This window comes from Devosia sp. Micro-HW1 (genome assembly GCF_056341075.1).
This window is the reverse complement of sequence record NZ_CP094375.1, coordinates 3,770,459-3,884,017: the sequence shown is the minus strand read 5'-3', so window position 1 is coordinate 3,884,017 and position 113,559 is coordinate 3,770,459. Positions and strand designations below refer to the sequence as shown.

Here is a 113,559-nt window from a genome sequence, read left to right as displayed (position 1 = left end):
GCGAAAAGCGCCTCGAAACCCGCACCATCATCTGGGCGGCCGGTGTGGCCGCCTCACCGGTGGCCAGGTGGCTGGGCATGGAGGGCGACCGCGTCGGCCGGATCAAGGTCGAGCCGGACCTGACTGCGCCCGGCCTGCCAGACGTGTTCATCATCGGCGACGTGGCCAGCGCCACGCGCGAGAATGGCAAGCCGGTACCCGGCGTGGCGCCAGCAGCCAAGCAGATGGGCCGCCATGTCGCGAGGGCCATCCAGCGGCGCCTCGCCGGCGACACAACGCAACTGCCCTTCGTCTACAAGCATGACGGGGACCTCGCCACCATCGGCAAGAGCTCGGCCGTCATCGACTTCGGCTGGATCAAGCTCAAGGGGTGGTTTGCCTGGTGGGTCTGGGGCCTCGCCCATATCTACTTCCTGGTCGAAACCCGCACCCGCATCTTCATCACCATGAGCTGGCTCTGGATCTACCTCACCGGCCAGCGCAGCGCCCGGCTCATCACCCATGGCGACGCGGCCAAGACCCGGCCGCTGGAAGAAGTGGACGGGGGCTAACGCTCGATCACTTCCACTGCAGTGTTCGCCTTCGCCAGCATGCGTTCGCGCAGCCAGATGTAGAGGCCGCTGGCGACGATGATGCAGACGCCGAGGATGAACCACTGGTCCGGCGGCTGGTTGAAGATCAGCCAGCTGGCGATCGAGAGGTAGATGAGGCTGAGGTAACTGAAGGGGGCCAGGGTCGCGGGTGATGCGAAACGGTGCGCCACGGAATTGAGGTAGTGCCCGCCCAGACCCGCGGCGCCCATGACGAAGAAGGCGACCCATGAAATGGGCAGGCTTGGCCAGGTCCAGTCGGTGAAGGCGATGGGCAGCAGCAGGATGACGGGCGTGGCGCCGGCATAAAATTGCTGGGTCTGGGCCGTGTCGACGCCCGCCAGTTTGCGCGTCAGGATCGAGAATAGCGCGAGGAAAAAGGCGCAGCCGAGGCTCAGCAGCGCCGCCGGCTGGAAGGCCTCGGTGCCCGGCCGGACGATGACCAGGATGCCGCAGAAGCCGACACCGATAGCCAGCCAGCGTCGCCAGCCGACCTTTTCACCCAGGAGCGGGCCGGACATGGCGCAGATCATCAGCGGCGAGGTGAACTGGATGGCGCTGGTCACGGTCAGCGGCAAGAATTTCATGGCGAGGAAGTTGAGCCCGGTCGTGACCAGGAGGCAGGCGCCACGCAGGATCTCGAGCTTGAGGTTGTTGGACCGGAAAAGGTCCTTGCCGCTGACCGGCAGGAAGAGCAGCAGCAGAAGCACCAGATGCATGCCATAGCGCACGAAGACAATTTCCGTCGTCGGCAGGCCTTCGACCGAGAGCCACTTGGCGGAAATGTCGAGAATGAGCAGCACCAGTTGCGAAGCCAGCACGAGCATGATGCCCAGATTGGCCCGACTTTCGATGGGGGAGACGGCAGACATGGACGGTTCCGGCCGCAGGGAGAAGCGGTGGTTCACCGATGACGGAGGGGAGGGGGGCGAGTCAACAGTTCTGGTATGGAGAAAAAGGGCCGGCACAAAGGCCCCCTCACCCGCCGGCTGCGCCGTCGACCTCTCCCCCAGAGGGAGAGGTGAAGAGCGGGCGGCCGCGAAGCGGCACCTCTCCCTCTGGGGGGAGAGGTCGGCCGAAGGCCGGGTGAGGGGGCCTTCGGTTTGCTCGGCACCTTACCGATCACCGGCCCCCTGTTCTTCTCCCCATCGGGGAGAAGGTGGCGCGCAGCGCCGGATGAGGGGGATGGCGGAGACAAGCTCAGGGGCCACCGTGGCACCCCCTCACCCGTCTCGGCCTTCGGCCGATCCACCCTCTCCCCAATGGGGAGAGGAACAGGGATCAAAACGTCTCTGCCAGGTGCCTCACCTTGAGCGAGCCCCACCAAATCCGCCGACGTCACCGGCGCGCCATGCCGTGGAATGAACACCAGCTCCACCGGCTTGCCGGGCAGGAGGGTGATGGCGTTGTCGCTGAAATAGCCCGGGGCATCGACTGTTGCGGTGGCGAAGAAGGCCGGGTTGTCGCTTTCCAGCGTCAACACTGGCGCGCCGTCGCGGTCGGCCCAAGTTGCCGAGACTGTGGCGCCGACCAGTTCGTAGGCCTTGTAGGGCTTGGGGAAATAGTCGTTGGCGCCCAGAACCCTGCCCTGCGCATCCTTCCAGATGAAGTAGAGGAATTCGTCCTCGGCCAGACCACTCATGGCAACCGTGTTGACGGTGATGGCAGCGTCGGCGCCGACAGCGCTATTGCCCGAGAACAGGGCCCGGGTTTCGCCCGTCACCTTCACCGCCAGAACTTCAAGCGCCACCGAGACGGGGCGGCCAGTGTCGTTGATGGCGCGCAGCGCGATCTCGGTATTGTCCTTGTTCGGCACGGCGACGACGTTGACCAGATTGTAGAAGCGGCGTGCCATGTAGTGCATCAGCTTCCACTGCCCGCCGTAGTCGAGGCTCGACCAGGAGGCAACCGGCCAGATGTCGTTGATCTGCCAGTAGAGCGTGCCCATGCAGCGCGGCTTGGTGGAGCGCCAGTATTCGATGGCAGTCTTGATGGCGAGGCCCTGCTGGATCTGGCTCAGAAACACCATCTGGTCAAAGTCGCGCGGGAAGCGGAAATAGCGGTTCATCGTCTCGATGATGCGCGCATTGCCGCCATTGTTGCGCTGGTGGTTTTCCATGACCGGCGAGGACGGATTGCGGTCCTTTTCCTCGGCAAAGGTCTCGATGACATTCATCGAGGTGAAGGACTGGAAGCCGAATTCGGAAGCAAAGCGCGGATTGATGCTGCGATAGGCATCAAAGCTCTTGGCCGAGTGCCAGACATCCCAATAGTGCAGGTCGCCGCGCGTGTCGGAATGCCACCCGTCGGAGAAATCGAGATAGCCGAGCGAGGGCGAGGACGGCCAGAAGCGGCGAACCGGGTCTTCATCCTCGACTATGCGGTGCAGCAGTGAATTGAGGCGGTCATAATTGGCCAGATAGCGGCCCGGATCGGCCTTGGTTTCCGGGTACCAGCCCAGCGAACCGATGACTTCGTTGTCGCCGCACCAGAGGGCGATGCAGGCATGATGCGACAGGCGGCGCACCTGCTGGGTGATTTCGGTCTCGACTGAGGCCAGGAATTTCCGGTCCGACGGATAGCTCATGCAGGAGAACATGAAATCGTGCCAGATGAGGATGCCGAGCTCGTCGCACAGATCGTAGAACCAGTCCGGTTCATACTGGCCGCCGCCCCAGACGCGGAGCATGTTCATGTTGGCGGCCTTGGCACTTTCCAGCAGGTCGCGGACCACCGCCGGCGTGGCGCGGCCCGGAATGGCGTCGGCCGGAATCCAGTTGGCGCCCATCATGGTTATGTCGCGGCCATTGATGCGGCACTTGAAGCTGTGGTCGATCTCGTCCTTCTCGATAACCCACTGCAGATCGCGCAGGCCGATCTTGCGGGTGGTCACTTCGCCTTCGAGATTGGTCACGAGATCGTAGAGCGGCTGGGCGCCCTGCCCTGACGGCCACCAGATTTTCGGATCGCGGATGGTGATATTGTGGGTGAAGACGTTTTCACCCTTCTGCACCGCGACCTTGTCCGTGACGACCTGGCCGTCGATCGTGTGTTCGAGTTCAACCTCGCCATGAGCAAAGGCGAAAAGCCGAGTCTTTATCGAGAGTTCGACCGAAGTCTCACCATGGACCTGATCGACCTGGACGCTCTCCTGACGGGCGAGACGCGATTTCCTGAGGCTCATCGTGCCATAGACGCCGATGGGCATGAGGCAGATGCCCCAGTCCCAGCCGGCATGGCAGGCTGCCTTGCGGATGAAGTTCATGTGGATGCCCTTCAACCCGTTGGTCTGGTAGTTGTAGGTGAAGGGGATCGGGAACGGATGCGCGTCGGCCCGGGCCTTGGCGACATCGGGCGCAATGTCGAAATCGATGCGGAGCGTGTTCTCGCCCTCGCGCACCCTGCCCGTAACGTCGATGTCATTGCGCACAAAGCTGTTGTCGGTGCGGGCCACGACATCGCCATTGAGGCAGATGGTGGCGATGCAATCGACCTCCGCCAGGGTCAGCGTGAGATAGCCGTCGATGTCAGATGCCGAGGCGTCAAAGCGGCGCTCCACGGACCAGGCGGTCTCGTTGACCCACATCACCACCTTTTCGTTTTCGCCGAAATAGGGGTCGGGGATCAGCTTTTCGGCCAGAAGAGCATGGTGGACGTCTCCCGGGAGGGTCATGGTCGTGGCGATGTTCCGCGACGGCGCCGACAGGGAAAACTGGCCGCCCAGATCAAGGGCGGAATTGCGGGCAACGATGGCCATAAATCACTCCTCCGGGGTCGGCCACAGCCGACACGAACTGGCCAATACCAGCCTCCGCAATCGATATCAATGCAACGTTACAACCAGCGCATTCCCGTCCGCGCGGCGGATCGGTCAACAGTAAGGCGCGGCTCAACTGTCGGCAGAACGACAATATTTCCAAGAACGTTTTTCCATTAAATTAGGACTTGCCGCTATAGGTTTGTCAGACGAGGGGTCTGATCTATGTCCGTCTTGCGGCGCATTACTGGGATATTCTCCGAGCCACCCAACGCACCTGAACTCGCGTTGGCACAGTGGCGTGCCCTTAGCCGCCAGGTTCCTCTGATGTATGCGATGTTGGTCTCCAACTCGCTGATCCTGGCCTGGACCCACTACGGCGCCGCACCCATCGAGCTGACAGTCTACGTCCCGGTCGTGCTGGTGACGCTGAGCGTCCTCAGGACCATCGTCTGGTGGTTTGCCCGGCACCGGGAGCCCAGTGTGGCACAGGCACGAGCGAATCTGCGGGCCATGATCTGGGTTGGCGCAGCCCTTGCGCTCGGCTTCACCGCCTGGAGCTTCGCACTCTTCCCGTTCGGCGATGCCTATCTCCAGTCCCAGGTCGCCTTCTACATGGGCATCACCACCATTGGCTGCATGTTCTGTCTCATGCATGTCCGGGCAGCAGCATTGGCCGTCGGCATGTGCGTGCTGGTGCCGTTCACGGTGTTCTTCTTCGCCTCCGGGCAAGGGACGCTGATCGCCATGGCGATCAACATGGCGCTGGCTGTCGCCGTCCTCCTCATCATCCTGCTTGGGAACAACCGCGATTTCGCCGACCTCGTCGCGTCCCGGGTCGAGATGCTGGATCGCCACGCCGAAACCCAGCGGCTGCTCGAGGAAAACCACCGGCTGGCCAGCATCGACAGCCTGACGGGCATTCCCAATCGCCGCAGCTTCGAGCGCACCCTGAACCAGTTGCTGGCAGAGGCCCAAGCCCGCGGCCGATCGATCATGGTGGCGCGCATCGACATCGACAATTTCAGGTCGGTGAACGAGATCTATGGCCAGATCACTGGCGACCTCGTGCTCAAGGAAGTGGCGCGCCGCTACACCCAGATCAAGCGGTCGAGCACCGTTCTCGCCCGGCTCGACGGCGACAATTTTGCCCTGATCATTGACGAGGAAGGCGACGAGGCCACCTTGCTGGCCTGCGGCAAGGTCATTGCCGACACGTTCAAGCAGAGCTTCGACATGCCTCTGGGTGTCGTCCGCATCACCGCCTCGGTGGGCCTGGCGGCGTCCCGGCCCGACGACACGGCCGAGACGCTTTTCGACCACGCCGACTATGCCACATGGGTTGCCAAGCGCGAAAAGCGCGGCGGCTGCGTGCTGTTCTCCGAAACGCATCTGCAGGAGCTGCGCAAGACGCGGTACATGGAAGACCTGCTGCACACGGCCGATCTCGACGAGGAAATCTACATCCTCCTACAGCCGCAATATGACGTGTCGCTGGGCGAAACCACGGGATTCGAGGCCTTGGCGCGCTGGCGCAGTCCGGTCCTGGGCGAGGTGTCGCCGGTGGACTTCATTCCCATGGCCGAGCGTACCGGGCAGATCAGCCGCGTGACCCAGGCCGTGCTGCGCAAGGCCATCGCTGCCAGCGAGGACCTGCCGCGCAGCATTCGCCTGTCGGTCAACCTGTCGGCCAATGACATCGGCTCGACTTCAGCCATCGAGCAGATCGTGGCCATGTTCGGCCGCAGCAAGTCGCCCTGCCGTATCGACTTCGAAATCACCGAAACGGCCGTCCTGCGCGATCTCAAGCAGGCCAATCAGTCGCTGCTGGTCCTGCTGGGCCTGGGCTCCCGCATTGCGCTGGACGATTTCGGTACCGGCCATTCGAGCCTCACGCATGTGCAGAAGCTCCCCCTGCACCGCATCAAGATCGATCGCAGCTTCGTGGCCGAAGTTACCAACGACCCGGCCAGCCGCGCCATCGTCAAGACCATGATCGACCTGTGCCGGAACCTCGGCATTTCCTGCGTCTTCGAAGGCATCGAGACGGAAGAACAGTTGCGGGCGCTGGTCTCCCTGGGGGGCTCGGTGATGCAGGGCTATCTCTTCGGCCGGCCCATGACATCCCAGCAGGTGACGGAGTACCTGAAGCGCGAGCGCGGCATGCGCCGTCTCGAAGGCCGCGCCGCCGGCTGAGCGAAAAGGGGCGGACTTTCGCCCGCCCCATCGTGTTCGCTCGTTCGCCGCTCGGGCATAGCCCTCATGGCCTTTCAGGACGCCCCGCCATTCGAGCATGGCTCTCATGGCCTTGTCGGCTCAAATCGCCCCACCGGGGCGATTTGCCCTAATGGGACGCCTCCAAGTCAAGGAAACCTCCCGACTGCCGCTCCCAGAGCATGGCATAGTGCCCGCCCGAGGCCAGCAGCTGGGCGTGGGTGCCCTCTTCCACGATCCGGCCCTTTTCCAGCACCACCAGCCGGTCCATGGCCGCGATGGTGGAGAGCCGGTGTGCAATGGCAATCACGGTCTTGCCCGCCATCAGCTGGGTCAACTGCTCCTGGATCGCTGCCTCCACCTCGCTGTCGAGCGCCGAGGTGGCTTCGTCGAGCACCAGGATGGGCGCGTTCTTGAGCAGCACCCGGGCAATGGCAACGCGCTGGCGCTGCCCACCCGAAAGCTTCACACCCCGCTCGCCGACATGGGCATCGTAGCCCCTGCGGCCCTGCGGATCGGCCAGGCCCATGATGACATCATGCACATTGGCCTGTTCGGCCGCCCGGATCATCTCCTCGTCCGTCGCTTCATGACGGCCATATTTGAGGTTCTCCCGCACCGAGCGATGCAGCAGCGATGTATCCTGGCTAACCAGGCCAATGGCGGCCCGGAGGCTTTCCTGGGTGACCGAGCGGACGTCATGCCCATCGATACGTATGGACCCTTCCTGCACGTCGAACATGCGCAAAGCCAGGTTCACCAGCGTCGACTTGCCCGAGCCCGACCGACCGACAAGGCCGATCTTCTCGCCCGGCGCGATGGAGAGGCTGAAGTCGTCGATGATCGAGCCTTCCTTGCCGCGCCAGTAGTTGAAGTGGACCTTGTCATAGTCGAGCCCGCCGGCCTTGACCTCCAGCGCCTTGGCCTCCGGCGCGTCCAGCATGGTCAGGGGCTGGGCGATGGTGTCCATCGAGTCCCTGGTCGTGCCGACCTGGCGGAAGATGTTGGAGCCGATTTCGAGGATCCAGCCGCTCATGTTCATGATCTGCAGCGCGAAGGGAATGGCCGTGGCCACGGCCGCCGCACTCAGCGTGCCATTGTTCCAGCCGGTCAGCGCCAGCCAGGTGACCGAGACCACCAGGCCCGCATTGAGCATGAACAGGATAGACCACATGTAGGTGAAGACCCGCATCAGCTTGCGGAACTCGACCGCGTGTTCCATCACGCTGTCGGACACATACTTGTCCTCATGCCCTCCGGTCGCAAAAGTCTTGAGCGTCTGGATATTGGTGTAGCTGTCGACGATCCGGCCCGTCATCACCGACTTGGCTTCCGAGAGCGTCTCGGAATAGCGCGCGATCAGCGGCATGGTGATGGTGAAGAGGATTGCGTAGAGCAAAAGCCACACCCCGATCGGCACCAGCAGGACCGGATCGAGCTGGGCCAGCACCACGATGGCGACAACCACGAAGACCAGCGCATACCAGGCCGCGTCGATGGTCAGGTTCACCCCGATCTCGATGGCTTCACCGGCCTGGATAATCTTGTTGGCGATGCGCCCGGCAAAATCGTTCTGGAAGAAGGTCCAGCTCTGCCGGATGACATGCCAGTGGCTCTGCCAGCGGATCAGGTCGACGAGGTTGGGCACGATGCCGTGGTTGCGGATCAGCGTGTCCAGGAGGAAGGCGAGCGGACGCACCAGCACGACCACGAACACCATCCAGAGCAGTGTCTGGGTGTGCAGGTCGAAGATTTCACCGGGGTTGGTGGTGGCCAGCATGCCCACGATGAGCCCGACGAAGACGGGCATCAGCGCATCGGCGACGGAACCGATGGCAACAAGGACGATGCGAAGGATGAATGCCAGCCGGAACTGGCCGACGAAATAGCCCACGAAGGGCCGAAGGCCCATGGGCGGCTGGCGGTTCTCAGCCAGGGCGATGGGCGAATAGAGATTGTCGAAGAAGTCTACGACGCGGTTGAACATTTGTTCTGCTCTTGTTTGAGCCGCGCCTGACGCAGTCAGTGTGCGATCAGGTTCGGTATCGATCCGATTTGGCTTGCGTGATGGCGGTCAGGCCCACAGCGGGATGGCGATTACGTCGGATCATGATGATGTCACCCATTTGGGTACTCCTCTGGTTGTTAAGTCTCACGGCGAGATCGAGCCCTTGGCTTCACCCCACCCTTGGTCCCTCCCCCTCAAGGGGAGGGAGACGATGAACAGCGGCGACAGTGCCACTGAAGGTCGACCCTGTGCATCCCTCCCCTTGAGGGGGAGGGAATGAGGGTGGGGTGACTCTTGCCCTCCCGCCCACCACTCCCCTCTTCCGCAATGGAAGAGGGGAAGCAAGACTACTGCGCCGCCTCTTCAGGCTCGTCGAGATCGAGGAAGCCGCCGGACTGGCGGGCCCAGAGCTGGCTGTAGATGCCACCGCTGTCGACGAGTTGGGCGTGGCTGCCCTGCTCGACGATGCGGCCCTTATCGAGCACGACAAGCCGGTCCATCATGGCGATGGTCGAGAGACGGTGGGCGATGGCGATCACCGTCTTGCCCTGCATGAGCATCTGCAACTGCCCCTGGATGGCCGCTTCCACTTCTGAGTCCAGCGCCGAGGTCGCTTCGTCCAGCACCAGAATCGGCGCGTTCTTGAGCAGCACCCGGGCGATGGCGATACGCTGGCGCTGCCCGCCAGAGAGCTTCACGCCCCGCTCGCCCACATGGGCGTCGTAGCCCTTGCGGCCCTGCGGGTCGGTGAGGGTCTCGATAAAGTCGGACGCCTCGGCCTGTTCGGCGGCGGCGCGCATCATTTCCTCGGTCGCGTCGGGGCGACCATAGAGGATGTTCTCGCGTACCGAGCGATGCAGCAGCGACGTATCCTGGGTCACCACGCCGATATTGGCGCGCAGGCTATCCTGCGTGACATGGGCAATGTCATGCCCGTCGATCAGGATGCGGCCATCGGCGCGGTCATAGAAGCGCAGCAGCAGGTTGACGATGGTCGACTTGCCTGCGCCGGACCGGCCGACAAGGCCGATCTTTTCGCCAGGGCGGATATGCAGGTCGAGGTCCTCGATCACGCCGGACTTCTTGCCGTAGTGGAACGAGATTTTTTCGAACTTGATGTCCCCATTGACCGCTGGAAGCGTCTCGGCGTCTGGCTTGTCGGAGACGACACGCGGCAGCGAGATGGAGTTGATGCCATCCTTGACCGTGCCGATATTCTCGAACAGCGACGACATTTCCCACATGACCCACTGGCTCATGCCCTGGAAACGCATGACGAGCCCCAGCGACACGGCGAGCGTGCCGGGGGTCATGGCCCCGTCCATCCACAGCCAGATGCCCATGGCGCCGACCGCGAACAGCAGCAGCGCATTGGACCAGAGCACCAGCATGTTGAGCACGGTGAACAGGCGCATCTGCCGGTAGACCGTGTCGAGGAAGCCATCCATGGCCTCCTTGGCATAGGTCTCTTCGCGATTGGAATGACTGAACAGCTTGACCGTGGCGATATTGGTGTAGCTGTCGACGATGCGGCCCGTCATCATCGAGCGCGCATCAGCCTGCGCCTGGGAAATCCTGCCCATGCGCGGGATGAAGTAGAACATCATCGCCACATAGGCGGCCAGCCAGACGAGGAAAGGTATGGCCAGCCGCCAGTCCGCCGAGGCCGCCAGGATCACCGCGCCGGTGAAATACACGGTTACATAGACCAGCATGTCGAGCAGCTTCATGACCACTTCGCGCACGGCGAGCGAGGTCTGCATCAGCTTGGCGCCGATGCGACCGGCGAACTCGTCCTGGAAGTAGGTCATCGACTGCCGGATCAGGTAGCGATGCGCCATCCAGCGGATGCGCTGGGGGAAATTGCCCAGGAGCGTCTGGTGCATGGTCAGCGTCGAGATCAATGCGATGCCGGGCACGATGAAGACGATCATCGCGCCCATCAGGGCCAGCTTCCAGCCGTCATTCTCGAGGAACGTATCCGGGTCGGCGGCAGCCAGCCAGTTCACGACATCCCCGATAAAGCCGAAGACGATGATTTCGCCGGTGGCCACAAGAGCCGCGGCAACGGCCATCAGCGCCAGCCATTTCTTGGCACCGTCGCTGTAATGGAGGCAGAATTCCAGAAGACCCTTGGGCGGCTCGACCGGATCGCTCTTGGGATAGGGATCGAGGCGTGTTTCAAACCAGCGCAACATTGCTAGCACCCTTGCTCAGTCAGACAACGGCAGGCTTGCGGGCCAAGACCATTCACCCACCCTCTCGGCGGAATGATGGCTTTTCTGGCCGCAGGGCGGAGCCGTGCGGAAAATATGGAACCAATGCTCGTGCCGACCGTCTTGGGCGCAGAGGAGCATCGCGCAGGCAGCTTCATAGAGCCTCCTCCCGAAGCCGTCACAGTGACGGCAAGAGACATGCTATGCAGCCGAGAGCCGCATAGGTTACACGAGAGCGACGAGTCGACTGTCACCAGACAGACACAGCCGGGATAGATTGGTGCGTTATTTGTTCACCCATAAGCAAATTTCCTCATCTCCCCCGGTCATCAGTCATTGCCCGGCTTGACCGGGCAAACCATGCAATGGCGAGTTGGCAACTGGACCACCCGGTCAAGCCGGTGGTGACAAAAATAGGGGCACAGTTCACTTAGGAACGGCGCCCTGGCAAAAACCAATGTCCGGCACATATTGTGCGGACCGAAACGACTGGACGGCGGCATGCGTACCGACACCGAATTGACTGTCTACCTCAAAGATTATGCCCCGACCCCGTACCGGATCGTGTCAGTAGAGCTGGACTTCAAGATCCTCGAGGAGAGCACCCGCGTCCGGGCCCAGCTCACCATCGAACCGCGCGAAGGCACCGCGCCGGGCACGCCGCTGGTGCTCGATGGCGACGAACTCAAGCTCGATTCCATCGCCGTCGATGGCGCGCCGCTGATCCTGTCGGCCTATGCCAGCGACGCCAATTCGCTGACCCTGGTCGAGCCGCCAAATCGTCGCTTCGTGCTCGAAACCGAAGTGACGCTCAATCCGGCGGCCAATACCAAGCTCATGGGCCTCTACCGCTCGAGCGGCACCTGGTGCACCCAGTGCGAGCCCCAGGGGTTCCGCCGCATCACCTATTATCTTGACCGCCCCGACGTACTTGCGCCGTTCAAGGTGCGGATGAGCGCGCCGCGTGACCTCGCGCCGGTTCTGCTCGCCAATGGCAATCTCATCGATCAGGGCGACCTGGGCGATGGCATACACTATGCCGTGTGGGAAGATCCGTTCCTCAAGCCCGCCTATCTCTTCGCGCTGGTCGCGGGCGATCTCAGCTCGATCACCGACAGCTTCACTACGATGAGCGGCCGCCAGGTATCGTTGGGCATCTACTGCACCCATGGCAAGGAAAGCGAATGCTTCTACGCCATGGACAGCCTCAAGCGCTCCATGGCCTGGGACGAACGCCGCTTCGGCCGCGAATATGACCTCGACGTGTTCAACATTGTCGCCGTCAGCGATTTCAATTTCGGGGCGATGGAAAACAAGGGTCTCAACATCTTCAATGACCGGCTGGTCTTCGCCAAGCCCGAGACGGCGACCGACGCCAACTACCACGGCATCGAGCGGGTCATTGCCCACGAATATTTCCACAACTGGACCGGCAACCGCATCACCTGCCGCGACTGGTTCCAGCTCTGCCTCAAGGAAGGCCTGACCGTCTTCCGCGACCAGGAGTTCACCTCGGACGAGCGCAGCCGCCCGGTGCAGCGCATCCATGACGTGCAGAACCTGCGCACATCGCAGTTCCCCGAGGATGGCGGTCCGCTGGCCCATCCGCCGCGCCCGGACAGCTTCCGCGAGATCAACAACTTCTACACGACCACGGTCTACGAGAAGGGCGCCGAAATCGTGCGCATGCTGGCGACTCTGCTGGGCGAAGCCGGCTTCCGCAAGGCCATGGACCTCTATTTCGAACGCCATGATGGCGACGCGACCACGATCGAAGCCTTCATCAAGGTGTTCGAGGATGCCAGCGGCCGCGACCTCAGCCAGTTTGCCACCTGGTATCTGCAGGCCGGCACGCCGCAGGTCGGTGTGTCCGACAGCTACGACGCGGCCACCCAGACCTACACGCTGACCCTCACCCAGAAGGTCGATCCGACCCCGGGCGAGCCGACAAAGAAGCCGCTGCTGATCCCTGTGCGCTTCGGCCTCATCGGCCCCAATGGCAGCCCGATGGGCTGGAACGGCGTGTCGGGCGGCACGGTCGACGGCGACCTGATCCTCCTCGACAGCGACAGCGTCACGCTGACCTTTACCGGCGTCGCCAACAAGCCGGTGCCGTCGCTGTTCCGCGGCTTCTCGGCCCCGGTCAGGGTCACGTCCAATCTCGGGCAGAACGACCTGCTGTTCTTGGCCCGCCATGACAGCGATCCATTCAATCGCTGGGATGCCCTGCAGACGGCCTCCACGACGCTGATCGCTAACGCGGCCCAGGGCACGCGCTGGACCGACGGCGAAGTGGATGCCCTGCGCCAGGCGCTGGTCGACACGCTGGAAAATCCCGATCTCGACGACGCCTTCAAGGCCCAGGCGATCGAAATTCCAGCCGAGACCGTCGTCGGCCGCCATATCGGCAAGGATGTCGACCCCGACGCCATCTCGAAGGCGCGGAGCGACCTCATCAAGGCGCTGGTGGGTCCGGTGGGAGACAAGCTCGTCGCGCTCTATGACAGCCTCGCCGTGGACGCGCCCTATAGCCCGGATGCCGGACAGGCCGGGCGGCGCTCGCTGCGCAATGGCCTGCTTTCGCTGCTGGTCGCGGGCACCGATACCGGGGCAGGCCTCGCCAGCCGCCAGTACGACACTGCCACCAACATGACCGACCGCTATGCCGCCATGGCCATTTCGGCGCGCAACTGGACCGAGAGCGCCCCTGCCCTCCTCGGCGATTTCCGCACAAGATTTGCCGGCGACCCGCTGGTCTTCGACAAGTGGCTGACGGCTTCGGCGCAGGCACCGGATGCCGGGGTGATCGAGCGCATGCGCGCGACGCTCACCGCGCCCGACTTTCCCAAGACCAACCCCAATCGCCTGCGCTCGCTGCTGGGCAGTTTCGTCATGTCCAACCCGGTGCAGTTCACCCGCGCCGATGGGCTGGGCTATCGCTTCATCACCGAGGCGGTGGCTGGTATCGACAAGGTCAACCCGCAGGTCGCCTCGCGCATCCTCACCGGCTTCCGCATCCTGCCCACGCTGGAAGCGAGCCGTCGCGATGCCGGTATCGAGGCGCTCAAGGCCCTCAAGGAGCAGCACACCCTGAGCCGCAATGTGGGCGAAATCCTCGACCGCATCCTGGCTGGTTGAGGACCAAAAATTGGGGGGGCACCAGGCGGCCCCCCTTTTTCACCAGGTGACGCCTGACGTTGACAGTCTGCCAACCAATTGCGGGTGGCCTGCCGGGGCCCGGTGTCAGCATTTTGGAAGAATTTTTTCTTCCCCCTAAGTGATTCTGCCGACTCTGCTTTTTCCCATTCGATGGATTTGCGCCTGAAAGGCGCTCTGGACAATCAGGGGCGACCTGATTCATACCTTGTTAAGAGCGGTTCGGCTCGGGGCTAAGTCTTTACAAGAATGGAGAATTTCATGCGGTCGTCGGAGGTTTCCGGCGCCGGCGCACTCGGATTCCGCGTCGGCCTAGGGAAGAACGAAAACCGGACGAAATCTTCAGACGCCACCTGGCGCTTCACGCGCACATCCGCCGTCATCGCGGCCACCGCCTTCCTTTCGGCCACCCTGTTTGTCGCCTATGACGTGGCCCACACCTTCACCGGAATTCGCCAAGACCTTGCAATTATTGGCAAAAGTCTGGCATCCGAGCTTTCCTCGCGCAGCCCGGACCAGGCATCAGAAGCCCTCATTTCCTCGGCAATCCTGCTCGGCGATGTCGCCCAGGCCAGCCTTTCGGGCACCGACAACAGCCACTACGCGCCGCTGGCGTTGACCTTTCCTGCCGGCGCCCATGGTGACCTCACCATTTCAGCGGCACCGCGCGCCGCCCTCGCCGACATTGCCGGGCGTGGCGCCGCAGCCTTCGCTTTGGCGGGCCTGCTCACCCTCGGCTCCTCGCGCCGCCGACGCGGAAGCATGCCGGATTCCCAGCAGCGCGACAGCTACAGCCAGCTCGCGGCCGCTATCCCGATGGGCCTCGCCTGCTGGACCGGCAATGGCCAACTCATTGTCTGCAATGAACAATATCGCCGCCGCCTGGATCTGAGCGATATGAAGCTCAGCTATCATCAGGCCGTCAGCCGGCTCATCTCCGGCGGCTACATGAAGATGGTGCGCGAAGATCACAATATGCGCCTGCTCGAACTCCACTGCGAAGACGGGACGGTACTGCAGATCGACGAGCGGCCGCTGGGCGACGGGGCCTTCATGACACTCGTCTCCGACATTACCGAGACCCGCCGCACCGACGCCCTGCTGCATTCGATCCGCAACGAGCAGCGCCAGCTGGCCCGGCGCTATCACGAGGAAAAACTCAAAGCCGAGGCCGCCAGCCGCGCCAAGACCAATTTCCTCGCCCATCTCAGCCACGATATCCGCACGCCGCTCAACCACATCATCGGCTTTGCCGAATTGATGCAGCACCAGACCTATGGGCCGCTGGGCGACGCGCGCTACGCCGAATACATCGAGACCATCAAGAAATCGGGCGAGCATCTGCTCTCGTCCTTCGCGACGATCCTCGATCTGGCAGAGCTTGAGAACGGCAGCAAGGCGCTGCGCCAGGACCCGGTCCTGCTCGATGAAGTGCTCGGCGCCGTGGCGCAGCGCTTCCAGGGCCAGGCCCAGCGCGCCGGAATCCGCCTCAGGACCGGCAAGCCGACCGGCGCGGTGCTGCGCGGCGACAGGCTGGCGCTGGTGCGCATGGCCGGAAATATCGTGGACAATGCCATGCGCTTCACTCAGGCCGGCGGCCAGGTGACGCTGGCGGGCTTTGCTGCCGAGGATGGTGTCGTCATCGAAGTCACCGATACCGGCATCGGCATGAATGAAGAGCGCCTTGCCAGCCTCAGCCAGCCCTTCGCACTCGGTGACGCCACCTTCACGCGTGAAGGCGCCGGTCCGGGCCTCGGCATATCGATTGCGCGCGCCATTGCCGAACTCAGCGGCGGGCGCATGGCCATCGATTCCAGCCCTGCCTTGGGCACGACGGTCGCCATCACCCTGCCCATCGAACCCGCAGCCGCCGAGCTGATCGCGGCCTAGGGCTAAAGCCCCGCTGCCTTGGCGTACCAGTCCTCGGTTGCGGCCTGCACCTCGAGCTGCATCTGCGCAATGTCGAGTTCCAGCCGCCCGAAATCGGGATAGTTGCAGAGATGTGCCAGGAGGTCCTTGAAGGCCGGGGTCCAGGCCTCTTCCTTGAACGGGCTGACCAGCGCCGAGCTCATCACCTGCAGAGCCGTCGAATAGACATTGTGGATTTCGGCCAGGCGCTGGCCTGATGGCACGAGGCCGACCTGCCCCAGCCGGGCCAGGACCTGTGCCGTGGGCGCCTGCGGCAGGGCGACGGTCGCGCCTGCCACCAGTTGTGCAGACTGGGCGAGAAATTCGAGATCGACCAGGCCACCTGAAGCCAGCTTCAGGTCAAAGGCATGGCGGGGCTTGCGTTCGCGCGCCATCAGGGTGCGCATCGACACCACATCCTCGATGGTCCTGGCGACGTCGCGCGGGCGTGACATAACCTCCGCGATTTCCTCATCCACCTTGCGCCCGAGGTCCCCGGTGGCAGCAATGACCCGTGCGCGGCTCAGGGCCAGGTGTTCCCAGGTCCAGGCATTGTCCTTGTGATAGGCGCGGAAGCCGCCAAGGCTCGTGGCCAGCGGGCCCGAATTGCCCGAAGGCCGCAGGCGCATGTCGGCCTCGTAGAGCACACCCTCTGCCGTCGGCGCCGACACGGCTGACACCAGACGCTGAGTCAGCCGGGCGAAGTAGTGCGAGGTCGAGAGAGGCCGCTCACCATCGGATTCCGTATCCGCCGCATCGTAGAGAAGAATGAAATCGAGATCGGACGTGTAGGTCATCTCCCGGCTCGCCATCTTGCCAAAGGCGAGCAGCGCCACCTCGGCCCCGGGAATGTGACCGTGACGGATGGCAAACTCGGCCTGCACCTTGTCGAACAGCCGGTGCAGCAAGGTCTCGGCCAGGGCGGTGAACTGCTCGGCCGCACCCTGCGCCGAGACCGTGCCGGAAAGCAGGCCCGCCGCGACCAGGAATTTCTGCTCCTGACCGATGATGCGGGCCCGGTCGATCAGCTCTTCATACGAGCGCGCATCGGCCAGGAAGGCATCGACCTTGCCTACCAGCACGTCGCGATGTGTCACATCATTGGCGAAGGCCGGATCGATCAGCCCATCCATGACATGGGCGCGGTGAATGACCGCCTCGGACATGCGCGGCGCCGAGGCCATGAACTGCACGAGCAGCGTGCGCAACTGCTCGTGATTGCGCAGGAGCGCGAAGAGCTGCACGCCGCCTGGCAGGCGCGAGAGGAAGTCGTCAAAATGGGCCATGGCCGCGTCGGCATTGCCGGCACGGCCAAAAGTCAGCAGCAGCGCCGGCAAAAGCTCGGTGAGGTGCGCGCGTGCCGCCGCGGTGCGGGTGGCAGCATAGGAGCCATAGTGCCACTTGCGAACCGTCTCTATGGCCTTGTGCGCATCGGCAAAGCCCATTGCGGTGAGCGTTTCGAGCGTGCCCGGATCGTCGTCGCTGCCGGTAAAGACCAGGTTGCCCTCGCCCGACCCCAGCGTCTCTCCCTCGGTGAAGAGTTCGGCATAGTAGCGGGCCACCCGCTCAAGGGCGGCACGATAGGTTTTTTCGAACGTGGCCAGGTCGGCCTCGCCCATCAGCCTTCCAATGACCGCCACCTCTTCGGGCGTATCGGGCATGATATGGGTCTGCTCGTCGCGCAGCATCTGCAGGCGATTTTCCACGGCGCGGAGGAACCAGTAGGTCTCGGTCAGCTCGCGGGCCGTCTTGTCGCTGATCCAGTTCGCCTCAGCCAGAGCTGCAAGAGCCTGCGAGGTAGGCCGCACGCGCAAGGCCTTGTCGCGCCCACCGGCGATCAATTGCTGGGTCTGGGCGAAGAATTCGATCTCGCGGATGCCGCCGCGCCCGAGCTTCACATTGTGACCCTCGACCCGGATGTCGCCGACCTTCTTGGAGACGTTGATCTGGCGCTTCATCGCCTGGATGTCGGCAATGGTCGCGAAATCAAGGTGCTTGCGCCAGACATAGGGCGCCAGCTCCTTGATGAAGGCCTCACCGACTTGCCTGTCGCCGGCACAGGGGCGCGCCTTGATCCAGGCGGCGCGTTCCCAGTTCTGGCCGCGCACTTCGTAATAGGCCAGGGCTGCATCGAAGGATATGGCGACCGGGGTCGAGCCGGGATCGGGGCGCAGCCGCAGGTCGGTGCGGAACACATAGCCGCCGACCTGCCGGTCCTCCATGAGGCCGACCAGCTTCTGCACCATGCGCGAATAGATTTTCGTCGCTTCGGAGGGATCTGCCAACACCTCCTTCTGCGGATCGAAAAAGGCGACGATGTCGATGTCGGAAGAGTAGTTGAGCTCCCGCCCGCCATGCTTGCCCAGGGCGAAGATGGCGAGCCCACAATTGGCCGCCGTCGCCTGCCCCCGCTCCAGCACCAGTTGCCCCTTGTCGAAGGCCTGCCGCATGAGCAGGTCCATGGCGGCTTCCAGCGCGGCATCTGCGAGGTCGGACAGCGCCTCGGTGGCGCGAGCCGTCGTCCATGCCCCGCCGGTTTCGGCCACCGCGGCAAGAAGCGCTGTGCGGCCCTTGGCCCGGCGCAGCATGGAAGCCACAGCGGGTTCATCAGCAGTCTTGCCGGCATGGGCCACCTCGGCCAGCAAGGCAGCGAAGGCCTCGTCGGGGCCCTGCTCCAAGGCGGCGACCAGCCATTGGCCATGCTCACGCGCCAGGTCGAAGAGGTAGGGCGCCTCCTCCAGCAGCGGCCCCAGCAGGCCCGCCTGCGCTTTCAGCGCCGCGCCCTCGGGAGCCGGCAGCTCGGCTACGAGGCCATCGAAACGGGGATGATCGACTTGCGGCAGGGGCGCGAGAATGGTGCTCATTTTTGAGCCATAGCGCGGCCCCGTGGCCCGGGCAAGGCGGGGGTTCAGGCCAATGGCAACTCGATGACCGCACGCACGCCGGGGCCGTTATCCTCTAGCGTGAGCGTACCGCCATGCAGCCGCGCCACCGCATTGACCAGTGACAGGCCAAGCCCGGAGCCCGGTTCCGAGCGGCTCTTTTCAAGCCGCACGAACCGTTCGAGCACCCGATTGCGATCGACCTCGGGAATGCCCGGACCGTTATCGGCGACCACGATGCGCACCCGGCCGTTGGCACGCCGCAGATCGACATCGACATGACCGCCATCGCCGCTTTCAGGCCTGGCATATTTGACGGCGTTTTCGAGCAGATTGACCATAGCCTGGCCCACCAGCTCCCGATTTGCCCTCAGCATCACACCGGGCTCTACGCGGGTTTCAACCATGATGCCCTCGTCTTCGGCGACCGGGCCGTAGAGTTCGGCAACGTCGGTGACGATATCGCTGACATTGATCTCGGACAGCGCGCCGGAAGGCGCACCCGCCTCGACGCGCGCGATCATCAACAGGGCATTGAAGGTCCGGATCAGGCGGTCGCTCTCGACAATCACGGTTTCAAGCGCATTCTCACGGGTCTCTTCGCTGGCGGTATCACGCAGCGCGGCCTCGGCCTGATTGCGCAATCGGGTCAGCGGCGTCTTGAGATCATGCGCCACATTGTCGGTGACCTCCTTGAGGCCCTGCAACAACTGCTCAATACGGTCGAGCATGGCATTGAGATTTGTGGCCAGCGCGTCAAACTCGTCATTGCGCCGCGTCACTGGCACGCGTTCGCTGAGATTGCCCGACATGATCTTGGTCGAGGTCTGCTGGATCGTGTCGATCCGCTTGAGAACGCGGCGCGCGGTGATGCCGCCAGCGACCAGCGAGAACAGGATGATCCCGACCACGCCCACGAGGAAACTCTGAAGGATGATGGCCGAATAGCCGCGCCGCTCGACGACGTCGCGTCCCACGACGAGGCGCATGCCATTGTCGAGCTCGACGGAACGTACCACGGCAACGCCTTCGCGCTGGCGCTCCGGACGCGGGTCCTCTGCATCGACACTGTCGCCCAGAGGGTTGGGGCGCTCATAGTCGAAGCTGTAGACCCCAGGATTGATCACCACTTCCACGGGGACGTCGGTGACGTTGCCGAGCAGGTACTGGCCGGTCGCATCGCCAAGATAATAGATGCCCGGCCCGGGCTGCGAGGCAGTCCGATTGAAGGCAAAGGCGAGTGCACGCACGCCCTGACGGGCCTCGATGCGCTCGAACTGGCGGATCTCGCGATCGATATCGTCCGCCTGCTGGCGCTGGATCTGTACGCTCGACTGCCAGCCGATAAAGCCCATCAGCAGGATGGCAAAGATAACGAAAATGGCGATGAAGGTGGCGGTCAGGCGGACGGTGGAAGTCCGCCAGACCTGCGCGAAACGGCTCACGACCTACTCCCGGATCATGTAGCCTGCGCCGCGCACGGTATGCAGCAGCGGATTGGCATGACCCTTGTCGATCTTCGAGCGCAGGCGCGACATGTGGACGTCGATGACGTTGGTCTGCGGGTCGAAGTGATAGTCCCAGACATTTTCAAGCAGCATGGTGCGGGTGACGACCTTGCCGGCATTCTTCATGAGATATTCGAGCAGGCGGAATTCGCGTGGCTGGAGCAGGATGTTCTCGCCGTCGCGTTCGACCTTGCGGCTCAATCGGTCCAGCGACAGGTCACCCACGGCATAGCTGGTGGCGGCCTCGGCCGGGCTCGAGCGGCGGGCGAGCACTTCGACGCGGGCCAGAAGCTCGGTAAAGGCATAGGGTTTGGTCAGGTAATCGTCGCCACCGGCGCGCAGGCCGGTCACCCGGTCGTCGACTTCACCGAGGGCAGACAGGATCAGCACCGGGGTCTTGTCGTCTTCGGCCCGCAGGCTCTCGACAATGGACAGGCCATCGCGACGCGGGAGCATGCGGTCGACAATCAAAACGTCATAGTCCATGCCCGAGGCCATGGCGTAGCCCGTTTCGCCGTCGGCGGCATGGTGGGTGACGTGACCGGCTTCGTCGAGGGCCTGGACGAGATAACTCGCCGCTTCGCGGTCGTCTTCGATCAGCAGGATTTTCACGTCTGACGCTCCGTCTTGAAATTGGCCCCGGAGCAATGCCCCGGGGCCGATGCACGTTATTCAGCTTGTTCGATCGGCAGACCAACGAAGCGGGATTCGCCGTCGCGGGACACCTTGATCAGGACCGTATTGAGGCCACGATCCTGCACCGCCTGTACAGCGGCGTCGAAGTCGGCGGCCGACGAAACCGGCTTGTTGTCGACTTCCTCGATCACGTCACCGGTGGCAAAACCGCGCTGGGCAGCGAGGCTATCGCCCTCGACGTCCTGGACCAGGAGACCACCCGAACCGTCACCATTGGGCACGAGCGACATGCCCAGGCTGGTGGCGGCTTCCGGAACGGCTTCCGGCGGGGTCGGCTCGGCGGGTTCTTCGGCGGCAGCGGTCTCGTCGAGCTGCTGGAGCTGAACCGAGATCGTCGTTTCGGCGCCATCACGCCAGATGGTCAGCTCGACGGTCGAGTCGGGCGACTTGCTGGCAATGGTGCGGCTGAGGTCGAGCGCATCGTCAATCGGCTCGCCATCGACTGCGGTGATGATATCGCCCGACTGCACGCCGGCAGCACCGGCAGGACCATCCTCGGTCGGCTCACGAACAATGGCACCCTTGGCGCTGGGCAGGCCCACGCTGTCGGCAATGTCCTTGCTGACGTCCTGGATCGAGACGCCCAGATAGCCGCGGGTCACAGTGCCGTCGCTGACCAGCTGATCGACGATGTTCTTGACCGTATGGGCGGGAATGGCAAAGGCGATGCCGACATTGCCGCCAGTCGGCGAATAGATGGCAGTGTTCACGCCAACCACTTCACCGTTGACGTTGAAGGCCGGTCCGCCGGAATTGCCGGTATTCACGGCAGCGTCGATCTGCAGGAAGTCGCCATAGCTGGAGCCGCCAATATCGCGGCCTGCGCCGGAAATGACGCCGACGGTGACAGTGCCGCCGAGGCCGAAGGGATTGCCCACGGCAACCACCCAGTCGCCCACGCGGCTGGCTTCATCCTCAAAGGTCACGAAGGGCAGGTCTTCACCCTCGATCTTGAGCACGGCAAGGTCGGTGCGCTCGTCGGTACCGACGATTTCAGCAACCTGCTCGGAGCCGTCCTCGAACACCACGGTTACCTTGGTGGCATCGGACACGACGTGGTTGTTGGTGACGACATAGCCGTCAGCCGAAATGATGAAGCCCGAACCGGCTGCCATGAACTGGCGTGGACGTTGGGCGTCGCCGCCCTGCCCGCCCTGGCCACCAGGACCGTTGGGACCGAACTGGTCGAAGAAGTCACGGAAGGGGTGGTTCTCGGGGAGATCAGGGAAATTGAACTCAAAATTGAAGTCTCGGCCGCCACCCTGGATCTGACGGTCCGGCGCCTCGGCTTCCACCAGAATGGACACCACGGCCGGCTTTACGGCTTCGACGAGGTCGGCAAAGCCCTGCTGCACCGAAGTTTGCGGCACCACGATCTGTGCGGCGTTCTGCACCTGGGCATTGGCTGCCTGGCCGGACATGACAAATGCGGTGGAAACGCCACCGATGCCAACCAGCAGGGCCAGGGCGGAAGCGCCCAACCAGCGACTGGTACGCGAAAGAACAGTCGAACGCATGGGAACGTATCTCCTTCGTAAAGCTCTCAACAGCTTGTGGTGATACGTATGGAACGACGCGCCTTTCTATGAAGTTGCGCCAAGATTAAGCTTTGGCAATGTTGCAGGCGGAATTGTGGCGCAAATGGCCGGATTTCCGCCTTAGAACACTCCCGCTACAGCTGTCAGCGGTCTTTCGTGAGGGCGTCCAGGGCCGCCTGTTCTTCCGACGCGAGGCCTGCGGGCGCGACGGGCGCAGGGTTGCGGCGACGCGCCAGGAGCAGCGCCACGAGACCGCCCAGCAACAGGATGGGCGCAGCGGCCCAGAGCAGGATCGTATGGGCGCCGAGCCGCGGGTTGAGCAGCACATATTCGCCATAGCGGTCGACCACATATTGCTCGACCTCGGCATTGCTGTCCCCCGCCACCAGCCGTTCGCGCACCAGGACGCGCAGGTCGCGCGCCAGATCGGCATCGCTGTCATCGATGGACTGGTTCTGGCAGACGAGGCAGCGAAGGCCCGCCGAAATATCGCGCGCCCGCTGTTCCAGAGCCGCGTCGGGCAGAATTTCATCGGGCCCGACGGCCATCGCCACGGGCGACAGCACCAGCAGGACAGAGAGGATCAGGGCGCGCAGATTCATTCGGCGGCCTCCGGCTGAGGCTTGCGGGCGCGTTGCGGCGCGCCGACGCGCAACCGTCGATCGGTCAGCGACAGGACCCCTGCCCCGGCCATGACCAGCGTACCGATCCAGATCAGCAGGATGTAGGGCTTGTACCAGACGCGGATGACGTGGGTGTTTTCCAGCGGCTCGCCGAGCTGCAGGTAGAGCTGGGACAAGCCATAGGTCTGGATGGCCGCTTCGGTCGTCGGCGTACCGCTCGCCACATAGGTGCGGCGTTCGGCATGCAGCGTCGCCGTGCCGCCGCCGGGGCTGGTGACGATGAAGTTGCCGGTATCGGCCATATAATTGGCGCCGGGCACCTGGTCGAAACTGTCAAAACTGATCTTGTAGCCGGAAAGCTCGGCCGTCTCGCCCGGATTGAGCGTGGTGACCAGTTCGGTCTCCCAGGCGGAGACGGCAACAATGCCAAGCACGGTCAGCCCAAGACCCATATGGCCGATGGCCGTGGACCAGATGGAGCGCGGCAGGCCGGCGAGCCGGCGCAGGCTGTCGCCGAACGGGATGCGCCCCAGGCGGCTGCGCTCGATCAGCTCGGCAATCGACCCAAGCGTCACCCAGAAGCCGAGCAGCAGCCCGAAGGGCACCATGGAGATGGAAACGCCGCCAAGGGCAGAAATCAGGATCGCGAGGAACACGGCCAGCGCGGCAAAGCCCATCAGGCGCTGCCCGGCGGCCACCAGATCCGCACGCTTCCAGGCCAGCAGCGGGCCGAAAGGCAGCACCAGCAGCAACGGCGCCATCAGGGCCCCGAAGGTGAAATTGAAGAACGGCGCGCCGACCGAGATGGTGGTGCCGGTCAGGGCGTCGAGGACCAGCGGATAGAGCGTGCCAACCAGCACCGCGCCCACAGCCGTCGCAAGGAACAGGTTGTTGAGGATCAGCGCGCCCTCGCGGCTGATCGGGGCAAACAGGCCGCCCTGCCGCAGGGAGGGAGAGCGGATGGCAAAAAGCAGGAAGGCGCCGCCGATCAGGATGGCCAGCATGGTCAGGATGACGAGGCCGCGCGTAGGGTCGCTGGCAAAGGTATGGACCGATGTCAGGATGCCCGAGCGCACCAGGAATGTGCCCAGCAGCGACAGCGAAAAGGTGATGATCGAAAGGAAGATCGTCCAGATCTTGAGCGCATTGCGCTTTTCCATGACCAGCGCCGAATGCAGGAGCGCCGTGCCCGCCAACCAGGGCATGAAGCTGGCATTTTCGACCGGATCCCAGAACCACCATCCGCCCCAGCCAAGTTCGTAATAGGCCCAGTAGGACCCCATGGCTATGCCCAGGGTCAGGAAGGTCCAGCTCAGCATGGTCCAGGGACGCACCCAGCGCGCCCAGGCCTGATCAATGCGGCCCGAAACCAGCGCCGCGATGGCGAAGGAGAAGCAGATGGAGAAGCCGACATAGCCCGCATAGAGCAGCGGCGGATGAATGGCGAGACCAACATCCTGCAGGATCGGATTCAGGTCCGAACCCTCCAGCGGCGCGGGTATCATGCGCTCGAACGGATTGGAGGTGAACAGGGTGAAGCCGGCAAAGGCGGCGGTCAGCAGGCTCTGCGTGCCCAGCACCAGATTGCTGAGGTCAGCAGGCAGGCGACGGCCGAAAGCGGCAACCAGCGCCCCGAACAGCACCAGGATCAGCACCCAGAGCAGCATCGAGCCTTCGTGATTGCCCCAGACACCGGAAATCTTGAAGATCAGCGGCTTGAGCGAGTGGGAATTGTTGGCCGCCAGCGCCAGGCTGAAATCGGAGGTGACGAAGGCCTGGACGATGGCGATGAAGGCCACTGCGACGAGCACGAATTGCAGGATCGACGCCTGTGCCAGGACTGCGGCCAACTTTTCGCCGCGCTGCCAGAGCAGCAGCCCGCCCAGCGCCGAAACGCAGGCAATGGCAAAAGCAAGTATGAGCGCAAAGTGTCCGAGTTCGATGCTCACTGTGCAGCAGTCTCCGGTCGCCATTCCCCCTGTGCCTTCAGGGCATCAACGACTTCCTTGGGCACATAGTTCTCATCATGCTTGGCCAGCACGGTCTTGGCCTCGAAACGGCCATCCGTTCCCATGCTGCCTTCGGCCACGACGCCCTGCCCTTCCCGGAACAGATCGGGCAGGATGCCGGTATAGTGCGCGACGATTTCGTCACCGCCATCGGTGATGACAAAGGTGTTGTCCTGACCCTGGCGGGTCCAGCTGCCCTCCTTGACCAGGCCACCGAGGCGGATCTGCTGGCCAATGGCGACCTCACGGGTGATCACGTCGCTGGGCGAATAGAAAAACACGATCTGGTCGCGCAGGGCCGTCAGCACGAGCGTCGTGGCGATGGCGAGGACGACGGCGAGACCGGCAATGACGGCGAGACGCTTCTGCTTGCGGTTGAGTCCCTTGCGTCGGGAATTGGCCGGCATTGTCATTGGCTGTCTCCGTTGAGCGTCAGGCCTGCAGCCAGAGCGAGCGTATCGAGTTCACCGCGGTCGAACATGGCCGGATAGGCAGCGACGGCGGCATCATAGGCGCGCTGGGCATTGTCCAGATCATTGAGCACCACATAGGAACGCACAAGCTGGGTCCATTCTTCGACACTTCCGCCATCGGCATAAAGGCGTTCAGCAAGGCCTCCGACCATGCCCTGGATCATGTCCGCCTGGTCCTGAGCCGAGGTATCGACACCGTCATTGAGGGCAACAGCAAGACCCTGCGTGGCGGCCTGCAGCCATGGCTCGTCGCCATTGGCAAGGTCGATGGCCGCCTGCCAATAGACAGCGGCCTCGTCATAGCTTTCAGCACGCATCAGTTCGGCGGCGAGATAGAGGCGCGAAAGCACGTGGTTCGGGTCCGCGTCAGCGGCCTGGCGAAGCAGACCCATGGCCTCGTCGCTGCCAGCGCCGCCGGCCTCGAGCAGGAGAGCCTCGGCAAGTTCCGTCTGCAATTCGGCCGTCGGTTCGGACAGGGAAATCACCTGCCTGTAGGCATTGACCGCATCGGAATAGCGCCCGAGCTCGACATAGGTGGGAGCCACAACCTGCCAACCCCGAAGGTCGTCCGGGGTCTCGGCCAGGCGAGCCTCGATCATGGCGACCGCCTGCTCAAGATCGAGATTCTGCGCGACAATCTCGGGCCGCTCCGCCAGCGGCAGGCTGGGCAAGTCGGGGCGCCCCAGGACCGCATAGAGGCCAAGGCTCAGCGCGGCTACGGCCGCAATCCCGATCAGCAGTTGCGCGCGCCCCAGTTCATTGGGCTTTTCGGGAACGGACTCGGCCTTGCTGCGGAGCAGTTCGCGCGCCAGTTCGCCACGTGCTGCAAGGGCCTGGGCGGAATCGAGCTTGCCCGCCTGCTCGTCGGCCGCGATTCCGGCCAGAAGCAAACGAAAATGCTCATCCCGATCAGTCATTTCGGGAGCAGGCGCGTTGACCGTTCGACCCGCTGCCGCATAGAACAGTGCGGCGCAGGCAATGGCGGTAACGGCAATGGCGATCGACCAGAAAATCATGGGCCCCAAACGCTTGACTGCCAGGCGTGGCAAGGCAAGGTCCTCTATAAGCCGAATGCGGCGAAAAACCACTAAAACCGAGTTGAACGGCAGGGACGCATTGCCACAGGGGCCTGTGGTCGCGGGCCTATTTGCCGCATGAGCGAAAGACCGTTCGACTTTGCCATTTTCGGCGCCACGCCGCTAGCACAGTTGCTGGCCGGGCTCCTGGCGGGCGTCCATGGCCGCAGGATCATCCTCGTTGGCGAAGGCCAGGCAGGCTATCGCCTCGTCCGTGGCATCGACCTTTCGGTCGCCCCGATCACTCGGCCGGAAAGCTGGGCGCTGCTGACCCACACGCTGCCCGAGGCCTCGAAGCTGATCACGCGCGTTGCCGGCCGGAGCGCACTGAGCCATGTCGATCCGATTTTTTTCGCCGGCTCCCCGCATCACCGCATCGCCCTGTCGCATGTCCATCACATGGCGCAAGGCTTTGGTGTCGCGGTCGAGCCGGTCGCGCCGTCGCTGTTGGGTGAGGGCCGCCTTGGCGTGATCATGCGTGATGCCCTGCGCATCAATCGCCCCAATTTCGAGGCGGGGGTCGGCGAGTGGCTTGATCGGCACCGCGTCGTCCGGGTCGGCGCGCAGAAGGTGACGATTGCCGCGGATGGACAGACGGAAATCCTTTTTGGCGGCGTCGCCTATCAGGCCAATCAGGCCGTGCTGGCGGATGACGACGCAGTCATTTCCTGGCTGCCCTTGCGCCAGTGGCCGCCGCTGCTGCGCCGGCAGCACTTTACCAGCATCCTGACCACGCCGACGCAGCCTCTGGCCGCCAGCATCATGATGCAATTCGATTCCGGCACTGTGCTGACACAGCAGACCGAGGGCGGCATTGCGGCCTTCGGCGCGGGCGACATGGGCGATTTCCCGGCCAGGCTGCTGACCCTTTTGGGGCAAAACCGCCGGGTCGAATTCGCCGGGCAGACCGGTTTCCAGGCGCTGCAATCGCTCGATGGCGCCCCCGCCTTCGGGCGCGTCGGAGGCGTTGGCGCCGATGTGGTTGCCGCGACCGGATGCAGCGGCGCCTTTATCGCTCCGGCCCTCGCGCGCTGGCTGTCCGGCACCGCCTCTCCGGCCGAAGTCGCCTGGTTCGGTGCGCGCCTCATCAACCGGACGGGCAAGACGGCGCCGGTGGAAGACTATGCTCCCGGCGCGCAGGGAGTGCCCGCATGAGGCCGCAGCTCAATCGTCTGCCCGCAAATGCAACCAAGGGCATGGCCGGCTCGGCGATCGACCGCAGCCAGCCGATCCGTTTCCGTCTCGATGGACGGATCATTTCCGGCTTTGTGGGCGATACCGTCCTCAGCGCGGCCCTCGCTTCGGGCATCGACACGCTGGGCGTCTATCGCAAAAGCCCCATCGGCCTGACCCTGCGCGCCAATCCGGCCATCAGCCATTCCAGCCTCGCCGGCGACCCGCAACGGGCCCTGCCCATGGCGCGGACCCTGGCGCGGGATGGGGCCGAATACGTGACCCTGGGTGGCCGCCGTCCCGGCCCCCTGGCCCGTCTGTTCCAGCCCGGGCGCAGTCTGGGCCTGTTGCTCGACGACCAGCATGCTCTCGACCGCCCCTGGCGAACGGTAGCCGGCATTCCCGGACCGTCAGCGGACCTGCTGGTGGTGGGCGGCGGCGTCGCGGGGCTTTCGGCAGCGCTGGCCGGCGCCAGAGCCGGCCTTTCGGTCATTCTGGCCGAGGCCAATCCATATCTGGGTGGTCATTCCGGACTCTTCGGCTCGCAGGAAGGCGAGGATCGGCCGGACGAGAGCATGGCACGCCTTGCCGCCGACGTTACCGCCCACGACGCCATCACCACCCTGACCTCGACACGCGTGTTTTCCATCCGGCCTGGCCTGGCCCGCGGCCATCAGGTCGATATGCAGTCGGGCCTTGCGGAAGGCCGCGTCATCGACATCGCCGCGCCACGCATCATCCTGGCCACCGGGACGATCGAACGCCTGCCGATCTTTGCTGGCAATCGCCTGCCGGGCGTCATCGGCACGCTCGATGGCTATGAACTGGCGACCCGATATGGCGTCTGGCCCGGGCAGGCCGCACTGGTCGCGACCACCAGCAGCCCGGCCTATCGCCTTGCCATGCTGGCCAGCGATGCCGGCATTGCCATCGGCCGCATCTTCGACAACAGGGCGCAGCCGGCGTCACGCTTCATCGAATTCTCCCGCGCCTATGGCATCGTGCAGTCACCCGGCACCGCGCCGGTCGCCGCCGAGGTTGCGCGGGCCGGAGGCACCCTGGCGGTCACAGTCAACCGGAGCGACACCGCACCGATGGTTACCGAGCGCCTGCTGGTCTGCGGCGGCTGGCAGCCGGATCTGACTCTCTGGCATATCGCCGGAGGTAGCAGTCAGTGGCATCACGGGCGGCACCGTCTTGAAGCAGTGGGGCAGCTCGAAAGCATCGGCCTGGCGGGCAGCGTCGCCGGCTACCACACGCGCCGTGGCTGCATCCAGAGTGGCGCCGACGCCATCGATGCCATGCTGGGCCGCAACCGCAAGGGTGTCGACGACCCGACGATCGACCCTCTGTTTGAATCGCCCGATACGGCCGCCAGCGTTGCCGGATTGAACGCGGGCTCTGCGCCGACCTTCCTCGACGCCGGACTTGGCCTGTTGCAACGCCCGGCGCCGAGCCGCAGTGGCTGGCGCCTGCCGTTCCGGCATCGGCGCAAGACTGGCCTGCTCGTCCTGTCCGAGGCCCCGCAGCCGCTCGCCGTCTGTGACGTTTCCGCTGGCGTCGATCTTGGTCTGATCCCGCAGTCGGCAGCAGGCATTGTGGCGCAGGAGCGCGTTGCGCTGGTGCCACTGTCGCGGTCGCAGGAGCTGCCGCCAGCCGCCGAAGCCGAGCTCGCCTCTGCCGATGTGCCGCCCTGGTTGCGCGGTCGATATGGGCGGGGGGCCCAGGTCGTGCGCCTGGTGCCGACGGAAACGCGCAGCTTTGCTGCCGGGGCCCTGATCTATCGCAGCGCCGATGCACACCACCCGCGCGATTCCGTGGGCGTGGTGCTGCAGGAAACGGCGGAGGGGACGTATGGCCTTGTAGCAGCACAGGTCTGCTCGGCCGGCATGCCGGTCACCATTCGCGATAAGGGGGTCGCGCAGGCCCGTATCCAGGCGATCTGACGCCGATCAGGCGCGGCGTTCCGCCGTGGCCCGGGCGCGCTTCAGCGTCTCGGCATATTCGGGGTTGAAGCGGATTTCAGCCATCTTGATGGCGGCGTCGAGACGCGCGCCGGTCGTTGGATCGCCCGGATGCTGCCGCATCAGGTCGAGATTGCGCTGGATATGCAATTCCAGCGCCTGCCCCGCCTGACTCCAGGCCTGGTCGAATACGGCGTTGAGCGCCAGGGAATCCCGGCAGTCCCGCACTGCGGAAAGCAGGTAGATGCCATTGATGGCGCCCAGCATCCGATCCTCATCAAGGCGGTCGACCCCTTCACGGGGACGGCGCATTGCCTGGTTGAGGTCGGTCACCACTTCCTTGAGACGCGGCTCCACCCGGTCGGACACGGCCTTGGTGATACCAGCGAGAACCTGCGTGGTCCGGCTGCCACGGGCGAATTCAATATAGCCGGTCAGCGACCGCACGAGCCGGTGGAAGCGGTCGAGACTGCGGCAAACCATGTCGATGTCGGCGAATGGCCCGACAAGCTGCAAGTGGCGCAGCTGGTTCTGGGCCTGCCCCAGAATGGCGTCGATCAGGGGCGCAAAGCCGTTGCGCACAATGGCAGCCTCGGTGGCGTTGCCGGTGAGCTTGACCACGGTGGAAACGAGCCGCGACGGGTTGGCCATCTGCCCAACGGCCGCCTGGAACATCAGCGCTGCCAGCTGCGGATCCTGCAGCGGCATGGCCTGCAGGGCCGTTCCGAGCGCGGCATCATCGGTCATGGTGTTCACGGCCTTGCCGAAGCCCTGCGCCTTGGGCAGCAGGGCGCGGGCCCGCAACGCCGCCATGACCACGCTGGTCTCCTCGCGGGCATTGTCCCGTCCGAACTGGGCGCGCCAGCGGCGCATGGCCTCGGTGTCGCTGTCGACTTTTTCGAGCGCCGCCTTCATGCGGGCCAGCACGTCACCCATCAGGGGCTCGAGATCGGCCGCGCGGAAACTGCCATTGGAGACGCCCTCGGCTGAAATCAGCGTCGGACAGAGGTCGCGAACGACCCAGATCCAGGCGGCATTGGCTGCCTCGACACTCACCGAACCGGAGAGCGCAAACAGCACAGGCTCATTGACCAGAATGGGATCGATCAGGCCGCAAAACGGCCGGCGAACGACCGTGGCGCTACGGGCAGCGGGCCGCGCCGACTGGGGCGCGGCAGCTTGGGAGCTGGTTGCGGGCTGGTTCATATACTCAACAGGCCAGGATGATCGTCATCCATGACCCTATATGGGCCTGGTAAACAATCCTTTGCCCAGGCCCGAAGGTGTGCCTCAGGCTGCGCCCTGCACGACGTTCCAGTTGCCGTTCTGCTCGCGGCAGGCGGTACCCTTCTTCACATAGTCCGTGCCGCCGACCTTGACGGTATGGGTGAAGTCGCGACAGTCGAGATTGTTGACGCGCACATAGGGACCGACAGCCACCGAACCGGTCGTGCCCTTGTCGCCGGCCCACTGGCGCGGAGCGCCCGGGCGGCCGAACTGCAAGGCGTAGAACTGGGCACTGTTGGCTTCGTTGGAATCCTTGGCGGTCATCACGGCCAGGGCGGCCGGGTCGACGAAGCCATTGGCAATGCTGGTGGTCAGCTTGGCCGTCTGCACGGTCTGGGCCGAGGTCGGCACCATGGGCTGTGCGATGACCGGCTGCGTCACCACCGGCGCCTGAGCCACCTGCCCCGTTCCGGTGCTCGAACAACCCGCCAGGAGCAGGGCAATAAGCGGCAGGGCGATAAGCGAAGAGCGAGTCATGGATCTGTTGGCCTCTACATGCAGTCAATCGGTTCTTGTGGTCGCAATGCGGCGAAAGTGCGTCAGTTCCCTTGGGGACGCACAAGCCCACCAAGGCGTGCCGTCGGAAGGCGCAATTCCACCAGGAGCCCGCCAAGCTGCGAGCGTTTCAGCTCCAGGCTCCCGCCGTACACATCGACCAGTTCCTTGACGATATCCAGTCCCAAGCCGGTGCCAGGAGTCTTCTCATCGAGTCTGACGCCCCGGCGCAACACTTTTTGCGCGTCGGCCTCGCTCAATCCGGGCCCATTGTCGTCAATGCGCACCAGAAGCTGGGTGCCCTTGTCGCCGCGCTCAGCCGAAAGGCGCACACCCACCTGGCCCTTGGACCACTTGCAGGCATTGTCGAGAAGGTTGCCGGCCATTTCCTCGAGATCCGCCTCGTCGCCGCGGAACCAGGGCAGCGATGCGTCCGGGCGCTGGAAGGCAATTGTGACATTGGGGTGGATCTTGCGCATTACCCGCGTCAGGCGGAGCATGATCATGGTCGCGTCGGCCTTCTTGCCCACCACCGAGGTGCGGGCCGCCAGCCGCGCCCGCTCGAGATAGTTGGAGACCATGTTGCTCATCTTCTCGGTCTCGGATGAGACGACGTCGGCCAGGGCGCCCTTGCGCGCTGCGGCCTCGTTGCGCAGCACGGCGATCGGCGTCTTGAGGCCGTGGGCCAGGTTGCCCACCTGGTTGCGGGCCCTTTCGATGATCTGCGTGTTGGAGCGCAGAAGTTCGTTGACCTCTTCGGCCAGTGGCGCAATTTCCGTTGGATACGTGCCGGACACTTCGGCGCTGTCGCCTTCGCGCACCGCTTCCACCGCCGCGCTGAGCCGGGCGATCGGGCGCAGGGCGATGCGCGCCACGAAGGCACTCATTGCTGCCAGCATGACCCCCACCGCCCCCAGCACGATGAAGGTCTGGCCGCGGAACTCGGACACCAGTTCCAGTATCTCTGTGAGATTGCCTGAAACCGTGATGCGGTAACGCTGTTCGTCGAGCGTGACGACCCGTTGCACGACCCGCAACTGGGTGCCGAATGCGTCGGTGATAATGGCAGAGCTGCGCCCAAACGCATCGGCCTCGGTATCGAGACCCGGCAGGTCGATACCGACCACAGACGTGGAGAGGTTGATCAGCGCCCCTTCGTCATCGTGAATAATCCAATACCAGCCCGAGCGCGGGCGCTCGAACCGCGGATCGGCAAGGGCAATCTCCGGGGATTGCGGATCACCCGCCTCGAGCAGCGCACCGGTCAGGCTCTCGACGTGGAAGTCGAGTGTTTCGGTGAGGGTCGTGTCGAGCGTGCGGGAATAGAGATCGGTCAGCAGAATGCCTGTTGTCACCAGCGCCAGCACCAGCCAGGCGGCCGACAGCCAGAACATCGAAGCGGCGATCGAGCCCTTGCGCAACATCGCGAAGGGGCCGCGCGCAGTCTCTGCTGCTCCCTGCGCCGGGGTGGCAGAAGCCTGCCCGTTTTCGGGGTTGCCCTTGCCGGGGTCTTTGGTCAGCGCCAAGGTTGTCAGTCGCCGATGATCTGATAACCCAGCCCGCGGACGGTCTGGATACAGTCATCCGGCAGTTTCTTGCGCAGCCGCCCCACGAACACTTCGATCGTGTTGCTATCGCGGTCGAAGTCCTGGTCGTAGAGATGCTCGGTGAGTTCGGTGCGGGAAATGACCTTGCCCTTGTGATGCATCAGGTAGCTCAAGAGCCGCAATTCGTGGCTGGTCAGCTTCACCGATTGCCCATCGACCGTAACCTTGCCCGAGCGGGCGTCGAGCCGCACCGCGCCACAGACAATTTCGTTGCTGGCGTGACCGGCGGCTCGGCGCACGAGGGCGCGCACACGGGCCAGCACTTCTTCCATGTGAAAGGGCTTGGCCACGTAATCGTCGGCGCCCGCGTCGATCCCCTGCACCTTGTCGCTCCAGCGATCACGCGCCGTCAGCAGCAGCACCGGCGTCGTCCGACCGGCGCGGCGCCACTCTTCCAGCACCGACAGGCCATCCATCTGTGGCAGGCCAATGTCGAGGATGATCGTGTCATAGGGCTCGGTATCGCCGAGGAAATGGCCCTCTTCGCCATCGAAGGCAACGTCGACCGCATAGCCGGCCTCCGTGAGCGCATCCTTGAGTTGCCGATTGAGATTGCTGTCGTCTTCAACAACCAGTACGCGCATGAACGCCCCCCACCAAGCCTGCTGCTGTTGCTATTGAGCGTTCAAGGTCAGGTTCTGCGCCTGACCGTCCGGGCTCAACACGCCGATAACATATACCAGCACGCCGCCTTCGTCACACACCTGAACGTTGAGGATTTCGCTCTCGGCAGGCACACCGGCCTGCGCCAGAACGCTGTCGAGCGACATGATCTGTCCGGAGGACACCGCCTCCTGGATCTGCCGCTTGTCGAGGCAAGCCTGGGCCTGGGCTCCGCCAATACCGGCCAGAGCCAGCACGAGAGCCAGGGCAAGGGCCATTACGGCCGAGGGTTTTGGAGCGTTCTTTTTCATGATCCGATCAATAGCGCCTGCAAACTGAATGGGACATGAATGAGGCAGAGCCCATCTGCAATTCACAAGATTGCGCTCACGCCCTGCCGATATCACCCTTCAGCCCCTTGCGCAGGAACAGGATGGCCAGTGCTTCGAGCATCAGATTGCCCGCCGAACCGCCATCGAGCGCCGGCAGGTCCACGCCCAGTATTTGCGCCAGTCCCGCAAGCAGCATGAAGGCGGCGACGATATAGGTCTTGTATCCGGCAAGGATATCCATGGTTTCTTCTCCTCTAGAGGTCAAAACTGTAGTGGGGGCCGCGGCCAGCGCCGCTGCCCGGACTGCAGCGACACGGCTTGTCCAGCCGCGCCCGAAGGTCGGAAATGTCTTGAGCGCCTTCAAAAATCCAAGCCGCCGGTCGCAGATCGCGTTGATTGTCCTTGGGGCATCGGCCCTGCGCGCGGCCGCCAGCGTCAAAGGCCCCACCTGCCCGTCGACGACCACGCCCAGCACAGATTGCAGGGTGCGGATCGCCCGGTCAGGACCGGAATTGACCGCGTAGTCGAAGACCGCGAGATCGATTCCCGGAGGCAGGTCCCCTGCCCGGCAGGCATTCCAGTAGAGCCCCCGGTAAATCCGTCCCGCTTCGCCATGCGTGAGGTCACGCACGGCCGTCTTCGGCAGGTCCCACCAAGGCGACACGTTTCGCCACCGTGCCAGGGTCTTGTGGGTGATCCCCATATTTGTCGCGCCGCCCGGGTCGGCCGGGTGATCCACATAGCCGCCCTCATGTCGCAGGACATGGGCAAGACAGGTCTCAAAGCGTCCATCAGCCATTGAATGCCCCCGTGGCCGCATGCCCCTCACCCAGAATTGGACTGACCTGCCGCACCGAGAAGGTGAAAGCCGGGGCCGGTCCGCCGAAATCCAAGCCTTGTTCTGCGGCGCCATAGCTCAGGGTCGCGCTGCCCGAAGCCAGTGTTCGCACCAGCGTGCTGCCGTCAGAGATCTGCACCCGCCAAGCCTCCGGAACATGCTCCAGCGCCGGCTCGGCCACCCCCCAGCCATCGGCGTCGGAGCGGCTGCGGCGGATCCAGGTGAGCGTGATCGAACCATCGCCCTGGCGCGTCGCCCGCAGATGCGCAGGTGCAAGGGGCAATGCCGGCCCCGGCCCCAGCGCCACCGTAACCACTTGTCCGGCCGCATTGCTTCCTGCAAAGCGCAAGGCCCGGCTTTCTCCGATCCAGTTCACTTCGACCGGCAGCGTCGCTCCCCGCCCGTCCAGCACCAGCACCCTCCGCCCGGCCGATATCGGCCCCATCTCTGCATCAGAACCACTCAGTCCACGCAGCAGGCCGGTCAGACGGTAAGTTCCCGGCGCGATCAGGTCGGCACGGGCAAAGCCAATGACTTCCCAGCCGCCGGCATCGATCTCCACTGCAATGCGATTGGTGCCGGCCAGCGCCGCTGCCGGCTCGACATCGGCCAGGTGCCCGGCAAGGATGCTGATATCCAGCCCCGGTCCACGGCCCCAGCGCGAAAGCGGCCCTGGTGCCAGAGCTGACAGCACTTCGCCCATGGCTGCGGGCCGTGCCAGCGTCGCCAGGGTCGCGCCCGTTGCCTCATCGCTGACACCAATGACGCCCGGCCATGGATGGGCGAAGGCGCCCACGACCAGTCGCGTGCGGCCCGGATCGTCCGGCAGCGGCGGCAGATGCGCCGCCACGACCAGCGGTGTCACCAGGGGGACAGGCGCTTGCGAAGCCCCGCGCGCCGTCTCGACACCGCTGGCCACGGCATCCCCGCGCATGACGGGTCCGGCCGTTATCCGCCGCACCGCGCCATCGCGGATTTCCGTGATCTCAAACGGCCCCTCAGCCACGCCCTCGAGTTCAACCCGGTCACCCGGTTCCAGCGCCATGCTATTGAATGGCAGAGCGAATTCCACCCGGTCGGCACCAGAAGCCAGCCCGTTGAGCAGACGTTCGGCCGCCAGCCGCGCTCCGGCGCCGTCGAGCACCACGGGCAGATTCTGCGTTACCAGCGGCCCGTCGCCGGGTCGCAAGGCAGTGGATGTCGCCGCGAGATAATCGCGCCCACGATCCAGGTGCCTCAGGCCCAGACGGCCAGGCTTCTCGGCGGCAGCACCGCGTCGCCGCGCCACTACCGGCGCATCCGTGTCGGCAAGCTGAGCCTGTTGAAGAAAAGCAGCCGGCCCAGCCCCCTGCGCCACGCCCACCAGCGCCCCTTCGCGCGCCCTGAGCCGCTGCCCCGTCAGCTCCAGCACCGGCTCTATTGCATCGCGCGCCGTGCCTGGTCCCGATACGGTCAGTCCTCCGATCAGCGGCGCCGCCGGCACCGCCTCGACCACACAGCCGTGTTCCGTGGCGATGGCACCGGCGAGCTCGTCAGTGGCCAGTGCCCCCAGCCGCCCCGTCAGCCAATGCCCCGTCGGATGGTTCTTCCCATCCGCCCAGACGTCGGCCAGCGCAGGAAAGGCCGGATAAGGTCGCGCATCCCAGGTCCAGCAATAGAGCCGCTCGGGATCCACCATGCCGGCAGAATTGTTCGCCGGGTTGCTCCAGTAACGGTGATGCGCCCGCAATACCTGCCGCTGGATCAGTGCATCCGGCGTCCCGTTCGAGAAATAGGGCAGCCCGTCCTCGGCGCTCTTGTCGTCGCCAAAGATGTTGGGCTGGTTGGCGCCCTTGTCGACGGCGCCGCAGCCCACTTCCATAAGCCAGACAGGCTTCGAACCCGGCACCCATGCGGTGGGTGTCGCGCTGCGCACCCCGCCCGGCCGGTTGTGATGTGGCAGGCTCCAGAAGCTCGCAATATCCTTGAACCGCCAGACCCAAGGCTCACCATAAGCGCCATCGTTGATCGGCGTCCTGGCCTGCATCCGCCGGTCAGCGTCGCTGGCATAGTACCAGTCGAAGCCCTCGCCCCCCGCAACGTTTCCGGCGAGATAATCCAGTTCATGCCCAGTCGTCGCCAGCGCCACGTCGGCGTGAGCTTCGCCGTCGCGCCAGTCGGCCAATGGGAAATAGCAGTCGATCCCCACCGCCGCGATGTGAGGGGACGCCCAGAGCGGATCGAGGTGGAAGAACTTCCCGGCCGGTCCCTGGCAGCCCGAATATTCGGTCCAGTCAGCCGCATAGGTCAGATTAGTCCCCGCACCGACAATGGCCTTCACATCGGCCGCCAGCGTCACCAGCGCATCGACGAAGGGAAAGCTGTTGGCAGCGCCCCGCACCGTCGTCAGCCCCACCATTTCCGAGCCGACCAGCAGCGTATCGACACCACCGGCCGCCACCGCGAGATTGGCATAGTGCAGCACCATCGCCCGGTACCCGGGCACGAAGCTTGCCACCTGCACCGCCGCTGCCGCCGTCCCGTCCGGTGATCCCGCTCGCCCCGGCGCCGGATGACAGGTCACCCGCCCCCGCCAGGGATAGGCGCCCTGCGCGCTGGCCCCATGCGGGTCCGGCAGCGTGTTCCCGTGGGGCACGTCCATCAGCACGAACGGGTAGAGCGTCACCTTGAGCCCGCGAGCCTTGAGATCGGCAATCGCCGCCAGCACGCTGGCATCGGAGGGCGTGCCGCCATAGGCCGGCCCACCATTGTGCATGGACACGACCTGCGCCGCCCCGCGCGAAATTCCCGCCACGCTCCAGCTCGTGCCCTCAACGGTCCGGTCGCTGCCCTCGACCCTGGGCGCAATGGTACAACTGCCGCAGCGCAGGTCGGAGCCGAACCAGCTGACCACCAGCGCCACATGTTCGAGGTTCGGGCACAGCGCCTGCAACTCGTCCATGGAACAGGTCCAGTTGCTGGCCCCGGCCGTCAGATGCGCATTCTCGCTGACACCTGCACCCGGCCCCAGCACACGCACACGCGGCGTCGGGTCATAGCCAAATTCAGTGGCCCCGGGGATAACGGTAATCGCCTTGATGCCGGGCTCCAGGTCGCCCACCACGCGGCAGAGTTCCGCCGACAGTTGCGGGATGCGGTTGCCGAAACGGCTCAGCGGCAGGTTCTCCACGACCAGGTAGCAAAGCCCCCGACAGGCAGGCGCATTGCCTGCGCCCTGCACTGCCTCGATCAGGCTATCGGGCAGTTGCTCCTCGTCGCCGTTGTAGAACCGCAGCGTCAGTCCGCGCGTATCGAGCAATTGCCCATCGGCCCAGATACGCCCCAGCCGCGCCACCCGCCCTTCGCAGAAGCCGATGGCAAAGCTGGCCAGAACCTCCTCGGTCTCCTCCGCCGGCGCCATGCCCTTGGACCCGGCCGTTTCGCTCACATGGCGCAGCAGCTCGCGCGCCCAGATGATATTGCCGCTGAGGCGCCCCCAGCCATAAAGGCGCGGCACGCCCATGCCCTCGCTCGATGAGCCCAGCCTTACGTCGAACAGTGGCGCCTCGGCCTTTTCGGCACCACCGAAGATCCAGCTATCGACCGCGCTACCCGCCAACGCGCCCAGCGCCCGCCCGACCGTCGCGCCGATGGGCCCGCCCACCATGCCGCCAACAAACTGCCCCGCCACCGAAAGCGCCAGTGTCGCCATTGTTTTGATCCTTGTTTGGAAGCAGCAACACACACGGAGCCGCCCTCGGGCTCGACCCGAGGGCCAGCCACAGCAGGCACCGACGCTTCAATTTGAGCGGAGAATGGCCCTCGGATCAGGTCCGAGGGCGGGCCGGTTTATGTCAACGCATCGAGACCATCCGGAAACCGATACCGCCCGCTGACCCGTCTCGCCCACCCATCGGTCAAATTCGCTTCCACCACGCCCAGATGTTCCTGCGCATGGATGAACCGGGTGTCCGAGATCATGATGCCGCAATGGCGGGGCTCCTCCTGCCCGCCCAGCCGGAACAGCACGACCTGCCCTGCCTCCACCGGCCCGGACGCCGCCACGAGAAACCGCTCCGCCGCCAGGCGCAGGGCCTCGGGATGCTCGTCGCCGCGGCGTCGGTCAGCCCGATAGGCCGGCACTGCCACCGGTTCCTCCCCGTAAAGCCGCCGCCACACGCCGCGCAGCAGCCCGAGGCAATCGCAACCCCCTCCCTTGGTCGACGCCCGATGCCGGTAGGGCGTGCCCAGCCAGTCGCGCGCCGCTGCGACCACAGTTTCCCCATTCATGGCACCACCGCCCGTCCATCCATGGCATCGCCGTTGCGCGGATGGCGCAGCACATAGTCACTGCCCGGAATATGCGGAAACCCACGGAAATTGACCGCATTGCCGAACCGCGCCTTGCAGGTGGCAAAGCGCCGGTCGCAGCCAACGGTCACCGTCAGTCCGTCACCCGGGGCGATCCAGTCGCCCACCCGCGTGGCAAATCCGAGCACGTCGCCATCGGGTCCTCGCCTGTGGGTCAGCACGGCGTCACGCAGGCCGTCGCGCCGCCCGTCCGTCCATGTTCCGACGCCAAATCCGAACCAGCCGGCCGCAAAGCCCGCCAGCCCGCTGACCCTGATCTGGAAAGCATCGATCACTTCGGTCACGACGGCCGTCCCCCGATGCGCCGCCAGGTCGAGATCGACCCCGCAGCGCCCATCGCCCACAACCGCGTCGCAAAGCCCCTGATAGACGCGGCCGCGCGTCACGTTCAGCGCCTGTTGCGGCGAACGCAGTTCCGCCCGGAACACCCCGTCTTCACTGACGATTTCGCCGATCGTATCGACGCGGAGGCGCACGCACTGGCTCGGATCAGCCCAGTTCACCAGCCAGGTTTCCACCACGGCCCCGTCATAACGCCCCAGCACGATGTCGTCCGGGCTGATGGCCGCACTGTCGAGAACACCGAGCACATCGCCGGTCTCCACCTGCTGGCCCAGCCGCGTCGGAAACTCGCCGCCATCGAGCCCGAAAGTCGGCGCGCAATCCGTCCCCTCGACGAGAAGCGCCCGGTCGTGATCGGTAAAGCCCAGCGTCACGCCATCGCTGCGGATGATCCGCCAGCACCTGGCCGTCGTCGTCTCGTCCTGCGACAGATGCGTGGCCAGGGCCGTGGGCAGGTTTCTCATGGCAGGATCTCCACCAGCGGAATGTTAGGCGCCTCGGCGCCGTCAAAACCATTGAGCTCGATATCCAGCCGGTCGCTGTCGAAGCGCACCGGCACGTCGAACAGAAACCCGGCCGTTACCGTCGCGCCAGCGGCCGGAGCGCTGGCAAAGCTCACCACGCCCGTGGTCACATCGACGACCCAGCCGGTCGCTGCCTCGGCGCCATCCACGGCCACTCGCACGCTGCCCGCCACCGGCTTGGCGATGGGGCGCAGATAGGGGTCGAAGGCAGCGCCATATTGCTTTGTCAGCTGAAAACTGGTGCGCACGCCATTACCGGTACCAATGGCCTGGTCTGTCGGCAGCGGCACCACGCCACCTGAGGAGAAATCGAGCCCGTCGCGCCACAGAAAGCCATGCAGCCGTCCGCGTCTTTCCTCGAAGAACGCCAGCACCGCCTGCATATCGGCGCGCGATTTGACGCCATAGCCGGCATTGTAGCGCCGTCGCGAATGCGCCCAGCGCCCATTTCGCTTCTCGCCCCCGCCCGCCAGCTGGGTCACCTCGGTCCGCCGCTCCGGCCCACCCCGCCCCCCCAGCGCAATGTCGAGCGGAAATCGTGTGTGATGAAATGCCATGCTTTGTCCTCGATACTGGCCCCCTCATCCGCCCTTCGGGCACCTTCTCCCGCGAGGGGAGAAGGTCGCGCCGTGCTTGCGGCAGGAGTGGAGCTGCCCCTCGCCCCTTGCGGGAGAGGGTGGATCGGCCGAAGGCCGAGACGGGTGAGGGGTGTGTTGCGGAGTGCTCCACAATCGACGCAAACTCGATCGGTCCCTCCCCCTCCTCCAGGGGGAGGCTAGGTGGGGGTCATCTACTGGCTGACCAACTCGTATGAAGATCAAGCGCCGCGCGTGCCCCGCTTTACCGCCCGCAACAACATGGCGCTCACTTCAGCCTCGCTGGCCGCAAAGCTGCGGGCATCGCTCGCCGTCACGTTGAAGGTCACATTGATCGCCCCGCCGCCCCCTGCCACGCCCAGCCGACCATCGGGCCCGCGCTGCAGCGGCATGATTGCCTCCGGCCCGACTTCCCCGGCCAGGCCCATTCCACGCCCGAGCGGAAAATAGCTGGGGCTCGCGATCACCCCGCCCTTGGCAAATTTCGTCAGCGCCGGATTGGTGGCGGTAAAGATGTTTTCGACCACACCGCTGACCAGCGTACCCAAGGGCCTGAATGCGGCCTTGAGCGCAATGTCGGCAAAGGCCTGGCCAATATCGGACAGCACCGAGCGAAAGCTCTTGCCATCGGTCACCGCGCCGCGAAATGCGCGGCTTACCGCCGCGCCCACGCCATCGGCGAGGTCGCGGATGCGCTCCAGCTCCACTTCCACATCGCTCGTTTCACGGCGAAAGTCTTCGCCAAAGAGATCACGTGCCATCGGGAAACTGCTCCATCATCCTGTCCAGGTCGCTTCGCCCCAATGGGCCGCTTCGCTCGCCCATCAGGGCGCCCCAGGCGGCGGCCAGTTCGCGCGGGCTCATGGCCCAGAAATCGCGCGGTGGCAGCCGCAGCACACCGAGGCCAAAGCGCATGGCCTCCTTCCATGGAAAGGGTGTCATTCGCTGTCTCCAAAAGTGGCTTTGAGCAGGCGTACAACGATGTCTGCCGCCCCGCGCAGCCCGCCTTCGACGCTCATCCGCGCCAGGTCGTCATCGCTGATCGCACTGCCGCCACCGCGCAGCCCCGCGCCCAATATGGCCGTCAGGTCCCGCGCCGAAACGCGCCCCTCGGCAAAGCGATCAGCCAGCCCTGCCAGATCCCCGGCACCCAGCCGCGCCTCCAGCTCCGCCAACGCCCCCAGCGTCAGGCAAAGCGTCCGCATTTCGCCGCCGATCTCGGCGGCTATTTCCCCACGATGAATGTTTGGCATTTTCCCCGTCTCTCATCCCACCACCGGCCCGCCCTCGGGCCTGACCCGAGGGCCACCATCAGCCCGGCACGCGTTGCGAATTGCCCCCTCATCCGCCCTTCGGGCACCTTCTCCCACGAGGGGAGAAGGGACACCGCATTTGAAGGGCCACCGCACTCCCCCTCTCCCCTTGTGGGAGAGGGTGGATCGGCCGCAGGCCGAGACGGGTGAGGGGTTTTCTCCGCCCGCCTAAACCGCCGTAAACGTCACTTCGCCTGCACTCTCGAGCGCCAGGTCGAACGTCACTTCACCCGCATGATCAGCAGAAAACTCCAGCGCCACGATCTGGAACGGGCCCTGTACCGTGCCGAAATCGGGAAGGATCAGCTGCCAGTTGCGGATGGTCCCGCCAAAGAACAGCGACCGCACCTGTGCATCCGAGGTGGTGTCCTTGAACACGCCAGACCCCGAGACCGAAGCGCGCTTCACCCCGCCCCCGGCCAGCAGTTCGCGCCAGCGCCCGGCGCTTTCCTGGTCCGTCGTATCGACGCTCGATGCATTGAAATTGAGACTGCGCGTGCGCAGCCCCGCCACCGTCAGAAAACTCCCCGACCCGCTCTGGTCGAGTTTGAGAAGCATATCCTTGCCACTCTGGGCTGCCATTTCTGTCTCCTGGGAATACCCCTCACCCGTCTCGCGCAACGCGCGATCCACCCTCTCCCACAAGGGGAGAGGGGTGAGCCGGTGGTTGACCAAACTCGGTGCCCCCTTCTCCCCTCGTGGGAGAAGGTGCCCGAAGGGCGGATGAGGGGGCTTTGAGCCGCCCCAGTGGACCGATCTGAGGCGAAAAGGCCATGAGCGCTATGCGCGAATGGTCCTACTCGCTGAAAAACCGCAGCATCACCGCCGCGCGCGCCTGGCCTGTCGCCGTGTCGATGCTGGTTTCCGTCCGCATATGCTCGGCATGCGTCACCATCAGCCCGACCGGCATCAGTCCCGCCAGCGCCACGGCCACGACACGCTCGGCGATCTCCAGCGCCGCCCTGCGGCTGGGCTGGTCGCTCCAGCAATGGAGCAGCAGCCGGTGCTCCTGCCCCGGCGCCTGGTCACCGTCGCGCTGCCTGATGTCGTGCCGATCGATCACCACATAGGGCGCCCGGCGGTTCTGGGGCGGCGCGTCGAAAACGCCCCCTGCCCCGATCAGGGCGGACAGTGCATCGTCAGCGCCCAGCGCCTCGACCAGCGCCGCCTGCAGACTGGCAATGGGATGCATGGCCTACCCCGTAAAGCTGGTTTCGCTGCAGGCGCAGCTGAGATAGGCCCGTCGCCCATTGAGGTCGGCCGTGCTGACGACGTCGAGATTGCGACCGCGATAGACGATGCGGTCGCCAGGCGTTACGTCAGCGCGAAACCGCAGCACGATGCTGTGCGAGATGGCGACCGTGCGGCCGTCGGCGTTGGTGCCCTGGCGCCCCGACAGGCTGCGCACCCGCGCCCAGAGATTGGTCACCGGCACATAGATGCGCTCGTGCCCGCCCCCGCCATCGCCAAGACTCTCGCGGCGCTTCAATTGCACCCGGTCGGTCAGGGTGCCCAGTGGCGGGACCCGGTCCTCGCTCACAGCCGCACCCGTTTATAGCGGGCCACCGCCCGGTCAAAACCTGAGGGCACGATGGCGCCCGATCCGGCGACAATCACCGCGTCTCGGTGTTCATACCAATGCGCCACGAGGCCGATCAGCGCCTGCCGGAGATCAGCCGGCACATCTTCGGGCTCCGTACCAAATCCGGCGACATAGTCGATCTCCAGCCCCTGCCGTTCCTGCAGCACCGGCATGCCCACGACCACGCGCGGCACGATCAGCCGGTCCGGTTCGCTGAGGAATTGCGCCAGCGGAATGTCGTGGCTGCCGCCATGATCATCCACGGCGCTGATGCCAGTGACCGCGATCAGCGGTGAGACCGGCAGTTTCACGACACCGCCCTCGGGCCAGTCGTCGAGCACAATGCGCCAGCTCTGCGCCAGCAGCGCCTTGCCCGTCACACCCTCGACATGCAGCCGCGCCGCGCCGATCAGCGTCGTGATCAGCCCGTCCTCGGCCGTGTCATCGACCTTGAGGAAAGCCTTGGCCTCGGCGAGCGAAACCGGCTCCTCGGCGGGCCCCGCCAGGAGATAGGAAGTCATGTTAGTTTCCTTGTTGGAGGGAACCCCCACCCCGCCTCCCCCTGAAGAAGGGGGAGGGGTCGGCCGGTGGTTCACTGTAATCGAGTCATACTCGATAGGTCCCTCCCCCTGTTTCAGGGGGAGGTTAGCTGGGGGTGCGTTGTCGTGATGCACCGTAGCGCCGAAGCGAGCGCCCTCAGCTCACGCCGAACTTCAGCAGCTTGATCGCATCAAAATCCGCAATGCCGCCGCCGACGCGCTTGGTCGTATAGAACAGCACATAGGGCTTGCTCGAGAACGGGTCGCGCAGCACCGAGACACCCTGGCGGTCGACGATCAGGTAGCCGCGCTTGAAGTCGCCGAAAGCCAGCGAGAAACTATTGGCGCCGATATTGGGCATGTCCTCGGCCTCGACCAGCGAGAAGCCCATGAAGCTGGCTCTGCCATCCGCCGAAGCGGCCGGCTGCCACAGATAATTGCCGTCGGCATCCTTGAGCTTGCGCAGCGCGCCCTGCGTCTTGCGGTTCATTACCCAGGCGGCGTTCTGGCGATAGCCGGCCTTGAGCGAATAGACCAGGTCGATGAGGACATCGCTCGGATTGCTGGCCGGCAGGGCACCGGAAACGCCGGTGGCCAGATAGCCCAGATTGCCCCAGCTCCAGCTGGTATCCGCCACCTTGGTGGCGTTGAGGAAGCCGTTCGGCTTGTTGACGCCGTCGCCGGTGACAAAGGCCGTGGTTTCCTGCGCCGCGAAGGCCGCGTTGACCTCGTCGGCAATCCACTGGCCCACATCCACCGCCGCATCGTCGAGAAAGGCCGTGGTGGCCGCCGGCATGGCATAGAGTTCGGTCGTGGGATAGCTGAGCTCCGCCAGGGTCTGGCTGTTGGTGGTCGGTCGCGCCGCCGCCTCGCCCACCCAGCCCGTGGCCGGGCCGGTCACCGTAATCGGTCGCTTGTAGACCGCGCCCGACACCTGACGCACGCCCGCGATCGAGCGGATCGGCGAGATATGGGTCATGAGGCGGGTGATCTCGCTCTCGGTCTCGGCCGGCACGACGAAGCCGCCATCGGCATTGACGCCGATCTGTAGCGCCTTTTCCTCGCCGCGCTTCACATAGGCCGAGAAGGCCTCCTTGTATTCGCCATCTGGCAGCCGGCCACCCTTGCCTTCAATGGCCGGGCGGGCGCGTTCCGCTGTCAGGCGGTCCATCGCCGCCTTGTGGCCGTCGATGACGCGGTTGAGGCGCTCGAGCTTGCCCTCGAGCAAGCCATCGGCGCTGCCGCGCTTCTCGATTTCCTTGAGGCGCTGGTCATTGGTGCTCTTGAATTCCTCGAATGCCGAGGAAAATTCGGCGAAGAGCGCGGCAATGTCGCCCCCTGCGCCGGCCTTGGTTTCAAGGCCGTCGTCGATCCGATCCATGTCGGTGTCCTTCTATCGGTTGCGGATAGTCTGGGTGGCGGCGGCAATGGCCGCGCCGGCCGAGAGGGGGGAAGCGATGCGCGCATCCTCCATCATCGGAAAGGTCACGATCGAGACCTCGTAGAGGTCGATCTCATGCAAGAGACGATTGCCGTCGCGGCGGCTCGCCCTGACCGTTCGGAAGCCAATGGAGAGCCCATCGAGCGCCCGGTTCTCGATCAGGCGCCTCAGCGCATCCGAGCGTGGCACGCCCGGGACCAGTCGTCCGGTGACGAAGAGGCCATGGCTGTCCTCGCCAAGGCTGTCCCAGGTGCCCACCGGCTCCTTTGGGTCGTGCTGGAACAGGAGACGAATACGCCCGCGCCGCTTGGCAAGGCTCTTCACAAACGCCCCCGGCAGTACGATGTCGCCGCCGCTGTCGAGCTTGTTGAACACACTTGCATAGCCGGCAAACCGCCCCTCGGCGTCTATCGCAATGCCGCTCATCCGCGCTTGGTCCCGCCGCCCTTGGGCCTTGGCGCGCCGCGCTGCTTGTCGGCCAGCGTCCCCGCCAGGTTCCAGGCAAATTGCCGGAACGTCTGCTGTGCGCCCTCGCGATTCTGCTTGTCTGCCATGGATTTAGTCCTCCTTCCGGAAAAGCCGATTCAACTGTGCGATCTCCTGCACGAAGTCGTTGAAGTGTTGATTCACCTTGGCCATTTCGCGCAAAGCCCAAACCAGCAGGGCACTGGCCCCGCTCGCCCAGAGGAACAGCGCCAGATGGGCCAGGTCGCCCCGCTCGATGACGGTTTTTGTCAGTTCGTCCATGGGTTCCTCCAGGCAACAAAAAAGCCCGCCAGAGGCGGGCCCAGTTGCTTCGACACTTGCGACCTCTTCTGGCCCTGCTTTGGTCAGGGCCAACTTTCCCGCAGTTGCACCAAGCCGGCCGCTGCAGCATCGGCTCGATCAAGCACACGAGACGGTCGGTCTCTCAAACCCGCGATCGTCCTCAGAAAGCGGGCAACTTCATTCTCGGAAGCATGAGTGTCCAACAAGGCCAGCAAATCAGAGACATGGTCATCGTACTCGAACACTGACGAGGGATTCTCCGTCGCATTGAACGGATCCCATTCCAGCGTCAGTATGCTTCCGACTGCGCGAAGTTTTTGACCTCGCTTTACCAGCGCTTCCATTCCTGGAAGCAACCGCTCTTCGAAAAACCGAGGATACGTAAGGATCAATTGAATTTCGTCCTCGGTTAGCCGGCTGTCTGGGTATTCAGGCCTTGAGCCCATCCTGCGATCCAAAGCGATCGCAATCTGATACTGCTCGGGCGGCAGAGCGGCGGTCGAGACAATCGTGCATTTCCTACCGTCTTCGATCCTGCGACCTTCTCCATCTCGATCGAACTTGTAGGTCGTCTCATTGGGAATGTTGCGGGCCCAAAAGCTGGTGGCATTCGCATCGTAAACCAGCAGCAAGTCCGTCCGACCATCGTCTCTCAGACCGTATATCAAATCACCGGTCACGATGGCCTGGAGTGCCTGAAACCTCGACATCATTGTTGTCCTTTCGGACCAAAGTGGCCCAGGGTTTCCTGCTGTTCAATGTGCGGCAATTCCTCAATGCCCAAAATCTTCAAGGCGCAGCTTCGGCAAAGGCGCTTTCCCTGAATGGTGTACATTCCCGTGGTCCCAAAACTGCCACCCATGCTGCACCCGCTGGAAAATCCGTCACAGCGCGGCCCTGCAACCTGAACACGGTCGGGCTCGACCTGAACCTGCCCTATGACCGACAGATCATCAATCCACTGCCCGCCTTCCGGCGTCCCTTTCGGTGCTCGCGGCTGGTCCGGCCGATAACGCCGCTCCAGCCCGGCGATCAGCATGTCCAGCTTTAACGATAGCGTGGCGAGCCGGATTTCGTATCCAAGCGCTTTCAGCGCTCGTTGGCCAATCTGTACCATTGCTTAGGCCCCGACCCCGATCCCAGTGAGCTCCCGCTTCTCCGCATCCGTCAGAAAATCCGCCGCCCCGACCCGCGCCCATAGGGTCGCCCGGTCTTCGGCCAGCGCCTCGACGCCGTCGAAATCGGCCACCACTTCCGCGCCGTCAAACGCCGGGCCCAGCCATTCGCTCAGCTCCTGGCTCACCCGCATCACCAGCGGCACCAGCGTCTGGCGCCATAGCGCCCGGTTGGCTTCGGCGAGGTTGGCATAGGTATTGTCGCCCGGGATGCCGAGCAGCATGGGCGGCACGCCAAAGGCCAGGGCAATGTCCCGCGCTGCCGCGTGCCGTGCCTCGATGAAATCCATGTCCTTGGGACTGAGCGCAATCGCCTTCCAGTCCAGCCCGCCATCGAGCACCATGGGCCGCCCGGCATTGGCGGCGCCCGAAAACTGGGCCTCCATCTCCTCCTTGAGCCGATTGAACTGCTCGTCGGTGAGGTTCCCCGCCCCCGCCGAATAGACCAGTGCCCCGGATGGCCGCGCCGCATTGTCGAGCAGCGCCTTGTTCCACTGTGCGCTGGCATTGTGGATATCGAGGCTGGTCTGCGCGGCCTCCAGCGGCGCCATGCCATAATGGTCGTCGAGCGGATGAAACAGCGCCATATGCAGCACGCCCGGAATGGGCAGCGGCTCCTGCGAAATGCGCGTCGCCCTGCCCCCGGCCTTGTAGTCATAGGCCACCGGCCAGCCATCACGCCCGGCAACGACGCTCATCCGGTCTGGCCGCAGCACGAACAGCGTGCGTACCGAGCCATCGACGATTCCGGCCTGCAGATAGGCATTCCCGGCCGTCTGCAGATAGGCATAGACGGCCTCCAGCAGCTCTCCGCCCGATTGGCGCGCATTGGGCCTTGCGAGCAGCAGCGACAGCGGATGCTCGCTCACCCGCTTGCCGTCCACCTGCACCACCAGCGGCACTCGGTTGGCCGCCTCGGCAATCAGCCTGATGCAGCGATAGACCACCGGATTGCGCATGAACCCCTGGTTGACCAGGCTCGCGTAACCCCGCCCGCTCCACTGCGCCGGTCCCAGCTGGCTCAGCGTCAGCATGGTATGGCCGGTGAAGGATTTGCTTTCCTGGGGCGTGTTCGTCCGTCCCCCAAACAGGCGGTTCAGCAGGTTCGGCATGTTTGTTTCCTCAAAGTTAGGACGACCACCGGGCTCCCCCTCGCCCCTTGCGGGAGAGGGTGGATCGGCCGCAGGCCGAGACGGGTGAGGGGTTTCTCCACGCGAGCACAGTTCCCGCGCGAGCCTGAACCTCTCATCCGCCTTTCGGGCACCTTCTCCGACCAGGGGAGAAGGGTTCAAAGTCCGCGCACCCGCGGCCTCTGTTCATTCAGCACCAGTTCCGTCAGCGCCCAGACCAGCGCATCCACCCGGTCGGGCGAATGCCCGTCCGCCTTGCCATCGGGCCCGAAGGCGCAGAGCTCATCTTCCAGCGCCATCAACCCCGCCACATGGCGCACCAGGCCCCGTGCATAGAGCGCCGCCACCGGCTCGGCGCGGACCCATTTGCCGCGGCTGGCCCGCACCGTGCGAACCGGCACCTGGGCATCCACCTGCGCCAGCACATTGCGCACCAGGTCCCCGCCCTGGTTCACCTCCACCACGATGCAGTCGGCCTCATGCGCCCGATAGGCCGCAATGGCCCGCGCCGCCCAGACGTCGGGCCGCACCCCCTGCAGCGTCGCATCTTCCAGCACCACCGCGCCCTCGCCCGAGCGCCCCGCGACAACGATGCCGCAGGCATCCGCCCGCGCCGTGCCCGTCACCGGCGGATCAACCGCCACGACGATCCGCCCGTCGACATCAGCGTCGGGCGGCAAAAACATGCTCCGCTGCCAGAGCGCATCCGGCCGGTCCTCGATCAGTTCGCCGTCGAGTTCCTGCCGCCCCAGCACCGTGCCCTGATAGCGGGCGACCACGGCACTGAGAAAGGCGTCTGCCAGATGTGGGTTCACCTTGCTTGAAGCCCGCGTCACCACCGCCTGCTCGTCGGCGAGCAGCCGTTTGAGTAGTTTCGTCGGCCTCGGCGTCGTCGTCACCAGCTGCTGGGGACGTTGTCCCAGGCGCAGGCCGAACTGGAGCATATCGAAGGCCGCCTCGGCCTTTTTCCATTTGGCTGTCTCGTCACACCAGGCTGCCGCGAATTGCGGTCCGCGAAAGCGCTCCGGCTCGGAGGCCGGCAAGAGGTGCGCCTCGACGCCATTTGGCCATTTCAAGACAGAGCCGATAAGCCTCGGCTGCATCCAGGGCGGGCAGATGCGGAGGACGCCGCTCTCACCCTTGACCATCACGGCTTCCGCCTCGGTCATTGTCTCGCCGACCAGGGCTATGGGGCCAATGCCCCGCTCGGCCAGCATCCGCACCCATTCGGCCCCTGCCCGTGTCTTGCCCGCGCCGCGTCCGCCCAGGAGAAGCCATGTCGTCCAGTCCCCGTCAGGCGGCAGCTGATGGACCATGGCCCAGATCGGCCAGTTATAGGCGATGTCCACCAGCTCACTTTCCGGCAGGCTCTTGGCGAGACGCCGCAATGCAGCGCGCAGGGTGGTCATGGTCTAGGCGCGCCCCTTGGTAATGGCGTCGATGCGAGCTTCGAGTTTCTGCCGCAGGTCCGAAATCTCGCCCCTGTTCCTGCCCGGGCTGGTGTGGTGACTTTCGGCCCGCTCGATTACGATCAGCTTGTCGAGATCTCTCACGAGGTCGCTGATCACCTTGCTCTCCGCCGGTTCGCCCTTGTCCATTTCTGCCTCCAAAATATCGATTTGTCGTTCCAGCAGGCCCTGGACGCGTGCAATCAATATGCGCCGATCAATGTCTTCGGCACTGCCCGGTCGTAGCCATTTGCTGCGGCGGGCTCGCCCTTCGAGTTGTCCCCGTCTCAGCCGGTAGCGATGCGCGATGCCATTGCGGGTAAGCAGACCCGCTTCATAGTCGAGCCGCACAGCCTCCCACGGCACAAAACCGCCATCGCGGTTCCGTTCAGGATCATAGTCATCCATGTCCGATCTTCCCCTTGGGCCGCCCACAGCGCCCCCGTCTGCCCATCACACTGACTCGATTGTGAATCGCCCGCCGGAACTACATATCCGTGGGCGTATTGCTCTCATGCAGCCTAACCGGGAGGGGCGCGATGTCTTCAGTCGTCAAGCAGCACCACTACGACGCCGCGCGCAGTGAGCTAACGCTGTGGTTCGGCCCTGATCTCACCTGCTACAAATATTCACTCATCCCACAGGCCGTGTATGACGGTCTCGTCAACGCCGAGTCCCAGGGGCGCTACGTCAACACGGTCATCAAGGACCGCTACCCCTGCCGCCTGGCCAGTCCATCCGAGCAACGCAACCGCCGCTGGCAGGCCATCCACTCGAGCCGCTGACCCAATTTCGTGATCATGCCTGAACAATAACCCGGCACCGTCACGCGGGGATAACTTTTGAGAAAGGGCCCCCGGCCCGGCCCCCTGAAAAAGGGGCAGAGCAGACTGGTTCCTATAAGGCAAACACAGTTGGGTCCCGCCTCCCCCTCCTTCAGGAGGAAGTTATGTGGGGGTGCCTTCCACCCTCACTCAAGAACCACCCCGCGCGTGAACCCTACTCCACCACTCCTGCCGCCTTCAGCGCCGCCTTGTCGCTTTTGGCGCTCATGGCCGCAGTTCCCCGCTCCACCGCGTCCTTGATCATCCCGAGCGCCGCCGCTTCCAGTTCGGGCCGCGTCCGCGCCAGCGTCTTCAACCCGGCGATCAGGCGCAGCATGACCTCGATACTGCCCGCCCCATCGCGGGCGATGGGCCGGAAGGCGTCAGCCATCAGGTCATCGGGGTCCAGCGGCGCCACCAGCACGCGCTCATGTTTGAGCTCGCCATCGTCCTTGGGTCGCTCAGCCAGCACCCGCACCTGCGTGCTCACCACCGCAATCGCCGTGCCCGGATCGTTGATGCCCGGCGACAGGGCCTTGGAGGCAATTTCGGACAGCACGATCAGCCCAAAGCGCGGATCGCTGTCAAAGGTGCGGGCCTGTCCCACCACGAAGGCCTTTGCCAGTTTCTCCGCCAGCGCGTCGTCGGCGGCTCCCTCGACCAGCAGCAGCGGCCGGTCCGGCGCCGCATAGGCTCCGGGCCGCGCCGTAATGGTCAGTACCAGGTCATGTTCCTCGGCCAGCTCCTCAAGCCGTGGCGTATCGATATGCTGCACGAAACCGATGCTCGGCGCGAAGAGGGGTTCGCCCTTCGGCTCACTTTCCAGCGCCCGGCAGCCCATCAATCCCCGGCCCGGCACCGACTTGAACCCCTTGGCAGCCGCTTCGCCCGCCCTCTCGACCGTTTCTCCCACCCGGCCAATGGCGGACATCTGTCCGATCCAGCGGATCAGTGCCGCGACCACCAGCACGACAACCAACAGTGTCACCACAAACAGCAGCAGCCGTCCGGCTTCGCTGTAGAGACCGGCGGAGAGGCCAATGATCCCGACGATGGAAAAGAGAAAGGCCCCGATAAAGACCGAGATCGATGTCTGGGCGCTGCGGTCCCCGACGATCAGGGGTACGGCCCTTGGGCTCGTTTGCGAAGACGCACTCGCCAGCGCGCTGACGATGGTGGAGAGCGCAAAGACTGCGACGGTCAGCAGGCTCGTGGCGAGGACGGAAAGGATCGACTCGACCGCGTCGGCTGAGAGCGTGAAGGGCAACTGGTCGGGCACAAGCCGCGCCATGCCGAAGGCAACCACCAGCGTCAGAACCGCAACGATGGAGAAGGCCGCCGGCAGGAACCATATGCGCTGCACGATCTGCCGAAACTTGAATGCGATCTGGCTCATCCATGACCTCCCCAGGGGAGACGCGGTCTGACCCAGAAAGGTTGCGCCCGAACACGCCTCAGCCGAAAATTCGCCGCGCCTCCAGCGCCAGGCCCATGCCGACACTGCCGAGCACATCGGTGCGTACCACGTCCGCCTCAGGAAACAGCGCCTGCAACCGCCCCGCCACGGCCGGCACCAGCGTCGAGCCGCCGGTCAGGATCAGGCTGTCCACTGCCCCTGCCCCCAGGCCCGCCTGACGCAGGGTTTCGGCGATGGTCGCTTCCAGCCTTTCGATCGAACCGGCCAGAGCTTCAGCGAGTTGTTCGACCGTTATCGCGGTTGCAATCACCCGCTCGCGCACGGGAAAAGCAAAGTCCACCGCGTCCTTGTCCGACAGTCCGATCTTGGCCTCTTCCACCGCCCCGATCAGCCGGTGGCCAAGCCGTTCCTCGACCAGCATGACAAAGGTTTCGACCCGCTCGGCTTCCTTCGCCTCGCGGATCGTCGAGCGCAGGTCGCGCAGCGCCTTGGCGTCATACAGGCGGTTGATGCGGTGCCAGGTCGAAAGATCGAAATATGGGGCCACCGGCAGGTGCCGCTTTCCGTCAAGAGTCCGCGATCCAAGGCCGAGTTCGGGCATGACCCGGCTCATGGAGAGCAGGCGATCAAAGTCGGTGCCGCCAATATGCACGCCCGCGGTGGCCAGGATGTCGTCGCTGCGGTCGACGCTGCCGGCGCGGTCGGGCGAAACCCGAACCAGTGAAAAGTCCGACGTACCGCCGCCTAGGTCGACGATCAGCGCCAGCTTCTCGCTGCCGGCCTGCCGTTCATAGTCGAGCGCCGCGGCGATGGGCTCGAACTGAAAGGCAATATCCTTGAAACCCTGCGCCCGTACGGCGGCTTCCAGCTGATGCTGGGCCTGGCTGTCGGCAAAGCTGTCGTCATCGACGAAATGCACCGGACGGCCCATCACCACCTGAGTCAGCTCGCGACCCAGTTCGGCCTCGGCGCGCCGCTTCAGCTCGCCTACAAAGGTGCCGATGATTTCACCAAAGCCCAGCCGCCGCGTCTTGACGCGGGTGGTATCGGCAAACAAGGCCGTGCCCAGGACGCTCTTCAGCGAGCGCATCAGCCGTCCGTCGGCACCGGTCACATATTCGGCCACGGCGTCGCGGCCGAAATGGATGGAATCATCCTCGAAACCGAAGAACAGCACGCTGGGGATGGTCTTCTGCCCGTTCTCGAGGCCCAGGAGTTGCGGGTGGCCGCGGCTGTCCACAAGGCCAAGGGTGGAATTGGACGTGCCGAAATCGAGGCCACAAGAGTGTGTCATGGGAAGCCGTCCGCAAAAGGATGAGATCGCGCCGGAAACGCGGGACGGCCGTCTTAGTGGGTAAGGCGCGGCAAGTAAACCGTCAGGCCGCCTGGCGCTGCTTTTCGTCGCGACCGCGCAGGTCGATCACTTCGAGGCGAGCCAGACCCCGGCGCTGGGCCTTCTTGACGGCCTGATGCGCCGCTTCGAGCACGCCACGATCCAGCCGGCCCTGAGGGTTGGCCACGGCGATGCCCATGCTCATGGTCAACTGGCCGGCATGGCTTTCGCGGTTGACGATGCCGGCACGGCGGATTGCCACGGCGATGCGGCTGGCGAGGTCACGGGCCATAAGGGCGGGCATGTCGGGCAGGACCAGCACGAAGCCGGCGCGGCCGTGGCGCAGGCACTGGTCGGTTTCGCGCGGCAAGAGCGCTGCGATCACGCCTTCGAGCGTTTCGATGCTGTCGTCGACCGCTTCGCGGCCATAGGTGGCGAAAAATTCGGCGTAATTGTCCATTTCCAGCGCCAGCACGCAGAGCGACACATTGCGCTCGGCCGAGTGCGACCAGCTCTTGCGTAGCTCTTCGTCGATGCGCTGGGCAAGCCGGGATTTCTTGTTGGGATTCCTGGCGATGGCGGCCTGGCCGTAAGCGGGCACACGAACGTCATCCCGTCCCAGCGCCGCACGGATGCGCGCCCAGAGACCGTCATTGCCGCTCGTGGTCACTTTGTTCATCAAGCCTGTCCTGGGCCAAGTCCGGATCGGGGGCATGAAGGCACGATTATGGTTAACAGGTGGTAAGCGGTTCGGATCAAAGACTTTCCGGCGGCTCCCATTCGGGCCAGAGCACCGCATGCTCCTCCCATTCCTCCGCATCCACCTCCGTCTCGAGAAAGGTGCGGCCTTTCACCGAAACGCCGACATCGACCACCGTCTGCGGATCGCCCGAGACCAGCGGATGCCACCAGGCCAGCCCCTTTCCCTCGGCCAGCCGCCGATAGGCGCAGGTCGTGGGGATCCAAGGTATCTCACGCACATTGTCCGGGGTTAACTTTATGCAGTCGGGAACCTTTTGCTTGCGATTGGGGTAATCGGTGCAGGCGCATGTATCGCCGTCGAGCAGCCGGCAACGCACATCGGAGGTGATCAGGGTGCCCGTGTCCTCGTCTTCCAGCTTGATCAGGCAGCAGCGACCGCAGCCATCGCAGAGGGCTTCCCACTCTGCCGGCGACATCTCTTCGAGCGTTTTTTCTTCCCAGAAGGCCATCTTTATCGTTTGCCGTTCATTGTGATGTCGGTTTGCGCTTGCGGGCGTGGCATTGCAATCATATTCCAGCGATTGTGTTGCCTTGATCCGCAGTTGCGGACAACTCTGGCGACATAAGGGCATCGGGGTTACCGTGCAGGATCCATTCTACACCAAGGAAAAAAAGCAGCGGCCCAAGGGCGGCATGCTGGCGGCTGACGCCTGGCTCGATTCCTCGATGTACGAGTTCTGGCAGGCCCTCGGGCGCGCCTATACGCGCTACCAGGATTTCATGTCCCGCTTCCATGTCACCGGCATCAAGCGCTTCTTCGTCGAGATCCTCTCCGACGCCTTCACCTTCGGCGCCATCGGCTGCGTGCTGATGACGGCGCTGGCCCTGCCCGCCTTCGACATCATCGATCGCGGCGCCTTCAACAAGGCCGAGGACTATTCGGTGGTCTTCCTCGACCGGTTCGGCACCGAGATCGGCCGGCGCGGCATCCGCTCCGACGACTCGGTGGCGCTTGACCAGATGCCGGACTTCCTCATCAAGGCGACCCTCGCCACCGAGGACCGGCGCTTCTACGAGCATTTCGGCATCGACGTGGTCGGAACGCTGCGCGCTCTCGCCAGCAATGCCCAGGGCGAGCGCGGCACCCAGGGCGGATCGTCCATCACCCAGCAGCTGGCGAAAAACCTCTTCCTCTCCTCCGAGCGCACCATCGAGCGCAAGATCGTCGAGGCCTTCCTCTCGGTCTGGCTCGAATGGAACTACTCCAAGGACCAGATCCTGAAGCTCTACTTTGACCGCGCCTATATGGGCGGCGGCAATTATGGGGTGACCGCCGCGTCGGAATTCTATTTCGGCAAGCGCGTGCAGGACATCAACCTGGCTGAAGCCGCCATGCTGGCCGGCATGTTCAAGGCGCCGGGCAATTATGCCCCGCATGTGGACCTCGCGGCCGCCCGCGGCCGCGCCAATCTGGTGCTGACCAATCTCGTGGCGTCCGGCTTCCTCACCGAAGGCCAGGTGACTGCCGCTCGCCGCCATCCGGCCGCGGCCATCGACCGTTCCCAGGACATCAATTCCCCCAACTACTTCCTCGACTGGGCTTTCGAGGAAGCCAAGGCCATGATCGAGCGGGAAAACGCTCCGGGCAACAATTTCATCGTCCGTACCACGATCGACACCACCCTCCAGACCTATGCCGAGGACGCCATTACCTCGGTGATCCGCGAACAGGGTGAACGGTACCGCGTCGAACAGGGCGCCATGGTCGTCACCGACACCCAGGGCGCCATCCGGGCCATGGTCGGGGGCACGGACTATGCCAAGAGCCAGTTCAATCGCGCCATTGTCTCCAATCGCCAACCGGGCTCGTCGTTCAAGCCCTTCGTCTATGCCGAGGCCTTCGAGCAGCTTGGACTGACGCCAACGGATACGGTTTCCGATCACCCGGTCTGCATCGGCGACTGGTGCCCGCAGAATTATGGCCGCTCCTATCGCGGCCAGACCACGCTGATCAGCGCCTTCGCTGCGTCGATCAACACTATTCCGGTGACGCTTTCGATCAAGACCGGGCGCGATTCCATCGCCGAGCTCAGCCATCGCATGGGCCTGCGGCAGGAATATCCGGTCACCCGCTCGCTCGCCCTGGGCGTGGCGTCCGTGTCGGTCATCGACATGACCTCGTCCTACGCGGTCTTTGCCAATCACGGCTACAAGACCCAGGCCTATGGGATCACCCGGATGACGACACTCAACGACCAGCTCGTCTGGGAACTGGAGCCGGACGCACCGCGTGAGCGGGTGCTGTCCGAGCAGACCGTCGCCTACATGAACCAGATGATGTATGCCGTGACCCAGAGCGGCACCGGCACGCGTGCGCGCATCGAGGGCGTGCCCACCCTGGGCAAGACGGGTACGACCACGTCCTATCGCGACGCCTGGTTCTGCGGCTTCACCGGCAATTTCGTCGCCGCCGTGTGGTTCGGCAATGACGACTACCGCACGACCAACGACCTGACGGGCGGCACCCTGCCCACCATCGCGTGGCAGAAATTCATGGCCTATGCCCATACCAATATCGAGGTGAAGCCGGTCTTCGGCATCGACTTCGAGATGCCCGAGCAGATCATCGCCGATGCGGACCCGGACAATATCGAAGAGATCATCGAGCGCCCGCCCAGCCTGAAGCCGGCCGCGGCCCGCAAGCTGCTCGACCTCGCCGACCGGCTCGAAGCCACCATCGACCGCAATCTCCCGCGCGAAACTGCGCAGGTCCCGGCGGCTGGGACGACAGGGCTCTAAGGCAAAGCTTCGTCAGCTCGCCTGCTTGAGCCGATCCAGCAGGGCTATGGCACCAAGGTCATCGCCAGCATTGGCTTCAGCTTCCGCAAGGTCATAGGCGGCCTGCATATTTAGCCAGAACTGCGCCGTCGTGCCGAGGGCACGGGACAACCGGAGCGCCGTGTCGGGGGATACAGGCGTCTCTTCCTTGACGATGCGCTCAATACGCGTGCGCGGCACCGAAAGGCGCTTGGCCAAGGCCCCGGCAGACAGGTTGAGTGGCACCAGGAATTCCTCCCGGAGGATTTCACCCGGATGGATTGCCTCGCCGAACGTCAACGCAGTCATCGATAGTCCCTCCTAGTGGTAATCCGTAATCTCAATGTCCCTTGCCTGTCCCGCCTCCCAGCGGAAGCAGAGGCGCCACTGGTCATTGATGCGCACGGAGTACTGTCCGATCCGGTCACCTTCAAGGCCTCTAGTCGATTGCCCGGCGGAACCAGCAAATCCTTCAACTCCGCCGCGTTCACCAGCATGAACAACTTGCGACGTGCAACCGGCATGAGGGCCGTGGGAAATCCCTTCGGACAAGACCCGTCGGCAATCGCCTGAAGCACTTTGCCCGTAAACGACCTGACCATGTCGCCGCCCCTGTCACACTTGTATCATGACACGATACACAAATGAGATCAAGAACCGCGTGTCATGACACGATACAACGGCCACGCTCCTATTACTCCACCACCCACTCATACTGGCCCGTAAAGCTCACGTTGAGCCCGCCGCACTTGCCGTTGTCGGTCACGTCGATCCAGTTGATGTTCCAGTCCAGCCGCAGGCCGAGCACACAGTCATGTTCGCCCGCCTTCTCGGCCGGCTCCGCCTCGCCATCAGGCCCGATCATGATCTCGATGACATTGTCGGCGCGAATCCAGCGGCTGGGCACCCGCACCGAAAACTCACCTACATTGACCGCCCCAATCGCCACTTTTTCGGGATCATCGGCCCCATAACTGGCAAAGCCCTCGATCTGCAGGCCCTTCTTCTCAGGCATTGTGACGCTGAGGGTGTGCTCGTCGCCGGCCGCCCACTGCCCCACCCATTCCGACAGGTCGAGCCGCGAAACAGTCTGGGCAGCCGCGGGCCCGATGGTCAGGGCAAGGCAAAGTGCAGCGGCGGTAGCGCGGTTCAACATGGCTGGCTCCATCATGACACCATTCTTTCTGGCGACCGCAACTGCGGGATGCAAGGACCTGTTCCGTCTCGCATAATGGGGATTGGCAGAGACATTGCGCTTCCGCCGACCTTCCGCCATTGCTATAGCCATGGGGATGACAAATCAGCCGGTCCAGCAATCCATGTCGCAAATGTCGAGACGCTGATCCGTGCGCTTCGTCCTCCGCCTGCTGATGAGCATTGCCGTCGCCCTCGCCGTAGGGTTTGGCCTCAGCTATTACGCGCTGACAGATGGGCGCCTTTTCGGCGCCGTAACCCTCGGCCCATGGACCGCCTGGCCAGACATCGGGGCACCGAATCCCAATCCTTATACGCGTGGCCACATCACCCGCGAGGCGGCCCTGCAACTGGGACGCAGCGAAGGCCTTCGCTTCGTGGCCACCACCGACAGCGCCGGCAATGTGCTGGATCTCTCCTGCTCGTATCGGCTCGAAGGCCATGTGCCGGTTTCGACCTTCTGGACCCTGGTTGCGATCGATGACGATTGGGTCAATCTCGCCGCGCCGGATACCGAGACCGTGTTGCGCTCGAGCGAAGTCGTGCGCGCCTCGGATGGCGCCCTGCTCATCCATGTCGGTACCCGCCTCAAGCCCGACACCTGGCTGGAGCTTGCCGGTACCGGTCCGTTCAGCCTGGCCCTGACGCTCTATGACACCACCGCCCTGACGAGTTTTTCCTCCTCGGACATCACCATGCCCTCTATCACAATGGAGGATTGCACGTGATCCGCACCCTGCTCTGGTTCATTGGCGGGCTGATGCTGGGCGGCATCATCCATATCATCACCATTCTCACACTGCCGCTGCTCGCCGAAGAAACGACCTGGTCGCGCGTCTCGGCGCTCGATGCCCAGAACCGCATGCTGGTGCTGCCGCGCATCGAGGCCGGCGAGCCAAATCCGCTTCAGCTCGATCCCGAACTGAGCTACGGCATCTGCCAGCTGGACCTCTCCCAGGGACCCGCCTATCTCAGCGGCGTCCTGCCCGATGCATTCTGGTCGGTGGCGCTGTTCAATCCGTCTGGCATCGTCACCTACTCGACCACCAATCGCGACGGCATTGGCCAGACTGTGGATCTTGGCATCTTCAATGCGGCGCAGACCCGGCTCCTGGCGCAGCAGCAGATCGACATTGCCGAAGGTCTCCTCGTGGTGGAATCGACCACCGACGATCTCTTCGTGCTTGTCCGCCTGTCGCCACCCCATGAGGCCATGCGACCCCGTTTCGAACGGGAACTGGCCGCCATCAGTTGCGGGCCACGGTCCCCGTGACGCCAGAAACCTTTGACTCCGCCCTGTCAGCCGTGGTGCGGCGTTATCTGGCAGCGGTCGCGTCCCCACGCGAGTTCCTCTCGCTGCTGCGCTGGCAGATGGATCAGGGGCACCGGCTTGACCGGCGCACGACCTTTCCGGGCCACCTGACGACGAGCGCCGTCATTCTCTCGCCGGACCATCGGCAGACGCTGCTGATCGATCACGCCACCATTGGGCGCTGGTTGCAGCCCGGTGGGCACTATGAGCCCGTCGATGCCTTCCACCTCTCGGCCCGCCGTGAGGCCGAGGAGGAAACCGGTATCCAGGGTCTGGCCCTCCATCCCTGGCATAGTGGTAGTGACCTGCCCTTTGTCATCGACAGCCACGACGTCCCCGGCAAGCCCTCACGCAACGAGCCGCCGCATATCCACCACGACCTGCAGTACCTCTTCATCGCCGACCCGGCCCTGCCGCTGGTCGCCCAGCTCGACGAGGTCCACGCCGCCCGTTGGCATGACGTTTCGCGGCTCGGTGAGTTTGCCCCGAAGGTGCTGGAGCGGCTGAAGGGTGTTGCGGCGCCAGGTTGAGTCGCCGACACAATCCCACTCACAGTTCCGTCCTCGGGCCTGGCCCGAGGACCATTCACAAGAAGCGCGGGCGTGGAGAATGGCTTTCACGCCCGAGGGCGGGACAGTGGTATTTGGGACGACAAGCCCAGCAGGGACCTACCCCAGAAACCGCCGCATCACGCTGGCATGCTGGGCGGCGAACTCAAGCCGCCTGATCCACTGCAGCGGCTCGCGGTCGCCTTTGTCCTCCGCAGCGCCAAAACCCTCGATGGTCCGATAGAACAGCACATCCGATTGCGCATAGCCCAGCCGCATTCCCGCCTGCCGCGCCAGCAGGGGCCATTCGACATCGTTGGCGAGGCTATCGACCCGGCTGTTGCGGGCGATGAGATCGACGGCCGCCGGGGACAGGCGCCGGATGGCGAACATCAGGTCCCAGTGGTCGCCTGTGAGAAGGGCGTGGGTGTGATTGACCAGGTCCTCGGTTTCGCGCAGCCGTCTTGGCTCGGCGGCAAAGGCCTGATCCGAGCGACCAATCACTAGGAGGTCCGCGTCTGGCTCCGCCGCCAGCACGCGCTGCAAGTCGTCCAGGCCAAACTCTACCCAGCGCAACAAGTGGTCAAAATCAGCGTAGAGCACATGCCGTCCGTCGGCGGCCATGGTCACCGCATCGCGCCGGAACCGGCCGATATTGGATTCACTGGCGGGGTGAACCATCGTCCTTGCACCCAAGTCCGCTACAGCGTCAAAGACTTCGGGCCGCGTTGCGTCGGAAACATTAAGCGTCAGGGCAGGAAAGACCGCCTTCAGTCGAGGCGCCATCCGTTGGATGGCTTCGGCCGTTCGTCCCACCGGGTCATGCAGGGTCGCGCCCAATACGATGTCCACGAAAAGTCCCCCGCAGCCCCATGCTGCCTGATCGACATGGAAACTCCACCGGCCAATTTCCAGAGGCGGTCCGGCCTGAAAGCCTTCGGCTAGAGCAGCGCCTGCAGGAGGAGGCCTGCCGCGGCGCAGATGGCCAGGGTCCAGAGCACACCCCAGTGCATCACGAACAGCGTCAGCGCCGCCAGTGCTGTCAGCCCCACCGCCAGCAAGTCGAGGCTTGTCCAGACCGGCAGCGGCAGGCTGATCGGGCCGAGCGTGAACTGGTTCACTGCGCCGAACAGCGTATGCAGCGCAAACCACAGCGCCAGGTTGAAGATCACGCCGACCACGGCAGCGGTAATGGCCGCCAAGGCTCCTGCCAGTGCTACATTGGAACGCAGCCGCTCGATATAGGGCGCACCCAGGAAAATCCACAGGAAGCAGGGCACGAACGTCACCCAGGTGGCAAGCGTCGCTCCCAGTACTCCGCCCCAGACCGGTGACAATCCCAACGGATCACGGAAGCCGGCAAGGTAGCCGACAAAGCTCAGCACCAGTACCAGCGGACCCGGCGCGTCGTTTCGGCCAGGGCCAGTCCGTCGAGCATTTCGCCCGGCCCGAGCCAACCGAACGTGCCGACGGCCTCGGTCGCTACATAGGCTAGAACGGCGTATGCGCCCGAACGTTACCACCGCCATCTGCGAGAAAAAGGCCATGATGGAAACGAAGACATTGTCCCAGCCCCAGATCAGTACGATGGGCACGAGGGGGGCGGCCCAAAGAGCGCCCCAGACACCCGTCACCATCAGGGCCCGACGCCAACTTGGATCGACTTCGGACACGTTCTGGTCGATCACGGCGGCGTCTTGCGGGGCAGCTCCCGACGGGGCCTTGTGCCCACCGCCCGCGAACAGGTCAGGCCGCTGGCGCGCCACGATATAGCCGATCAGCCCTGCCCCCAGCACCACCAACGGAAAGGGCACGGCAAAAGCGAATAGTGCCACGAAGGCGGCGGCGGCCAGTCCATATGACAGGCCATTCTTTAGCGCGCGTCGCGCCACCCGTATCAACGCCTCGACCACGATGGCGAGGACTGCAGCCTTGAGACCGTAAAAAATGGCTTCGACCCAGCTCAGCTCCTGATAGAGCGCGTAACCGGTCGCCAGCGCCAGGATCACGAAAAAGCCGGGCAAAACGAAAAGCACGCCTGCGGTCACCCCGCCGCGCCAGCCATGCAGCAGCCAGCCGATATAGGTCGCCAATTGCTGGGCCTCGGGGCCGGGCAGCAGCATGCAGTAATTGAGCGCGTGCAGGAACCGCGCTTCGGAAATCCAGCGCCGGTCTTCGACCAGTTCCTTGTGCATCAGGGCGATCTGGCCGGCTGGCCCGCCAAAGGAGAGAAACCCGATCTTGGCCCAGACGCGCAGCGCCTCGGCAAAACGGGGATGCGGCGGGGTTGCTTCGATCAGCATTGGAACCTTGAGAATGGAGGCTCTACTTGCTTACCACAACCTCGTCATCACGGACCATGGTCTGGAAGCGTGACGGGATGGTGACACCACCGTGCTTCCCACCTCCGCCGGCCACTGGACAGAAGTCGCGGCGGTTGGCGCGATCGACCCAGGGGCGAAGGCTGCGCAGGTGCTCGTCCACGGCCATGGATTGCTCATGCGGTGTTTCCACCAGCAAATGGTCGAGCGCATAGGCATAGCTGTCATAGCGATAATTGAGGGCCCGCACGAACCAGTCGATATGCCACTGGTTCTCCACCCGCCGCGCCGCGACATTGGCGGCAACACTCTGCTCGATGCCACCAAGCTCAGCCAGCGCAATGGCGCGCTGCCGGTCAACCTCCTCGACCGCGCAGATCGACCGGAATGTGGTGGGCACGGTGTCGAGATCCGCCAGGATATGACGCCCGACCGTGTTGTAGCGGGTCGGCGACGATTGATACTGCGTCGTCCGCAGCCAGGTGTAATAGCGGTAGATGCTGAATTTGAAGTCGCGCGCTGGCCCGATCCTGGTGCGCTGCAGTTCCACCGACGAATCGAACATCCAGTCGCGGCTATGGGCCGCGATCAGGAACCGCCAGGTGCGATCATGCATCTCGCGTTCCTGGTCAGTCTGGTTGAGATTGCTCACCGGCTCGCCACGGCTGCTGGCCGCGACCTCGCCGATGGCGGGCATGACCGTGTCATGCAGTACGCTGGGCTGGGCGCGACCGAAATCACCCACCGGCCGCGCGACGCAGCCGACGACCATTGCGGCCACGAAAATGACGACACCGGTTCGGACCATCGGCCCGGAAATGTTACCCACGCTTGCGTTTGCGCCTTGCGTCGCTGTGTTTGGTTGGTGGCGGCGGCGTTCCGCGTTCATAGCGCACCCCGGTGAAAATCAGGATCTGAGCGTCGCCGGACCCTTGTGGCCCCGTTTTGGCAGATCGCTTCCGCCCGTCGAACTTTAGTAGCTTACCCAAGCTAGCCTCCATGATGCGCCGCTCCCCCGTCCCTAGTGGGGGCAGCGAGTTGAGTAGTCTGTCGTCCCGGCGCGACGCCCCTCGCGCTGATAGCCATTAAGAGATCGTCAAGGTTAACAGTCTGCTAACGAATTGGCGGCAAGAGTTCATAACGCATCAAATTCGATGCATTGTGAGTCGATGGTTCCGCCGGAAATGCTTGGATTTCAGCCCTACGAGACCTTTCAGCTTCTGATCGAGACGGGTGGTGTGGATCGCACCAACACCCTGCTGATCGCCGCTTGCGACGCCTATGCGCGGCGCGGCAAGCCGACAGTTCCCGAAATGGAACAGTTTGAAGCTCTGGCTGCCCGGCTCTTTCCCACGGCGGGTCCGCAGGCGCGAGCCAAGGGTGCCGCCATTCTGGGCCGCGCCGAGGTGCTCTCCCCCGCCCTCGAGCGACTCGTGGTGGAAAACATCGGCGAGGACCTGATCCCCTTCCTCGAAGGCGCCGCGGAACTGTCCGACCAGACCATGCTCGACATCATCGCTCGTTACGATGTGCTTGCCTGCGCCACCCTGGCTACTCGCGCCGACCTGTCCAATGTGGTCCTTGCCAAGCTCTTCCAGATGAATTCGCGCAAGGTCTATCGCGCCCTTGCCGCCAATGTCAGCATCACGCCGCGTGGCGCCTATCTCAGCGCCCTAGCCCGTTCCGCCCAGATGGATCACCTCGTTGCCGAAGCCCTGGGTCGGCGCGATGACTTCGACGCTGCTCTGCTGGCTCCCGCCTTCTTCGACCTCTCCGACGCTCATCGCGTCAAGGTCATCCAATCCTTTGCCAACCGCACCACTCCAACCGCGCCGATCTCTCGCACCATCGAGCAGCTCTCGGTGGCCAGTGGCGAGCTGACCAAGGCGCTGATGAAGCTCTTTTCGGAGAACCGCCGTCCGGAAGTCACGCGTCTCCTCGCCCAGATCACCGGGCTGGACGAAGTGCGCTGCGGCCAGATTGCCCATGACGTGACAGGCGCGTCGCTCTTCGTCATCCTGCGCGCCTTCGGCGCCACAGCCTATGACGGGCTCAAGGTTCTCATTCACGCAACCAGTCATGACAGCGAACGCTCGCGGGCGCTGGCCGATTTCGCCACCCTGTTTGGCGCCGTGTCGTCTGAATCAATGGCATATCTGATGAGCGCCTGGCGTGGTGAAGTGAACCTGCTCGAACTGTCGAAGCCGCAGCACCAGCCGTTCACCCAGACCAGCAGGCGCACAGCGGCCATGAGCCCGGCCCATAACCCGGTCGTGGAACAGGCCATCGAGGCGCTGGCCAAGATAGGCGTTCGCCGCGCCGGCTGATCCCTATTGTCTCAAAACCTAATCCCCGAGGCGTGCCCCGGGGATTACTTCTGCTCGCGCACCAGATCGAGATCGATCTCGTCGCCTCTGATGTCGATGCTCAACACCCAGAGATCGGGGTCAAAGTCGATTTCCTGATCGATGCGTTCGCGCACCTTGGCCGGTTCGACGCGAGCGAATCGTCGTTGAAACACCGGCCCCGCCTCATCGCCCCGGCTCACCACCGGCGCGGGCGTATAAAGAGACCGCGTACCATCGAGGTGGTCCACCTCGATAAAGACCTGTCCGGCGATGGGATCGCCGCGCCGCACAACCACACACATGTCGCCCATGTCATTGTGCCGTCGCACAAAGGCCATGCACCAAAGGTCGCTGCGGAGGCTAGCCACTCTAGATCGTCGCGCCTGCCTTGAGCAGGAGCTCGACCAGATCAGGCTGAACTTGACCGGTCATCTTGTAGCGGTGGAAATTTTCGAATTCACGGATCGCGCGGGCGGTCTCCGGGCCGGGCCTGCCGTCGATCGGGCCGCGGAAGAAACCAAGGCTGGCAAGGCCACTCTGGATCTGGGTGACGAGCGCCGCATCCGTGGCTGGCGGCACGGCGGCGGGGGTGACCGACACCGGCCCCGTGCTGGCAACCTGCACGACCTGTGGCTGCGCAGCGGCAGCCTGCACAGGTTGCGGCATCGGCTGGGATTGAACCTGGGCCGTCAGGCTTGGCAGCGAGGCTGCTGGCGTCGGCGGGTTATTGCTGACCGGAGCCGACCCGCGGGAGCCATCCACCGCGGAGATGATGGAATCGATAGTGCTGGCCGCCGATTGCGCGACATCGTCGAATACCTGCTCGGCCGGCGACAGGGTCGGCAATTGCGCGGTGGCCTGTTGCTGCGCGACGGGGGCCGGCGCAACGACCGGCTGCGGCGTAACCACGGCCGCCTGCTGAACCGGCTGCACCTGTGCCGGGGTGGCTGCCTGGGGCGCAACCGGGGCTGCTGCCCGGCCAGCGGAATCGGCACCCAGAATCACTTCAAACACGGCCGGATCATTGGCCCCAGTCGGCGTCATGCCATTGCGCAGCTCGAAAGCGCGGATCGCCTCGGCGGTCTTGGGGCCGTAATAGCCATCCACTTTGCCGGTGAAGAGTTGCAGCTCGAACAGCTTTTTCTGCACCGCGAACATCTGCGCATTGCCCACCGGCGCATCGGGGACGACGACCGGTGCTGGCGCAACGCTGCCTGTTGTCTCGGTGCTAGCGGCGGGCGCAGGCGCCACGACAGGCAAGGTCTCGACGCTGCCGGTCTGGTTTTCCGGTCGATCCACGACCGGCGTCGGCAGGGGAGCGATCTCGGATCGCGCCGGGGCAAAGAACGGCGAGGGATGCTCCGCCGTTTGGAAGAACAGAGCATTGCTTCCCGCCAGCGCGGTCATGGTCACCATCGCCAAAAGGCCGGTCGATGCCAGGGGCGCGCGCATGTAGCGGGAAAGCGTCCAGAGGCCCGCACGGCTCAGCGTGGCAAACAGGGCGCCGCCCGCCATCAGCGGTAGCTGCGAGAGAGTTGAAGCCGTCATTGCGCTTTTCTTTTTTCGTTTTGCCATGAAGTCGAGGCTGCGGTAGCGGGCTCACGATGAAGGGTTAGAATGTCGGCAGTTTCGCCGGGTTTGGTTGCCGGACCGTTTATGGGCAGCAAAACTGTTATGGTTGTCCCCGACCCGATCTCCGACATGGCCCGCAATGTGCCGCCATGCAGTTCCACGAGACCCTTGACGATGGACAGGCCCAGGCCGGTGCCCTCGTATTTCCGGCTCAGGCCATCCTGCACCTGGAAGAAGGGTTCGCCAATGCGGGCCATCGCCGCCGGCGCCATGCCGATACCGCGATCTCGCACCGAGAAGTTGATCGACTGACCCTGGCGCTTGACGGTCGTGGTTACGAGGCCGCCTTCATGACTGAACTTGATGGCGTTGGAGAGCAGGTTGATCATGATCTGGCGGCAAACGCGCTCATCGGCGATCACCAGCGGCAAGTCGGCTTCGATCTCGGAGACCAGGCGGATGTTCCGTTCCTGCGCCAGGGATTCGACCATGGCGTGGCACGCGGGCACAATGTCCGCTGGATCAAGGGCTTCGGCCTGGATCTCGAACTTGCCCGCCTCGATGCGCGACATGTCGAGCAGCATGCTGACCACTTCAAGTAGGTGCTTGCCGCTCTGCTGGATGAGGCCGGCATATTCCTTGTGCGTCGACGACAGCTCGCCGCCGATTCCGCTGGTCATCATTTCCGAAAAACCGACCACCGCGTTGAGCGGTGTGCGCAGCTCATGGCCAATGGTCGCGAGGAAGCGCGACTTGGCCAGCGAGGCATCCTCGGCGACACGGCGCGCTTCGGCCATGGCCGCTTCGGCATCCTTGCGGGCGCTGATATCGCGAACCAGCGCAATGACCTCGTGGCGAGGGCCGCGCTCACCATCTTCAAGAATCGGCGAGAGCTGCATTTCCACCCAGACGAAACGCGGCACATTGGTTCGGGCACGCGGATCGTCCTGGCGCACACGCAGTTCGATGGTGCGGCTGCGACCGTCTTCCGCGGCGTGGGCAAAGGCGGTCAGAAATGCCGGACGGTCCATGATATGCAGTCGCTCGGCCAGCTTGCCACCGGCAATCTGGTAGCGTGGGCAGCCGAACAGCACTTCCGAGGAGCGCGAGGCGAGCAGCACCGAACCATCGGGCGCAAAGCGCAGTACGGCATCCTGGATATGCTCGATCAGGTGCCGGTAGGCATTGATCTGGGCCTTGTCGTGGACCTCATAGGCCGTGTTGATGCGATGGGCGCTGTGCGCCACAACCGCGAAGGCAATGACAAATCCGGCCGCGGCGGATGAAAGCATGTAGGTCGACGCGACGGGGGTCGCGGGCAGGCCTAGCAAGGCGGAGACGAGACCGACAAGACCGATCATAGCGAGTGCCAACCAGCTCAGGCGCCGCATCACTGAGCGACCGACCAGCGCGGCCAGTACTGGTCCCATGGCACCAACGGCCAGACCGGCGTCGCCGATTCGAGGGTCCGCGAGGGTCAGCACGAGGCCGCAGGCCATAAGGGTGGCGACCTGGGCCGACACTGCGTTTTCAACCTGACCGTTGCGATGCATGGTCAGGCTCACAAGGCCACCCGCAAGCACCAGCGCCGCAAGTAGGAAGGGCAGCGACGTTCCGCTCACCAGCACAAAGACGGCAGGGACCATGCACAGGATGGCCGCAGCAACCAGGATGCGGGCATTGTTGGCGATGGCCTTGCGGCGCAGCAGTTCCGGACGATTGCCAACCCCCATGGGACTGGCATCGGTGGCCTTGCTGGTTCCGAAAACCTCGAAGCTACGCATCAACAATAAACTCACCCACGACGCCTGCAGTTTTCCGGCCGACACGGCCTGGAAGACGAGCCCCAAAGAGGGCCGCCCGCCCGGATGGAACCGGGTCTTTTGATGACCCGAGACTCCGCCAGCAACCGCTAAAACGACCTTAAGTCCCGCACCATTCGCGGCCCTTGGCAGGGGCAAAAGGCGGGTTTCGGGAGTTAGCGTAAACAAGGCGTTGCAGACCTTGCTGCAGCCGCCCGCATTTGTTTCAAATTTTATCGATTTGCCGCAGCGCCGCTTAATCCGGGCGTTTTAGGGTCATGAAATCGGACGGGAAAACCCCGCCGCAATGGACCCGATAATGATGTTTCTGCTGCGTTCCGTGTTCTGGCTCACCCTCGCCTTCCTGGTCATCAGGCCCGGCATTGGCGCCGACATGAGTGATTCTGCCGCCAACCTGTCGCGTGAAGCGATGGCCCGTGGCAGCCAGTTCGTCGCCGAGCAGATCCAGTCCATCGACTGCACCGAAATCCAGTGCATAGGCGGCAAGGCCCTTGTCGCCGCTGCCCTCCAGCCCATCCCGCAAGCCGGCACGCCCATGCATGTCCAGCCGGCAAGCGTCCCGCTGCCCAGACCTCGGCCGGACCGCGCGGGTTGAACGGCGCCTGCCCTGGCGCCCGTGAGTTTACTCCAGGGGTGTGTCACTTCCCCAAGCGACGCTACTCCATAACCCCCTGGCTCCTGCCGCAGATGCGCTGCCCCGCATCTGCGGCCTTCTTTTGCCTGGGGCTGGTACTGGCAATGGCCGCGCCTATCCCCTAGATAGGGCGCATGACCCAGCCTCAGCCGTTCCAGGACATTGCCGAAAACCTCTCCTTCCTCGACGATTGGGAAGATCGGCTCAACTACCTTATCGAGCTCGGCCAGGCGCTGCCGCCGATGGCCGACGCCGACAAGACCGACGAGAACAAGGTCAGAGGCTGTGTTTCCAATGTCTGGCTCGTGTCGAGCGCCGACCAGTCGGGCGACGCACCCGTCCTGTCGTTCCGCGGACAATCCGACGCCATCATCACCAAGGGGCTGGTGGCCGTGCTCATCGCGCTGTATTCGGGTCGCCCTGCAGCCGAAATCGCTGATACCGATGCCATCGAGTGGTTTCGGAAACTGGGGTTGAGCGACCACCTGGGCATGCAGCGTTCCAATGGCCTGGTGGCCATGGTCAATCGCATCCGCAATGAGGCGCGGGCCGCGCTGAACTAGGCGAAGCGCCGCAACCGCGACATCAGCGGCTTTTCAACCAGCGAATAGAGCATCCAGCCAAGCACAAGCCCTCCGGCGATCGCCAGGACGACCGCCCCGGCAATGATCACTTCATTGCGGGGGTCGACCAGGCGCAGCAGCACGCCGCCAACAGCCGCGACGGCGAAAATGTGCACGAGATAGATCGAGTAGGACGCATCCCCGAGCCGCTCGAGCAGCGGAAAACGCGGCAGGCGATCTTCAAGCGCCACGAAAAGCGCAACCGAGGCACAGGCGAAAACCAGGAAACCGAGAAACGCGCTGGCGTCTTCGACAATTCCACGATCAAGCCAGAACCCTTCCGCAAGCCCGGCCAGCGCAACCGCGCTCAGTGTCGCAACCAGTCCCCTGGGAGGCCGGACCAGCCGTCCCTCGATATGGGCAAGGCCAAGCCAGGCTCCGGCCACAAAGGCCAGCGGCATGTAACTGGTGTAAAAAGCAGGGATAGCGCCTTCGGGATGCAGCAGCAGTCCAAGCAGGCTCAGGCTCGCATAAGCCAGAGTCAGCACCATCACGCGCTGGCGCGCCCGAAGCACGGCAAGAAGCGCAAAGCTGAGATAGAAAAACATCTCGTAGTTGAGCGTCCAGCCGAGCTTGTAGAGCGGATGCAGCCCGTGGCTGGCTTCATTGTAGAAGGGAATGCACGCCAGCGAGAGCAATAACTGCTCGCCGTTGAACACCGTGGTCTTGAATATCTGTGGCAGAGCCAGCGCCAGGAGCGCGGCCATCAGCGTAAAGGCCCAATAGAGCGGCACCACACGCAGTACACGGCGCCAGATGAAGCTACGTGCTTCGAACGGCCCCTCGCCTGTCACCGCCACCATGATGAAGCCCGAGACGACGAAGAACAGGATCACGCCCAGCCAACCCAGCCGGCCATAGGCCAGCGACTGCTCGGCCAGTGGATACAGCAGCGCATGCGAGACAAGGACCAGAATGGCCGCACTCGCTCGCAGGGACTGTATGGCGTTGATCTTGGACGACATGGGCGGCATCGCGGGAGATATTGAACTTGTCATATCACTGCGGGCCGGCCGCCGATCATTACCAATGATGACACAGTTAACGTCCTGTGGCCGTTCAGTTCATGGGTAGCCGTTCGGCGAGCCAGTTGCGCATCGCTCCCGATTCGGCGCCCTTCCCCTGAGCGTCGAGCCCCATCCGCGCGGCAACCTGATCGAGGCCAATTCTGAGCACCAGTTTGGCCGCCCGCCGCGGCCAGGCGCGCTCGGTCTCGATGTCTTGCAGGCCCTTGTCGTAGAGGCAGACATCGGTCAGCACGCCCCAGCAGTCACCGGGCAAGTCTGCAGCCAGACCGCTCAGTCGTTTCCGGGCATCGGCGGCGGAGCTTGCAAGGTCGCCCTGTGCGTTGCCGCGCGATTGTCCAACCCGGCCCGGGTCATAGCTCATGGTGACGCGCTGCCGCAGCGCCGCCCGCTCGAAGAGGTGGGCCAGGCGCAGGGCCGCCTCGATGTGGTGGGGGGCGAGAAAGGGCCCCGGTGCGGTGCCGGCCAGGCGCCCGATGGCGTCAGGCAATGCCGAACCTGTCATGGTCAGGCTCCCTCACCCAGCAGGACCAGCTCAAGAGCCGACACTTCGGCGTCAAACGCCGGATCATCGCGCATATCCTCGATCAGGCCGCATGCGTAAGAGACTGTTGTCCTATCCCGTCCAAAGGCCTCGCCGATCGCAGTCAGGCTCTGACCGAGAATCACATGCGAGAGATACATGGCCAGTTGCCGCGCCCGCGCCACACCGATTCGGCAGCGAGAGTGGCTGAAAATCAATGGGATCGGGATTCCCTTGTGGCCTGAAACCAAGGATACCACGGCCTCTACGCCGCCCAGATCAGGGCGGACAGAAGCGGCACGGACCAGGTGGAACGATGTATGTGGCTCGGTATGCATGACGCGCTCCGTCTTGAATAGGATAATATTCCTATCTTCGACGAATAGCTAGCAACCGGGGATAAGTGTGTCTGCCCTGGCTTCAGAAACAAAAATGGCCGCCCGTGGGGCGGCCATTTGGAATGCGGCATCGGGCCGGGAATCAGTCGACCTTGCGGCCCAGACCATTGTCCTTGGCGAGCTTGGAGCGAGTGGCCGAATAGCTCGGCGCCACCATCGGGTAGTCAGCCGGGAGGCCCCACTTTTCGCGGTATTCCTCGGGCGACAGATTGTAGTGGGTACGCAGGTGACGCTTGAGCGACTTGAACTTCTTTCCGTCTTCAAGACAGATGATGTAGTCGTTCGCCACCGACTTCCGCACCGGCACCGCCGGCTTGAGTTCTTCAACGGGAGCGGGCGCTTCATTGGTCTGCAGGGCACGCAGGGCGCCATGCACTTCAGCAATCAGCTTGGGCAGGTCGCCCGGGCTAACAGCGTTGTGGCTAACATAGGCAGAGACAATTTCAGTGCTGAGTTCGATCAAGTCGGATTCAGCAGTTACGAACGCGCCGGTATCGTCGTTCATTTTTCAACCTTCCATATTATTATTGGGTCGCAACAGGGGCCGCTGAGACCGTTGTGTGTTATTAAGATTGTTTATTAACCCACGCAACCCCAGCACCATACCTCAACATGCGGCCAAAGTGCGTTCTATACGGTAGGATTTTGTTCGTTGTTTGATGCGAGCTCATCAATTAAAGTTTGACTGCAAGGCTTATAGCCGGACAGATAACTCGCCCGCGCCAATAGATGTGCAGAAACAGGTGTGGTGAGCAACAGGAAAACCACACCAATAATCGCCCTCATCGAGACTGCGGCATCTTGGCTGACTACCGCAACGGCGAGGAGAATCAGTCCACCGCCGACAGCACCTGCCTTCGATGCTGCATGCATGCGCGTATAGAGATCTGGTAGACGCACCACACCGATTGCCGCGAGCAGCGTGAAGCCTGCGCCGAAGACCAGCACCAGCCCGCCGATATAGAGTTCGATTCCGGCCAGCATCAGACACCCTCCTCAGGCTTTGGTTCGTCGGCGGTACCACGCAGCAGAATGTAACGGGCAAGCGCTACCGTCGCGAGGAAGCCCAGCAAGGCAAGGGCGATGGCGATATCGAGGTAGAGCCAGAGGCCCGTGCGCACCGCAATGGCGCCAACAAAGCCCATGGCCACCACGGTCAGCAGATCAAGCGCCAGCACGCGGTCGGAAAGTGTCGGGCCAACGATGATTCGCGCCAGCGAAACCAGGAGCGCCAGTCCAAGCAGAACCAGGGAGATGAATGTCGCCCAGTCGATGAAGAGCTCGGGGGTCATTCGAACACCTCCCTGACCTTTTTCTCGAAGCCGTTGTTGATATCGGCAATCATCGCCGCGCGATCGCTCATGGCCAGGGCATGCACATAGAGCACGCTTTTGTCGGCCGAGACGTCGACACTGAGAGTGCCGGGCGTCAGCGTGATCAGATTGGCCAGGAGGGTCACTTCGGCATCGGACTTGAGCGTGATGGGGACCGCTACAATGGCGGGCTGAACGGCCTTTGACATATCCGGACGCATGACCACGATGGCGACGCGCACGGCACTGACAATCAGCTCGTAGAGAAACAGGATGGTCAGCGACAGCACGCGCCGCGCCCGACGGGCCGTTCCCGGCCCGGTCAGGGCATCGCGGAGAATAAATACGGCCGCCCCACCGATAAGGCCGCCGAACAGCAGATTGAGGCCTGAGAAATTTCCCGAAATGCTTGCCCAGATCAACGCCAGGATAACGACGAGGAATGCAGGGTTCATAGGCTCTCTCCCGCAAGTCCGGTCGCCGCGACGTAACGGGCCGGATCCGCAATGTCAGCGGCACCCGTGGCGATGCCATCCATCAGCGGCCCCGGCCAAAGACCGACAACCACGATACCGGCCACGAGCACGGCGGTTGCGCCGAAGGCGACTCGCCCCCTTTTGTCGAGCGCGACGAGCGTGGCGCTGGCATGCTCGCTCCCCTCGCCGATCGGCCCGGACCGCCAGAACACATGCGCCCAGAGGCGGCTTCCGGCGATAAGGGTCAGTACGGCATTGACTATCAGAGCGATGACCAGAGCCGCGCCCAGCCAGCCTGGAGCAGCGCCCGTGACACCCTGGTCGAGGCCTGCTTCGAGCAACAGCAATTTGGGCCAGAAGCCGAGGAAGGGCGGTACGCCGGCAGCGGCCAGGATCAGCACCAGGAACAGGATCGAGATCGGCGCGCTGGCGGCGTAGAGGCCGCCCATCATGCGCGTATCGGTGAAGCCGGTGCGCTTCTCGATCAGGCCCGCGACCATATAAAGCGCCGTCATCGTCAGGATGGCGTGGAAGATATAGAGGCCTGAACCGGCAATGCCCGTTATCGAAGGCATGGCGAGGCCGGCCAGCACCGAACCGATGCCACCAATGACCACGAAGCCAATGGCCCGGCGCAGATTGGTTTCGGCAATCGCACCGAAGGGAGCGATAACCAGCGTCAGTATGGCGACGAGGGCCAGAGCGGGCTCCAGCAGGTCACGGCTGGCCGGCAGGACAGCGACCAGGCTCCGCAGCAGGGCATAGGCGCCAACCTTGGTCAACAGACCTGCAAAGAGCGCTGAAACCGCTGCCTGCGGCGTGTGGTAGGACGCTGGCAGCCAGGCATTGACCGGAAAGGCCGCCGCCTTCATGCCGAAGGCCAGCATCAGCAGGGCCGCTACCCCGGCCATGGCCGCAGGATTGGCCAGCGGCGCCACGCGCATGATGTCGGACATGTTGAGAGTACCGAGCAGGCCATAGAGCAGGCCGAGCGCCAGCAGGAACAAGGTCGTGGCCAGGAAGTTGAGAAAACCATACTTGATGGCGCCATCGAGTTGCACGGGCCGGCCGCCCTGCACGATCAGCCCGAACGAGGCAATCAGCATCACCTCGAACCAGACGTAGAGGTTGAATAGGTCGCCAGTCAGGAAAGCGCCCGTCACACCGGCCAGCAGCAGCAGCACCATCGAATGAAATGCGTCGCGCCCGTCGGCTTCGGCGCGGTCGATCTCGGCATAGATCAGAATGACCAGGGTGACGAGTGACGCCGCCAGCGCGAAGCTGGCGCCAAAAATATCGGCGGTCAGACTGATCCCGAAGGGCGGTAGCCACTTGCCCATGGTCATGCTGACAGGGCCATTGGCAATCACCTCGAGCAGCAGGGCGATTTCGCAGGCAATGATGCCGAGCACGACAATGATGGCACCGATAACCGGCGCACCATTGATGCGACGGAACATGAGCAGGCTCGCCGCACCCATCAGGGCCAGCACGATGGGCAGCACAATGACCCAGTCAGCCGCCGGCGTGACGGTATCGATCATGGCAAGTGGCAAATCTGTTGCAGGATTGGAAGTGGCCATGATCAGTAGCTCAGCGGCGGCCGCGGCGAGCCTTCGGGCTCCGCCAGGCGCATGGTGTCGGTATTGTCCGCATCCAGGCTCTGATACGCCCGGAAGGCCAGCACCAGGAGAAAGGCGAACATCGAAAAGCCGATAACGATGGCAGTCAGGATCAGCGCCTGCGGCAGCGGGTTCGCAATCGGACCATCGGGTGTGTCGAGTCCGCCCGGCACGATCGGCGCAATCTCCCGGGTCACGCGACCCGCTGTGAAGATCAGGAGGTTCACGCCATTGCCGAAAATGGTCATGCCGATCAGCATGCGGATCACTGACCGCGATAGCAGCAGGTATACGCCGATGGCGATGAACAGGCCAACAAGGGCAGCAAGCACATAATCCATCAGAGGTCCTCCTCGCGGTCGCTTTCGAGGGAAAGGGCAATGGCCGACAAAGTGCCGAACACCACGCAATAGACCCCGAGATCGAAGAAGAGCGGGGTCGAGAGCGGGATCTCGCTGCCTCCGAACGGAACATAGAGCCAGATGCTGGTCATGAATGGCGAGGCAGTAAACAGGCTGAGCACGCCCGACGCGGCCGCCATGACCACGCCGAAACCGGCAATTGCCATTGGGTCGATGCGCAGGGCGCGGCGCACGGCATTCACGCCCACCGCCATGCCGAAAACGCCGATGGATGCTGCTCCGATCAGGCCGCCGATAAAGCCGCCGCCCGGCTCATTGTGGCCGCGCAGGCAGACATAGATCGAAAAGACCAGCATGATGGCAACGATCAGGGGGGCCAGCGTTCGAAAGATGACCGTGTTCATGATGCGGCCTTTCTGGGCTTGCGGACCCGCTTTGGCGTCGGTTCCGGCTCAACTGGCGCGACGGGCTTCTTCTGCCGGCGCAGCAGGGCGAGAATGGCCATGCCCGCGCCCATCACCACGGCAATTTCGCCCAGCGTATCGAAACCGCGATAGTCGACGAGAATGACGTTGACGATGTTGTGGCCATGCGCAATCGGCACGCTGGTGGCGATGAAGAAATCAGAAAGGCGCGTATCGAGCGTGCCCGTGAGCACCAGCATGAGCAGCAGGCTCACCCCGAGGCCGCAGATTGCGGCCAGTGTGCCGTCGCGGGCCCAGTCTTCGAATGGCCGATGATCACGCTGATCGAGGCGCAGGCGGGTCATCACGAAGGTCAGGATGACCACCGAGAGAATTTCCACCATGAGCTGGGTAAAGGCCAGGTCGGGCGCGCCAAACAGCAGGAAAATCAGCGCCACGGCCGTGCCCTGAACGCCCAGCGACAGAATGGCGATGAGCCGGGACTGCGCCACCAGCACGGCGATCAGGCCCAGAACGGCCAGGAGCAGGATGCCCCACTCGTAAAGTTCAAGCGCCGGCAGAATCAGGCGCTGGCTCCAGTCGCCCAGCTCCGCGGTCGGCATGATCCAGTCCAGCCCGCCCCAGGCGAGCATCGGCCCGAATAGCGCCAGCGCCATCGCAGCAAAGACCACGACCAGATAGAATTCGAGCTGCCCGTGATGCAGGAAACGCGTCACCGCGCCCGAGAAACGGATGAGACCGAACATGACCTTGTCGAACACGGTATCAGCCGTCCAGCCCAGGGCCGAGTCGAAGCGGCGCAGCAGCGTGCGGATGTCATCGGCCTGGCGATAGACCACCACGCCCAGCGCCCAGGTCAAGGCAGAGAGCCAGATCAGCGGCGACGCAAAGTCGATGGCCAGCGTCAGGTGGCTTTCCACCTGCCGACCGAGAACGGCCCCGGCCCCTGGCGCCAGGACATCGTGGCCCAGCCAGTCGGGCAGAATGCCCGCAATGATGCCGGCAGCGCCCAGCAGCATCGGGCCGGCGAGCATGGCGATGGGCGCTTCGTGCGGCGACTTCGGCGTCGGCACGGCTTCACCCAGGAATGGCCGTATCATCACCAACAGCGCCACGCCCGCCAGCATTGCATTGCCGGCGACCAGCACGATCAGCACCAGCCAGGTGGTCACGTCGGCGCCCAGCAGGCCGAGATACATTTCTTCCTTGGCGAAATAACCCACGGTCAGCGGCAGGCCTACCATGGAGAGGGCCGCCAGCGCCGCGCCGATAAAAGTCACCGGCATCTTGTCGGCGAGACCGCCCAGCGCAGTGATTTCTCGCGTCCCGGCCTCGTGATCGACAGCGCCAGCCACCATGAACAGGCCCGCCTTGTAGAAAGCGTGGGCGACGAAATAGACGACCATGGCGGCGATGGAATAGGTGCTGCCCAGCCCGATGAGCAGGACCAACAGGCCGAGCGAGGCGATCGTGGTCTGTGCCAGGATCTGCTTGAGGTCAGTCTGCCTGAGTGCGCCGAGGGCGCCCCAGATCAGCGTGATGCCACCGAAGATGACCAGTACATTGGTCCACACTTCGGTGCCGCCCAGGGACGGGGTCATGCGCGCCAAAAGGTACACACCGGCCTGAACCATGGTCGCCGAGTGCAGGAAGGCCGACACAGGGGTCGGGGCTTCCATCGCATTGGGCAACCAGAAGTGCAGCGGAAAATGTGCCGACTTGGTGAAGGCCGCCCCCAGGAAGCAGATCAGCACGAGAAGATAGAGGTTGCTGTCGCGCAGGACATCGCCCAGCGCACGAACAGCGCTCATCTCCCAGCTTCCGGTCAGTTGCTGCACCAGGATCGCCCCGGCCAGCAGGAACATGCCGCCAATATTGGTGATGACCAGCGCCTGGATGGCGCCGCGCCGTGCCGCCTGCCGTGAGTGATCGAAGCCGATCAGCAGGAACGAGGTGACCGACGTCAGCTCCCAGAAGACAAACAGCGACAACAGGCTGTCGGACAGCACGAGGCCGAGCATCGCGCCCATGAAGGCCAGCATGAAGGAGAGAAAGCGCCCCTGGTGGTGGTGACCGGCAAGATAGGCGCCGGCATAGAGGATGATGAGCGTGCCGACGCCGGAAATGGTCAGAGCGAAGATGAGGCTCAGGCCATCAACGAGGAAAGACAGATTGATGCCGTAGGTGGGAATCCACTCAATCGAGCTGGCGATCACCTCGCCATCGACAACGGGGTTCGCAAATCTCAGCAGGAAAACGAAGATGCTGGCGGGTACCAGGGCCAATATCCACCCGGTCAATGCGCCTGCAAGACGGTGGATGAACGGCGCCAGAACAGCGGCCACGAAAGGTGCGGCGGCGGCAAGACCAATGCCTGCGTCAAGGGACGGCCCCAATGCTGCCTCTCCTCTCTCGCTCTTGAGCGATTCAACTGGATAATGGCGTGCGACCTTAACGATTGAGATCACCGGAACAAGCGGAATCGGACCGTCTGCGACCATAGGGCCATGCGTTTTCAACCATTTCCGGGGCTGGCAATGGCGACGTGGGCGGCCTATGTCCTGTCACACCATCCCTATGGCGCCGTCCGGCCGCCACGCCTGTGGAGAGATCATGACCAAGCCCACCCCGCCCGTCGCCAAGCGCGTCCCCCACAGCCACACGCATCACAACGTCACCCGCGAGGATCCCTATGCGTGGCTGCGCGCCGACAACTGGCAGGAGGTGATGCAGAAGCCCGAGACACTCGATACCGAGATCCGCGCCTATCTCGAAGCCGAGAACGCCTATTACGAGGCCGAGTTCGGCAAGCCGACCGACGTCCTGCAGGACGCGATCTACAAGGAAATCCGCGGCCGCATCAAGGAAGATGATAGCGGCGTTCCCCTGCCCGATGGCCCCTTCGCCTACAATACGCGCATGCTCGAGGGCAAACAGTACCCGCAGATCGTGCGCACCCCGCGCGAAGGCGGCGCCGAAACCGTGCTTCTTGACTGCAATATCGAGGCCGGCGACGGCTATTTCGGCTTTGCCGGGGCCAGCCATGACCCGTCACATCGCACCCTCGCCTGGGCTGCCGACCGCGCCGGTTCGGAATATTTCGACATCGTGCTGCGTGATCTCGCGACGGGCAAGGACAGCGACGAAGTCATCAAGGACACCGCCGGCTCCTATGTCTGGTCCAATGACAGCGCCGCACTCTATTACACCGAGTATGACGACAACCACCGGCCCTACCGCATCCGCCGCCACGTGATCGGTACCGACCAGGCTGCCGACCCGATCATCTACGAAGAGAAGGACCCCGGCTTCTTCGTGGGTGTGGGCAAGACGTTGTCGGACAAGTTCATTATCATTGACGCGCATGACCATCAGACCAGCGAAGTCTGGCTGATCGACGCCGAAAAGGGCGGCGAGCCGCGCCTGGTCGCCCCGCGTCTGGTCGACCGCGAATACGAGATCGATGAGCGTGGTGGCACGCTTTATATCCGCACCAATGCCGATGGGGCGGAGGACTACAAGATCGTTACGGTTTCGGCCGATGCCCCGGACGCCACCAATTGGGTCGACCTCGTGCCGCATCGCGAGGGCGTGCTGATCCTCGACGTATCCCTCCTCGCCAACCACATGCTCCGCCTCGAACGCGAAGATGGCCTGCCGCGCATCGTCGCCCGGGACCTGCGCACGGGCCAGGAAGAGACTGTCAATTTCGCCGAGGAAGCCTACTCGCTCGGCATGTCGACCGGCTACGAGTTCGACACCCCGGTCTTTCGGCTCAGCTATTCCTCGCCGACGACGCCCCAGCAGCTGTTCGACCTGAACCTCGAAACCGGCAAGCGCACCCTGCTCAAGACCCAGGAAGTGCCGTCCGGACATAACCCGGCCGACTATGAAACCCGCCGCCTCTTCGCCACTGCCGAAGATGGCGAGCAGGTGCCGGTGACCCTTCTCTATCGCAAGGGCATCGTGCTCGACGGGTCAAACCCGACCCTGCTCTACGGCTATGGCGCCTATGGCATGTCCATGCCGGCAGCCTTTTCCGTGTCGGTCCTGTCGCTGGTCGATCGGGGCTTCGTCTATGCTACCGCCCATATCCGGGGTGGCATGGAGAAGGGCTACCGCTGGTACAAGCAGGGCCGCCGCGAAAACAAGGCAAACACCTTTACCGACTTCATCGCTGCCGCCGAAATGCTGGTGGCCGAGGGCTATACCCAGCCCGGCAGGATCGTCGCCCAGGGCGGCTCGGCCGGCGGTATGCTGATGGGCGCCATCGCCAACCTCAGACCAGACCTCTGGGGTGGTATCATCGCCCAGGTGCCGTTTGTCGACGTACTCAACACCATGCTCGATGACACGCTGCCGCTGACCCCGCCGGAATGGCCCGAATGGGGCAATCCCATCACCTCAGCTGAGGACTACGCTCGCATTGCCGCCTATGCGCCGTATGAGGCCGTTTCGGCCCAGGACTATCCGCCGATATTCGCTTTGGCCGGCCTCACCGATCCACGCGTCACCTACTGGGAGCCCGCCAAATGGGTGGCCCGCCTACGGGCAACCAAGAGCGGGGATGCGCCATTGTATCTCAAGACCAATATGGGGGCGGGCCATGGTGGCGCGTCTGGCCGCTTCGACCGCCTCAAGGAAACTGCCCAGTGCTACGCCTTTGCAATAAAGTCAGCAGGATTGGACGGTTAGTTCTTCCAGCGACATTGTTGCGACACGGCAATCTGCCTATACATTCCCCCAGTTCCGATCTTGACGCAGCGTCAAACAGTTCCAGAAACGGAGACTAAGCATGTCCACCAAGTTCACCCTGCCGCCCCTGCCCTACGCCTATGACGCGCTGGGCCCTTATATGTCGGCCGAGACCCTCGAATTCCACCACGACAAGCATCACCAGGCCTATGTGACCAACGGCGAAAAGCTGCTTGAGGGTTCGGGTCTGGAAATCCTGCCGCTCGAGGACATCGTCAAGGAAAGCTTTGGCAAGAATGCCGGCCTCTTCAACAATGCCGGCCAGCACTACAACCATGTCCATTTCTGGAATTGGATGAAGCCCAATGGCGGTGGCAAGTCGCTGCCGGGCAAACTGGCGGCCAAGGTCGATGAAGACCTGGGCGGCTTTGACAAGTTCCGCGCTGACTTCATCCAGGCCGGTACCACTCAGTTCGGTTCGGGCTGGGCCTGGCTGTCGCTGAACCAGAAGACCGGCAAGCTCGAAGTCACCAAGACCGCCAATGGCGAATCGCCACTGGTCCATGGCGGCCATCCGCTGCTCGGCGTCGACGTGTGGGAACACTCCTATTACATCGACTACCGCAATGCCCGTCCCAAGTATCTCGAAGCCTGGTTCGACAACCTGGTGAACTGGGAACATGTCGAGCACATGTTCGAGGAAGCCACGGCCTGATCGGCCTGCCTTTGGAAACGACAACGGCGGGAGCAATCCCGCCGTTTTGTTTTGGACGACGCCACGCGCCACCTCTGGCCTCTGCCCGCCGTCATTGCCGGGCTTGTCCCGGCAATCCATCTTCTCCGGATACCGCATGGACCACCGGAACAAGCCCGGTGTGACGAATAAACCTTGAATTGGAACTACTCCGCCGCCCGCCGCTTCGTCGCATTCGGCTGCGAAAGGATATAGCCGGCGCTGCCACCGAGAATGGCTGCGCCGCCCAGCCACAGCCAATATCCGGGCCTGGCGCCGATCCAGAAGAACACAACACCCAGGGCTATGCCGCACAGCGCCGCGATCTTGGCGCGGCGCGGAATGGCGCCCTCTTCGCGCCAGGCACGCAGCAGCGGCCCGAATTTGGGATGCTCGACCAGCCAGCGTTCCAGGCGCGGCGACGAGCGCGCAAAGAACCAGGTCGCCAGGATCAGCAAGGGCGTCGTGGGGACCAGAGGCAGGAAGGCCCCGGCAATGCCAAGGGCCGCGCTGATGAGGCCCAGTATCAGGTAAAGGGAGCGCAACAGTCCCGCTTTCGTCTGTGAACGATTGGCCCAATCAAGCAGGGCCATCGCCCCGACGCAACCGACACACTGACACAGCTCGGCCTGTTCTCACCGGAAAGCTGGAACCGCGCACTTCAATCCCCCGTTGAGACATGTTAACGAAGCCTTAACGACAAGAAGGGTGACTCGTGAGCATTCCGGGCAAGACCATAGCAATTCTGGCCGCAAATCCGGCCCTCAGCTCCCTGCTGAGCATGGTTCTCGCCGGCGACTCAAGGCTGCGGGTTCGCCCTTTCGACAGTGAAGCCGAGCTGTTTGCCTATATGCGCATTGCCCCGCTCGACATGCTGGTTGTGGATTTTGACCGCGAAGGCCGCCCGGCCTATGAAATGGTCGAAGCCATCCGGCTCGATCCCACTTTTGTCTCGCGCGACCTGCCGGTCATCGCCCTCACCCGCGCCATCACCCCGCCCATGCGCCAGCAGGCCATCAGCGCCGGTATCGATGAGGTTGTAGTCAAGCCGATGTCGCCGCGCCACCTGCTGCAGCGGGTGCAGGCCCGCTTGCTCAATCGCAGCGTCGTCGGCGCCCTTGGCTTCGGCTATCGCGGCCCCGAACGTCGCAACCGCGTGCCCACCCGCAAGCCCGAGCCACATCCGGCGCGCCGCTACACCGACAATGTGGTGCCCCTCTTCCCAGACCGCCGCGCCCAGCGACCGGAAATGGGGCCGCTGAGCTAGGGATTTCTCCCTCGCGGATCTCGCCATTCCTTCGACATTGCCGGGCTTGTCCCGGCAATCCATCTTCATCCGGTGTCTGATGGACCACCGGGACAAGCCCGGTGGTGACGATGAACACGAGTGGCAGGCGCGCCCCCTACCGCCGCTGCTCGCTGACCCAGACCACCTTGTTCCAGAGGTCTTCCACGGTGTCTGCAAACTGGATGTTGCGGTCAAAATTCGGCACTGAGGCAGCCAGCACGTCAGCTGCGAACCCGCGTAGCACTTCAAAAGCGCGGTGGCGATTGAGCATGACCACAGGGCGTGCAGTGCCCGTCGACCAGGCGCCGAAAAGCGCGGTCACCGAGGCCAGCGAACCGGGAAGCGCCACAAAGACTGCACTGGCCTGGGCCAGATAGGCATGCCGCTCTGCCGGATCGGGCAGGACTGTGATCGGCACCTCAGCCAGCGCCTGCGGCAGAACGATGCTGGCATCGGCCACCACTTCCACCTGTCCGCCCGCGGTCCGCGCCGCCGTTATCAGCGGTACCGGAATGACCCCCTTTTCCGCCAGGCACAGCATACGCGCGCCCTTGCGGGCAAAGACCCGCCCCACCTCGCCCATGAGGCTGGCGCGCTCCGGGTCGCCCGGTCCCTTGTCGGAAGCAAAGACGGCGATCGTCTTGCCCGCTTGTGTGAGATTGGCCATCAGCGGCGCTTTCCTGTGAGACTACCGAGAATGCCGCGCACCAGTTCGCGGCCAAAGGTGCGCGCCATGGAGTTCATTGCTGCCTCTGCCGGCGTCTGGCGCGTACTGCGACGGGGCGCGGCGGCCTCAGCCCGAGCCCGCTCCTTGGCAAGCCGGTCTTCCTCGGCCTGGCGCACCGCATCATACTGGGCTCGCTCGTCGGCGAGCTGCTTGTCGCGCGCCCGCTTTTGCAGGATTTCGTAGGCCGATTCGCGATCGACAACCGTGTCATAGAGACCGCCTACCGGCGAATTTGCCATCGTGGCATCGCGTTCGGCTGGCGAGATCGGCCCGACCTGCGCCGAAGGCGGCCGGATGAAAGTGCGTCCCACCATGGATGGCACGCCCTTGTCTTCCAGAACCGACACCAGCGCCTCGCCGATCCCAAGCTGGGTAATCACTTCCTCAGTCGAGAAGGCCGGGTTGGGTCGGAAAGTCTCGGCGGCCACCCGCACGGCCTTCTGCTCGCGCGGGGTATAGGCCCGCAGCGCGTGCTGGACGCGGTTCGCCAGCTGGGCCAGCACGCTTTCGGGAATATCGACCGGGTTCTGCGTCACGAAATAGACGCCGACGCCCTTCGAGCGGATCAGTTTTACGACTTGTTCCACCTTGTCGATGAGCGCCTTGGGCGCATCATCGAAAAGCAGATGCGCTTCGTCGAAGAAGAAGACCAGCTTCGGCTTGTCCGGGTCGCCCACCTCGGGCAATTCCTCAAACAGTTCCGACAGCAGCCAGAGCAGGAACGTTCCATAGAGGCGCGGCGCCTGCATCAGCTGGTCTGCCGCAAGGATCGACACGACCCCGCGTCCGTCACTGTCGGTGCGCATCAGGTCGGCGATGTCGAGCGCCCGCTCGCCGAAGAAATTGTCCGCGCCCTGCTGTTCCAGCACCAGCAATGCGCGCTGGATGGCCCCGATCGACGCTGTCGTCACATTGCCGTAGCGCCCCGAAATTTCCTTGGCCCGCTCCTGAATATCAACGAGCAGCGACCGCAGGTCCTTGAGGTCGAGCAGCAGAAGGCCTTCCTCGTCGGCCACGCGAAAGGCGATGTTGAGCACGCCTTCCTGGGTATCGTTGAGGTCGAGGATACGGCTCAGCAGCACCGGCCCCATTTCAGAAATGGTGGCGCGCACCGGGTGACCCTGCTTGCCGAACAGGTCCCAGAAGATCACCGGAAACACGTCATCGACATAGTCGGTAAAGCCGATGTCTTCGGCGCGCCTGGTCTGCCAATCCTGTGCCTTGCCCAGCTTTGAGACGCCTGACAGGTCGCCCTTGATATCGGCAGCGAAGACCGGCACGCCCGCAGCCGAAAAGCCCTCGGCCAGCACCTGCAGACTCACGGTCTTGCCGGTGCCGGTGGCGCCGGTAATCAGGCCATGGCGATTGGCATATTTGAGATTGAGGTATTCCGGCCGGTCGCTCGCACCCAGAAAAATCTTGCCGTCTACGAGCATACCGCACCGCCTATTGGTCTATCACTGCCCTGTTATAGCCAGTGGCCCGGCAGCCGAACAAGCAGACTGACCGGCCAAGCTGTTCATCGGCAGACGCTTTTCTTGCCATTTGGCATATAATCGACTATTTATTGCCAAAAGGAGAAATGCAGTGCTGCATGAATTGCCGCGAACCGAAGCCATCCCGGAGACTGCCGCCCTCACCGAGGCGGAAGCATCGGCCATGGCTCGCGCAGTGGTGCGCCTGTTCGAACACTGGCAATTGAGCGACGCTGAGGGGCGCGAAATCCTCGGGGGTCTGGCGGCCCGCACATTTGCCCGCTGGAAAACCGGAGAAACCGGCCGCATCGACCGCGACCTGGCCACGCGCCTTTCGCTGCTCATGGGCATTCACAAGGCTCTGCGCTACCTCTTCTCCGACGCCGAACGTGGCTACTCCTGGGTCAAAAAGCCCAACGCTGACTTTGACGGACGGACGCCCGCACAGGTCATGAGCGAGGGCAGCATCTTTGCCCTTGCCCGGATACGCCACTATCTCGACGCGGAGCGCGGAGGCTGGTGACCTCAGGCCCTGCCACAACCCACACGCGCTGGCCGAAGGCCCATCGTCTGATCCGCTCGATCCATCCGCCCATCGATCTGTTCGAGGACATTGCCGATCCTCGCGACTGGGAGGCGCTCGCCTCGGCCGAATCCAAGACCAATCCGCGGCTGTGGGACCATCTGGGGCACCTCGACCTCGTGCCGGCTGATCGCCGCATCGGCGGTCCGGGCGCGAGCTATCTCATGGCGCCATTCGTGCATGTCAGTCGCGACCGCCCCGGTCGCTTCACCGATGGCAGCTATGGCGTCTACAGCGCCGGAAATTCCGAGGAAGTGGCCATTCGCGAGGTCGCCTATCATCACGGCCGCTTCATGCGCGCCAGCGCCGAAGGCCCCGGTTGGACATCGCAATTCCGCATGCTGGTCAATCACCTCGACCTCGACCTGCACGATCTCCGAGGCCTCGACGGCATCCACAATCCGCACGACTACACCGCCTCGCAGGCCCTCGCCCGCGACCTGCGGCGATCGGGCAGCAACGGCGTTCTCTATCGCAGCGTCCGCTGTCCCGGCGGTGAATGCGTCGGCATTTTCTGGCCAGACCTGATGCCAATTCCTATCCAGGCCGACCATTTTGATTTCCACTGGGACGGCACGACCGTCGACCGCATCCGCAACTGCCGGACCGGGGCGATATTCGGGCTGTAAGTCATACGCTTCAAGAACACGGTGCCGTCCTCGGCCCGGTGATCGAGACGCGGCTTAAATCCCCACCGCCCGCAATTCTCCCACAACCGCCCCGCGCACATTCTTCGTTGGCTGCCGCGCGAACTGCTCCAGCACAGCCGTTTGCGCCGCGTTCGGCTCGGCATATTTCAGCAGCAGCGCGGCGACCATGGCGTGGCTGGCCGCCATGTTTCCGTCATCGCATTTGAGCGCATAACCCCAGCCCTTGTCCCTGATAGCGCCGCACTGCACGCCTTCGGCCCCGCCCTTCTGCATCACGCGGCCCATGAAACTTTCCATCACCAGCGTGTCGAGATGACCGGTACCGGCTACAAGATGGGGGTGGCTGGTCGCGGCATCGAACAGTTTTTGCGCGCCCGCAGCGTGGCCAGCATCGAGCCCGTTTCCCGTCGCCATCCGCGCGAATCCGTGGGCCCAGACGCGTAGCGGCGCCGCCCAGGTGGGGATCGAGCAACCATCGGTGCCGCAACGGTCCTCGGTCAGGTCTTCGCCGATCACATGTTCCACCGCGGCCCGGACGGCTCTCTGCACATCATGCTCGCGGTTCACATAGCCCGATGTCGGCACCCCCATTGCCAGCGCCACGCTGAGCATGCCCGAATGCTTGCCCGAACAGTTGTTGTGCAGCGCGCTTGGCTCGGCGCCGGCTGCACGCAGCGCTTCGCGCGCCTTCCCGTTGGTGGGCATGTGCGCGCCGCATTCGAGATCGGCGACCGAAAGGCCCATCCGATCAAGGAAGCGCGCGACATTGCCGACATGCTCGTCCTCGCCATGGTGAGAGGCGCAGGCGAGCGCCAGTTCCTCCGCACTGTGATGAAAACGTTCGACCGCATGCCGGTCGAAAATAGCCAGGGCCTGCATGGATTTGATGGCCGAGCGCGGAAATACCGGGCGCTCGGCGTCTCCGCCTGCAGCGATTACCCGGCCCTCGCCGTCGACGATGATGAAGGCGCCACGATGACGGTTTTCAACCCAGTTGCCGCGCACGGCTTCGGCGAGAATGGGGTTGGCGTCCATAAAAATACTCCGGGCTTTGCTGTCCTTGAGGAACAGCAAGAGCACCGGAGAAAGTCAACATGCATGGAAGGGGTACGCAGTACTGAAGTCTGGAGGCACGACATGCCGGTAAGGGTGGAGATCCGAAGCCTGGCGCTTTGCGGCGGTAGCGCCTTGCCCCAGATCTCCGCCGTTACCGGCGCTGACGTCTAAAGGTCCCAGTCATCGACCGGGGTCAGGAAACGGGAATTGACCCATCCCTTGGTGTTGTTGCGGTCGACGAGGCACCAGTCCGAGCTGTTCTGCACTTCGATGCAGCGCTCGACCCAGACATGCACGCCTGGCTGGAACGAACCGACCTTCTGCGAATAGCTCGCAGGCCACTTTCTGACATTGAGCTTGTCCCACTGCGCGACGCCGGTGACTTGTGCCAGGGCATCCACGTTATAACCGGCCGCCATGGCCGGCTGCGCGGCAAATCCTGCCGCCGTGGTAACTATAAGACCGCACAGAGCTGCCACGAGAACCTTCTCCTGAGCCTTGTTCATCTGTCTATCCTCGTCTTGATGATGGTCTAAACTATCCGCCTCGCCTTGAACCCACCCTGATAGGTGGGTTCAGCTTGCGTTCATCCGCAGGGCGGCCGAAACGCTCACCGAACTTCGCCATGGCGCGCTTCGCGCGACGTTGGCTTCGAGCCCATTCGGGGCTAGGCTCGCCGTCACGGAGCGGATCAAAATCACTTGCGAAATGAGGAGGATGGCATGACCAAGGTGCTGGTAACCGGCGGAAGCGGCAAACTCGGGCGGGCGGTTCTGCGCGATCTGGTCGAGCATGGATATGACGTGCTCAACCTCGATCAGCAGGCCCTTCCTCAGCCGATCTGCCCCAGTGTTCGGGTCGACCTGAGCAATTTCGGCGAGGTCGCAAGTGCCATTCTGGGTGGCGTTGACGAGCGCGGCGGGCCATTCGACGCCGTGGTGCACCTGGCCGCCATCCCTGCGCCGGGCCTGGCACCCAATGCGCGCACCCTCTCCAACAATGTCACCGCAAGCTACAATGTCTTCGAGGCCTGCCGCCTCGCCGGCATCAAGAATGTGGTCTTCGCCTCGAGCGAAACCGTGCTCGGCCTGCCCTTCGACAATCCGCCCCCCTATGCGCCCGTCGACGAGGAGTATTTCCCGCGCCCGGAAAGCGCCTATTCGCTGGGCAAGCTGCTTGATGAAACCATGGCCGCCCAGTTCTGCCGCTGGGACCCGGACCTGCGCATGGTGGGCCTTAGATTTTCCAACGTCATGTATCCGGAAGATTACGTCGCCTTCCCCAGCTTCGACAGTGACCCCAAAAAGCGCAAGTGGAACCTCTGGGCCTATATCGATGCGCGCGACGGGGCGCAGGCCGTGCGCCGTGCGATCCAGGCCGAGTTCAAGGGGTTCGAGGCCTTCATCATCGCCAATGCAGATTCGGTCATGTCGCGGTCCAATATTTCGCTGCTGGCCGAGGTGTTTCCGGGCGTCGAGCAGCGCGGCAATATATCCACCAACGGCACCCTGCTGAGCATCGAAAAGGCCAGGCGGATGCTGGGATTCTCGCCCCAGTTCAGCTGGCGGAACGAGCGGTCGACCTAGGACCGCGCTAGGCCCGGCATCGCTGCAAGCAGTTTTGCATCGTAAATGTGCATTTTGTGTACTTGTGCTTTTTCTGAGCACAAGCATAACTGCCGCCGATGCCGAGCCCCGACCTGTCCATCCTCATCATCGACGAGAACCGCATTCGCGCCTCGATTATCGAGGAAGGCCTGCGGGAGGCCGGTCACGCACGCGTCGCTGTCATTCACGATGTCAACGAAGTCGGCCGGACCATCGAGCAGATTGCGCCAGACGTCATCGTCATCGATCTTGAAAACCCCAAGCGCGACACGCTGGAACACTTCTTTTCCCTCAGCCGCGCCATCCAGCGACCCATCGCCATGTTTGTCGACCGCTCTGACGGCGCGACCATTGAAAAGGCCGTTGAAGCGGGCGTCTCGGCCTATGTCGTGGACGGCCTCAAGAAGGAGCGGATAAAGCCCATTCTGGACATGGCCGTATCGCGCTTCAATGCCTTCTCCCGCCTCACCCGCGAACTGGAAGAGGCCCGCAGCGCCCTTGAAGAGCGCAAGATCATCGATCAGGCCAAGGGGATCCTCATGAAGTCCAGGGGACTTTCCGAACCCGACGCCTATGCGCTCCTGCGCAAGACCGCCATGAACCAGAACCGCCGGCTGGTGGACATTGCCCAGAGCCTTGTCACCGCCGCCAATCTGCTGGGGCCCTAGAACAGCCATGTCCCATCCACACATCACCGCCGGCTTCCTGCCTCTGCTCGACAGCGTCCTGCTCGTCCTTGCCCACGAAATGGGCTTTGCCGAAGACGAAGGCTTCACCCTCAGCCTCAGCCGCGAGACCTCCTGGGCCAATATTCGCGACCGTACATCGCTCGGGCATTTCGATGTTTCCCTGGTCCTGGCGCCCATGCCGATTGCCGCCAGCCTGGGCCTGACACCTATCGCCACCCCAATGATCGCGCCTGTCATGACCGGCCTTGGCAACAATGCCATCACCGTCAGCGCCGAACTCTGGGCCGCCATGGCAGACGCCGGCGCACCGGGCGATCTCGTCGCAGGCCCCGCCGGCCAGGCGCTGGCCAAAGTCGTCCACAGCGGCAGGAAAAAGCTCCGCTTCGGCGTCGTGCACCAGACCTCTTCGCACAATTACGAGCTACGCTACTGGCTGGCCGCCAGCGGCATCCGTCCTGATGTGGATGTCGAGATCGTCGTCCTGCCCCCGCCCCTTCTGCCTGAAGCGCTCGGCAGCGGCGGCATCGATGGCTATTGCGTTGGTGAGCCCTGGAACAGCGTCGGCGTCGCCAGGCATGGTGCACGCATCGCCACGACAAAATCCTCGATCTGGCAGTGGAGCCCCGACAAGGCCATCGGCATGCGCGCCGATTGGGCCGAACGCCACCCCGAATGGGTTGCCGGAATCGTTCGGGCCGTCTTCCGGGCAGGCCAGTGGTGCCAGGAAGAGGAAAACCGCCTGCACGCCGCCGCCATCATGGCGGGCCCGAACTACCTCAACCTGCCCGTCGGCATCGTCGAACGCGCCCTCACGGGCCAGATCGATAGCGGCACGGGCACCATCGCCGTTCCCGACTACTACGTGCCGCACGCCGGCGCCGCCACCTTCCCCTGGAAGAGCCATGCCCTCTGGTACTACAGCCAGATGGTGCGCTGGGGCGAGATCGGCCACAGCCCTGACAACGCACAAATCGCCGCCAACACCTTCCGCCCCGATCTATACCGCACCGCCCTCGCGGACATGGGCGTCGCCGTCCCTTCGGAGGACTATCGCCCATCGGGCGATCAGACCCAGCGCCACGCCATCCCCGCCCTCAATGGCAGTCTCGAATTGGGTCCCAACCGCTTTTTCGACGGCGCGATCTTCGATCCGGCCAAGCTGGACGACTACATCGCCGGCCAGCGCCCGGCCTGACCAGACCCACGTCTATTTTGTAGACATATGGATTTGGTGCACAAATACTGTGCATGATGCCAAACCATTGAACGGGGCTTTCGCAATCCCCGCTTCCGCGATCGGATAAGCTCAGCCCACTAAATAACTGTCAAACAAGCATTTCGAGTGACGAACTCGATTTGGCACGCTTCCTGCAATGAAGCTGGCGAAGCGCTCCTCCCAAGACGCTATCAAGTCGACGTCCAGTGTAGGGCGTCCCCAGGCAAAGCCGCCAATCGCTCCGCATCGAGACCGATGCTGTGTCGATTGGCGGCTTTTTTCATTTCCAGCTGACCCCGGAGCCCCGCCGATGACACAGGATCGCATGACCGGACTTGCCCCAGAACCCACGAGAGCCCTGGCTCTCTCGACCGTCGCCTTCACCGTCTGCTTTGCCGTGTGGACGATCTTCTCCATCATCGGCGTCTCTCTCAAGGAACAGCTTGGCCTTTCCGAAACCCAGTTCGGCCTATTGATCGGCACGCCAGTGCTGACGGGCTCGCTGGTGCGCATCGTCCTGGGGGTGTGGACAGACCGCAAGGGCGGGCGCCTCGTCTACACACTGACCATGCTGGGCGCCGCCGTCGCCACCTTCCTTTTGGCCTTCGCCCAGACCTATGAGCAATTGCTGGTGGCTGCGTTGGGCGTCGGCCTCGCCGGCGGGTCGTTCGCCGTTGGCGTCGCCTATGTCTCGCGCTTCTATCCGGCCGGCAAGCAGGGCACGGCCCTCGGCATCTTTGGCGTCGGCAATGTCGGCGCTGCCGTCACCAAGTTCCTCGCGCCCTTCGTCATGCTCGCCTGGGGCTGGCAGTCCGTCGCCATGATCTGGGCGGCGGCCCTCGTGGTCATGGCCGCCATCTTCTGGTTCGGCACCCAAGATGATCCGGTCATGGTGCGCCGTCGCATCGAAGGCTACACGCCCCGCAGTCTCGCCAGTGAATTTGCACCCCTGCGCAATCTGCAGGTCTGGCGCTTCGCTCTCTACTACTTCTTCGCCTTCGGTGCCTTTGTGGCCCTGACGCTCTGGCTGCCGCGCTACCTCATCGGCGTCTATGGATTTGACATTGCCACGGCCGGCGCCGTCGCCGCGGCCTATTCCATTCCCGCCAGCATTTTCCGCGCCTATGGCGGCACGCTTTCCGACAAGATCGGCGCCCGCACGGTGCTCTACTGGACCTTTGGGGTCTCGGCTCTCTGCAGCTTCATCCTCGCCCTGCCCGCCGCCGACTATGTGGTCGCTGGCATCAGGGGGCCTGTCTCCTTCCACTTCGCCATCGGCCCAGTGGCCTTCATTGCCCTGGTCTTCGTGCTCGGCTTCTTCATGAGTCTGGGCAAGGCTGCGGTCTACAAGCACATACCGGTCTACTACCCCGACAATGTCGGCGCTGTTGGTGGTCTCGTCGGAATGATCGGTGGGCTTGGCGGGTTCGTTCTGCCCCTGCTCTTCGGTCTTCTCAACGACATGACCGGCATCTGGACCAGCTGCTTCGCGGCCCTCTTCGTCCTCATCATCGTGTCGCTCGCACTGATGCACTCGGCCATCCGCCGGCGCGCGCGCCTGCCCGTCGCTCAGCCCGCCTGATCCTTTTCTGGAGTCCCATCACAATGGAAAAACTGGTCGTCATTGGTGCCGGCATGGCCTCGGGCCGCGCCCTGGAGCACATATTCGAAGAAGCCCCCGGACGCTTTGACGTCACCCTGTTCGGCGCCGAGCCGCGCGGCAACTATAACCGCCTCATGCTCTCACCCGTGCTCGGTGGCGAAAAGCAATACGAGCAGATTATCACCCACGACGCCGCCTGGTATCGGGATCAGGGTGTCACCACCCGCTTCGGCGAGACGGTCACCGGCATCGACCGCCAGCGCAAGGTCGTGGTCAGCAAGTCCGGCGAAACCCCGTATGACAAGCTGATCATCGCCACCGGCTCGGCCCCCTTCATCATCCCGCTGCCCGGCAAGGACCTGCCCGGCGTCATGGCCTTCCGCGACCTCGACGACGTCAACCGCATGGTCGAAGCCGCCAGAAAGCCCGGCGCCAGGGCGGTGGTGATCGGTGGGGGCCTGCTCGGCCTCGAGGCCGCCGCCGCCCTGCGCTTGCGCGGCATGGAAGTGGTCGTGCTGCATCTGATGGGCCATGTCATGGACCGCCAGCTCGATCCGGCCGCCGGGTTCCTCCTGCAACGCGATCTCGAAAAGCGCGGCATCAAGGTGCATTGCAGGGCCCAGACGAAGGCCATTCTCGGCGAAGACCGCGTCGAGGCTGTAGCGCTTGAAGACGGCACCATCTATGGCGCCGACATCGTGGTCATGGCCGTCGGCATCCGCCCCGAGACCCGCATCGCCACGGCGGCCGGCATCCATGTCGAACGCGGCATTATCGTCTCCGATCAGATGGTCACGTCCGATCCCGATATTCTGGCAGTGGGCGAGTGCGTCGAACACGAGAAGATCGTCTACGGCCTCGTCGCCCCGCTCTATGACCAGGCCAAGGTACTGGCGAAAACCCTCGCCAAGGTCGACGCCGCCTTCCGTCCGGTGCAGACCGCGACCCAGCTCAAGGTCACCGGCGTCTCGGTCTATTCGGCCGGTGACTTCGCCGATGCGGAGGACCGCGAGGAAATCGTCCTGCGCGATGCCCAATCGGGCATCTACAAGCGCCTCGTGCTCAAGCAGGACAAGGTGATCGGCGCCGTTCTCTATGGCGAGACCGGCGACGGCCCGTGGTTCTTCGACATGATCCGCAAGGGCACGGACACGCGCGACATGCGCGATACCCTGATCTTTGGCCAGGCCTATCAGGGGGGTGCCGCACTGGACCCTATGGCGGCCGTTGCAGCCTTGCCGGATGATGCAGAAATCTGCGGCTGCAACGGCGTATGTAAAGGCGCGATCACCGGCACGATCGCATCCAAGGGCCTGACTGATCTCGATGGCGTACGCGCCCACACCAAGGCTTCTGCCTCGTGTGGCTCGTGCACGCATCTGGTCGAAAAGCTCATGGCTGTCACCCTGGGTGACAGATACAATCCCGCCGCAGTCAAACCGATGTGCCCCTGCACCGAGCATGACCACGGCACCGTTCGCCGCCTGATCGTGGCCCAGGGCCTCCGCTCCATCCCCGAAGTCATGCAGGAGCTGGAGTGGAAGACTTCCTGCGGCTGCGCCAAGTGCCGCCCGGCCCTTAACTACTATCTCGTGGCTGAGTGGCCCGGCGAATATGAGGATGACGGCCAGAGCCGCTTCATCAACGAGCGCGTCCACGCCAATATCCAGAAGGACGGCACCTATTCGGTCGTGCCGCGCATGTGGGGCGGCATCACCACCCCCAACGAGTTGCGCGCCATTGCCGATGTCGCGGACAAATTCGCCATCCCGACCGTAAAGGTCACGGGCGGCCAGCGCATCGACCTCCTCGGCGTCAGGAAGGAAGACCTTCCCGGCGTCTGGGCCGATCTCAACGCCGCCGGCATGGTCTCGGGCGCCGCCTATGCCAAGGGCTTGCGCACCGTAAAGACCTGCGTCGGTTCGGACTGGTGCCGCTTCGGCACCCAGGATTCCACCGGCCTTGGCGTGCGCATCGAAAAGTTCATGTGGGGGTCGTGGACACCCGCAAAACTCAAGCTCGCCGTCTCGGGCTGCCCGCGCAACTGCGCCGAAGCCACGTGCAAGGATATCGGCGTGATCTGCGTCGATTCTGGCTACGACATCCACTTTGCCGGCGCCGCCGGCCTCGACATCAAGGGCACCGAACTCCTCGGCCACGCCAATAGCGAGGACGAAGCGCTCGAGATCATCGTCGCCCTCACCCAGCTCTATCGCGAGCAAGGATACTATCTCGAGCGCATCTACAAGTGGGCCAAGCGCGTCGGCAATGACAGCATCAAGGCTGCTGTAATCGACGATACGGCCAGGCGCCGCCAGCTCTACGAACGCTTCGTCTTTTCCCAGCACTTCGCCCAGGTCGACCCTTGGGAGGAACGCGTCAACGGCAAGGACGCCCACGAATTCGCCGCCATGGCCGAATTCGGCCTCCCGGTGGCAGCGGAGTGATGGCGATGACGATGCAATCCCGCTTCTGCACCTCTCCCATTGCGGGAGAGGTCGGTGCGCAGCCCCCAGCCCTCTCCCCGCAGAGTGAGGGAGCCCCATCCAACTCGTGGAGCGCTCAATGACCGAATGGACTCAACTCGGCGCAGTCACCGCCATCCCCCTGCGTGGCGCGCGCTGCGTCAACACGCCCTCGGGCAAGATCGCCGTCTTCCGCACGGCGGAAAACCAGGTCTTCGCCATCGATAACCGCTGCCCTCACAAGGGTGGCCCCCTCGCGGAAGGCATTGTCCACGGCACATCAGTCACCTGCCCGCTGCACAACTGGGTCTTCGACCTCGCCACGGGCCAGGCACAGGGCGCCGATGACGGTTCGGTGCGCACCTATCCGGTCAAGGTCGAGGACGGCACCATCTACATCGCCCCCGATGTGCTTGTGGCGATGGCAGCGGAATAGCGTGATGGCGGCATACCCCTCACCCGTCTCGGGCTGCGCCCGATCCACCCTCTCCCTCAAGGAGAGAGGGAGGACACCGGTTCTGCCAAGAGTTCACCGCTTCCCTTCTCCCTTTGAGGGAGAGGGTGCCTGAAGGGCGGATGAGGGGTCTCTTTCCAGGAACCCACCCATGACCACTGTTCGCACCACCTGTCCCTATTGCGGCGTCGGCTGCGGCGTGCTCGCCACCCCGCAGCCCGACGGCACCGTCACCATTGCCGGCGACCCCGATCACCCCGCCAATTTCGGCCGCCTCTGCTCCAAGGGCTCCGCGCTGGGCGAAACCCTGTCCTTGGATGGTCGGCTGCTGCATCCGGAAATCGCAGGCAAAAGAGTCACTTGGGATGAAGCGCTCGACACTGTCGCGAACGGCTTCATGTCGGCCATCAAGACGTTCGGGCCCCAGTCCGTAGCCATCTACGGCTCGGGCCAACTGCTGACCGAAGACTACTACGTCGCCAACAAGCTCATGAAGGGCTTTATCGGCGCCGCCAATATCGACACCAATTCCCGTCTCTGCATGGCCTCGTCGGTGGCCGGCCACAAGCGTGCCTTCGGCTCCGACACGGTCCCCGGCAATTACGAGGATCTCGAGCAGGCCGACCTGATCGTGCTGGTCGGCTCAAATCTGGGCTGGTGCCATCCGGTGCTCTATCAGCGTATCGTCGCCGCCCGCACCGCGCGCCCTGACATGAAGGTCGTGCTGGTCGATCCGCGCCGCACCGTCTCGGCCGACATTGCCGAACTGCATCTGCCCGTGGCGCCCGACGGCGACAGCGCGCTCTTCGTCGGCCTCCTCGCCCATCTCGATCATCTTGGCGTCACCGACAGCGACTATATTTCGGCCTATACCAATGGCTTCGAGGCCGCCCTGCTTACCGCAGAGGACTGGTCGGTCGAGCGGGTCTCCGCAGCAACAGGGCTTTCCCCGCTATCGATCAGCCGCTTCTATGACCTCTTTGCCCGCACCAAGAAGGTCGTGACCGTCTATTCGCAGGGCGTCAACCAGTCCGCTGCTGGCACGGACAAGGTCAATGCCATCATCAACTGCCATCTTGCTACCGGCCGGATCGGCAGGCCTGGCATGGGTCCCTTCTCGGTTACCGGCCAGCCCAATGCCATGGGTGGCCGCGAGGTCGGTGGGCTCGCCAATATGCTGGCCGCCCACATGGACTTCACCCCCGAGGCAATCGACCGCGTCTCCCGCTTCTGGGGCAGCGCGAATGTCGCCCAGGAGCCGGGCCTCAAAGCCGTGGACCTCTTTGCCGCCATGGCACGGGGGGAGATCAAGGCGGTCTGGATCATGGCCACAAATCCGGTCGATTCCATGCCCGAGGCGAACGCCGTGCGCGCGGCGCTCAAGGCCTGCCCCTTCGTTGTCGTCTCCGACATGAACCGTCACACCGACACGATGGATCTGGCCCATATCCGCCTCCCGGCCGCCGGCTGGGGCGAGAAAAATGGCACGGTGACCAATTCCGAGCGCCGCATCTCCCGTCAGCGCCCCTTCCTGCCCCTGCCCGGCGAAGCACGGCCCGACTGGTGGATCATCAAGGAGGTGGCCCGGCGCCTCGGTCACGGTCCATCCTTTGCCTATTTCAGCCCGGCCCAGATTTTTGCCGAACACGTTGCGCTGTCCGCCTTCGAGAATGACGGCCGTCGCGATTTTGACCTCTCCGGTCTCGCGGGCGCCGACTACGACACAATGCCCCCCGTGCAATGGCCTGTGCGTACGAGGTCCGCTGCCCGCATGTTCGGTGACGGCAAGTTTTTCACAGCAGATGGCAAGGCAAAATTCCTGCCCATCCAGCCGCCCCCGCCCTTTGCGCCGGCTCCCGGCAGCTTCATCCTCAATACCGGCCGGGTGCGAGACCACTGGCATACCATGACGCGTACCGGCAAGGCGGCACGTCTTTCCGCCCACATGGCCGAGCCCTTCGTCGAAATCCATCCGACCGATGCCACCACCATGGGCATAAGCCGCGCCAACCTGGTGCGGCTGTCCAACGCGTATGGCTCGGCCATCGTCCGCGCCCTCATCACCGATCGGCAGCAGCGCGGCCACCTTTTCGTGCCGATGCACTGGACCGACCAATTCGCCTCCAATGGCCGCGTGGATGCGCTGGTCCCGGGCAAGACCGACCCCGTCTCCGGCCAGCCGGCGCTCAAAATGGCCCAGGTGCATGCCGAGCCGGTCGGCATTCGTCTCTATGGCTTCCTCGTCTCCGACGACAAACCGGCGCTCGCCACGGACTACTGGGCTCTCGCCCCCGCCTCCAACGGCTGGCGCGCCGAGATCGCCATGGTCGAGGAGCCTTCCGACTGGCCATCCTTCCTCGCCCGGACCTTTGGCACCGACGCAACCTTCCAGTCAATCCGGGACGAGCGCTCCGGCCGCCGCGCCTTTGTTCTGATCGAAAACGGACGCCTCGTCGCCGCCCTCTACACCTCGCCCGATCCGGTCCTGGTCTCGCGCCAATGGGCGGCCGGCCTGCTCGCCGACACCGATCTCACCGCCTCCATGGTCCTCGCCGGCCGCCCCGGCGCCGACCGCCCCGATGGCGGGGCCGTGGTCTGCTCCTGCATGGGCGTGGGCATCAATACCATCACCGAAGCCGTGACCCGTCACGGCTGCACCACCGTCGAAGCCGTCGGCGTCCTCACCCGCGCCGGCACCAATTGCGGCTCCTGCCGCGCCGAAATCAGGGGGATCGTCGATGCAAACCGTCTCATCGCAGCCGAATAGCCGTATTTCCGAGCTCGCCGTCCTCCCCGTGTTCTTCGACCTGCGCGGCAAACGCGTCGTCGTCATCGGCGGCGACGAACCCGCCGCCTGGAAGATCGAACTGCTGGCGGCAGCAGGGGCACAGGTGGATGTGTTCGCGGAAGAGGTGTGCGAGGGGCTTGCGCTCTTGGCGGCATCCCCCTCATCCGGCCCTTCGGGCCACCTTCTCCCCGAGGGGGAGAAGAATGGCACCGCGTCCGCTCTTATTCCTCTCCCCCTCGGGGAGAGGGTGGATCGGCCGCAGGCCGAAACGGGTGAGGGGGATGTCGCAACCAGCCACCGGATCACCGTCCACCCCCGTCCCTGGACCCCATCCGACCTCGCCGATGCCGCCCTCGCCATCGCCGATCTCTCCGACGACACCGAAGCCCACGCTTTCATCGCCGCGGCCAAAGTCCATGCCGTGCCCTACAATGTCATCGATCGCCCCGAATTCTGCCAGTTCCAGTTCGGCGCCATCGTCAATCGCTCGCCGGTGGTGGTCGGCATTTCCACGGCGGGCGCCGCGCCCATTCTCGGCCAGGCCGTCCGCCGCCGGATCGAAACGCTGCTCCCCCACACCCTGACGCACTGGGCCGAACTCGCCGCCAAAATCCGCACCACCGTCATGACAAAATTCGAATCCGGACCGCAGCGCCGCGCCTTCTGGGAACGCCTGGCCGAGAATGCCTTCGGCTCGCGTGCACCCGACGCCGGCGATAGCGATGTCACCTTCGCCGCCCAACCCGCCATTGGCCGCGTCACCCTCGTCGGTGCCGGTCCCGGGGATGCGGACCTGCTCACCATCAAGGCCGTCCGCGCCCTTCAATCGGCCGACGTCATCCTCTTTGACGACCTGGTTTCATCCGAGGTGCTTGAACTCGCGCGCCGCGAGGCCAAGCGCATGCTGGTCGGCAAGCGCGCCCAGCGCGAAAGCTGCGCTCAGGACGAGATCAACGAGATGATGCTGACCCTTGCCCGCCAGGGCAAGCACGTGGTTCGCCTCAAGTCCGGCGATCCGATGATCTTCGGCCGTGCCGGCGAAGAGATCGAGATGCTGGAGAGCCACGGCATTGCCGTCTCCGTCGTGCCCGGCATTTCGGCGGGCCTGGCTCTGGCCAGCCGCCTCGGCGTCTCGCTCACCCATCGCGACCACGCCCAGTCCGTGCGCTTCGTCACCGGCCATTCGCGCAAGGGCGTGCTGCCCGAAACGCTGAACTGGGCGGCCCTCGCCGATCCGTCCACGACCTCCGTCTACTACATGTCCCGCCGCACCCTGCCCGGCATCGTCGCCGAGCTTTCCGCCAAGGGCATGAGCCTTGCCACACCCGCCATCATCGCCGGCTCGCTTGGCCGCAAGGACGAACAGATCTGGCGCGGCACCATTGGCGAGGCCATCACCGCCGTCGAAGCCTTCCCCCTATCGGCCCCAACCATCTTCGCCGTGGGCGATGCGCTGGCGCAGCGCCAGGTGGCGGCCCTGGCAGCCACCGGTACCTGATCTCATCCGAAAGTCGCGCGCCAAAACGTCCAATTGCCAAAGCAAGCGGCCGGGCGCTTGCTGATGGCCGGAGGATGACCATCATGACCAGCCAAATTCCCGCCGAGCACCCCTATCGTGCCGCCATCATGGAAGAAGTCCATGCGCGACCGGTTGAAATCGTCCCCGACCAATGCCGCTTGCGACGACTGGTCTTTGTCATGCCAGCGGGTGCCGGCTCCATGCAGCGCGCCGCTGATCGCTTTGCCGATTTTTGCCAGAAGCGGTCGCTGCCGCCGCCGTTGATGAGCAGCCGGCAATGCACGTTTGCAGCACCCGGCCGCCACGTCACCTGGGAGTTCCACACCGAATTCGTCACCATCACCTGGCGCACCGGCCTCGACGACTGGACGAGCTGGCCCGACGATATCGGTCTGGACGCCATTGGTGAGGGGCAGTTGATTGGGGCCATGCGCATCGACCTGACCGCTGACGCCAACATTCCGTCCCGGCTGGTCCCGAGCTTCCAATTGCCCAGCCTGTGTCTCGCTGATGTGGACAATGGCAAGGGCCAGGTCGCAACCGATTTCGTGCCCGACGAGGACAGCTTTACCCGTTTTGAATTCGCTGCCGCCGGTTTCACGCCGCTGCGCCGCTCGATCATCCTGCGGCGGCTGCTCGAAATCGAAACCTATCGCACCATGGCTCTGCTCGGCCTGCCGCTGGCCCGCGAACTTTCGCCCGACATTCGCGCCATTGAGGTCGAGCTCAGCGATCTCATCGGCGCCCTGTCGGAGGCAACCACGCCGCAGGCCGTGCAGTTGGCCCTCAATGCTCTGCATGCCCTTTCAGTGCGGTCTGGTCAGGTGTCCGAGCGCTTGGGCTATCGGTTCGCGGCTGGTCGCGCCTATGGCGAAGTGCTGCGCGCGCGGCTCGCCGGCATCAGGGAAAGCGGCACCACCAGCGGCTCGTCGCTCACCCACTATATCGGCAATCGCGTCGATCCGGGTCTCGCCACCTGCGCGGCGCTCGAACAGCGTCTTTCCGTGCTCTCGGACAAGATCGAGCGCGCCATCGAACTGCTCAATGTGCGCATCGGGGTCGATATGCAGGTGCAGAATGCCGCCCTGCTAGACAATATCGCCCGCACGGCCCGCAGCCAGTTCCTGTTGCAGCGCACCGTGGAAGGCCTCTCGACCATCGCCATCAGCTACTACCTCTTGGGCATTATCAGCTACGCCATGGCCGGGCCGCTGGACCACCTGCACTGGGACAAGACCATGACCCTGTCCCTCGCCGCGCCCTTCGTGGTGCTGGTCGTCTGGCTCATGGCAAGGGCGGTGAGGAAGGCCCACGCGCCGTCTTAGAGCGGTTGAAAGGCCCCCTCACCCCGCCCTCCGGGCCGACCTTTCCCCCGAAGGGAGAGGTGGCAGTGGCGCCGAAGTCGCGGAGCGACACCTCTCCCTCTGGGGGAGAGGTCGACGGCATAGCCGTCGGGTGAGGGGGCCTTCCAAAATCCCGCCCCTACTTCATCCAGAACACCGGCGTCAGGTCGACCGAAACCGGCTCGTCTTTCTCGTTCGTCGCCATGATGTCGGCCATATGCGCCCACCAGCGCTTCATGACTTCAGTGTTCGGCAGGTCGGCCATGGTGTGATCCACCCGGCGCCACAGCACGCCGAACAGTGTGTTGGTCTCTTCGTCGAGATGGATGGAATAGTCCTTCACGCCCGCCTCATGCAGCAGGTCGACGAGCTCCGGGAAAATCGCGTCGTGGCGCTTGATATATTCCGCCTTCATGCCGGGATTGAGCGTCATCTTGAAGGCGTGCTTTTCGTAGCCGGCGTCCTCGATCATGCGCGGCGCTCCTTCCACATTTTCCACAGGATCGGCAGCGCGATCACCACGATCAGCAGCGAGCCGGTGAAGATGGTCATGACAATGCCCGGTACGTTGAGCAGCCCCAGGCCAAAGGTCACGAGCCCGATGATAAAGGCAGCGAGGACCACGCCCAGGATCGATCCTGCGCCGCCGAGAATGGAAACGCCACCCAGCACCACCATGGTCACCACGTCGAGTTCAAAGCCCTCGGCAATGGATGGACGGGTCGAGCCCAGGCGCGCCGTCAGCAGCACGGCGGCAATGCCGCTCATCAGGCCCGTCAGGCAGAACAGCACGAATTTTATGCGGTCAACACGCACGCCCGAAAAGCGCGCGGCCGTGGCATTGTTGCCAATGGCAAAGACCCGGCGGCCAAAATTGGTGTGGTGCAGCAGCACGTAGAAGGCGACCGCCGCCAGAAGGAACAGCACCAGCTCGAACGAGATCACCCACCACACATAGCCCTGCCCGAACCAGGAGAAGCTGGCGGGATAACCCTTGTAGCTCTGGTCGCCGAGGATGATGAAGGCGATGCCGCGGAAGAGGCTCATCGTACCGATGGTAACGACGATGGAGGGCAGCTTGAGGCCGGTAACGAGGAAGCCGTTGAAGGCCCCGCAGAGCACGCCGACACCCACGCCCACGGCGACCAGGGTGGGCGTATCCGCCCCATATTGCAGCGCCAGGCCCATCAGCGTCGAAGCCAGCGCGATGATCGAGGCGACCGACAGGTCGATCTCGCCGGTGATGATCACGAGCGCCATGGCCAGCGCGATCAGGCCCTTTTCGGTGAAGTTGAAGGTGAGGTCCGAAAGGCTCCACGCATTGAGGAAATAGGGCGAGGCGAAGCTGTTGGCGAGGAAGATCGCCAGCGCCACGAGCACGAGCAGGCTTTCCCAGCTCATCACGGCGGATTTTACGGGGTTGTCGAGCCGGTCGGGAAGGCGACGGCCGGTTGCGGTCTGGTCGGTCATGCCGCCACCTCGGCTTTCTTCAGGATGATACGGCCCTTTGTCCGCTCGCTCGAAGCATTGAGCACCACGGCGAGCAGAATGGCAGCGCCCGATATGGCCATTTGCCAGAAGGGCGAGACGCCGATGACCGGCAGGGCATTGTTGACGAGGCCGAGGAACAGCGCCCCCAGGATCGCTCCGCCCACCGTGCCGATGCCCCCGGCAATCGAGACGCCGCCGATGACGCAGGCCGCAATTACGGTCAGCTCATAGCCCCCGGCGCTTTCGGTCGAGGCGATCACATATTTGGACACATAGAGGTAACCGGCGAGGCCCGACAGTGCGCCCGAAAGCACGAAGGCCAGGAACTTGGTCCGCCCCACATTGATGCCGGTATAGACCGCAGCGGTCGGATTGACGCCGATGGAGTAGAAGGCGCGGCCCCAGGGCGTGCGGGTCATGAGAATATAGACGAGCACCGCCACCACGATTGCGAACCAGCTCAGCACCGGCAGCCCGAGGAAAATGCCGCGCTGCAGCTGGATGAAATCCTGGCTCATCTGCGCCGCATTGACCCATGTACCGCCCGAGGCCACGAAGGCGAGGCCGCGGAAGATCGTCAGTGTGCCCAGCGTCACCACGATTGGCGGAATATTGAGCTTCCAGACCAGGATGCCATTGAAGGCACCGAGCGCGGCCCCGACCACAACGCAGCCCGCGATCAGCAGGGGCACCGGAATGAACGGGAAAGCGGCGTTGGTCAGCGCCACCAGCATGCCGGTCAGCGCCAGGTTGGACGCCACGGAGAGGTCGATTGAGCGCGTCAGGATGACGGCCATCTGGCCCAGCGCCAGCATCATAAGGATCGACGTGTCGTTGAAAATCGTCAGCAGATTGCCGGGCGTGGCAAAGCGCGGGAAGCGGATCGTGACCAGCACCAGCACGGCGAGGATCGCCATGGCCAGCCAGAGTTCGCGGGATTTCAGGAGCCGGTTCATGCGGCCTTCTCCTCGGCAATGCCTGCAGCCAGCCGCACCAGCGTCTCGGGTTGCAGGTCCCTGTTTTCGAGTGTGTCGACCACCAGCCCCTCGCGCATGACGACCACGCGGTCGCTCATGCCGAGCACTTCGGGCAGTTCGGACGACACCATGATGACCGAGAGGCCCTGCGCCACGAGTTCGCCCATGAACTCGTGCACCGCCGCCTTCGAGCCGATATCGATGCCCTTGGTGGGCTCATCGAGAATGATCACCTTGGGCAGCGTCGCCAGCCACTTGGCGATGACAACCTTCTGCTGGTTGCCGCCCGACAGTGTGGACACATTCTGGCTCAGCGAGGAGGCGCGCAAGTCGAGCCGCTCGGTATAGGTGCGGGCCAGCTTGAACTCCTCGGCCATGCGCAAAAAGCCCGATTTGCTGGTCTTCTTGAGGCTCGGCAGCGAGACGTTCTTGACGATCGGCTCGCCAGTAATAACGCCCTGCTTGCCACGCTCCTCGGGCACATAAACGATGCCCGCCTCGACGGCATCGGCCGGCGAGCGCGGCGCCACGGCCTGGCCTTCGAGCATGATCGTGCCGCCGCTCGGCCTGGTCATGCCGAACACAGCCTGCATCACTTCGCTTCGCCCGGCGCCTACAAGGCCATAAAAGCCCAGGATTTCGCCCTTGCGCACGGAGAAGGACACATTGTCGAATTCGGTGGGATGGCTGAGGCCATTCACCTCCAGCACGGTCTTGCCGATCATCGCATTGCGCGCCGGGAAAATCTGCTCCACCGAGCGCCCAACCATCATACGGACGATTTCGCTCTGCGGCGTATCCTTGATGAATCCCTTGCCCACCTGCTCACCGTCGCGGAACACGGTGTAGCGGTCGGCAATGCGATAGATTTCGTCAAACTTGTGCGAGATGAAGAGGATGGCCTTTCCATCCTGCTTCAGCAGCTCGACGAGCACATAGAGCTCCTCGATTTCCTTCTGGCTCAGCGCGGCGGTGGGCTCGTCCATGATGACGACCTGCGCGTCGACGGAGAGCGCCCGCGCCACGGCCACCAGGTGCTTCTTGGCAATGCCCAGTTCCTTCAACGGGATCGCGGCATCGATTCCCGCCGCCATGGAATCGAGCGTTTCCTGCGCTTCGCGGCGCATTGTGCCCCAGTCGATGAGGCCGAAACGGTTTTTGGGCGCGTGGCCCAGATAGATATTTTCGGCGACGCTCAGTTCGTCGAACAACACGGTTTCCTGATGGATGGCGGTAATGCCGACATCGGACGCCGAATGCGCCGTCGGCAGCGTCACGACTTTCCCATTGACCCGGATTTCGCCGGCATCGGGCTGGTAGATGCCGGTCATGGTCTTCACCAGCGTCGACTTACCCGCGCCATTCTCACCGATCAGGGCGGTCACTTGCCCGGCATAGAGTTCGAGCGACACGTCATGCAGCGCGCGCACGCCGGGAAAACTCTTGGATATGCCGGAAAGGGTCAGGATGGGGTCTGTCATTGCGATTCCTTAGGTCGGGCGCTGACTTGGCCAGGCGCTCGATACAGTCCCCTCTCCCTTTGGGGGAGAGGGTTAGGGTGAGGGGGCCTTTTGGCTATTCACCAAGGCCCCCTCACCCGCCGCTTCGCGTCGACCTCTCCCCCGAAGGGAGAGGTGAAGAACGCCTCAGTAAATCTTCGAGAACTCTTCGATATTGCTCGCGTCGAACTGGAACGGCGCGGCCATGGCGGCCGAGTTGGTGTCGTCGAGGGTCACTTCGCCCACCTTGCCGATGGAGAAGGTCGCGCCCGGAGCGGCTTCAGCGCCGTCGACCAGCTGGTCGGCCAGCATGACGGCCGAGTAGCCAAGGTCGATCGGGTTCCACAGGGCCACGGCCTGCGACGCGCCGTTATCGATGAACTGCTTGAATTCGGACGGCAGCGCGAGGCCGGTGACATTGATCTTGCCGATCAGGTCCTGGTCAGTCACGACCTGGGCAGCAGCAACGACGCCGACGGTGGTCGGGGCGATAATGGCCTTGAGGTCCGGATAGGCAGCGATCAGGCCGCGAGCTTCTTCGGTCGACTTCACCGAGTCATCGTCACCATAGACGGTGGCCACGATGTTGATGTTGGGGAACTTCTCGGGCTGCACGGCCTTGGCGGCTTCGATCCAGGCATTCTGGTTGGTCGCGGTCGAGGCGGCCGAGAGAATGGCAACGTCGCCACCTTCGGGCAGGTAGTCAGCGGCGAGCTTCAGGATGGTTTCGCCGATCAGGTTCACGTCGGACGGGTTGAGGTGAATCTGGCGGCCTTCGGGAGCAACGCCCGAGTCCCACGAGATCACCTTGATGCCGCGTTCCATGGCGCGCTGCAGCACCGGCACCAGGGCGTCCGGATCGTTGGCCGATATGGCGATGGCGTCGACCTGCTGGGCGATCAGCGAGTTGACGACTTCGATCTGGGCTTCGGCAGTGGCAGCAGTCGGGCCGGTATAGATGACTTCAACGTCGCCCAGTTCAGCGGCGGCTTCCTGAGCGCCCTTGTTGGCGGCGTCGAAGAAGCCGTTGCCCAGCGACTTGACGACCAGCGCGATGCGGGTCTGCGCCATGGCCGGGGTGGCGAGCAGCACGGCGGCAGTGGCCGTGGCGGCGAGCAGTTTCCAGAGTTTCATTTGGTCCCTCCCAGGGATATTTGGCTCTTAGGTTGGCAGTTTAACTCAGGCAGCGGTCGTTTCAGCCTGAGCAGTCGTGTCCGCCACGATGAGCCGCACACCTGCCGTTTCCAGCATTTGGCGATCTTCGTCGCGGATGCCGCTGTCAGTGATGACGGCGGCTATTCGGTCGAGCCCACACAGGATGAGGCTCGAACGTCCCGAAAATTTTGAACTATCGGCAAGAACGATCAGCTCGTCCGCCTGCCCGATCAGCGCCAGTTCCGACTGCACAACCATCGGGTCGGCCTCCATCAGGCCATGGGCGCCAATACCCTGGCAGCCGATGAACATGCGCTTGGCATAGAAGTGGCTCGCCACCACCCCGCCGAAGGGCGACAGGATGACGTTCTGCTCGCGATAGACCGTGCCACCGGGGATGACGACGGAATTGCGCGAGTTGTGAATGAGGAATTCGGCGATGGCGAAGCTGTTGGTAAAGACACTCATGCGCCTTCCCGTCAGGTGATGCACCATCTGGTAGGTCGTGGTGCCGCCATTGATGATGATCGGCTCGCCATCGCGGCACATTTCGGCCGCAGCGCGCGCAATTGCGCGTTTCTGCGCAATGTTGATCATTTCGTTGACCGCAAAGGGACGACCCATCAGCCCGCCCTGGGCCGGCGGAGTGATCGCCTCGGCTCCGCCGCGCACGCGACGCAGCCTGCCCTGCTCATCGAGTGCCGCGATATCGCGGCGGATGGTGGCTTCGGACGAGCCGGTTACTTCGCATAGCTCCGCGACAGTCACCACGGGGTGGGACTGTGCGGCGGCGAGAATGACGCGATGGCGTTCCGTTTCGTGCAAGGCAGGTACTCCCTGAACGCACTGCTCCCATCAAATCCGGGCAGAGTCAATCAGCAATCCGCACATTTCAGTCATAGTCGCGCAGATATGACCAAACTTGATTGTTTATGATTGACACTGTGAACCGTTCTATGCGCATGTCCCGCCCAACCAAGTCTCGACGCCTAACTCTCTGGGAGGAATTCCGATGTCCACCGCGCCCAAGCGCCTTGCCAACCTGTGGGATGATGCCAAGGCCGCGTCCATGACCGAACCGGAGCGTCTGGTCTATCGCTCCAACCTGCTCGGCTCCGACAAGCGCGTCACCAATTATGGTGGCGGCAACACCTCCTCCAAGATCATGCAGAAGGATCCGCTGACCGGTGAAATGGTCGAAGTGCTCTGGGTCAAGGGTTCGGGGGGCGACAGCGCCTCGATCAAGCTCGATGGCTTCTCGACCCTCTATATGGACAAGCTGCGCGCCCTCAAGGGTCTCTATCGCGGCGTTGAATTCGAAGACGAAATGGTGGGCTACCTGCCGCATGCGACGTTCAACCTGAACCCGCGCGCTGCCTCCATCGACACCCCGCTTCATGCCTATGTGAACCATCCCTTCGTGGACCACATGCACCCGGACGCGATCATCGCCATCGCCGCTTCCAAGAACTCCAAGGAACTGACCAAGCAGATCTTTGGCGACACCATCGGCTGGCTGCCCTGGAAGAAGCCGGGCTTCGAACTCGGCCTGTGGCTCGGCAAGTATTGCGAGGAGAACCCGAACTCGAAGGGCCTGATCCTCGAAAGCCACGGCCTCTTCACCTGGGGCGACACCCCCAAGGAATGCTATGAAACCACCATCGGCATCATCAATCAGGCCATCGAATGGTTTGAGAAGGAAACCGAGGGCAAGACCATTTTCGGTGGTGCTGCCACTACCTCGCTCGAGGCCGACGCCCGTCGCGCCGTCGCTGCCCGTCTGATGCCCAAGATCCGCGGCTTCATCTCCGAAGACAGCCACAAGCTCGGCCACTTCGATGACTCGGCTGCCGTGCTCGAATTCGTCAATTCCAAGAACCTGCGCCCGCTCGCGGCCCTGGGCACGTCCTGCCCCGACCATTTCCTGCGCACCAAGATCCGTCCGCTGGTCATCGATTTCGATCCGGCCAACCCGGACGTTGATGCCGTCATCGCCGGCCTTGCAGACCAGATCGCCGCTTATCGCGCCGATTACCAGGCCTATTACGACCGCTGCAAGCATGACAATTCGCCCGCCATCCGCGATCCCAATGCGGTCGTCTACCTGATCCCCGGCGTGGGCATGATCACCTTCGCCAAGGACAAGGCGACGGCCCGCATTTCCGGCGAGTTCTATGTCAATGCCATCAACGTGATGCGCGGCGCCTCCACCGTTTCCGAATACCAGGGCCTGCCCGAGCAGGAAGCCTTCGACATCGAATACTGGCTGCTTGAAGAAGCCAAGCTGGCCCGCATGCCCAAGCCCAAGTCCCTCGCAGGCAAGATCGCCCTCGTCACCGGCGGCGCCGGCGGCATCGGCAAGGCCACCGCTGCCCGTCTTCTTCGCGAAGGCGCCTGTGTCGTCCTCGCCGATATCGATCAGACCGCGCTCGACGCTGCTACGGCTGAACTCTCCGGCGTCTTCGGCGCCGACTTCGTCCGTCCGGTGAACATCAACGTCACCAGGGAAGAGCAGGTCATTTCCGGCTTCGCCCATGCCGTGGTCGAATTCGGTGGCCTCGACATTCTTGTGTCGAACGCCGGTCTTGCCTCATCTGCACCGATCGAAGAGACCTCGCTCGATCTGTGGAACAAGAATATGGACATCCTGTCCACGGGCTATTTCCTCGTGTCGCGCGAAGCCTTCCGCCTGTTCCGTGCCCAGAAGATCGGCGGCAATGTCGTCTTCGTTGCTTCGAAGAACGGCCTCGCCGCTTCGCCCAACGCTGCGGCCTATTGCACCGCAAAGGCCGCAGAGATCCATCTCGCCCGGTGCCTTGCCCTCGAGGGCGCGGAAGCGCAGATCCGCGTCAACGTCGTCAATCCCGACGCCGTTCTGCGTGGTTCCAAGATCTGGGCCGGCGAATGGCTCGAGCAGCGTGCATCGACCTACAAGACTGACAAGGACGGCCTTGAAGAGATGTATCGCCAGCGCTCGATGCTGAAGCGGTCGGTGTTCCCGGAAGACATCGCCGAGGCCATCTACTTCTTCGCTTCGGAAGCCTCGGCCAAGTCCACGGGCAATATCATCAACGTCGACGCCGGCAACGCCCAGTCGTTCCCGCGGTAAGCAACAAGAGGAGCCCCCTCATCCGCCCTTCGGGCACCTTCTCCCACGAGGGGAGAAGGGGGCACCGGGGAGGTGGCAAACTCGGTATCCCCCTCGCCCCTTGTGGGAGAGGGTGGATCGGCCGAAGGCCGAGACGGGTGAGGGGTTCAGGGAGTCAAAAATGACCGAACACATCATCGACGCATCCATCGTTGAAGCCGAAAATGCCCGTCGCACGGCTGACCTTCACGTCGATTACGACACGCTGGGCGAGCGCCTCGACCGGCGCGGCATCAATATTGACGCCATCAAGGCCAAGGTCGCGGCCTTCTCCGTGGCCGTGCCCTCCTGGGGCGTCGGTACCGGCGGCACCCGCTTTGCCCGCTTCCCGGGCAAGGGAGAGCCGCGCGACATCTTCGACAAGATCGAAGACTGCGCCGTCATTGCCCAGCTGACGCAGGCAACGAAAACCGTCTCGCTGCATATCCCGTGGGACAAGGCCGATCCCAACCGCCTGAAGCAGGCCGCCAGCCGCTTCAACCTTGGCTTCGACGCCATGAATTCGAACACCTTTGCCGATGCCAAGGGGCAGCTGCAGAGCTACAAGTTCGGCTCGCTCTCGGCCGCCGACAAGGCCACTCGCGACCAGGCCATCGAGCATAATCTGGAATGCATCGAGATCGGCAAGACCATAGGTTCGAAGGCCCTCACCGTCTGGATTGGTGACGGCTCCAACTTCCCCGGCCAGGTCAATTTCGCATCGCAGTTCGAGCACTATCTCGACTCTGTGAAATCCATCTATGCCGCCCTGCCCGATGACTGGCGCATCTATACCGAACACAAGATGTACGAGCCGGCCTTCTATTCGACGGTCGTCCAGGACTGGGGCACCAATTACCTGATCGCCAAGGAATTGGGGGACAAGGCCTTCTGCCTCGTCGACCTCGGTCACCACGCACCGAACGTGAATATCGAGATGATCGTCTCCCGCCTTGCCCAGTTCGGCAAGCTTGGTGGCTTCCATTTCAATGACAGCAAGTATGGCGACGACGATCTCGACGCCGGCTCCATTGACCCCTACCGCCTGTTCCTGGTGTTCAACGAGCTGGTCGATGCCGAAGCCCGCTACAGCGACTTCCACCCGGCCCACATGCTGGACCAGTCGCACAACGTCACGGATCCCATCGAGTCGCTGATGCTGTCGGCCGCCGACGTGCAGCGCGCCTATGCCCAGGCCCTGCTGGTCGACCGCACTGCCCTCAAGGCCGCGCAGGAGGGCAATGATGCCCTTGCCGCAACCCAGGCGCTGCGCCAGGCCTATCGCACCGATGTCGAACCGATCCTGGCCATGGCGCGCATGGAACAGGGCGGAGCCATCGACCTGCTCGGCACCTACCGTGCCTCCGGCTACCGCGCCAAAGTCGCCGAAATCCGCCCGGAAATCGCGGCTGGTTCGAGCGGTATCGTCTGACCCATCAAGATTTCCAAGGCACCTCCCCGCCACGGAAACGAAAGGCCCGGTGCGCAAGCCCCGGGCCTTTTGCTTTGGCGAACAAACGACATTCCCAAGCACCGCACCGCCCTCGGGCTTGACCCGAGGGCCACCATCAGCGCGCACTATGTTAGATCGAGTCCCCGGCGAATGGCCCTCGGGTCAAGCCCGAGGGCGGGCCGGGCTTTTATGACGGCTTCTATCCGTCCCTCCCCCTCCTTAAGGGGGAGGTTAGGTGGGGGTATGCCTTTAGGCCTTCACCAGCCCGCCAAAATAATCCAGCGCATAGGCTTCCACGCCCGCCACCTCGATCACCTCGCGCCCGCGGAAGCTCGCCACATTGCCTTGGCTTTTGTCGAGGTAGCGCCCGAACGGCCCCTGCCAGTCGAAGCCGCCGAGAAACCGCCCCTCCCCATACATCTGCGTCAGCGCCGCCTTGATGGTCTGCCCGGCCCGCTCGCCGTCGATGAGGTCGGGGCGCAGCACCTGGCCATAATAGCTCATTGCCCAGACCGGCTCATGCGCCCTCCACAGAACTTCCTGGCCGAGAAAATCGGTACCGCCAAAGTAGCTGTCCAGATACCGCCACTCCCCCTCGCTCCAGCTGAGATCGTTGGCGCCGGGACGGCTCGGCTGCGCCCGGTCACCGCCCCCGACATAGCTGGCGGCCTTGGCCCGGACGATGATGGCATTGAGTTCTGCGGCGGTCATGGTCACCCCTTGGTTGACCACCGCATAGGCATGCGTCGCGACAGGGAATGTCAGGACGGCACGCGCATATATTGTGTCGCCTCCAGCATCCACTCGCGGAACATCCGGATTTTCGGCTGGTTGCGGCGGCTCTCGGGATAGACGAGGTAATAGCCGCGCCCCGCCTCGGCCAGGAGGGAAAAGGGCTGAATCAGCCTTCCCGCTTCAATATCGTCACGGAACAGAGACGGCGTCAGCATGGTCACGCCCTGCCCGGCCTTGGCCGCCACGGCGAGCAGGCTCTGATGGTTCAGCACATTGCGCGGCCGCCCCTCGCTGGAAAAGCCGGACACGCCTGCTGCTTCAAACCACATCGCCCACCATTCGTCCTGCGGATCGAGGAAAGGCAGTTTCATCAGGTCCGCCGGCTTCCTGATACCGCCTACGCTTTCGGCCAGGACGGGGCTCAGCAATGGGGTGAAATCGGCCTTGACCAGCAGGTGCGACGCCAATCCGCCGCCCTGCGGCCCGGGCAACGTCCTGATGCCGATGTCGAAATCGTCGTGCACCAGGTCAACAAGGTCGCTCGCGCTGTCGATACGCACGGAAAATTGCGGATGGGCCAGCTGGAACAGGCCCAGATTCTGCGCCAGCCATTGGCTGGCAAAGGTGGGCACGGTGGTGATGGAGAGCTGGTTGTCGATGGCGCCGCGTGTTTCGGCAAAGGCTGCGCGCAGGATGTCGAAGGCCTGCCCCACATCCGGCGCCAGCCGCGCCCCGACATCGCTCAAGGCAATCTGCCTGGGCTTGCGCAGGAATAGCGGCGCGCCGACGCGCTCCTCGAGCACCTTGATCTGGTAGCTGACGGCAGCCTGGGTCATGCCCAGCTCCTCGGCCGCGCGGGTAAAGCTCAGGTGCCGCGCCACGGCCTCAAAGGCTCGCAGCGCGGTCATGGGCGGCAGCGACATGGATCAAACCACCTTATGCATCAATGCAGACGTTTAGTTGGATAGCCGCTCTATCCGGAGGTATTTTCAGGCTCAAGTCAATCCCATGGAGGCACAGGCCATAAGGCCTGTGTATGCAACAATGCTTTCGCTTCCAGGCCTTCTAGCCTTCCTTCTGCCCCTGCCGGTCCTGCGCGATGCCGCAGCGCGCGATGCATCCGAAGGCCAACTCGCCCGCCGCCGCCGGCGTGCCGTCGCCGCCCTGCATCTATCGCCGCACCTGCTGCGTGATGCCGGCCTCGATGACGTGGACACCGTCGCTGTCGACCCCCGGTGGGTCCGCCGCTTCGATCTTGATCGCTGAGCCTTGCCAGTTTCAGGGGATGGCCTAAAACAAGGGCATGTCCAAGACCACCCCCGCCACGCTGGCTCTGACGAAGGCCGGCATTCCGTTCAGCCTCGCCCACTACGACTACGACCCCAATGCCGAGCGCGTCGGATTGCAGGCGGCCGAGGCCATGGGCGTTTCGCCATCGGAAGTGTTCAAGACGCTGATGGCCGAGCTTGACGGCAAACCGGTCTGCGCCATCGTCCCTTCGGACGAGGAAGTGAATATGAAAAAGCTTGCCGCCGCGCTGGGCGGCAAGTCCGCCCACATGATGAAGCCCGTCGATGCAGAGCGCCTCACCGGCTACAAGGTCGGCGGCATCAGCCCCCTCGGCCAGCGCAAGCCGGTTGCCACGGCTCTCGACGAACTGGCCACACTCTACGACGAAATCTTCCTCAATGGCGGCCAGCGGGGCCTGCAGATCCGCATCCGGCCCGCCGACCTCGTCACGGCGCTCGATTGCACGGTTGCCGACCTGGTGCGGTAGGCAACGCATCACCTCGTCTTCACCTTCCCCCTTGAAGGGTAGGTAGCGACGCTCGGCCCGAAGGGCCGTAGCAAAGCTAGGTGGGGGTGATGACCGTCCAACAACCACCGCACCGTCCTCGGGCTTGACCCGAGGACCACTCGCAACGCCTGCGATGTGGAGAGTGGCCCTCGGGTCAGGCCCGAGGGCGGACCTGTTCATGACAGGACTTCAGTTCCGCACCACTGCCCGACAGAACCACAGTTCACCTCCCCCTCCGGAGGGGAGGTAGCGACGCTCGGCCCGGAGGGCCGTAGCAAAGCTAGGTGGGAGTGATAACCATCCAACAACCACCGCTCCGTCCTCGGGCTTGACCCGAGGACCACTCGCAACGCCTGCGATGTGGCGGCAGGCCTCGGGTCGAGCCCGAGGGCGGAGCGGTGTTAGGACAAGCGCGGCGCGCCACACCGGCCCTCAGCGCTTTTCAAAAACGACAAAAGGCGCCCTGGTGGACGCCTTCATCGGATGACTTGGAGGTCATATGCACTGCCTTGCATGAGGCAGTTCTACTTGTTGCCTAAATATTAGGCGACGTAGGTGCCGCGAGCGATGGCCTTGATATCACCCTTGGTGATGCCCAGATCGTGCAGCTGGCGGTTGTCGAGTGCGTTCAGTTCGCGCAGGGTGCGCTGGTACTTGGCG

Annotated in this window: 106 protein-coding genes and 2 pseudogenes (2 of these 108 only partly in view); 32 read left to right on the top strand and 76 right to left on the bottom strand. The window is 63.8% G+C overall.

Annotated features, from left to right (window positions below; all coding sequences use genetic code 11):
- Window positions 1-551, top strand: partial view of an NAD(P)/FAD-dependent oxidoreductase gene (locus tag MQW79_RS18670; protein ID WP_476588264.1) — the end only. 736 nt of this gene lie to the left of the window's left edge; only the last 551 of its 1,287 coding nucleotides appear in the window; the start codon falls outside the window, past its left edge; it ends in the stop codon at window positions 549-551.
- Here MQW79_RS18670 and MQW79_RS18665 read toward each other — a convergent pair.
- A complete protein-coding gene (locus tag MQW79_RS18665) occupies window positions 548-1,462 on the bottom strand; it encodes a DMT family transporter (protein WP_476586031.1) in 915 nt (304 codons plus the stop codon). The two genes, MQW79_RS18670 and MQW79_RS18665, sit on opposite strands and share 4 nt — an antisense overlap.
- 32 nt (window positions 1,463-1,494) lie before the next feature.
- A complete protein-coding gene (locus tag MQW79_RS18660) occupies window positions 1,495-4,347 on the bottom strand; it encodes a beta-mannosidase (protein ID WP_476586030.1) in 2,853 nt (950 codons plus the stop codon).
- A 327-nt stretch (window positions 4,348-4,674) separates the two neighbouring features.
- Here MQW79_RS18660 and MQW79_RS18655 point away from each other — a divergent pair, with 327 nt between their 5' ends.
- Complete coding sequence (locus MQW79_RS18655; RefSeq protein WP_476586029.1) at window positions 4,675-6,543, top strand: putative bifunctional diguanylate cyclase/phosphodiesterase; 1,869 nt, start codon at window positions 4,675-4,677, stop codon at window positions 6,541-6,543.
- 148 nt (window positions 6,544-6,691) lie between these two features.
- Here the strand turns inward: MQW79_RS18655 and MQW79_RS18650 are convergent, their stop codons facing one another.
- On the bottom strand, window positions 6,692-8,548 hold the full coding sequence (locus tag MQW79_RS18650) for an ABC transporter ATP-binding protein (RefSeq protein WP_476586028.1): 1,857 nt from the start codon (window positions 8,546-8,548) through the stop codon (window positions 6,692-6,694).
- Window positions 8,549-8,916: 368 nt separating this feature from the next.
- Window positions 8,917-10,767, bottom strand: a complete 1,851-nt coding sequence (locus MQW79_RS18645; protein ID WP_476586027.1) for an ABC transporter ATP-binding protein — start codon at window positions 10,765-10,767, stop codon at window positions 8,917-8,919.
- A gap of 519 nt (window positions 10,768-11,286) precedes the next feature.
- On the opposite strand from MQW79_RS18645, the gene pepN reads away from it, so the two are divergent.
- Window positions 11,287-13,923: an aminopeptidase N gene (gene pepN / locus MQW79_RS18640; RefSeq protein ID WP_476586025.1), complete on the top strand. Its 2,637-nt coding sequence runs from the start codon at window positions 11,287-11,289 to the stop codon at window positions 13,921-13,923.
- Window positions 13,924-14,202: 279 nt separating this feature from the next.
- Complete coding sequence (locus tag MQW79_RS18635; RefSeq protein ID WP_476586024.1) at window positions 14,203-15,831, top strand: sensor histidine kinase; 1,629 nt, start codon at window positions 14,203-14,205, stop codon at window positions 15,829-15,831.
- A gap of 2 nt (window positions 15,832-15,833) precedes the next feature.
- Here MQW79_RS18635 and MQW79_RS18630 read toward each other — a convergent pair whose 3' ends face one another.
- The 8 genes from MQW79_RS18630 to ccmI form a co-directional block, all read right to left on the bottom strand.
- Window positions 15,834-18,713, bottom strand: a complete 2,880-nt coding sequence (locus MQW79_RS18630) for a bifunctional [glutamine synthetase] adenylyltransferase/[glutamine synthetase]-adenylyl-L-tyrosine phosphorylase (RefSeq protein ID WP_476586023.1) — start codon at window positions 18,711-18,713, stop codon at window positions 15,834-15,836.
- 44 nt (window positions 18,714-18,757) lie between these two features.
- Window positions 18,758-20,176, bottom strand: coding sequence for a HAMP domain-containing sensor histidine kinase (locus tag MQW79_RS18625; RefSeq protein WP_476586022.1), 1,419 nt, complete (start codon window positions 20,174-20,176; stop codon window positions 18,758-18,760).
- Window positions 20,177-20,179: 3 nt separating this feature from the next.
- Window positions 20,180-20,851, bottom strand: a complete 672-nt coding sequence (locus MQW79_RS18620; RefSeq protein WP_476586021.1) for a winged helix-turn-helix domain-containing protein — start codon at window positions 20,849-20,851, stop codon at window positions 20,180-20,182.
- Window positions 20,852-20,907: 56 nt separating this feature from the next.
- Window positions 20,908-22,452 carry a Do family serine endopeptidase gene (locus tag MQW79_RS18615; RefSeq protein ID WP_476586019.1) on the bottom strand — a complete coding sequence of 515 codons (1,545 nt, stop codon included), beginning with the start codon at window positions 22,450-22,452 and terminating at the stop codon, window positions 20,908-20,910.
- A gap of 164 nt (window positions 22,453-22,616) precedes the next feature.
- Complete coding sequence (locus MQW79_RS18610; protein ID WP_476586018.1) at window positions 22,617-23,075, bottom strand: cytochrome c-type biogenesis protein; 459 nt, start codon at window positions 23,073-23,075, stop codon at window positions 22,617-22,619.
- A complete protein-coding gene (locus MQW79_RS18605; RefSeq protein ID WP_476586017.1) occupies window positions 23,072-25,045 on the bottom strand; it encodes a heme lyase CcmF/NrfE family subunit in 1,974 nt (657 codons plus the stop codon). Before MQW79_RS18605 ends, MQW79_RS18610 begins: the two co-directional genes overlap by 4 nt.
- Window positions 25,042-25,518, bottom strand: coding sequence for a cytochrome c maturation protein CcmE (gene ccmE / locus MQW79_RS18600; protein ID WP_476586015.1), 477 nt, complete (start codon window positions 25,516-25,518; stop codon window positions 25,042-25,044). The genes MQW79_RS18605 and ccmE overlap by 4 nt, the downstream gene beginning before the upstream one ends.
- The gene (gene ccmI, locus MQW79_RS18595; protein WP_476586014.1) at window positions 25,515-26,627 is read right to left on the bottom strand and encodes a c-type cytochrome biogenesis protein CcmI; all 1,113 of its coding nucleotides are present in this window, start codon (window positions 26,625-26,627) and stop codon (window positions 25,515-25,517) included. Before ccmI ends, ccmE begins: the two co-directional genes overlap by 4 nt.
- A 105-nt stretch (window positions 26,628-26,732) precedes the next feature.
- On the opposite strand from ccmI, the gene MQW79_RS18590 reads away from it, so the two are divergent.
- Window positions 26,733-27,809 (top strand): hypothetical protein, encoded by a 1,077-nt coding sequence (locus tag MQW79_RS18590; protein ID WP_476586013.1) that lies wholly within the window; start codon window positions 26,733-26,735, stop codon window positions 27,807-27,809.
- Entirely contained in the window at window positions 27,806-29,773 is a 1,968-nt protein-coding gene (locus MQW79_RS18585) for an FAD-dependent oxidoreductase (protein ID WP_476586012.1), read from the top strand. The genes MQW79_RS18590 and MQW79_RS18585 overlap by 4 nt, the downstream gene beginning before the upstream one ends.
- A 6-nt stretch (window positions 29,774-29,779) precedes the next feature.
- Here the strand turns inward: MQW79_RS18585 and MQW79_RS18580 are convergent, their stop codons facing one another.
- The 26 genes from MQW79_RS18580 to MQW79_RS18455 form a co-directional block, all read right to left on the bottom strand.
- Entirely contained in the window at window positions 29,780-30,997 is a 1,218-nt protein-coding gene (locus MQW79_RS18580) for a hypothetical protein (RefSeq protein ID WP_476586011.1), read from the bottom strand.
- A gap of 84 nt (window positions 30,998-31,081) precedes the next feature.
- Window positions 31,082-31,555 (bottom strand): RT0821/Lpp0805 family surface protein, encoded by a 474-nt coding sequence (locus MQW79_RS18575; protein ID WP_476586010.1) that lies wholly within the window; start codon window positions 31,553-31,555, stop codon window positions 31,082-31,084.
- Window positions 31,556-31,617: 62 nt separating this feature from the next.
- Window positions 31,618-33,099 (bottom strand): sensor histidine kinase, encoded by a 1,482-nt coding sequence (locus MQW79_RS18570; RefSeq protein ID WP_476586009.1) that lies wholly within the window; start codon window positions 33,097-33,099, stop codon window positions 31,618-31,620.
- A gap of 5 nt (window positions 33,100-33,104) precedes the next feature.
- On the bottom strand, window positions 33,105-33,764 hold the full coding sequence (locus MQW79_RS18565) for a response regulator transcription factor (RefSeq protein ID WP_476586008.1): 660 nt from the start codon (window positions 33,762-33,764) through the stop codon (window positions 33,105-33,107).
- A 30-nt stretch (window positions 33,765-33,794) separates the two neighbouring features.
- A complete protein-coding gene (locus MQW79_RS18560; protein ID WP_476586007.1) occupies window positions 33,795-34,094 on the bottom strand; it encodes a PepSY domain-containing protein in 300 nt (99 codons plus the stop codon).
- Window positions 34,095-34,170: 76 nt separating this feature from the next.
- The gene (locus tag MQW79_RS18555) at window positions 34,171-34,914 is read right to left on the bottom strand and encodes a glycoside hydrolase family 108 protein (protein WP_476586006.1); all 744 of its coding nucleotides are present in this window, start codon (window positions 34,912-34,914) and stop codon (window positions 34,171-34,173) included.
- Window positions 34,907-38,644, bottom strand: a complete 3,738-nt coding sequence (locus MQW79_RS18550; RefSeq protein ID WP_476586005.1) for a baseplate multidomain protein megatron — start codon at window positions 38,642-38,644, stop codon at window positions 34,907-34,909. The genes MQW79_RS18555 and MQW79_RS18550 overlap by 8 nt, the downstream gene beginning before the upstream one ends.
- 137 nt (window positions 38,645-38,781) lie before the next feature.
- Window positions 38,782-39,222 carry an NlpC/P60 family protein gene (locus MQW79_RS18545; RefSeq protein WP_476586004.1) on the bottom strand — a complete coding sequence of 147 codons (441 nt, stop codon included), beginning with the start codon at window positions 39,220-39,222 and terminating at the stop codon, window positions 38,782-38,784.
- Entirely contained in the window at window positions 39,219-40,109 is an 891-nt protein-coding gene (locus MQW79_RS18540; RefSeq protein ID WP_476586003.1) for a DUF2163 domain-containing protein, read from the bottom strand. Before MQW79_RS18540 ends, MQW79_RS18545 begins: the two co-directional genes overlap by 4 nt.
- The gene (locus tag MQW79_RS18535; RefSeq protein ID WP_476586002.1) at window positions 40,106-40,726 is read right to left on the bottom strand and encodes a phage distal tail protein, Rcc01695 family; all 621 of its coding nucleotides are present in this window, start codon (window positions 40,724-40,726) and stop codon (window positions 40,106-40,108) included. Before MQW79_RS18535 ends, MQW79_RS18540 begins: the two co-directional genes overlap by 4 nt.
- A gap of 260 nt (window positions 40,727-40,986) precedes the next feature.
- Window positions 40,987-41,526 (bottom strand): phage tail tape measure protein, encoded by a 540-nt coding sequence (locus MQW79_RS18530; RefSeq protein WP_476586001.1) that lies wholly within the window; start codon window positions 41,524-41,526, stop codon window positions 40,987-40,989.
- Window positions 41,516-41,707 (bottom strand): rcc01693 family protein, encoded by a 192-nt coding sequence (locus tag MQW79_RS18525; RefSeq protein ID WP_476586000.1) that lies wholly within the window; start codon window positions 41,705-41,707, stop codon window positions 41,516-41,518. Before MQW79_RS18525 ends, MQW79_RS18530 begins: the two co-directional genes overlap by 11 nt.
- Entirely contained in the window at window positions 41,704-42,018 is a 315-nt protein-coding gene (locus tag MQW79_RS18520; protein WP_476585999.1) for a gene transfer agent family protein, read from the bottom strand. The genes MQW79_RS18525 and MQW79_RS18520 overlap by 4 nt, the downstream gene beginning before the upstream one ends.
- 228 nt (window positions 42,019-42,246) lie before the next feature.
- Window positions 42,247-42,660: a phage major tail protein, TP901-1 family gene (locus tag MQW79_RS18515; protein WP_476585998.1), complete on the bottom strand. Its 414-nt coding sequence runs from the start codon at window positions 42,658-42,660 to the stop codon at window positions 42,247-42,249.
- Window positions 42,661-42,874: 214 nt separating this feature from the next.
- Complete coding sequence (locus tag MQW79_RS18510) at window positions 42,875-43,270, bottom strand: DUF3168 domain-containing protein (RefSeq protein WP_476585997.1); 396 nt, start codon at window positions 43,268-43,270, stop codon at window positions 42,875-42,877.
- Window positions 43,271-43,273: 3 nt separating this feature from the next.
- A complete protein-coding gene (locus MQW79_RS18505) occupies window positions 43,274-43,618 on the bottom strand; it encodes a phage head closure protein (RefSeq protein ID WP_476585995.1) in 345 nt (114 codons plus the stop codon).
- Window positions 43,615-44,181 carry a head-tail connector protein gene (locus MQW79_RS18500; protein ID WP_476585994.1) on the bottom strand — a complete coding sequence of 189 codons (567 nt, stop codon included), beginning with the start codon at window positions 44,179-44,181 and terminating at the stop codon, window positions 43,615-43,617. The genes MQW79_RS18505 and MQW79_RS18500 overlap by 4 nt, the downstream gene beginning before the upstream one ends.
- 175 nt (window positions 44,182-44,356) lie before the next feature.
- On the bottom strand, window positions 44,357-45,580 hold the full coding sequence (locus MQW79_RS18495) for a phage major capsid protein (RefSeq protein WP_476585992.1): 1,224 nt from the start codon (window positions 45,578-45,580) through the stop codon (window positions 44,357-44,359).
- 12 nt (window positions 45,581-45,592) lie between these two features.
- On the bottom strand, window positions 45,593-46,066 hold the full coding sequence (locus tag MQW79_RS18490) for an HK97 family phage prohead protease (RefSeq protein WP_476585991.1): 474 nt from the start codon (window positions 46,064-46,066) through the stop codon (window positions 45,593-45,595).
- A complete protein-coding gene (locus tag MQW79_RS18485) occupies window positions 46,063-46,194 on the bottom strand; it encodes a hypothetical protein (protein WP_476585990.1) in 132 nt (43 codons plus the stop codon). Before MQW79_RS18485 ends, MQW79_RS18490 begins: the two co-directional genes overlap by 4 nt.
- A 4-nt stretch (window positions 46,195-46,198) precedes the next feature.
- The gene (locus MQW79_RS18480) at window positions 46,199-46,387 is read right to left on the bottom strand and encodes a hypothetical protein (protein WP_476585989.1); all 189 of its coding nucleotides are present in this window, start codon (window positions 46,385-46,387) and stop codon (window positions 46,199-46,201) included.
- Between the two features lie 83 nt (window positions 46,388-46,470).
- Complete coding sequence (locus tag MQW79_RS18475; protein ID WP_476585988.1) at window positions 46,471-47,121, bottom strand: hypothetical protein; 651 nt, start codon at window positions 47,119-47,121, stop codon at window positions 46,471-46,473.
- A complete protein-coding gene (locus tag MQW79_RS18470) occupies window positions 47,118-47,525 on the bottom strand; it encodes a hypothetical protein (RefSeq protein ID WP_476585987.1) in 408 nt (135 codons plus the stop codon). The genes MQW79_RS18475 and MQW79_RS18470 overlap by 4 nt, the downstream gene beginning before the upstream one ends.
- Window positions 47,526-47,528: 3 nt before the next feature.
- Window positions 47,529-48,695, bottom strand: coding sequence for a phage portal protein (locus MQW79_RS18465; protein ID WP_476585986.1), 1,167 nt, complete (start codon window positions 48,693-48,695; stop codon window positions 47,529-47,531).
- Window positions 48,696-48,871: 176 nt separating this feature from the next.
- The gene (locus tag MQW79_RS18460) at window positions 48,872-50,122 is read right to left on the bottom strand and encodes a DNA-packaging protein (RefSeq protein ID WP_476585985.1); all 1,251 of its coding nucleotides are present in this window, start codon (window positions 50,120-50,122) and stop codon (window positions 48,872-48,874) included.
- A gap of 3 nt (window positions 50,123-50,125) precedes the next feature.
- Entirely contained in the window at window positions 50,126-50,569 is a 444-nt protein-coding gene (locus MQW79_RS18455) for a hypothetical protein (RefSeq protein WP_476585984.1), read from the bottom strand.
- 131 nt (window positions 50,570-50,700) lie between these two features.
- Here MQW79_RS18455 and MQW79_RS18450 point away from each other — a divergent pair, with 131 nt between their 5' ends.
- Window positions 50,701-50,946 (top strand): KTSC domain-containing protein, encoded by a 246-nt coding sequence (locus tag MQW79_RS18450; RefSeq protein ID WP_476585983.1) that lies wholly within the window; start codon window positions 50,701-50,703, stop codon window positions 50,944-50,946.
- A 214-nt stretch (window positions 50,947-51,160) separates the two neighbouring features.
- Here MQW79_RS18450 and MQW79_RS18445 read toward each other — a convergent pair whose 3' ends face one another.
- The 4 genes from MQW79_RS18445 to MQW79_RS18430 form a co-directional block, all read right to left on the bottom strand.
- Window positions 51,161-52,381, bottom strand: coding sequence for a DUF2254 domain-containing protein (locus MQW79_RS18445; RefSeq protein WP_476585981.1), 1,221 nt, complete (start codon window positions 52,379-52,381; stop codon window positions 51,161-51,163).
- A 58-nt stretch (window positions 52,382-52,439) separates the two neighbouring features.
- Entirely contained in the window at window positions 52,440-53,696 is a 1,257-nt protein-coding gene (locus MQW79_RS18440) for an Hsp70 family protein (protein WP_476585979.1), read from the bottom strand.
- Window positions 53,697-53,778: 82 nt separating this feature from the next.
- Window positions 53,779-54,414, bottom strand: coding sequence for a diguanylate cyclase domain-containing protein (locus MQW79_RS18435; RefSeq protein WP_476585977.1), 636 nt, complete (start codon window positions 54,412-54,414; stop codon window positions 53,779-53,781).
- A gap of 76 nt (window positions 54,415-54,490) precedes the next feature.
- The gene (locus MQW79_RS18430) at window positions 54,491-54,946 is read right to left on the bottom strand and encodes a YcgN family cysteine cluster protein (RefSeq protein ID WP_476585976.1); all 456 of its coding nucleotides are present in this window, start codon (window positions 54,944-54,946) and stop codon (window positions 54,491-54,493) included.
- Between the two features lie 133 nt (window positions 54,947-55,079).
- On the opposite strand from MQW79_RS18430, the gene MQW79_RS18425 reads away from it, so the two are divergent.
- On the top strand, window positions 55,080-57,236 hold the full coding sequence (locus MQW79_RS18425) for a transglycosylase domain-containing protein (RefSeq protein WP_476585975.1): 2,157 nt from the start codon (window positions 55,080-55,082) through the stop codon (window positions 57,234-57,236).
- Window positions 57,237-57,248: 12 nt separating this feature from the next.
- Here MQW79_RS18425 and MQW79_RS18420 read toward each other — a convergent pair whose 3' ends face one another.
- From MQW79_RS18420 to MQW79_RS18410, 3 genes and pseudogenes are all read right to left on the bottom strand, one after another.
- Window positions 57,249-57,563 carry a HigA family addiction module antitoxin gene (locus tag MQW79_RS18420; protein WP_476585974.1) on the bottom strand — a complete coding sequence of 105 codons (315 nt, stop codon included), beginning with the start codon at window positions 57,561-57,563 and terminating at the stop codon, window positions 57,249-57,251.
- 12 nt (window positions 57,564-57,575) lie between these two features.
- Window positions 57,576-57,778: pseudogene (locus MQW79_RS18415) on the bottom strand (type II toxin-antitoxin system RelE/ParE family toxin).
- A 170-nt stretch (window positions 57,779-57,948) separates the two neighbouring features.
- The gene (locus MQW79_RS18410) at window positions 57,949-58,410 is read right to left on the bottom strand and encodes a hypothetical protein (RefSeq protein ID WP_476585973.1); all 462 of its coding nucleotides are present in this window, start codon (window positions 58,408-58,410) and stop codon (window positions 57,949-57,951) included.
- A 190-nt stretch (window positions 58,411-58,600) separates the two neighbouring features.
- Between MQW79_RS18410 and MQW79_RS18405 the strand changes: the two genes are divergently transcribed.
- The 3 genes from MQW79_RS18405 to MQW79_RS18395 are packed head-to-tail and all read left to right on the top strand — an operon-like array spanning window position 58,601 to window position 60,290.
- Window positions 58,601-59,176, top strand: a complete 576-nt coding sequence (locus MQW79_RS18405) for a DUF1214 domain-containing protein (protein WP_476585972.1) — start codon at window positions 58,601-58,603, stop codon at window positions 59,174-59,176.
- Window positions 59,173-59,721, top strand: a complete 549-nt coding sequence (locus tag MQW79_RS18400; RefSeq protein WP_476585971.1) for a DUF1254 domain-containing protein — start codon at window positions 59,173-59,175, stop codon at window positions 59,719-59,721. The genes MQW79_RS18405 and MQW79_RS18400 overlap by 4 nt, the downstream gene beginning before the upstream one ends.
- Window positions 59,718-60,290, top strand: a complete 573-nt coding sequence (locus MQW79_RS18395) for an NUDIX hydrolase (protein WP_476585970.1) — start codon at window positions 59,718-59,720, stop codon at window positions 60,288-60,290. The genes MQW79_RS18400 and MQW79_RS18395 overlap by 4 nt, the downstream gene beginning before the upstream one ends.
- A gap of 138 nt (window positions 60,291-60,428) precedes the next feature.
- Here the strand turns inward: MQW79_RS18395 and MQW79_RS18390 are convergent, their stop codons facing one another.
- The 3 genes and pseudogenes from MQW79_RS18390 to MQW79_RS18380 form a co-directional block, all read right to left on the bottom strand.
- Window positions 60,429-61,160 carry a hypothetical protein gene (locus MQW79_RS18390; RefSeq protein ID WP_476585969.1) on the bottom strand — a complete coding sequence of 244 codons (732 nt, stop codon included), beginning with the start codon at window positions 61,158-61,160 and terminating at the stop codon, window positions 60,429-60,431.
- Between the two features lie 89 nt (window positions 61,161-61,249).
- Window positions 61,250-62,611: pseudogene (chrA, locus tag MQW79_RS18385) on the bottom strand (chromate efflux transporter).
- Between the two features lie 22 nt (window positions 62,612-62,633).
- Complete coding sequence (locus tag MQW79_RS18380) at window positions 62,634-63,458, bottom strand: hypothetical protein (RefSeq protein ID WP_476585968.1); 825 nt, start codon at window positions 63,456-63,458, stop codon at window positions 62,634-62,636.
- Between the two features lie 355 nt (window positions 63,459-63,813).
- Between MQW79_RS18380 and MQW79_RS18375 the strand changes: the two genes are divergently transcribed.
- A complete protein-coding gene (locus tag MQW79_RS18375; protein ID WP_476585967.1) occupies window positions 63,814-64,956 on the top strand; it encodes a DUF2336 domain-containing protein in 1,143 nt (380 codons plus the stop codon).
- 44 nt (window positions 64,957-65,000) lie between these two features.
- On the opposite strand, the gene MQW79_RS18370 is transcribed toward MQW79_RS18375, so the two are convergent.
- The 3 genes from MQW79_RS18370 to MQW79_RS18360 are packed head-to-tail and all read right to left on the bottom strand — an operon-like array spanning window position 65,001 to window position 68,333.
- Window positions 65,001-65,345: a DUF1491 family protein gene (locus tag MQW79_RS18370; protein ID WP_476585966.1), complete on the bottom strand. Its 345-nt coding sequence runs from the start codon at window positions 65,343-65,345 to the stop codon at window positions 65,001-65,003.
- A 1-nt stretch (window position 65,346) separates the two neighbouring features.
- Window positions 65,347-66,525, bottom strand: coding sequence for a peptidoglycan-binding domain-containing protein (locus MQW79_RS18365; RefSeq protein ID WP_476585965.1), 1,179 nt, complete (start codon window positions 66,523-66,525; stop codon window positions 65,347-65,349).
- Window positions 66,522-68,333, bottom strand: a complete 1,812-nt coding sequence (locus MQW79_RS18360; protein WP_476585964.1) for a PAS domain-containing sensor histidine kinase — start codon at window positions 68,331-68,333, stop codon at window positions 66,522-66,524. The genes MQW79_RS18365 and MQW79_RS18360 overlap by 4 nt, the downstream gene beginning before the upstream one ends.
- 337 nt (window positions 68,334-68,670) lie before the next feature.
- On the opposite strand from MQW79_RS18360, the gene MQW79_RS18355 reads away from it, so the two are divergent.
- The gene (locus MQW79_RS18355) at window positions 68,671-68,967 is read left to right on the top strand and encodes a hypothetical protein (RefSeq protein WP_476585963.1); all 297 of its coding nucleotides are present in this window, start codon (window positions 68,671-68,673) and stop codon (window positions 68,965-68,967) included.
- Window positions 68,968-69,140: 173 nt separating this feature from the next.
- Window positions 69,141-69,569, top strand: coding sequence for a SufE family protein (locus tag MQW79_RS18350; RefSeq protein WP_476585962.1), 429 nt, complete (start codon window positions 69,141-69,143; stop codon window positions 69,567-69,569).
- Here MQW79_RS18350 and MQW79_RS18345 read toward each other — a convergent pair.
- The 11 genes from MQW79_RS18345 to MQW79_RS18295 form a co-directional block, all read right to left on the bottom strand.
- Entirely contained in the window at window positions 69,566-70,594 is a 1,029-nt protein-coding gene (locus tag MQW79_RS18345; RefSeq protein ID WP_476585961.1) for an acyltransferase family protein, read from the bottom strand. The two genes, MQW79_RS18350 and MQW79_RS18345, sit on opposite strands and share 4 nt — an antisense overlap.
- A 94-nt stretch (window positions 70,595-70,688) precedes the next feature.
- Entirely contained in the window at window positions 70,689-71,159 is a 471-nt protein-coding gene (locus tag MQW79_RS18340; protein ID WP_476585959.1) for a DUF6456 domain-containing protein, read from the bottom strand.
- 2 nt (window positions 71,160-71,161) lie between these two features.
- A complete protein-coding gene (locus MQW79_RS18335) occupies window positions 71,162-71,515 on the bottom strand; it encodes a helix-turn-helix domain-containing protein (RefSeq protein ID WP_476585957.1) in 354 nt (117 codons plus the stop codon).
- 142 nt (window positions 71,516-71,657) lie between these two features.
- A complete protein-coding gene (locus MQW79_RS18330) occupies window positions 71,658-72,080 on the bottom strand; it encodes a Ros/MucR family transcriptional regulator (RefSeq protein WP_476585956.1) in 423 nt (140 codons plus the stop codon).
- 125 nt (window positions 72,081-72,205) lie between these two features.
- Complete coding sequence (gene mnhG, locus MQW79_RS18325; protein ID WP_476585955.1) at window positions 72,206-72,559, bottom strand: monovalent cation/H(+) antiporter subunit G; 354 nt, start codon at window positions 72,557-72,559, stop codon at window positions 72,206-72,208.
- Window positions 72,559-72,867, bottom strand: a complete 309-nt coding sequence (locus MQW79_RS18320; RefSeq protein ID WP_476585954.1) for a cation:proton antiporter — start codon at window positions 72,865-72,867, stop codon at window positions 72,559-72,561. Before MQW79_RS18320 ends, mnhG begins: the two co-directional genes overlap by 1 nt.
- Complete coding sequence (locus tag MQW79_RS18315) at window positions 72,864-73,343, bottom strand: Na+/H+ antiporter subunit E (RefSeq protein ID WP_476585953.1); 480 nt, start codon at window positions 73,341-73,343, stop codon at window positions 72,864-72,866. The genes MQW79_RS18320 and MQW79_RS18315 overlap by 4 nt, the downstream gene beginning before the upstream one ends.
- Window positions 73,340-74,908, bottom strand: coding sequence for a proton-conducting transporter transmembrane domain-containing protein (locus tag MQW79_RS18310; RefSeq protein WP_476585951.1), 1,569 nt, complete (start codon window positions 74,906-74,908; stop codon window positions 73,340-73,342). The genes MQW79_RS18315 and MQW79_RS18310 overlap by 4 nt, the downstream gene beginning before the upstream one ends.
- Before the next feature lie 41 nt (window positions 74,909-74,949).
- Window positions 74,950-75,327 (bottom strand): Na+/H+ antiporter subunit C, encoded by a 378-nt coding sequence (locus MQW79_RS18305; protein WP_476585950.1) that lies wholly within the window; start codon window positions 75,325-75,327, stop codon window positions 74,950-74,952.
- Window positions 75,327-75,752 carry an MnhB domain-containing protein gene (locus tag MQW79_RS18300; RefSeq protein ID WP_476585949.1) on the bottom strand — a complete coding sequence of 142 codons (426 nt, stop codon included), beginning with the start codon at window positions 75,750-75,752 and terminating at the stop codon, window positions 75,327-75,329. The genes MQW79_RS18305 and MQW79_RS18300 overlap by 1 nt, the downstream gene beginning before the upstream one ends.
- The gene (locus MQW79_RS18295) at window positions 75,749-78,169 is read right to left on the bottom strand and encodes a putative monovalent cation/H+ antiporter subunit A (protein WP_476585948.1); all 2,421 of its coding nucleotides are present in this window, start codon (window positions 78,167-78,169) and stop codon (window positions 75,749-75,751) included. The genes MQW79_RS18300 and MQW79_RS18295 overlap by 4 nt, the downstream gene beginning before the upstream one ends.
- Before the next feature lie 217 nt (window positions 78,170-78,386).
- On the opposite strand from MQW79_RS18295, the gene MQW79_RS18290 reads away from it, so the two are divergent.
- Window positions 78,387-80,468: a S9 family peptidase gene (locus MQW79_RS18290; protein ID WP_476585947.1), complete on the top strand. Its 2,082-nt coding sequence runs from the start codon at window positions 78,387-78,389 to the stop codon at window positions 80,466-80,468.
- Window positions 80,469-80,568: 100 nt separating this feature from the next.
- Window positions 80,569-81,183 (top strand): superoxide dismutase, encoded by a 615-nt coding sequence (locus tag MQW79_RS18285; protein ID WP_476585946.1) that lies wholly within the window; start codon window positions 80,569-80,571, stop codon window positions 81,181-81,183.
- A gap of 185 nt (window positions 81,184-81,368) precedes the next feature.
- Here the strand turns inward: MQW79_RS18285 and MQW79_RS18280 are convergent, their stop codons facing one another.
- The gene (locus MQW79_RS18280) at window positions 81,369-81,746 is read right to left on the bottom strand and encodes a YbaN family protein (RefSeq protein WP_476585945.1); all 378 of its coding nucleotides are present in this window, start codon (window positions 81,744-81,746) and stop codon (window positions 81,369-81,371) included.
- A 170-nt stretch (window positions 81,747-81,916) separates the two neighbouring features.
- On the opposite strand from MQW79_RS18280, the gene MQW79_RS18275 reads away from it, so the two are divergent.
- The gene (locus MQW79_RS18275) at window positions 81,917-82,468 is read left to right on the top strand and encodes a response regulator (RefSeq protein ID WP_476585943.1); all 552 of its coding nucleotides are present in this window, start codon (window positions 81,917-81,919) and stop codon (window positions 82,466-82,468) included.
- 136 nt (window positions 82,469-82,604) lie between these two features.
- Here MQW79_RS18275 and MQW79_RS18270 read toward each other — a convergent pair whose 3' ends face one another.
- Together MQW79_RS18270 and MQW79_RS18265 are read right to left on the bottom strand one after the other, a co-directional pair.
- The gene (locus MQW79_RS18270) at window positions 82,605-83,156 is read right to left on the bottom strand and encodes an LOG family protein (RefSeq protein ID WP_476585942.1); all 552 of its coding nucleotides are present in this window, start codon (window positions 83,154-83,156) and stop codon (window positions 82,605-82,607) included.
- Entirely contained in the window at window positions 83,156-84,652 is a 1,497-nt protein-coding gene (locus tag MQW79_RS18265) for a helicase HerA-like domain-containing protein (protein WP_476585941.1), read from the bottom strand. The genes MQW79_RS18270 and MQW79_RS18265 overlap by 1 nt, the downstream gene beginning before the upstream one ends.
- A gap of 151 nt (window positions 84,653-84,803) precedes the next feature.
- On the opposite strand from MQW79_RS18265, the gene MQW79_RS18260 reads away from it, so the two are divergent.
- Complete coding sequence (locus MQW79_RS18260; protein WP_476585940.1) at window positions 84,804-85,214, top strand: antitoxin Xre/MbcA/ParS toxin-binding domain-containing protein; 411 nt, start codon at window positions 84,804-84,806, stop codon at window positions 85,212-85,214.
- Window positions 85,211-85,903: an RES family NAD+ phosphorylase gene (locus MQW79_RS18255; protein ID WP_476585939.1), complete on the top strand. Its 693-nt coding sequence runs from the start codon at window positions 85,211-85,213 to the stop codon at window positions 85,901-85,903. Before MQW79_RS18260 ends, MQW79_RS18255 begins: the two co-directional genes overlap by 4 nt.
- Window positions 85,904-85,957: 54 nt before the next feature.
- Here the strand turns inward: MQW79_RS18255 and MQW79_RS18250 are convergent, their stop codons facing one another.
- Together MQW79_RS18250 and MQW79_RS18245 are read right to left on the bottom strand one after the other, a co-directional pair.
- Entirely contained in the window at window positions 85,958-86,998 is a 1,041-nt protein-coding gene (locus tag MQW79_RS18250; RefSeq protein WP_476585938.1) for an asparaginase, read from the bottom strand.
- Between the two features lie 149 nt (window positions 86,999-87,147).
- A complete protein-coding gene (locus tag MQW79_RS18245) occupies window positions 87,148-87,486 on the bottom strand; it encodes an SH3 domain-containing protein (protein WP_476585937.1) in 339 nt (112 codons plus the stop codon).
- Between the two features lie 216 nt (window positions 87,487-87,702).
- On the opposite strand from MQW79_RS18245, the gene MQW79_RS18240 reads away from it, so the two are divergent.
- The 9 genes from MQW79_RS18240 to MQW79_RS18200 all read left to right on the top strand — a co-directional run bounded on the left by MQW79_RS18240 (window position 87,703) and on the right by MQW79_RS18200 (window position 100,646).
- Window positions 87,703-88,566: an NAD-dependent epimerase/dehydratase family protein gene (locus MQW79_RS18240; RefSeq protein WP_476585936.1), complete on the top strand. Its 864-nt coding sequence runs from the start codon at window positions 87,703-87,705 to the stop codon at window positions 88,564-88,566.
- Between the two features lie 98 nt (window positions 88,567-88,664).
- On the top strand, window positions 88,665-89,255 hold the full coding sequence (locus MQW79_RS18235; protein WP_476585935.1) for an ANTAR domain-containing response regulator: 591 nt from the start codon (window positions 88,665-88,667) through the stop codon (window positions 89,253-89,255).
- Window positions 89,256-89,262: 7 nt separating this feature from the next.
- Window positions 89,263-90,471 (top strand): CmpA/NrtA family ABC transporter substrate-binding protein, encoded by a 1,209-nt coding sequence (locus MQW79_RS18230; RefSeq protein WP_476585934.1) that lies wholly within the window; start codon window positions 89,263-89,265, stop codon window positions 90,469-90,471.
- Window positions 90,472-90,802: 331 nt separating this feature from the next.
- A complete protein-coding gene (locus MQW79_RS18225) occupies window positions 90,803-92,074 on the top strand; it encodes an MFS transporter (RefSeq protein WP_476585933.1) in 1,272 nt (423 codons plus the stop codon).
- Between the two features lie 23 nt (window positions 92,075-92,097).
- Window positions 92,098-94,542 (top strand): nitrite reductase large subunit NirB, encoded by a 2,445-nt coding sequence (gene nirB / locus MQW79_RS18220; RefSeq protein WP_476585932.1) that lies wholly within the window; start codon window positions 92,098-92,100, stop codon window positions 94,540-94,542.
- Window positions 94,543-94,660: 118 nt separating this feature from the next.
- On the top strand, window positions 94,661-94,996 hold the full coding sequence (nirD, locus tag MQW79_RS18215; protein ID WP_476585931.1) for a nitrite reductase small subunit NirD: 336 nt from the start codon (window positions 94,661-94,663) through the stop codon (window positions 94,994-94,996).
- A 169-nt stretch (window positions 94,997-95,165) separates the two neighbouring features.
- Entirely contained in the window at window positions 95,166-97,781 is a 2,616-nt protein-coding gene (locus MQW79_RS18210; RefSeq protein ID WP_476585929.1) for a nitrate reductase, read from the top strand.
- Entirely contained in the window at window positions 97,753-99,300 is a 1,548-nt protein-coding gene (cysG, locus tag MQW79_RS18205) for a siroheme synthase CysG (protein ID WP_476585928.1), read from the top strand. Before MQW79_RS18210 ends, cysG begins: the two co-directional genes overlap by 29 nt.
- Window positions 99,301-99,383: 83 nt before the next feature.
- A complete protein-coding gene (locus MQW79_RS18200) occupies window positions 99,384-100,646 on the top strand; it encodes a DUF3422 family protein (protein ID WP_476585927.1) in 1,263 nt (420 codons plus the stop codon).
- Between the two features lie 157 nt (window positions 100,647-100,803).
- Here the strand turns inward: MQW79_RS18200 and rhaM are convergent, their stop codons facing one another.
- The 6 genes from rhaM to MQW79_RS18170 form a co-directional block, all read right to left on the bottom strand.
- Complete coding sequence (gene rhaM / locus MQW79_RS18195) at window positions 100,804-101,136, bottom strand: L-rhamnose mutarotase (RefSeq protein ID WP_476585926.1); 333 nt, start codon at window positions 101,134-101,136, stop codon at window positions 100,804-100,806.
- Complete coding sequence (locus tag MQW79_RS18190; RefSeq protein WP_476585925.1) at window positions 101,133-102,134, bottom strand: ABC transporter permease; 1,002 nt, start codon at window positions 102,132-102,134, stop codon at window positions 101,133-101,135. Before MQW79_RS18190 ends, rhaM begins: the two co-directional genes overlap by 4 nt.
- Window positions 102,131-103,111: an ABC transporter permease gene (locus tag MQW79_RS18185; RefSeq protein ID WP_476585924.1), complete on the bottom strand. Its 981-nt coding sequence runs from the start codon at window positions 103,109-103,111 to the stop codon at window positions 102,131-102,133. The genes MQW79_RS18190 and MQW79_RS18185 overlap by 4 nt, the downstream gene beginning before the upstream one ends.
- Window positions 103,108-104,613 carry a sugar ABC transporter ATP-binding protein gene (locus MQW79_RS18180; protein WP_476585923.1) on the bottom strand — a complete coding sequence of 502 codons (1,506 nt, stop codon included), beginning with the start codon at window positions 104,611-104,613 and terminating at the stop codon, window positions 103,108-103,110. Before MQW79_RS18180 ends, MQW79_RS18185 begins: the two co-directional genes overlap by 4 nt.
- A gap of 165 nt (window positions 104,614-104,778) precedes the next feature.
- Window positions 104,779-105,765 (bottom strand): rhamnose ABC transporter substrate-binding protein, encoded by a 987-nt coding sequence (gene rhaS / locus MQW79_RS18175; protein WP_476585921.1) that lies wholly within the window; start codon window positions 105,763-105,765, stop codon window positions 104,779-104,781.
- A gap of 45 nt (window positions 105,766-105,810) precedes the next feature.
- Window positions 105,811-106,611: a DeoR/GlpR family DNA-binding transcription regulator gene (locus MQW79_RS18170; RefSeq protein ID WP_476585920.1), complete on the bottom strand. Its 801-nt coding sequence runs from the start codon at window positions 106,609-106,611 to the stop codon at window positions 105,811-105,813.
- Between the two features lie 187 nt (window positions 106,612-106,798).
- On the opposite strand from MQW79_RS18170, the gene MQW79_RS18165 reads away from it, so the two are divergent.
- Window positions 106,799-108,895, top strand: a complete 2,097-nt coding sequence (locus MQW79_RS18165) for a bifunctional rhamnulose-1-phosphate aldolase/short-chain dehydrogenase (RefSeq protein ID WP_476585919.1) — start codon at window positions 106,799-106,801, stop codon at window positions 108,893-108,895.
- Window positions 108,896-109,055: 160 nt separating this feature from the next.
- The gene (rhaI, locus tag MQW79_RS18160) at window positions 109,056-110,345 is read left to right on the top strand and encodes an L-rhamnose catabolism isomerase (RefSeq protein ID WP_476585918.1); all 1,290 of its coding nucleotides are present in this window, start codon (window positions 109,056-109,058) and stop codon (window positions 110,343-110,345) included.
- Window positions 110,346-110,615: 270 nt separating this feature from the next.
- Here the strand turns inward: rhaI and MQW79_RS18155 are convergent, their stop codons facing one another.
- Both MQW79_RS18155 and MQW79_RS18150 read right to left on the bottom strand, forming a co-directional pair.
- On the bottom strand, window positions 110,616-111,077 hold the full coding sequence (locus MQW79_RS18155) for a DUF5680 domain-containing protein (RefSeq protein ID WP_476585917.1): 462 nt from the start codon (window positions 111,075-111,077) through the stop codon (window positions 110,616-110,618).
- A gap of 50 nt (window positions 111,078-111,127) precedes the next feature.
- Complete coding sequence (locus MQW79_RS18150; RefSeq protein WP_476585916.1) at window positions 111,128-112,024, bottom strand: LysR substrate-binding domain-containing protein; 897 nt, start codon at window positions 112,022-112,024, stop codon at window positions 111,128-111,130.
- Window positions 112,025-112,145: 121 nt separating this feature from the next.
- On the opposite strand from MQW79_RS18150, the gene MQW79_RS18145 reads away from it, so the two are divergent.
- Complete coding sequence (locus MQW79_RS18145) at window positions 112,146-112,367, top strand: hypothetical protein (protein ID WP_476585915.1); 222 nt, start codon at window positions 112,146-112,148, stop codon at window positions 112,365-112,367.
- Between the two features lie 37 nt (window positions 112,368-112,404).
- A complete protein-coding gene (ybaK, locus tag MQW79_RS18140; protein ID WP_476585914.1) occupies window positions 112,405-112,878 on the top strand; it encodes a Cys-tRNA(Pro) deacylase in 474 nt (157 codons plus the stop codon).
- A 563-nt stretch (window positions 112,879-113,441) separates the two neighbouring features.
- Here ybaK and MQW79_RS18135 read toward each other — a convergent pair.
- A protein-coding gene (locus MQW79_RS18135) for a DUF1127 domain-containing protein (protein ID WP_476585912.1) crosses the window boundary here: on the bottom strand, window positions 113,442-113,559 show its 3' portion. The gene runs 29 nt beyond the window's last position; 118 of the gene's 147 nt are visible here — the last part of the coding sequence; its start codon lies off the right edge, out of view — the gene reads right to left on this strand; it ends in the stop codon at window positions 113,442-113,444.

Excerpts from the sequence above, each read along its gene's own strand:
- MQW79_RS18650 (WP_476586028.1), bottom strand. The coding sequence starts at position 8,548 with ATGTTCAACCGCGTCGTAGACTTCTTCGACAATCTCTATTCGCCCATC.
- MQW79_RS18560 (WP_476586007.1), bottom strand. The coding sequence starts at position 34,094 with ATGAAAAAGAACGCTCCAAAACCCTCGGCCGTAATGGCCCTTGCCCTG.
- MQW79_RS18350 (WP_476585962.1), top strand. The coding sequence starts at position 69,141 with ATGACCCAGCCTCAGCCGTTCCAGGACATTGCCGAAAACCTCTCCTTC.
- MQW79_RS18540 (WP_476586003.1), bottom strand. The coding sequence starts at position 40,109 with ATGAGAAACCTGCCCACGGCCCTGGCCACGCATCTGTCGCAGGACGAG.
- MQW79_RS18340 (WP_476585959.1), bottom strand. The coding sequence starts at position 71,159 with ATGACAGGTTCGGCATTGCCTGACGCCATCGGGCGCCTGGCCGGCACC.
- MQW79_RS18545 (WP_476586004.1), bottom strand. The coding sequence starts at position 39,222 with ATGAATGGGGAAACTGTGGTCGCAGCGGCGCGCGACTGGCTGGGCACG.
- ybaK (WP_476585914.1), top strand. The coding sequence starts at position 112,405 with ATGTCCAAGACCACCCCCGCCACGCTGGCTCTGACGAAGGCCGGCATT.
- MQW79_RS18490 (WP_476585991.1), bottom strand. The coding sequence starts at position 46,066 with ATGAGCGGCATTGCGATAGACGCCGAGGGGCGGTTTGCCGGCTATGCA.
- MQW79_RS18565 (WP_476586008.1), bottom strand. The coding sequence starts at position 33,764 with ATGCGCGTACTGGTTGTTGAAGACGACAGCAATCTCAATCGGCAACTC.
- MQW79_RS18470 (WP_476585987.1), bottom strand. The coding sequence starts at position 47,525 with ATGGTACAGATTGGCCAACGAGCGCTGAAAGCGCTTGGATACGAAATC.
- MQW79_RS18165 (WP_476585919.1), top strand. The coding sequence starts at position 106,799 with ATGTCCACCGCGCCCAAGCGCCTTGCCAACCTGTGGGATGATGCCAAG.
- nirD (WP_476585931.1), top strand. The coding sequence starts at position 94,661 with ATGACCGAATGGACTCAACTCGGCGCAGTCACCGCCATCCCCCTGCGT.
- MQW79_RS18645 (WP_476586027.1), bottom strand. The coding sequence starts at position 10,767 with ATGTTGCGCTGGTTTGAAACACGCCTCGATCCCTATCCCAAGAGCGAT.
- MQW79_RS18300 (WP_476585949.1), bottom strand. The coding sequence starts at position 75,752 with ATGAACACGGTCATCTTTCGAACGCTGGCCCCCCTGATCGTTGCCATC.
- MQW79_RS18430 (WP_476585976.1), bottom strand. The coding sequence starts at position 54,946 with ATGGCCTTCTGGGAAGAAAAAACGCTCGAAGAGATGTCGCCGGCAGAG.
- MQW79_RS18265 (WP_476585941.1), bottom strand. The coding sequence starts at position 84,652 with ATGCTCGTAGACGGCAAGATTTTTCTGGGTGCGAGCGACCGGCCGGAA.
- MQW79_RS18305 (WP_476585950.1), bottom strand. The coding sequence starts at position 75,327 with ATGGATTATGTGCTTGCTGCCCTTGTTGGCCTGTTCATCGCCATCGGC.
- MQW79_RS18585 (WP_476586012.1), top strand. The coding sequence starts at position 27,806 with ATGAGGCCGCAGCTCAATCGTCTGCCCGCAAATGCAACCAAGGGCATG.
- rhaM (WP_476585926.1), bottom strand. The coding sequence starts at position 101,136 with ATGATCGAGGACGCCGGCTACGAAAAGCACGCCTTCAAGATGACGCTC.
- nirB (WP_476585932.1), top strand. The coding sequence starts at position 92,098 with ATGGAAAAACTGGTCGTCATTGGTGCCGGCATGGCCTCGGGCCGCGCC.
- MQW79_RS18420 (WP_476585974.1), bottom strand. The coding sequence starts at position 57,563 with ATGACTGCGTTGACGTTCGGCGAGGCAATCCATCCGGGTGAAATCCTC.
- MQW79_RS18355 (WP_476585963.1), top strand. The coding sequence starts at position 68,671 with ATGATGTTTCTGCTGCGTTCCGTGTTCTGGCTCACCCTCGCCTTCCTG.
- MQW79_RS18655 (WP_476586029.1), top strand. The coding sequence starts at position 4,675 with ATGTATGCGATGTTGGTCTCCAACTCGCTGATCCTGGCCTGGACCCAC.
- cysG (WP_476585928.1), top strand. The coding sequence starts at position 97,753 with ATGCAAACCGTCTCATCGCAGCCGAATAGCCGTATTTCCGAGCTCGCC.
- ccmE (WP_476586015.1), bottom strand. The coding sequence starts at position 25,518 with ATGACAATGCCGGCCAATTCCCGACGCAAGGGACTCAACCGCAAGCAG.
- MQW79_RS18440 (WP_476585979.1), bottom strand. The coding sequence starts at position 53,696 with ATGACACACTCTTGTGGCCTCGATTTCGGCACGTCCAATTCCACCCTT.
- MQW79_RS18330 (WP_476585956.1), bottom strand. The coding sequence starts at position 72,080 with ATGAACGACGATACCGGCGCGTTCGTAACTGCTGAATCCGACTTGATC.
- MQW79_RS18520 (WP_476585999.1), bottom strand. The coding sequence starts at position 42,018 with ATGCCAAACATTCATCGTGGGGAAATAGCCGCCGAGATCGGCGGCGAA.
- MQW79_RS18435 (WP_476585977.1), bottom strand. The coding sequence starts at position 54,414 with ATGAACAAAGTGACCACGAGCGGCAATGACGGTCTCTGGGCGCGCATC.
- MQW79_RS18455 (WP_476585984.1), bottom strand. The coding sequence starts at position 50,569 with ATGGATGACTATGATCCTGAACGGAACCGCGATGGCGGTTTTGTGCCG.
- rhaS (WP_476585921.1), bottom strand. The coding sequence starts at position 105,765 with ATGAAACTCTGGAAACTGCTCGCCGCCACGGCCACTGCCGCCGTGCTG.
- MQW79_RS18460 (WP_476585985.1), bottom strand. The coding sequence starts at position 50,122 with ATGACCACCCTGCGCGCTGCATTGCGGCGTCTCGCCAAGAGCCTGCCG.
- MQW79_RS18495 (WP_476585992.1), bottom strand. The coding sequence starts at position 45,580 with ATGGATCGGATCGACGACGGCCTTGAAACCAAGGCCGGCGCAGGGGGC.
- MQW79_RS18550 (WP_476586005.1), bottom strand. The coding sequence starts at position 38,644 with ATGGCGACACTGGCGCTTTCGGTGGCGGGGCAGTTTGTTGGCGGCATG.
- MQW79_RS18190 (WP_476585925.1), bottom strand. The coding sequence starts at position 102,134 with ATGACCGACCAGACCGCAACCGGCCGTCGCCTTCCCGACCGGCTCGAC.
- MQW79_RS18530 (WP_476586001.1), bottom strand. The coding sequence starts at position 41,526 with ATGGCACGTGATCTCTTTGGCGAAGACTTTCGCCGTGAAACGAGCGAT.
- MQW79_RS18155 (WP_476585917.1), bottom strand. The coding sequence starts at position 111,077 with ATGACCGCCGCAGAACTCAATGCCATCATCGTCCGGGCCAAGGCCGCC.
- MQW79_RS18525 (WP_476586000.1), bottom strand. The coding sequence starts at position 41,707 with ATGACACCCTTTCCATGGAAGGAGGCCATGCGCTTTGGCCTCGGTGTG.
- MQW79_RS18510 (WP_476585997.1), bottom strand. The coding sequence starts at position 43,270 with ATGCATCCCATTGCCAGTCTGCAGGCGGCGCTGGTCGAGGCGCTGGGC.
- MQW79_RS18575 (WP_476586010.1), bottom strand. The coding sequence starts at position 31,555 with ATGACTCGCTCTTCGCTTATCGCCCTGCCGCTTATTGCCCTGCTCCTG.
- MQW79_RS18445 (WP_476585981.1), bottom strand. The coding sequence starts at position 52,381 with ATGAGCCAGATCGCATTCAAGTTTCGGCAGATCGTGCAGCGCATATGG.
- MQW79_RS18610 (WP_476586018.1), bottom strand. The coding sequence starts at position 23,075 with ATGAATCTGCGCGCCCTGATCCTCTCTGTCCTGCTGGTGCTGTCGCCC.
- MQW79_RS18180 (WP_476585923.1), bottom strand. The coding sequence starts at position 104,613 with ATGACAGACCCCATCCTGACCCTTTCCGGCATATCCAAGAGTTTTCCC.
- MQW79_RS18365 (WP_476585965.1), bottom strand. The coding sequence starts at position 66,525 with ATGACGGCTTCAACTCTCTCGCAGCTACCGCTGATGGCGGGCGGCGCC.
- MQW79_RS18285 (WP_476585946.1), top strand. The coding sequence starts at position 80,569 with ATGTCCACCAAGTTCACCCTGCCGCCCCTGCCCTACGCCTATGACGCG.
- MQW79_RS18270 (WP_476585942.1), bottom strand. The coding sequence starts at position 83,156 with ATGGCCAATCTCACACAAGCGGGCAAGACGATCGCCGTCTTTGCTTCC.
- MQW79_RS18615 (WP_476586019.1), bottom strand. The coding sequence starts at position 22,452 with ATGCGTTCGACTGTTCTTTCGCGTACCAGTCGCTGGTTGGGCGCTTCC.
- MQW79_RS18145 (WP_476585915.1), top strand. The coding sequence starts at position 112,146 with ATGCTTTCGCTTCCAGGCCTTCTAGCCTTCCTTCTGCCCCTGCCGGTC.
- mnhG (WP_476585955.1), bottom strand. The coding sequence starts at position 72,559 with ATGCTGGCCGGAATCGAACTCTATATCGGCGGGCTGGTGCTGGTCTTC.
- MQW79_RS18310 (WP_476585951.1), bottom strand. The coding sequence starts at position 74,908 with ATGATCGATACCGTCACGCCGGCGGCTGACTGGGTCATTGTGCTGCCC.
- MQW79_RS18580 (WP_476586011.1), bottom strand. The coding sequence starts at position 30,997 with ATGAACCAGCCCGCAACCAGCTCCCAAGCTGCCGCGCCCCAGTCGGCG.
- MQW79_RS18210 (WP_476585929.1), top strand. The coding sequence starts at position 95,166 with ATGACCACTGTTCGCACCACCTGTCCCTATTGCGGCGTCGGCTGCGGC.
- MQW79_RS18185 (WP_476585924.1), bottom strand. The coding sequence starts at position 103,111 with ATGAACCGGCTCCTGAAATCCCGCGAACTCTGGCTGGCCATGGCGATC.
- MQW79_RS18320 (WP_476585954.1), bottom strand. The coding sequence starts at position 72,867 with ATGACCCCCGAGCTCTTCATCGACTGGGCGACATTCATCTCCCTGGTT.
- MQW79_RS18535 (WP_476586002.1), bottom strand. The coding sequence starts at position 40,726 with ATGGCATTTCATCACACACGATTTCCGCTCGACATTGCGCTGGGGGGG.
- MQW79_RS18315 (WP_476585953.1), bottom strand. The coding sequence starts at position 73,343 with ATGAACCCTGCATTCCTCGTCGTTATCCTGGCGTTGATCTGGGCAAGC.
- MQW79_RS18290 (WP_476585947.1), top strand. The coding sequence starts at position 78,387 with ATGACCAAGCCCACCCCGCCCGTCGCCAAGCGCGTCCCCCACAGCCAC.
- rhaI (WP_476585918.1), top strand. The coding sequence starts at position 109,056 with ATGACCGAACACATCATCGACGCATCCATCGTTGAAGCCGAAAATGCC.
- MQW79_RS18345 (WP_476585961.1), bottom strand. The coding sequence starts at position 70,594 with ATGTCGTCCAAGATCAACGCCATACAGTCCCTGCGAGCGAGTGCGGCC.
- pepN (WP_476586025.1), top strand. The coding sequence starts at position 11,287 with ATGCGTACCGACACCGAATTGACTGTCTACCTCAAAGATTATGCCCCG.
- MQW79_RS18375 (WP_476585967.1), top strand. The coding sequence starts at position 63,814 with ATGCTTGGATTTCAGCCCTACGAGACCTTTCAGCTTCTGATCGAGACG.
- MQW79_RS18230 (WP_476585934.1), top strand. The coding sequence starts at position 89,263 with ATGTCCCATCCACACATCACCGCCGGCTTCCTGCCTCTGCTCGACAGC.
- MQW79_RS18150 (WP_476585916.1), bottom strand. The coding sequence starts at position 112,024 with ATGTCGCTGCCGCCCATGACCGCGCTGCGAGCCTTTGAGGCCGTGGCG.
- MQW79_RS18555 (WP_476586006.1), bottom strand. The coding sequence starts at position 34,914 with ATGGCTGATGGACGCTTTGAGACCTGTCTTGCCCATGTCCTGCGACAT.
- MQW79_RS18200 (WP_476585927.1), top strand. The coding sequence starts at position 99,384 with ATGACCAGCCAAATTCCCGCCGAGCACCCCTATCGTGCCGCCATCATG.
- MQW79_RS18465 (WP_476585986.1), bottom strand. The coding sequence starts at position 48,695 with ATGCCGAACCTGCTGAACCGCCTGTTTGGGGGACGGACGAACACGCCC.
- MQW79_RS18245 (WP_476585937.1), bottom strand. The coding sequence starts at position 87,486 with ATGAACAAGGCTCAGGAGAAGGTTCTCGTGGCAGCTCTGTGCGGTCTT.
- MQW79_RS18590 (WP_476586013.1), top strand. The coding sequence starts at position 26,733 with ATGAGCGAAAGACCGTTCGACTTTGCCATTTTCGGCGCCACGCCGCTA.
- MQW79_RS18500 (WP_476585994.1), bottom strand. The coding sequence starts at position 44,181 with ATGACTTCCTATCTCCTGGCGGGGCCCGCCGAGGAGCCGGTTTCGCTC.
- MQW79_RS18360 (WP_476585964.1), bottom strand. The coding sequence starts at position 68,333 with ATGCGTAGCTTCGAGGTTTTCGGAACCAGCAAGGCCACCGATGCCAGT.
- MQW79_RS18515 (WP_476585998.1), bottom strand. The coding sequence starts at position 42,660 with ATGGCAGCCCAGAGTGGCAAGGATATGCTTCTCAAACTCGACCAGAGC.
- MQW79_RS18450 (WP_476585983.1), top strand. The coding sequence starts at position 50,701 with ATGTCTTCAGTCGTCAAGCAGCACCACTACGACGCCGCGCGCAGTGAG.
- MQW79_RS18660 (WP_476586030.1), bottom strand. The coding sequence starts at position 4,347 with ATGGCCATCGTTGCCCGCAATTCCGCCCTTGATCTGGGCGGCCAGTTT.
- MQW79_RS18240 (WP_476585936.1), top strand. The coding sequence starts at position 87,703 with ATGACCAAGGTGCTGGTAACCGGCGGAAGCGGCAAACTCGGGCGGGCG.
- MQW79_RS18225 (WP_476585933.1), top strand. The coding sequence starts at position 90,803 with ATGACACAGGATCGCATGACCGGACTTGCCCCAGAACCCACGAGAGCC.
- MQW79_RS18480 (WP_476585989.1), bottom strand. The coding sequence starts at position 46,387 with ATGGACGAACTGACAAAAACCGTCATCGAGCGGGGCGACCTGGCCCAT.
- MQW79_RS18410 (WP_476585973.1), bottom strand. The coding sequence starts at position 58,410 with ATGTTGAACCGCGCTACCGCCGCTGCACTTTGCCTTGCCCTGACCATC.
- MQW79_RS18665 (WP_476586031.1), bottom strand. The coding sequence starts at position 1,462 with ATGTCTGCCGTCTCCCCCATCGAAAGTCGGGCCAATCTGGGCATCATG.
- MQW79_RS18235 (WP_476585935.1), top strand. The coding sequence starts at position 88,665 with ATGCCGAGCCCCGACCTGTCCATCCTCATCATCGACGAGAACCGCATT.
- MQW79_RS18475 (WP_476585988.1), bottom strand. The coding sequence starts at position 47,121 with ATGATGTCGAGGTTTCAGGCACTCCAGGCCATCGTGACCGGTGATTTG.
- MQW79_RS18335 (WP_476585957.1), bottom strand. The coding sequence starts at position 71,515 with ATGCATACCGAGCCACATACATCGTTCCACCTGGTCCGTGCCGCTTCT.
- MQW79_RS18635 (WP_476586024.1), top strand. The coding sequence starts at position 14,203 with ATGCGGTCGTCGGAGGTTTCCGGCGCCGGCGCACTCGGATTCCGCGTC.
- MQW79_RS18630 (WP_476586023.1), bottom strand. The coding sequence starts at position 18,713 with ATGAGCACCATTCTCGCGCCCCTGCCGCAAGTCGATCATCCCCGTTTC.
- MQW79_RS18485 (WP_476585990.1), bottom strand. The coding sequence starts at position 46,194 with ATGGCAGACAAGCAGAATCGCGAGGGCGCACAGCAGACGTTCCGGCAA.